The sequence below is a fragment of the Leptolyngbya sp. FACHB-671 genome (assembly GCF_014695745.1).
Taxonomy (GTDB): domain Bacteria; phylum Cyanobacteriota; class Cyanobacteriia; order Elainellales; family Elainellaceae; genus JAAUTN01.
The window spans coordinates 346029-461371 of the sequence record NZ_JACJOV010000127.1; the positions used below are offsets into that span (position 1 = coordinate 346029).

General features: G+C 48.9%; 87 protein-coding genes (2 of these 87 cut by a window edge). 44 read left to right on the forward strand and 43 right to left on the reverse strand.

Annotation, left to right across the window (positions count from 1 at the left end):
* A protein-coding gene (gene purT, locus H6F93_RS18125) for a formate-dependent phosphoribosylglycinamide formyltransferase (protein ID WP_190683437.1) crosses the window boundary here: on the reverse strand, window positions 1–821 show its 5' portion. 403 nt of this gene lie to the left of the window's left edge; only the first 821 of its 1224 coding nucleotides appear in the window; the start codon lies at window positions 819–821; its stop codon lies beyond the left edge, outside the window.
* Between the two features lie 543 nt (window positions 822–1364).
* On the opposite strand from purT, the gene pilM reads away from it, so the two are divergent.
* The 5 genes from pilM (at window position 1365) to H6F93_RS18150 (ending at window position 7078) form a co-directional block, all read left to right on the forward strand.
* Entirely contained in the window at window positions 1365–2477 is a 1113-nt protein-coding gene (gene pilM, locus H6F93_RS18130; protein WP_190645629.1) for a type IV pilus assembly protein PilM, read from the forward strand.
* Window position 2478: 1 nt separating this feature from the next.
* On the forward strand, window positions 2479–3351 hold the full coding sequence (locus tag H6F93_RS18135) for a PilN domain-containing protein (RefSeq protein WP_190645630.1): 873 nt from the start codon (window positions 2479–2481) through the stop codon (window positions 3349–3351).
* On the forward strand, window positions 3348–4154 hold the full coding sequence (locus tag H6F93_RS18140; RefSeq protein WP_190683440.1) for a pilus assembly protein PilO: 807 nt from the start codon (window positions 3348–3350) through the stop codon (window positions 4152–4154). The genes H6F93_RS18135 and H6F93_RS18140 overlap by 4 nt, the downstream gene beginning before the upstream one ends.
* A 131-nt stretch (window positions 4155–4285) precedes the next feature.
* Window positions 4286–6418, forward strand: coding sequence for a secretin GspD/PilQ domain-containing protein (locus H6F93_RS18145; protein ID WP_347277315.1), 2133 nt, complete (start codon window positions 4286–4288; stop codon window positions 6416–6418).
* A 213-nt stretch (window positions 6419–6631) separates the two neighbouring features.
* A complete protein-coding gene (locus H6F93_RS18150) occupies window positions 6632–7078 on the forward strand; it encodes a PPC domain-containing protein (RefSeq protein WP_190683443.1) in 447 nt (148 codons plus the stop codon).
* Here the strand turns inward: H6F93_RS18150 and H6F93_RS18155 are convergent.
* Entirely contained in the window at window positions 7056–7403 is a 348-nt protein-coding gene (locus H6F93_RS18155) for a hypothetical protein (protein WP_190683446.1), read from the reverse strand. The two genes, H6F93_RS18150 and H6F93_RS18155, sit on opposite strands and share 23 nt — an antisense overlap.
* A 246-nt stretch (window positions 7404–7649) precedes the next feature.
* Between H6F93_RS18155 and H6F93_RS18160 the strand changes: the two genes are divergently transcribed.
* Both H6F93_RS18160 and H6F93_RS18165 read left to right on the forward strand, forming a co-directional pair.
* A complete protein-coding gene (locus H6F93_RS18160; protein ID WP_190645634.1) occupies window positions 7650–8180 on the forward strand; it encodes an orange carotenoid protein N-terminal domain-containing protein in 531 nt (176 codons plus the stop codon).
* A 171-nt stretch (window positions 8181–8351) separates the two neighbouring features.
* Window positions 8352–8918 carry a hypothetical protein gene (locus tag H6F93_RS18165; RefSeq protein WP_190683449.1) on the forward strand — a complete coding sequence of 189 codons (567 nt, stop codon included), beginning with the start codon at window positions 8352–8354 and terminating at the stop codon, window positions 8916–8918.
* A 52-nt stretch (window positions 8919–8970) separates the two neighbouring features.
* Here H6F93_RS18165 and H6F93_RS18170 read toward each other — a convergent pair whose 3' ends face one another.
* Entirely contained in the window at window positions 8971–10005 is a 1035-nt protein-coding gene (locus H6F93_RS18170) for a Sll0314/Alr1548 family TPR repeat-containing protein (RefSeq protein ID WP_190683452.1), read from the reverse strand.
* A gap of 268 nt (window positions 10006–10273) precedes the next feature.
* On the opposite strand from H6F93_RS18170, the gene H6F93_RS18175 reads away from it, so the two are divergent.
* Both H6F93_RS18175 and rsmG read left to right on the forward strand, forming a co-directional pair.
* Window positions 10274–10942 (forward strand): ABC transporter ATP-binding protein, encoded by a 669-nt coding sequence (locus H6F93_RS18175; RefSeq protein ID WP_190683455.1) that lies wholly within the window; start codon window positions 10274–10276, stop codon window positions 10940–10942.
* A 21-nt stretch (window positions 10943–10963) separates the two neighbouring features.
* The gene (rsmG, locus tag H6F93_RS18180; RefSeq protein ID WP_190683459.1) at window positions 10964–11725 is read left to right on the forward strand and encodes a 16S rRNA (guanine(527)-N(7))-methyltransferase RsmG; all 762 of its coding nucleotides are present in this window, start codon (window positions 10964–10966) and stop codon (window positions 11723–11725) included.
* A gap of 10 nt (window positions 11726–11735) precedes the next feature.
* Here rsmG and H6F93_RS18185 read toward each other — a convergent pair whose 3' ends face one another.
* Window positions 11736–12881: an aldo/keto reductase gene (locus H6F93_RS18185; RefSeq protein WP_524537964.1), complete on the reverse strand. Its 1146-nt coding sequence runs from the start codon at window positions 12879–12881 to the stop codon at window positions 11736–11738.
* A 628-nt stretch (window positions 12882–13509) separates the two neighbouring features.
* Window positions 13510–14223, reverse strand: coding sequence for a ribose-5-phosphate isomerase RpiA (gene rpiA, locus H6F93_RS18190; protein ID WP_190683466.1), 714 nt, complete (start codon window positions 14221–14223; stop codon window positions 13510–13512).
* Between the two features lie 62 nt (window positions 14224–14285).
* Here rpiA and H6F93_RS18195 point away from each other — a divergent pair, with 62 nt between their 5' ends.
* Window positions 14286–16160, forward strand: a complete 1875-nt coding sequence (locus tag H6F93_RS18195) for a tetratricopeptide repeat protein (protein WP_190683469.1) — start codon at window positions 14286–14288, stop codon at window positions 16158–16160.
* Between the two features lie 11 nt (window positions 16161–16171).
* Entirely contained in the window at window positions 16172–16978 is an 807-nt protein-coding gene (locus H6F93_RS18200) for an MOSC domain-containing protein (RefSeq protein ID WP_190683472.1), read from the forward strand.
* Between the two features lie 120 nt (window positions 16979–17098).
* Here the strand turns inward: H6F93_RS18200 and H6F93_RS18205 are convergent, their stop codons facing one another.
* Together H6F93_RS18205 and psb30 are read right to left on the reverse strand one after the other, a co-directional pair.
* Complete coding sequence (locus H6F93_RS18205) at window positions 17099–18091, reverse strand: ribose-phosphate pyrophosphokinase (protein ID WP_347277316.1); 993 nt, start codon at window positions 18089–18091, stop codon at window positions 17099–17101.
* Between the two features lie 629 nt (window positions 18092–18720).
* A complete protein-coding gene (psb30, locus tag H6F93_RS18210; RefSeq protein ID WP_190645643.1) occupies window positions 18721–18852 on the reverse strand; it encodes a photosystem II reaction center protein Ycf12/Psb30 in 132 nt (43 codons plus the stop codon).
* A 201-nt stretch (window positions 18853–19053) separates the two neighbouring features.
* Here psb30 and H6F93_RS18215 point away from each other — a divergent pair, with 201 nt between their 5' ends.
* The 3 genes from H6F93_RS18215 to H6F93_RS18225 all read left to right on the forward strand — a co-directional run bounded on the left by H6F93_RS18215 (window position 19054) and on the right by H6F93_RS18225 (window position 20325).
* Complete coding sequence (locus H6F93_RS18215; RefSeq protein WP_190683477.1) at window positions 19054–19404, forward strand: YkgJ family cysteine cluster protein; 351 nt, start codon at window positions 19054–19056, stop codon at window positions 19402–19404.
* Window positions 19405–19598: 194 nt separating this feature from the next.
* On the forward strand, window positions 19599–20021 hold the full coding sequence (locus H6F93_RS18220; protein ID WP_190683480.1) for a TMEM165/GDT1 family protein: 423 nt from the start codon (window positions 19599–19601) through the stop codon (window positions 20019–20021).
* A 7-nt stretch (window positions 20022–20028) separates the two neighbouring features.
* Window positions 20029–20325, forward strand: a complete 297-nt coding sequence (locus H6F93_RS18225) for a TMEM165/GDT1 family protein (protein WP_190683482.1) — start codon at window positions 20029–20031, stop codon at window positions 20323–20325.
* 161 nt (window positions 20326–20486) lie between these two features.
* On the opposite strand, the gene H6F93_RS18230 is transcribed toward H6F93_RS18225, so the two are convergent.
* From H6F93_RS18230 to H6F93_RS18240, 3 genes are all read right to left on the reverse strand, one after another.
* Entirely contained in the window at window positions 20487–20987 is a 501-nt protein-coding gene (locus H6F93_RS18230) for a DUF4149 domain-containing protein (protein ID WP_190645647.1), read from the reverse strand.
* Window positions 20988–21159: 172 nt separating this feature from the next.
* On the reverse strand, window positions 21160–21297 hold the full coding sequence (locus H6F93_RS18235; protein WP_190645648.1) for a hypothetical protein: 138 nt from the start codon (window positions 21295–21297) through the stop codon (window positions 21160–21162).
* A gap of 89 nt (window positions 21298–21386) precedes the next feature.
* Window positions 21387–21989 (reverse strand): thioredoxin family protein, encoded by a 603-nt coding sequence (locus H6F93_RS18240; RefSeq protein ID WP_190683485.1) that lies wholly within the window; start codon window positions 21987–21989, stop codon window positions 21387–21389.
* A gap of 185 nt (window positions 21990–22174) precedes the next feature.
* On the opposite strand from H6F93_RS18240, the gene H6F93_RS18245 reads away from it, so the two are divergent.
* Complete coding sequence (locus H6F93_RS18245; RefSeq protein ID WP_190645650.1) at window positions 22175–22579, forward strand: NIL domain-containing protein; 405 nt, start codon at window positions 22175–22177, stop codon at window positions 22577–22579.
* A 51-nt stretch (window positions 22580–22630) separates the two neighbouring features.
* Window positions 22631–23074: a hypothetical protein gene (locus H6F93_RS18250; RefSeq protein ID WP_190683487.1), complete on the forward strand. Its 444-nt coding sequence runs from the start codon at window positions 22631–22633 to the stop codon at window positions 23072–23074.
* A 142-nt stretch (window positions 23075–23216) separates the two neighbouring features.
* Here H6F93_RS18250 and H6F93_RS18255 read toward each other — a convergent pair whose 3' ends face one another.
* On the reverse strand, window positions 23217–23753 hold the full coding sequence (locus tag H6F93_RS18255) for a hypothetical protein (RefSeq protein WP_190683491.1): 537 nt from the start codon (window positions 23751–23753) through the stop codon (window positions 23217–23219).
* A gap of 246 nt (window positions 23754–23999) precedes the next feature.
* On the opposite strand from H6F93_RS18255, the gene H6F93_RS18260 reads away from it, so the two are divergent.
* A complete protein-coding gene (locus tag H6F93_RS18260; protein ID WP_190683494.1) occupies window positions 24000–25637 on the forward strand; it encodes a hypothetical protein in 1638 nt (545 codons plus the stop codon).
* 84 nt (window positions 25638–25721) lie between these two features.
* On the opposite strand, the gene H6F93_RS33670 is transcribed toward H6F93_RS18260, so the two are convergent.
* On the reverse strand, window positions 25722–25874 hold the full coding sequence (locus tag H6F93_RS33670; RefSeq protein WP_206755744.1) for a hypothetical protein: 153 nt from the start codon (window positions 25872–25874) through the stop codon (window positions 25722–25724).
* A gap of 77 nt (window positions 25875–25951) precedes the next feature.
* Between H6F93_RS33670 and H6F93_RS18265 the strand changes: the two genes are divergently transcribed.
* A complete protein-coding gene (locus H6F93_RS18265; RefSeq protein WP_242043506.1) occupies window positions 25952–26710 on the forward strand; it encodes a lipase family protein in 759 nt (252 codons plus the stop codon).
* Between the two features lie 16 nt (window positions 26711–26726).
* On the opposite strand, the gene H6F93_RS18270 is transcribed toward H6F93_RS18265, so the two are convergent.
* A complete protein-coding gene (locus tag H6F93_RS18270; RefSeq protein WP_190683500.1) occupies window positions 26727–29993 on the reverse strand; it encodes a PAS domain-containing protein in 3267 nt (1088 codons plus the stop codon).
* Window positions 29994–30424: 431 nt separating this feature from the next.
* Between H6F93_RS18270 and H6F93_RS18275 the strand changes: the two genes are divergently transcribed.
* From H6F93_RS18275 to H6F93_RS18290, 4 genes are all read left to right on the forward strand, one after another.
* On the forward strand, window positions 30425–31207 hold the full coding sequence (locus H6F93_RS18275) for an SDR family oxidoreductase (protein ID WP_190645656.1): 783 nt from the start codon (window positions 30425–30427) through the stop codon (window positions 31205–31207).
* A gap of 135 nt (window positions 31208–31342) precedes the next feature.
* Window positions 31343–32314, forward strand: coding sequence for an aldo/keto reductase (locus tag H6F93_RS18280; RefSeq protein WP_190683503.1), 972 nt, complete (start codon window positions 31343–31345; stop codon window positions 32312–32314).
* Between the two features lie 101 nt (window positions 32315–32415).
* The gene (locus H6F93_RS18285) at window positions 32416–34752 is read left to right on the forward strand and encodes a glycoside hydrolase family 31 protein (RefSeq protein ID WP_190683506.1); all 2337 of its coding nucleotides are present in this window, start codon (window positions 32416–32418) and stop codon (window positions 34750–34752) included.
* Between the two features lie 924 nt (window positions 34753–35676).
* Entirely contained in the window at window positions 35677–36915 is a 1239-nt protein-coding gene (locus H6F93_RS18290; RefSeq protein ID WP_190683510.1) for an LL-diaminopimelate aminotransferase, read from the forward strand.
* Window positions 36916–36956: 41 nt separating this feature from the next.
* Here H6F93_RS18290 and H6F93_RS18295 read toward each other — a convergent pair whose 3' ends face one another.
* The 6 genes from H6F93_RS18295 to H6F93_RS18320 all read right to left on the reverse strand — a co-directional run bounded on the left by H6F93_RS18295 (window position 36957) and on the right by H6F93_RS18320 (window position 43993).
* Window positions 36957–37580, reverse strand: coding sequence for a flavodoxin domain-containing protein (locus tag H6F93_RS18295; RefSeq protein WP_199313789.1), 624 nt, complete (start codon window positions 37578–37580; stop codon window positions 36957–36959).
* 2 nt (window positions 37581–37582) lie between these two features.
* On the reverse strand, window positions 37583–38179 hold the full coding sequence (locus H6F93_RS18300; RefSeq protein ID WP_190683514.1) for an isochorismatase family protein: 597 nt from the start codon (window positions 38177–38179) through the stop codon (window positions 37583–37585).
* Window positions 38180–38496: 317 nt separating this feature from the next.
* Window positions 38497–39255, reverse strand: a complete 759-nt coding sequence (locus H6F93_RS18305) for a hypothetical protein (protein ID WP_190683517.1) — start codon at window positions 39253–39255, stop codon at window positions 38497–38499.
* A gap of 210 nt (window positions 39256–39465) precedes the next feature.
* On the reverse strand, window positions 39466–39945 hold the full coding sequence (locus tag H6F93_RS18310) for a GNAT family N-acetyltransferase (protein WP_190683520.1): 480 nt from the start codon (window positions 39943–39945) through the stop codon (window positions 39466–39468).
* A 101-nt stretch (window positions 39946–40046) separates the two neighbouring features.
* Window positions 40047–42551, reverse strand: a complete 2505-nt coding sequence (locus H6F93_RS34715; RefSeq protein WP_190683523.1) for a serine hydrolase — start codon at window positions 42549–42551, stop codon at window positions 40047–40049.
* A gap of 341 nt (window positions 42552–42892) precedes the next feature.
* Window positions 42893–43993, reverse strand: coding sequence for a calcium-binding protein (locus tag H6F93_RS18320; protein WP_190683526.1), 1101 nt, complete (start codon window positions 43991–43993; stop codon window positions 42893–42895).
* A 258-nt stretch (window positions 43994–44251) separates the two neighbouring features.
* Here H6F93_RS18320 and H6F93_RS18325 point away from each other — a divergent pair, with 258 nt between their 5' ends.
* The 6 genes from H6F93_RS18325 to H6F93_RS18350 all read left to right on the forward strand — a co-directional run bounded on the left by H6F93_RS18325 (window position 44252) and on the right by H6F93_RS18350 (window position 55991).
* Complete coding sequence (locus H6F93_RS18325) at window positions 44252–45166, forward strand: hypothetical protein (protein ID WP_190683529.1); 915 nt, start codon at window positions 44252–44254, stop codon at window positions 45164–45166.
* A 24-nt stretch (window positions 45167–45190) separates the two neighbouring features.
* Window positions 45191–46132 carry a DUF1822 family protein gene (locus tag H6F93_RS18330; RefSeq protein WP_190683533.1) on the forward strand — a complete coding sequence of 314 codons (942 nt, stop codon included), beginning with the start codon at window positions 45191–45193 and terminating at the stop codon, window positions 46130–46132.
* An 83-nt stretch (window positions 46133–46215) separates the two neighbouring features.
* Window positions 46216–48681: a CHASE2 domain-containing protein gene (locus H6F93_RS18335; RefSeq protein WP_190683536.1), complete on the forward strand. Its 2466-nt coding sequence runs from the start codon at window positions 46216–46218 to the stop codon at window positions 48679–48681.
* Between the two features lie 34 nt (window positions 48682–48715).
* Entirely contained in the window at window positions 48716–49441 is a 726-nt protein-coding gene (locus H6F93_RS18340; protein ID WP_190683539.1) for a DUF928 domain-containing protein, read from the forward strand.
* Window positions 49442–49516: 75 nt separating this feature from the next.
* The gene (locus H6F93_RS18345) at window positions 49517–54535 is read left to right on the forward strand and encodes a CHAT domain-containing protein (protein ID WP_190683542.1); all 5019 of its coding nucleotides are present in this window, start codon (window positions 49517–49519) and stop codon (window positions 54533–54535) included.
* A gap of 175 nt (window positions 54536–54710) precedes the next feature.
* The gene (locus H6F93_RS18350; RefSeq protein WP_190683545.1) at window positions 54711–55991 is read left to right on the forward strand and encodes an MSMEG_0569 family flavin-dependent oxidoreductase; all 1281 of its coding nucleotides are present in this window, start codon (window positions 54711–54713) and stop codon (window positions 55989–55991) included.
* 35 nt (window positions 55992–56026) lie between these two features.
* Here H6F93_RS18350 and H6F93_RS18355 read toward each other — a convergent pair whose 3' ends face one another.
* The 5 genes from H6F93_RS18355 to H6F93_RS18375 all read right to left on the reverse strand — a co-directional run bounded on the left by H6F93_RS18355 (window position 56027) and on the right by H6F93_RS18375 (window position 68284).
* Window positions 56027–57970 carry an APC family permease gene (locus tag H6F93_RS18355; protein ID WP_190683547.1) on the reverse strand — a complete coding sequence of 648 codons (1944 nt, stop codon included), beginning with the start codon at window positions 57968–57970 and terminating at the stop codon, window positions 56027–56029.
* An 863-nt stretch (window positions 57971–58833) separates the two neighbouring features.
* Window positions 58834–61410 carry a UDP-forming cellulose synthase catalytic subunit gene (gene bcsA / locus H6F93_RS18360; protein WP_190683550.1) on the reverse strand — a complete coding sequence of 859 codons (2577 nt, stop codon included), beginning with the start codon at window positions 61408–61410 and terminating at the stop codon, window positions 58834–58836.
* On the reverse strand, window positions 61407–63932 hold the full coding sequence (locus H6F93_RS18365) for a cellulose biosynthesis cyclic di-GMP-binding regulatory protein BcsB (protein WP_190683553.1): 2526 nt from the start codon (window positions 63930–63932) through the stop codon (window positions 61407–61409). The genes bcsA and H6F93_RS18365 overlap by 4 nt, the downstream gene beginning before the upstream one ends.
* A gap of 135 nt (window positions 63933–64067) precedes the next feature.
* Window positions 64068–66377, reverse strand: coding sequence for a tetratricopeptide repeat protein (locus tag H6F93_RS18370; protein ID WP_190683555.1), 2310 nt, complete (start codon window positions 66375–66377; stop codon window positions 64068–64070).
* 2 nt (window positions 66378–66379) lie between these two features.
* Window positions 66380–68284 carry a carbohydrate porin gene (locus tag H6F93_RS18375; protein ID WP_190683558.1) on the reverse strand — a complete coding sequence of 635 codons (1905 nt, stop codon included), beginning with the start codon at window positions 68282–68284 and terminating at the stop codon, window positions 66380–66382.
* Window positions 68285–68619: 335 nt separating this feature from the next.
* On the opposite strand from H6F93_RS18375, the gene H6F93_RS18380 reads away from it, so the two are divergent.
* Window positions 68620–69399, forward strand: coding sequence for a hypothetical protein (locus H6F93_RS18380; protein ID WP_190683561.1), 780 nt, complete (start codon window positions 68620–68622; stop codon window positions 69397–69399).
* A gap of 143 nt (window positions 69400–69542) precedes the next feature.
* Here the strand turns inward: H6F93_RS18380 and H6F93_RS18385 are convergent, their stop codons facing one another.
* Window positions 69543–70304, reverse strand: a complete 762-nt coding sequence (locus H6F93_RS18385; RefSeq protein WP_190683563.1) for a hypothetical protein — start codon at window positions 70302–70304, stop codon at window positions 69543–69545.
* Window positions 70305–70979: 675 nt separating this feature from the next.
* On the opposite strand from H6F93_RS18385, the gene H6F93_RS18390 reads away from it, so the two are divergent.
* From H6F93_RS18390 to H6F93_RS18400, 3 genes are all read left to right on the forward strand, one after another.
* Window positions 70980–72656: a cellulase family glycosylhydrolase gene (locus H6F93_RS18390; RefSeq protein WP_190683568.1), complete on the forward strand. Its 1677-nt coding sequence runs from the start codon at window positions 70980–70982 to the stop codon at window positions 72654–72656.
* Window positions 72657–73156: 500 nt separating this feature from the next.
* Entirely contained in the window at window positions 73157–75286 is a 2130-nt protein-coding gene (glgX, locus tag H6F93_RS18395; protein ID WP_190683572.1) for a glycogen debranching protein GlgX, read from the forward strand.
* A 226-nt stretch (window positions 75287–75512) separates the two neighbouring features.
* A complete protein-coding gene (locus H6F93_RS18400; protein ID WP_190683575.1) occupies window positions 75513–76622 on the forward strand; it encodes a tetratricopeptide repeat protein in 1110 nt (369 codons plus the stop codon).
* Between the two features lie 130 nt (window positions 76623–76752).
* On the opposite strand, the gene H6F93_RS18405 is transcribed toward H6F93_RS18400, so the two are convergent.
* Window positions 76753–79461, reverse strand: a complete 2709-nt coding sequence (locus H6F93_RS18405) for a hybrid sensor histidine kinase/response regulator (protein ID WP_190683579.1) — start codon at window positions 79459–79461, stop codon at window positions 76753–76755.
* Between the two features lie 761 nt (window positions 79462–80222).
* Window positions 80223–80393, reverse strand: coding sequence for a hypothetical protein (locus H6F93_RS18410; protein WP_199313790.1), 171 nt, complete (start codon window positions 80391–80393; stop codon window positions 80223–80225).
* Window positions 80394–80812: 419 nt separating this feature from the next.
* On the opposite strand from H6F93_RS18410, the gene H6F93_RS18415 reads away from it, so the two are divergent.
* The 3 genes from H6F93_RS18415 (at window position 80813) to H6F93_RS18425 (ending at window position 85297) form a co-directional block, all read left to right on the forward strand.
* Window positions 80813–81772 (forward strand): orange carotenoid-binding protein, encoded by a 960-nt coding sequence (locus tag H6F93_RS18415; protein ID WP_190683582.1) that lies wholly within the window; start codon window positions 80813–80815, stop codon window positions 81770–81772.
* A gap of 312 nt (window positions 81773–82084) precedes the next feature.
* Window positions 82085–82417, forward strand: coding sequence for a fluorescence recovery protein (frp, locus tag H6F93_RS18420; protein WP_190683585.1), 333 nt, complete (start codon window positions 82085–82087; stop codon window positions 82415–82417).
* A gap of 63 nt (window positions 82418–82480) precedes the next feature.
* Window positions 82481–85297 carry an NACHT domain-containing protein gene (locus tag H6F93_RS18425; protein ID WP_190683588.1) on the forward strand — a complete coding sequence of 939 codons (2817 nt, stop codon included), beginning with the start codon at window positions 82481–82483 and terminating at the stop codon, window positions 85295–85297.
* Here H6F93_RS18425 and H6F93_RS18430 read toward each other — a convergent pair.
* Both H6F93_RS18430 and H6F93_RS18435 read right to left on the reverse strand, forming a co-directional pair.
* Window positions 85294–86082, reverse strand: a complete 789-nt coding sequence (locus tag H6F93_RS18430) for an ion transporter (protein ID WP_190642017.1) — start codon at window positions 86080–86082, stop codon at window positions 85294–85296. The two genes, H6F93_RS18425 and H6F93_RS18430, sit on opposite strands and share 4 nt — an antisense overlap.
* A gap of 103 nt (window positions 86083–86185) precedes the next feature.
* Entirely contained in the window at window positions 86186–86851 is a 666-nt protein-coding gene (locus H6F93_RS18435) for a class I SAM-dependent methyltransferase (RefSeq protein WP_190683591.1), read from the reverse strand.
* 42 nt (window positions 86852–86893) lie between these two features.
* Here H6F93_RS18435 and H6F93_RS18440 point away from each other — a divergent pair, with 42 nt between their 5' ends.
* A complete protein-coding gene (locus H6F93_RS18440) occupies window positions 86894–87334 on the forward strand; it encodes a hypothetical protein (protein ID WP_199313791.1) in 441 nt (146 codons plus the stop codon).
* Between the two features lie 78 nt (window positions 87335–87412).
* Here H6F93_RS18440 and H6F93_RS18445 read toward each other — a convergent pair whose 3' ends face one another.
* From H6F93_RS18445 to H6F93_RS18460, 4 genes are all read right to left on the reverse strand, one after another.
* Window positions 87413–88039 carry a Uma2 family endonuclease gene (locus H6F93_RS18445; RefSeq protein WP_190683594.1) on the reverse strand — a complete coding sequence of 209 codons (627 nt, stop codon included), beginning with the start codon at window positions 88037–88039 and terminating at the stop codon, window positions 87413–87415.
* A 212-nt stretch (window positions 88040–88251) separates the two neighbouring features.
* Window positions 88252–88515 (reverse strand): hypothetical protein, encoded by a 264-nt coding sequence (locus H6F93_RS18450; protein WP_190683596.1) that lies wholly within the window; start codon window positions 88513–88515, stop codon window positions 88252–88254.
* A gap of 10 nt (window positions 88516–88525) precedes the next feature.
* Complete coding sequence (locus tag H6F93_RS18455; protein WP_206755745.1) at window positions 88526–89272, reverse strand: hypothetical protein; 747 nt, start codon at window positions 89270–89272, stop codon at window positions 88526–88528.
* A 93-nt stretch (window positions 89273–89365) separates the two neighbouring features.
* Complete coding sequence (locus H6F93_RS18460; protein ID WP_190642055.1) at window positions 89366–89836, reverse strand: tetratricopeptide repeat protein; 471 nt, start codon at window positions 89834–89836, stop codon at window positions 89366–89368.
* Between the two features lie 150 nt (window positions 89837–89986).
* Here H6F93_RS18460 and cobW point away from each other — a divergent pair, with 150 nt between their 5' ends.
* Together cobW and H6F93_RS18470 are read left to right on the forward strand one after the other, a co-directional pair.
* The gene (cobW, locus tag H6F93_RS18465; RefSeq protein ID WP_190642014.1) at window positions 89987–91078 is read left to right on the forward strand and encodes a cobalamin biosynthesis protein CobW; all 1092 of its coding nucleotides are present in this window, start codon (window positions 89987–89989) and stop codon (window positions 91076–91078) included.
* A gap of 266 nt (window positions 91079–91344) precedes the next feature.
* Window positions 91345–92364 (forward strand): tetratricopeptide repeat protein, encoded by a 1020-nt coding sequence (locus H6F93_RS18470; RefSeq protein WP_190642013.1) that lies wholly within the window; start codon window positions 91345–91347, stop codon window positions 92362–92364.
* Window positions 92365–92501: 137 nt separating this feature from the next.
* On the opposite strand, the gene H6F93_RS18475 is transcribed toward H6F93_RS18470, so the two are convergent.
* Window positions 92502–92801 (reverse strand): Mo-dependent nitrogenase C-terminal domain-containing protein, encoded by a 300-nt coding sequence (locus H6F93_RS18475; RefSeq protein ID WP_190642012.1) that lies wholly within the window; start codon window positions 92799–92801, stop codon window positions 92502–92504.
* On the opposite strand from H6F93_RS18475, the gene H6F93_RS34720 reads away from it, so the two are divergent.
* The gene (locus tag H6F93_RS34720; RefSeq protein WP_277882863.1) at window positions 92800–92931 is read left to right on the forward strand and encodes a hypothetical protein; all 132 of its coding nucleotides are present in this window, start codon (window positions 92800–92802) and stop codon (window positions 92929–92931) included. The genes H6F93_RS18475 and H6F93_RS34720 overlap by 2 nt on opposite strands.
* A 267-nt stretch (window positions 92932–93198) precedes the next feature.
* Here the strand turns inward: H6F93_RS34720 and H6F93_RS18480 are convergent, their stop codons facing one another.
* The 3 genes from H6F93_RS18480 to mfd all read right to left on the reverse strand — a co-directional run bounded on the left by H6F93_RS18480 (window position 93199) and on the right by mfd (window position 98404).
* On the reverse strand, window positions 93199–93816 hold the full coding sequence (locus H6F93_RS18480) for an S-layer homology domain-containing protein (protein ID WP_190683602.1): 618 nt from the start codon (window positions 93814–93816) through the stop codon (window positions 93199–93201).
* Between the two features lie 226 nt (window positions 93817–94042).
* Window positions 94043–94804, reverse strand: a complete 762-nt coding sequence (locus H6F93_RS18485; RefSeq protein WP_199313792.1) for a Uma2 family endonuclease — start codon at window positions 94802–94804, stop codon at window positions 94043–94045.
* Window positions 94805–94834: 30 nt separating this feature from the next.
* Complete coding sequence (gene mfd / locus H6F93_RS18490; protein WP_190683604.1) at window positions 94835–98404, reverse strand: transcription-repair coupling factor; 3570 nt, start codon at window positions 98402–98404, stop codon at window positions 94835–94837.
* Window positions 98405–98674: 270 nt separating this feature from the next.
* Between mfd and H6F93_RS18495 the strand changes: the two genes are divergently transcribed.
* Both H6F93_RS18495 and H6F93_RS18500 read left to right on the forward strand, forming a co-directional pair.
* Complete coding sequence (locus H6F93_RS18495; protein WP_190683607.1) at window positions 98675–99985, forward strand: hemolysin family protein; 1311 nt, start codon at window positions 98675–98677, stop codon at window positions 99983–99985.
* Between the two features lie 630 nt (window positions 99986–100615).
* Window positions 100616–103039: a sucrose synthase gene (locus H6F93_RS18500; RefSeq protein ID WP_190683610.1), complete on the forward strand. Its 2424-nt coding sequence runs from the start codon at window positions 100616–100618 to the stop codon at window positions 103037–103039.
* Between the two features lie 102 nt (window positions 103040–103141).
* Here the strand turns inward: H6F93_RS18500 and H6F93_RS18505 are convergent, their stop codons facing one another.
* On the reverse strand, window positions 103142–103861 hold the full coding sequence (locus H6F93_RS18505; protein WP_190683613.1) for a DUF1997 domain-containing protein: 720 nt from the start codon (window positions 103859–103861) through the stop codon (window positions 103142–103144).
* 390 nt (window positions 103862–104251) lie between these two features.
* Here H6F93_RS18505 and H6F93_RS18510 point away from each other — a divergent pair, with 390 nt between their 5' ends.
* Window positions 104252–104911: an SDR family oxidoreductase gene (locus H6F93_RS18510; protein WP_190683616.1), complete on the forward strand. Its 660-nt coding sequence runs from the start codon at window positions 104252–104254 to the stop codon at window positions 104909–104911.
* 31 nt (window positions 104912–104942) lie between these two features.
* Complete coding sequence (locus H6F93_RS18515) at window positions 104943–105653, forward strand: glycoside hydrolase family 24 protein (protein WP_347277317.1); 711 nt, start codon at window positions 104943–104945, stop codon at window positions 105651–105653.
* Between the two features lie 29 nt (window positions 105654–105682).
* Here the strand turns inward: H6F93_RS18515 and H6F93_RS18520 are convergent, their stop codons facing one another.
* Together H6F93_RS18520 and H6F93_RS18525 are read right to left on the reverse strand one after the other, a co-directional pair.
* The gene (locus H6F93_RS18520) at window positions 105683–106228 is read right to left on the reverse strand and encodes a pyridoxamine 5'-phosphate oxidase family protein (RefSeq protein WP_190642005.1); all 546 of its coding nucleotides are present in this window, start codon (window positions 106226–106228) and stop codon (window positions 105683–105685) included.
* Window positions 106229–106275: 47 nt separating this feature from the next.
* Window positions 106276–106632: a metal-sensing transcriptional repressor gene (locus H6F93_RS18525; protein ID WP_190683619.1), complete on the reverse strand. Its 357-nt coding sequence runs from the start codon at window positions 106630–106632 to the stop codon at window positions 106276–106278.
* Window positions 106633–107012: 380 nt separating this feature from the next.
* Here H6F93_RS18525 and H6F93_RS18530 point away from each other — a divergent pair, with 380 nt between their 5' ends.
* Complete coding sequence (locus H6F93_RS18530; protein ID WP_206755746.1) at window positions 107013–108161, forward strand: HhoA/HhoB/HtrA family serine endopeptidase; 1149 nt, start codon at window positions 107013–107015, stop codon at window positions 108159–108161.
* 139 nt (window positions 108162–108300) lie between these two features.
* Here the strand turns inward: H6F93_RS18530 and H6F93_RS18535 are convergent, their stop codons facing one another.
* From H6F93_RS18535 to rpoB, 3 genes are all read right to left on the reverse strand, one after another.
* Window positions 108301–112338, reverse strand: coding sequence for a DNA-directed RNA polymerase subunit beta' (locus H6F93_RS18535; protein ID WP_190642002.1), 4038 nt, complete (start codon window positions 112336–112338; stop codon window positions 108301–108303).
* Window positions 112339–112441: 103 nt separating this feature from the next.
* Complete coding sequence (locus tag H6F93_RS18540) at window positions 112442–114316, reverse strand: DNA-directed RNA polymerase subunit gamma (RefSeq protein ID WP_190683625.1); 1875 nt, start codon at window positions 114314–114316, stop codon at window positions 112442–112444.
* 110 nt (window positions 114317–114426) lie between these two features.
* Window positions 114427–115343, reverse strand: the final stretch of a protein-coding gene (gene rpoB / locus H6F93_RS18545; RefSeq protein WP_190642000.1) for a DNA-directed RNA polymerase subunit beta. 2383 nt of this gene lie beyond the right edge of the window; only the last 917 of its 3300 coding nucleotides appear in the window; its start codon lies beyond the right edge, outside the window; its stop codon occupies window positions 114427–114429.

Sequence of the window (115343 nt, forward strand, 5' to 3'; positions counted from 1 at the left end):
CCAAAAATGCCCCAACCGCCCAGCGCCTCAGTGATTTTGTGTCCAATGTTGTGACATTGAGCCAGCGTAGCCTCTGGCAACGGGCAAGGTTGCCAAGATTCCCGATAATCACCGTTCACCTGAACGTGACCGATGGGTGGGCAAAAAGCAGTGCCCTCGATCGACCGTACCGTTAGCAGTGTGATCTCAGTGTGAAAATCAACAAATCCTTCGACAATGACTCTGGCATTTTTAGCCCGTCCCCCCGTGTGGGCATAGTTCCAGGCAGGCAGAATCTGGGCTTCGGTGCGCACGGTGCTCTGTCCTTTGCCCGACGAACTCATCACAGGTTTGACGACACAGGGCAAGCCTAGAGCGGCGATCGCCTCCCGATACTCCGCCTCCGTTTCTGCAAACCGATAGGGCGACGTTTTTAGCCCCAACTCTTCAGCCGCCAACCGCCGAATGCCTTCTCGATTCATCGTCAGATTGGTTGCCTTGGCCGTTGGCACAACACGCCAGCCCTCTTGCTCCAACTCGATTAGGGTCTCGGTGGCGATCGCCTCAACCTCTGGCACGATTACGCTCGGACGCTCTTTGGTCACCAGCCAACGCAGCTTTGCCCCATCCAACATATCCACGACGTGAGCGTGATGGGCAACCTGCATTGCAGGTGCATTCGCATAAGAGTCAACTGCAATTACTTCTAAACCCAGGCGCATTGCTTCGATTGCCACCTCCTTGCCCAACTCTCCTGAGCCGAGCAGCAGCAGCCGTTGGGCATTGGTAGTTAGCGGTGCCCCCCAAACCTGATGAGTTGAAAGAGAAGCTGGAGCATTCATGACGGTAAAAAATGATGGAAAAACGATGGAAAACCACAGTAATACTGGACATTCTCAGGTCGCTTCATTATCATGCCTTACTCTGGAGCCCGGTTCTAGATTTTAGTCACGAGCCATACAAATGATCAGTCAAATCATCAGGCGGTGGTCATTGGGTGGGTCATTAACCAATGACACTAGCCAAAATCAAATTATTCTGACCAGAATTTGAGTCATTCTGACCAAAATCAAGCTCGTCTTTGCCAAGCGAATCGATTTTCTCAGTGTTTTTCTCAATTTTTTTCAGATAAATTTCGTTCAACTGTACTTTTTTCTCTAAATTGTGTGTAATATCGCTGGTAAATCAGTAAGTTTCACAGCAGAGAAACTTCTACCGACCGGTAACAGGGTGGCATCTTTTAAGGTTTGTATCCTTCGACTAAGACTGGCAATTCTGACTTAAATTAGGTACCATGCGCTAGCGCTAATCCCGCTGCACTGACTGTTTCTAAACTCAATTCGATTGCCTAACTTCTTCTAACTTCTGAACGAGCGGACAAAACTGTGTTTAGCAGCTTCAAGGGTTTACTATCAAAAAAGACTAAAGGGATCGGGATAGAGTTGACTCCCGAACGAGTCAACATTGCGCGGCTGAGAAAAAAAGGTCAGGCGTTTCAGCTCGTCACTCTGGCATCTGCCGAAGTTCCAGAGGGAGTTTTTCAAGAAGGGCAGATCGTAGACTCTGCGACGATGGCAGAAATCATTCAGTCAGTTGTTGCAGAAAGCAAGATCAAAATTAAGAACGCCGCGACTGCTATCCCCGGTGGACGGGACACCGTTACCCGCATCATTCCAGTACCTGCAGAGCTAGATGATCGTGAGCTGCGGGAAATGGTTCTCAATCAGGAAGCTGGACTATATCTACCATTCCCTCGTGAAGAGGCAGATGTAGACTACCAAAAACTCGGCTTCTTTGTGGATGAAGACGGGATCGAAAAGGTGCAGGTGTTGCTGGTAGCCACTCGCAAAGAGGTAACTGATTCCTATATCAGCACCTTCCAACAAGCAGGCATCACAATCAATGCGTTGGAAATCAGCAGTTTCTCCTTAATCCGAACGATTCGAGAGCAGCTCAGGCAGTTTACGCCTCAGGAAGCCGCGGCGATCGTCGATATTGAGTTTGAAAGCACAGAAATTTCTATCGTTGTGGATGGAGTTCCTCAGTTCTCTCGAACCGTGCCCATTGGAACGTTTCAGATTCAAAGTGCGCTCAGTCGAGCGATGAATTTGCCTCCTTCGCGCAGCACTGAGCTACTCCAAGGAATGACGGTTCCAGTAATGCCGATGGACAGCGTTGGGATGCCCAAAATGGGTGGAACCAATCCTGGAACGGCGGCAATGCTGAGGGTCTTAGGTGAATTAGCGGATGAACTTCGCCGTTCGATCGATTTCTACCTCAACCAAGGCGACAACTTAGAAGTAGCACAGCTTTTGTTAGCGGGTCCCGGTGGGGCGATCGGGCAACTTGATGAATTCTTCTCTCAGCGGTTAAGCTTGCCTGCCAGTCAGGTCGATCCGGTTGCGGCACTTTCGCTTGAGGTAGACCAGGAAATTCCTTCAGTTCAACGACCGGGGCTAGGGGTTGTTTTGGGTTTGGGTTTGCGGGAGGCATGGTGATATGTACAGTCTAGATATCAATTTTCTGAATGACCGGGTTGAGCGTCCGGCAGAAACTGGCAGACCCGACCCTCGTATTGTCCAGGACAGTCCTCGACCTATCTTTTTAGGGGTAGGGGTCGCAGCGCTGCTGCTAGGGTCTGTAGTCGGGCTATGGGTTTTCTTGCAGAGTCGTAATGCGGCTTTGGCTCAGCGGCAGGCTGAGCTAGATTCTGAGCTAGCTGCTTTGCAGGCTCAACTCTCTGAAGTGGATACGATTAATCAGCAAATTACAGCGATTAATACTGAAGTTCAGGCTTTAGGGTCGGTCTTTAATCAGATCAAGCCCTGGTCAGCACTGTTGCAGGATATTCGCGATCGCGTCCCGGCTAACGTTCGGATTGGTTCAATTGAGCAACTGAGTGATGAAGAAAGCGCCACAGCTGCAGCTGCTGGTCAACCCTCACCTGCGGCTCAACCTGCTCCAGCGGCTTCCCCAACCGATCCCAATGCTGCTCCAGCCGATCCCAATGCTGCTCCAGTTGCCCCAGCTCCACCAACCACGTCAGTAGTTCAAATCTCTGGGCTGGCTCGTTCATTCGACGATGTGAATGACTTTGTCCTGACGTTAAAGCGATCGCCCTTCCTGGAAGCTGAAGAGACTCGCCTCTTAACCGCTGAACTCATCGATAACCCAACCCAAATTGAGTTTGGGGAAGGCATTCAGTCCAACAATATTGAGGTAGAACTGCCCCAGGTGGTTCAATATACAATTTCTAGCCAGTTAACCGATCTTCCGGCATCAGAATTGTTTCAAGACCTGGAGCGAACCCTGGCTGTCGGTTTGACGGCTAGAATTCAAGCACTTCGAGAGAGAGGAGTCATTCAGCCATGACCGTCGGTGGAGATTTCGTCCCTTCAGGGGACAGAAGAGAATATGACGCTGGGGGCAACTACCCCACAGTATTTGGCATTAGACTCACCCCATCTGTAAGTGGGATCTTGATTGCTCTTTTGGGGTTGGGTGCATCAGCCTACTTACTGATCAACCTGGTGCAACCCACTTGGCAGCGAAACCAGGAATTGCGTCAGGATGTTGCTGCTAAGGAAAGCCAGTTGATCAACCGTGAGGAAAGTCAGCAGCAAATTCAGGAAGCAAGGGCTGAATTGGCAGAAGCTAGACAGGTGAGAGCTGATGTTGTCGCTCTATTTGCCAATCAAGAGAGCATTGACACGCTGTTACTTGACTTGAATGAACGCATCCAGGCAGTCAATGCCGGAATTCAGGACGAAGATAGAAGGGCAAACTTGACTCGGTTTGAGCTAAATGAAGAATTGTCTGGTGTAGTCACTGACAGCTCACTGGGTACAGAGGTTAACAACCGGATAGAACGACGTGTATACGATGTCGAGCTTGAGGGCGATTTTCCTCAAACTCAGTCAATCATGCGAAATATCGAACGATTACAGCCTTTGCTAGTAGTCAAAAATCTTAATTCTGAACTAGATTTTGCTGCACAAAGTATTCTAATTGATGCTCAAGGCAGACTACTGCCAAATGGTCAACCCGTCACTCGCATTACCACTGCCTTCCAGCTACAGGCGCTTGTACCGGTAGAAAATACACCTGCTCCTGCTGCTAGCCCTCCCACAGCAGGAACGACAGAAGGGGAAGCGGTTGAGGGAGCCACTAATTAGTTAGACATCTGTGCAGAAGTGTAAATCTGCACCATCAGGGGCATGTTCGTGGATGCGTTAAACCGCATCAAGCCTAACCTGGCTCAATAATCAATTCAACGTTAAAAGGGTTTCTGAAGGAGGAGTGGACTGTGAAGCATCTTGGACTTGGTAGCGCTTTGGGCAGCAGTATTTTGACGAGTGGAGCCTGGGTGCTGTTGGCAACTCAACCAGCTTTTGCTCAAGCAACTCAGGTGACGAATGTCAGGCTCAATCCTAGTGGGCAAGGGGTTGATGTGATCTTGGAAACGCGAGATGGCGATCGCCCTCAAATCTTTACCGTCAGCCAGGGCAACACACTGGTTGCCGATGTCGTAAACACCCAACTCGCTCTGCAAGACGGCAACGGCTTCTTGCAAAATAGCCCTGCTCCAGGAATTAGCTCTGTTGTCGTCAGTCAACTTGATGCAAATAGCGTCAGAGTCACCGTTACAGGCGATGCCGAAGCTCCGTCTGGTCAAATTTCTCAAGGCAATGAAGGCGTAGTCCTGAGTGTCAGCCCTGCCGAGCAAGGCTCAGTCGCCCAACAGCCCAGCCCAGCCACCTCAGAATCTGCTAACACAGACTCCCAGACGGTTGCACAACGCCAGCCCGTTGCCCAGACTCCAGACGATGTGCTAGTGCCAGACCCACAGATTGAAATTGATGGGGTTCCAATTCCAGCCCCCACTCAGCAAAACTTTACCCCACCTCTACAACCTCGTGCAGTTGCCCCACCTGTCGGTGACATTGCAGTTTCTCTGGTTGACACCTCACCCCCAGCGATCGACCTAGGAACAGGAGAATTGGTACCTCGTCTGGTGTTGCGCGATGCACCCGTGCGAGATGTGCTGTCTCTGTTAGCCCGGGCTGCCGGACTCAACGTTGCTTATATCGGGCAAGACTCATCCCAGACGGAAGATGCTGCTGCTGCTCCCGACGGAGCTGCCTCAGACATCAGAATTTCTCTGGACATTGAGAATGAGCCTGTCCAGGATGTTTTCAACTACGTGCTGCGGATTAGTGGGCTAGATGCAAACCGTACAGGACGCACAATTTTCGTTGGGCCGAGCCTACCTAACGAAGCCCGTCAGTTAGTCACTCGCAACTTGCGGTTAAACCAGGTTCCCGTAGGAACAGCCCTCAACTTTTTGGTTGGTCTAGGTGCTGAAACTGCCGTTAGCCGCCAACGTCAGGTCACCTTCGTGAGCGCCATTCCGGTTGAGACGGGTGCTGAAGGAGGTGCAACGGTCACTGAGCAGTCAGCCCAAACGTTTACGGAAGAGAGAATTGAAACTCAGCGCGTAGATTTTGAGGATTCTACTCCTTTACTTCGCGGCTTGCAGGTAGTAGGTGACGAACGTACCAATTCCGTCACTTTGGTTGGTGCACCCAATCAAGTTGAGATTGCAACTGCCCAGCTAGTTCAACTCGATGTACGCCGTCGCCAAGTTGCAATCAATGTTCGGATTGTGGATGTTGACCTCCTAGCGCTTGACCGAGCTTCCACCAGCTTTTCTTTCGGCATAAACGATACTTTCGTAGGTGTCGGTGGCGGTCGGGGACTTACCGTCGATTTTCTTGATCCTGGTACAAATATTGATCGTAACTTGGTTGCCGCACTTGAGCTTGAGGTGGAAAACCAGAATGCTAAGATCCTCACTGATCCAACTTTAGTCGTTCAAGAAGGGCAGACGGCTGAGGTGCAGTTGACCGAAGAAGTAATTACCAACTTCGAGATTGAAACTACTGGGACAGGCGATGATAGAACTCAAACCGTAACCGTTGAGCGAACACCTGCGGGTTTAATCTTGCAGGTTCAAGTTGACCGAATTGACGACAACGGATTTATCTCATTGTCGGTAGCTCCTTCAATCTCGGCTCCTGCTGCAGTAGAGGAAGTTGAACTGGATGATAACTTGGTTGAAATTACTCTCTTAGCCGAAAGAAGATTAACGTCTGGGCAGGTGCGTGTACGAGACGGTCAGACGCTCATCCTCTCTGGTATTATTCAGGACCAAGATCGGACTGTCGTGAGTAAAGTTCCCATCCTGGGTGACATCCCTCTGCTGGGTGCCCTCTTTAGAGACACGGACCGCACAAATTCTCGTCAGGAAGTGATTGTGATCTTGACTCCGCAAATCTTAGATGACTCGGATGGTTCTACGTTTGGCTATAGCTATACGCCGCAGCGAGAGACGCAGCAGTTCTTGGAGGATCGCACTCGTCCTACCCAAGAAGATTAAGGATTAATGTGAGTTAGTTCGCGCTGTTTCAGTCGCCTATTGTGTCTCTGAGATGGCAAAAAAGATTGCCGATCGCAGTGCGATCGGCAATCTTTTACGTTTAACGTAGAGGATGAATCAATACTGGTTTTAATCTGCATTTAACAGGACTTACAGAGAAAAATGATGCATAATTGACGAGATCTATTTTCGCTGCTGAGATTTCCTAGTTTCATGAGCAAATTATTCTCTAAGTTTAGCCTTGCTTTAGTGGCTCCGGCAGCACTGCTGACAGTTGTTGTGAGTGCGCTTTCAGCTAGTGCCCAATCAATGTACACTCCAGTTCCGCTGGATAGTAGCAACGAAATTACGGATACGCTTACAGATTCAGATATTCCAACAGGGTTTGGTGGGTTTGCACGGGATTATCTGGTTACGTTTGAAGCAGGCGATCAGGTAGCGATCGATCTAACTTCTGATGAGTTTGATACCATCATTACCTTGATTGGGCCGGACGGTGCAACATTCGGTGAGAACGATGACGGTCCCGATGGCACGACCAACTCTCTCTTATTTGCTCGGATTACTGTACCAGGTAGCTATATTGTTCGGGTTAGACCTTATGCAGGTCAAGGACTGGGTTCTTTTAACCTGAAAGTTACTCGTCTGCGTCCGATTTAAGTTCTTGGTCTGGGGCGCTGCTTTTAGCTGGAATGAACAATTGCGGTGCCCTTTGCCCTCCTGACTGAATGGGTGAGTTGTTTGTGGTGGTGGTTGAAGCGGGTGTTGATGTAGTGCTACTCGCACTACTGGGCAAAGATGATGGATGGGTAAGTGAGTGGCACAGCAGCGTTAATAGACAGGAACAAACTGCTAGTAGCCACAGGTCTAGAGCCTTACTCGACAGCCGTCGATCGCCCATTGTTAGAGCAAAAGATTGAATTGAGCGGGTTTGGATTAAGTAGGTGGAGTGGGATCTAGAGCGATCGCCCCTAAGCTTGGTCATTGTTGCATTCCTATCCTTCAACATTGCTTTGACGCTTTGACCTGAAAGAGGTTCCAATCCGATTTATCAACTTCATGGCAACCTCATCAAGCAGCTTACCCAAACCAGGGTCCGTAACATAGCTCTGTCTACGGAAAGAGTAGGGGGCTTACTCCAGGTTAGATGAAACTCTCCCTCTTGAGAGGCGACTTGATTTAGTCAAGTCTGATACTTCTAGGTGAAGTTAAGTTTTCCTGGAGAGGATCTATGTCCCCTAACCCAAATGCTGTTACATCTGACTATCTGCCTGAAGAAACCCAGAAGACGGTAGATGCATTTTCAAAGCTCGGCACTGATGAAAAGCTGGCATTTCTCTACTATGTCTACACAAAGATGGGAGACTCTGTAACTCCAGCGGCTCCAGCAGCAACCGAACCCGAACTTGCGCCTCAACTATTGGGCGATGTGTATGAGATGTCAAAGGACGAGCAGCTTGGCGTAATGCGGGCAATCGTCAATCAGGAAGATACTGACCTATCTCGTGCCTACGGTGCGTTGAAAGAAAATAACCAGCTTATGGTTTGGTTTGCTTGGGCGCAGGCAATGGGCACCACAATTATTGGAATGCCTGATGATTACCAAATTCCGCAAGCTATCAGCCAGCTCCTCAGCCAGATTGAAAATCTAGATTTTCAGGAGCAAATTTCGATGCTGCGCGAGGTGGCAGGCAGTATGGGCTACAGCGACGTAAAGGCAATTCCTAGTCAAGCAGAAACTGGCAAAACTGCTAGCCTATAAGCAAGTCATGTAGCAGGGTCGCACGATGTAATAGCTGTAGTTGTTGGGTGTGTTTGGCAAAATTGCAGTAGAAGGACTACCTGGGGGAGGTCAGGTTCAGGAAACTGTGAGAGAATCGGCTCAGACTTTACTCAAAGCCAGTCTAGTAAGCTAATTCCCTTAAATTTGCTCATGCACCACAGTTTTTTGATCCGAATTGCAGCCATTCCACTCGTTGCGACTGGGTTATTGGCTACTGTGTCCACTGCTCCAGCCGCCGCTGTCGGTAATGATTACCAAACTTGTGCAAATGAGTTGCTGAGTGCAGGTATTTCTGAGGAAGAAGCCGCCGCTGCCTGTGCGGCAGCTCTTAATCCTGAAGAGCTATCTGAATGTGTGATTGCCATTGATGCGGGGACTGCAGTTGAGGCAACGGACGCACTATCGGGCTGTCGGCGGGTACGTCGTCCAGATGAACTGTCAACTTGCGTGGTTGATGTCGCTTTTAATGTTGATGCAACAGAAGCCTTGAATGTGTTGGACTATTGTCGTCGCAGCCTGTTACCAGAACGCTTTTCAGAATGTGTTGTGGGGTTGCGGACTGAGGTTGGGTTTCCAACGGATGAAATTCTCAATACCTGTATTGCAGCAGGCGATCGCCCCCGTGAGCTATCCCCCACCTTCATTCCTCTAACCCCAAGCCAAACTCCTATTAACCCAGATATTCGAGTCACTCCTATCCTGCCGGGGGGACAGTAGAACATAGCAGAATTCTGTAGGGGCTTGGCATTGCCAAGCCCCTACAAAGTTTTTATCCCTGACTTGCCTCCTCAGCTCTATCTCTTGCCGCTGAGCAGTTTTGGTCTCTGCCAGTCGCGCGGGTGTCAGCACGGCAGGCTTCCCAGGCAATTTGACCGGCCAGGGTGGGGAGCAGTTGAGTTTGCCGTTCTAGTGCCTGCTGAAAGAAGGTTAGACTTTCCTGGTCTCTTTCCTGCTGCACCAAAATTTGGGCTTTGAGATAGAGCAGGTCGGGGTTATCGGGCGTTGCCTGCAAGGCTTGCTCAACGGCTGCCATAGCTTCGTCTTGCTGGTCAAGGTCGCGGTAGGCGATCGCAATCCCCCGTTGCGCTAAGTATTCAGGAGCCGCATAGTTCTCTAGGCGTTCAATCGCCTGATCTGGATCGGAAAAAGGCAAATTTACTGCCAACATCAAATCCATGTATCCCTTCAACAGATTTAGCTCTGGATCAGTAGGGTCAATTTCTTCGGCTGCCTTGAGGCTATCAAACACCAGTTGAAGTTTGCTCAGGGCAGTAGGCGTTCCTCTAACGACCCCTTGAACGGTTATCGTATGGGCACCTTCGAGAAAATGACCAGCAGCGATATAGATGTTGCCCCTTAGGGGATCTGTTGCAATCAGCCGCTCAGCCGCCTCGCGGGTCAGGGTTGCATTCTCTGACATGGCATCTAGATCTTCATTCATGAAAGCCAGAGAAGCTTTCATAGCATAGGCAAGCGGTTCATCGGTTTGGGCAGACTGGAGCAACTGCTCAGCCGAGCGATAGTTTCCTTGCTCAAATAGCGCATTGAAAGCTGCTTCAGTCTGGTCATCGATCGCCCGAGGATTGCTTTCTCTAAACGGATCGCCTGCCAGCGATGGAGTGACCCATAGGGTAGCGATCGCCATTGCTCCAGCGATCGTAGCCACAGCCTGTCTAGCAGCTACTAAAACGGGTTGCTTTTTATTGTGTCCGTGCGATAAATCAATGGAAACAGACTTTAGCCCTTTTATGCCTCTAGATTGGAGCTTTTGTAGCGATAGAGACGTTGTAGGCGTTCCGGTCATAATTCAGCCTCAATAAAGTTGTAGTGAAGGAGTTAAATCAAGATAATTTCAACACGCCGTATGGCATTGGTACACAGGCAGATTTCACGCATCCGGGTGGATATGGATCGCACCAATTATCCACATTCAAAAGCGTATACCTCAGAGGTTAAGAGAATTTTGAGGACATCGACTATGACGCGATCGCCCTGAAGGGGTTCCTATTTGTATCAAGTTTGCAAATTCCTAGACTAGTATAGAAATCACATCGCTGCTTGCCTGACTGCTAATGCTCTATCTTAGAAATCTGGTTTATCATCCCGCTGCAACTCCAACCGCAATTCTGAAATCGATCAATTTAGAATTAGCGCCTAAACAAATGGGATTGGTAATCGGTCCGAGCGGCTCTGGCAAAAGCACGCTACTCGAAATTTTGGCAGGTTTAGCACAAAAAACATCTGGCGCAATTCACTGGCGCAGTCAAGAACTCACACCCGAACACCTTCAGCAACTAGGTGGATTGGTTTTTCAGTTTCCAGAGCGCCACTTCTGCGGCAGCACAATTCTAGATGAACTGCGGCTGGGCCATCCTGAACTGGGCAAAGAACGCATCGAGCAAGCCCTTCAGCAGGTTGGGCTGGCTCACCTGCCGCTAAAAACCTCGCCTCACTCGCTCAGCGGTGGGCAGCAACGACGCTTAGCCCTAGCAGTCCAGTTGATTCGTCAGCCCTATCTGCTGTTGTTGGATGAACCCACAGCAGGGTTAGATTGGTCGATGCGCCAACAGTTAGTGAGTTTGCTGGCAAAGCTCAAGCAAGACTGGAGTTTGCTAATTGTCACCCACGACGCTGGAGATTTGCTGGCGATCGCCGATCAGTGCTGGACGCTCAATCACGGTGAGCTTGCTCCAGCAGATCCCGCTAAGCTGGCAATTGGTAGACCACAGCCCGTGAGATAGGGAAAAAAAGAGGGGTGAGGAATGCAAGACGAAGGGAAAGGCAAAATTTTTTTGCCTGTCATGGCTGAACTGTGGCAGGAGACAGTAGGCTGGCAGCCTGACGAACAGCAGCAGACAAAATTTCAGCGTCTCTATGAGCTGATTCTAGAAGGCAACCAAAAACTTAACCTAACGCGCATCACAGAGCCGCAGGAATTTTGGGAAAAGCACCTGTGGGATTCTCTCCGAGGCATTGCTTTTCGGTTGAAGGACAACAAAACTCCAGTGAATGAGTTAACTTCCTCGTCCTTGCAAATCCTTGACATTGGTACTGGAGCAGGTTTTCCTGGGCTGCCCGTGGCGATCGCCCTACCTCACGCAACCGTCACCCTACTGGACTCAACCCGCAAAAAAATCGCTTTCCTCGACTCTCTCATCCCTGAGCTGTCCGTTGAGAATGTGAAAACGCTAGTAGGGCGAGCAGAACAGATGAGGGGCGATCGCCAACACCGAGAACAGTACGATTTAGCGCTAATTAGAGCCGTTGGTTCTGCCTCAGCCTGCGCTGAATATGCCCTACCGCTACTGAAACCGGGCGGCTCAGTGGTTCTCTACCGAGGACAGTGGACAGATGCGGAAGCAACGGAATTGGCTCAAACGGCTGAGCGATTTAATGGCAAACTTGACACAGTCGAAGAATTTACCACGCCGCTAACTCAAGGTATCCGTCACTGCATCGCTGTGCAGAAAGTTAGCTCTAGTCAAGTCAATCTGCCCAGAAAAACGGCTTCTTCACCGACTTAGCCCTACATACTTATTGCTGAGAAAGCCGCTGAACCGTCTTGCCGCCTAGAAGCTGGTGAGTTTCTTCTAAAAGGGCTGGAATTTTGTCGGCGTGGGGACTCTGAGATAAACATTGGCGCAAGTCTAGACTTTGCACTCGATCGGCTTTGTTGCCGGGAAACCAGTGACTTGCATTGCCCAGCATGTTGTAGCGAGTTTGAGCGAAATCAACCAGGTCATAGGCGATCGCCAAATTCCTCAGCCACAAAATCGACCGAATATTCATGCCTCCTGGTGTTTCCTCTGGTTTGGGTAGCCCAATGTGCCAGGTTTTGTACCAGGTTTCGCCTAAGCGGGCGATCGCCTCATTCTCCAACCGTTTTAAAATTGGCGGCAAAACAGTATCGGTCTGGTCGAGCAGTGGCAGTGCCTTCAAATGCTCATCAAAATCTTGAGGTCGCGCCGCCCCAATGCTAAGCGTGTGAACTTGAGCATGGCTGAGGCAAAACAGATCGTTGAATACCATTGGGCTGAGCGGGGCACACAGTTCTACTAGCTTCGGGGACGGTTGATAGAGCATTCCGCCTTTGTCAGAAGGGCTGATGATGAAAACGCCCATATCTCGCTCAGTCGCCGCTTCGATCGCTGCCCAGTTAATCTGATTGATGTAGTACCAGTGCAGGTTAATGTAGTCGAACTGGTTAGTCTCAACCGTTCGCAGAATGATGTCGGTTGGCGCGTGAGTCGAGAAACCAATGAACCGCACTTTGCCCTGCTGCTGAAGCTGTCGCGCTACATCTAAACAGCCACCAGGACGAATGCTTTGGTGTAGCAGTTCAGGGGTATTGATACCGTGCAACCCTAACAGGTCAACGTGGTCGAGCCGCAGGTTAGAGAGGGACTGGTCAAAGGTGCGGTGAAACTCTTTAGGGTCTTCGCACGGACTCACTTTGGTTTGCACAATCAGCTGTTCTCGCGGCAGCTTTGGCAAAATTCGCCCTAGCTGTAGCTCTGAACTGCCATAGCCTCTAGCGGTTTCAATGTGATTGATGCCCACTTCTAGCGATCGCCGGATTGTGGCTTCCAGGTTTTTCTGGCGATCGTTTGGAACACTCCATCCCGGCACGTCTTTCCAGGAATGCTGATAACGCATTCCACCGCAAGAAAACACGGGCATCTGTAACTCTGTCCGGCCAAAGCGTCGATACTGCATGAGGTAAAGCGTCAGGGAGTAGAGAACGGCAATACTTAGAACTTAACATCCCTGAACTTAACATTTGAGTAGCTCCCGTAGGATGCGTTACGGCTAGCGCCTAACGCATCGTCCACAATTTCAGTGCACTACGCCCACAAGCTCCATCCTTTAGAAGCTATGCAGAACCACAAAGGAGCCATGCAGAATCATTCAGCAGCTATACGGAACTGTTGAGAAGCTATGCAAAACTGTTGAGGAGCTATGCAGAACTATTGAGGAGCTGTGCAGAACTATTGAGGAGCTATGCAGAACTATTGAGGAGCTGTGCAGAACTGTTGAGGAACTGTGTGGAACTGTTGAGGAGCTGTGCGGAACTACAAAGCAGCTGTGCAGAACTACAAAGGAGCTGTGCGGAGTCGCTGAGCAGCCAAACCCTGAGCCGTAGGACGAGTCAAGCAAAGCTTATCTGTCCTAACATCAGGCATGGAGTGCATCAGGTATTGCCATAACGCACGTTGCTGATTGCTCGGTGCGTTACGCTGCGCTAACAGCACCCTACTTTGAGGTCAAATTGCTAGATTGCTGTCTAAGTAAGTTGCTCAGGATGCGGTTACTCCATTTCCCGCACGCTCGCCTCTCCGTCTTTGACTTCACCAATCAAAACCACATCAGTTACGCCAACAAATAGCCCATTCTCCAGCACACCAGGAATGTTGTTTAGCGTCTTTTCCAGTTCCGCAGGGTCGGCAATCGCTTCAAACGTCACATCCAGCACCATGTTGCCCTGATCAGTAATGACCGGGCCGTCTTTCTTTACGCCCATCCGCAATTCTGGTTTGCCGCCCAGCGCTTCGATTGCTTTGGTGACGGGAGTAATTGCCATCGGCAGCACTTCTACAGGCAGCGCAAAGGTAGAGCCGAGGCGATCGACCAGCTTGGAACTGTCTACCACGACGATAAACAGCTTTGCTAACGAATCCACCACTTTTTCGCGGGTGTGAGCTGCGCCGCCGCCCTTAATCAGATTCTTTTGCGGATCGACCTCGTCCGCGCCATCAATGGCGATATCAATTTGGTCAATTTCGTCCAGGGTGGTTAAAGGAATGCCATACTGTTTTGCTAGAACGGATGCCTGAAAAGAGGTAGGAATGCCTTTAATATCCTTCAAGTCGCCAGATTTTAGGCGATCGCCTAAATGTTGAATTGCAAAGGCAGTAGTTGACCCCGTGCCTAACCCCACAATGGAACCTGACTGCACGCGGTCGGCGGCAGCTTTGCCCACCTGCTGTTTCATCAACTTAACGGGATCAAGTCCTGTAGTCATTGGCAAACCCTCCTGTGAAAAGCTTCTGCGAAAAGACAGACGGTTTCTAGCATGACGTAAAGTTGTCCCAATTCCTAGCCTCTCAACTTCAAGCGTTTTCGATTGATCCAACCTTTATGAATGCAAGCTCAAATTTCGCCGCTGATGATGGGGTGCCATTTTCGCTGGAGCAGTGCCGCCAAAGGCTGCAACGCGCCAGTTCTAGTCAGGAACGGCTGAAGCTGCTCTGTCGGGAAGGGTTGCTATTGATGCAGGCGGGACACTATGAGCAAGCAATCGCCAGCTACGAGCAGGCATTGCAGCTTCAACCCGATGATGCTGAGATTCATCACTATCGGGCTGTGGCATTGGAAAATTTAGGACGCTATCGACAAGCACTTGCTGCCTACGACCAGGCAATTGGAGTGAGTGTAAATCCCAGTGCCCAACTTTGGAGCGATCGCGGCAACGCTTTGCGAAATCTCTCTCGCCATGCCAAAGCGCTGGAAAGCTATGAAAAAGCGCTGATTCTTCAGCCCGATCACGTCAAAGCACTATCCGGCAAAGGTCTGACGCTGATGCTGCTGAGGCGGACGAAACAGGCATTAGCAAGCTGCAACCTGGCAGTGGAGCTGGAACCCAACTCCGAGGAAACCTGGAGCAGTCGAGGAGCAGTCTTGCTAATGGCGCATCGAGATCAGCAGGCGCTAGCCGACTTTGACAAAGCGTTGGAACTTCAGCCTGGGTTTAATCGAGTCTGGTTTAACCGTGGCGTGGCGCTGTTGCGGTTGGGGAAAGAGACAGAGGCGATCGCCAGCTTTGAGCAAGCGTTGAGTGACGCACCAATTCGTCGTGAGGTTTGGCACTCTAGCGCCTGGGTGAGCTGGGGCTATGTGTTGCTTAAGCTGGGGCAATTTGAGCGGGCGATCGCTAATTTTGAAAAAGCGTTAGAGCTTCAGCCCCGTTCCTATCCGGCAGCGCTGTACAAACTGATCGGTTTAGTTTTATCGGGTCAATTTTTTGCCTATGCCACCCGTCCAGCGAGTCGAGGAAAGCTGCTGCACGATTTTGGTACGGTGATTCATTTCCTCAAATATCGCCTGCTCTTTTTTGTAGGTCTCATTCTTCTCCTATCTCAAAGCCAGGGAGACTGGGCAGATACCGTTCGGCAAGTAGTTCCGACCCTATTTTCCGGCGTAATCATCGCTTTGCTGATTGCCGACTTATGGAAAAACAAATCTAAGTTAGAACTAGTTTGGAAAGCCTATTTCCAAAGCGGCATCTTAACCTACTTTCGTGCAGCGGCAATTATTGTAATTACACTTGGGACGTATTCGATCGCCGATTACTTTGCACCACCCTTTATGCGTTGGGGCTGGGCAAACCTGGTGTTTGGGCAACCGGGAAATATTATTTTCCAGCCGTTTAATTTGTTCAGTTCTGCTGTTACTGAAGTCAGCGATCTAACTGCTCCAATCAGTAATTTAGTGGGGGCGATCGCCCTACAGTTCGCCTCGACTTTGACTTTAAATTTTCAATCTTTAGGAGCGCAAACCACCGAAAATCAGGCAACTATCGGCTTTAACTATGGCTCACTCTTTATTATTGGATTTTGGTTATTGTTGCTTCTAGGAATTCCTTTCTGGGCAAAGCTAGAAGAGCTAATCTTCCGGCAAGGTGCTAATACCTGGAAGCAAATTCTGATTCGCTCCACCCAATTTGGCTTGGTTCATTTATTGGCTGGAATTCCGATTTTAGGTGGGTTTGTACTAATCGTACCGGGATTTTTATTTGCCTGTCGCTACAAGTATGTCCACGATCGCCAGCTACGCAAAACCGCCGATCCACTTCAAGCACGAGAGGCGGGCGTGATGGCTAGCACCGCCGACCACGCGGTATACAATGCGATTTTGGTTAGCTTCGTTGCCAGTTTGTTTTTGCAGCAGTCTCTCGGCTGATTCCTAAAACCATGCCTTACCTGAAGCACATCACCATTTTTCCAATCAAATCGCTGGATGGTCTGGAGGTGACACAGGCAACTTTCTTGAAGGGAGGGGCGATCGCCCACGACCGTGAGTTTGCGATCGTCGATCAGCATGGAGAATTCGTGAACGGCAAGCGCACCGACAAAATTCATCGATTGAGATCAGTGTTTGATCTGCCTGCCAGAATAGTGACAATGACCAATCAAGACAGCGCCCAGTCCCAGAGATTTCATCTGGACGACGAGCGACAGGCACTCTCAGCTTGGTTAAGTGACTTCTTTGGCTACACGGTTGAGCTAAAACAAGACCTTCACATGGGTTTCCCCGATGATCCCGATGCTAGCGGCCCGACAGTGGTCAGTACTGCGACCTTGGAGGCGATCACCTCCTGGTTTCCCGAACTGAGTCTAGAAGAAGTGCGTCGTCGATTTCGTACCAACCTCGAAATCGATGATGTTCCAGCATTTTGGGAAGACCAACTGTTTGGTGAGGCAGGACAGCTTGTGCCGTTTCAAATTGGTGATGTGGTGCTAAACGGGAGTAATCCTTGTCAGCGCTGTGTGGTGCCTACGCGAGACTCGTTGAAGGGCGATCGCTACCCCAACTTTCAAAAGACTTTTATCACTAAACGCCAGGGGACTTTGCCTGAATGGGCTGTCCCTCAGCGCTTCAATCACTTCTTCAAGCTAACTGTAAACACGCGGGTTGCAGCATCGGAAGCAGGCAAAACCATCAAACTTGGCGATGAAGTCAAGCTTTCCTCCACCTCCTCATTGCCAGGTTCTATCTAGTAGCGCCTAGAGGCTCTGCCTCCTCACTTTTCACGAGGCAGAGCTTCGGTATAAGCATCCCCAGGTAAAACCTGGGGACGAGATCAGCAGTGAGAAGCTTGAGGTGAGAGCAGCCTAGCTTTAGCGGAACATGCTGCTTACAGAGCTATCTTCGTGAATCCGCCAAATGGTTTCACCCAGCAGATTTGCCACAGACAGGACAGTAAGCTGCTTAAAGCGATTTTCTTCAGGGACAGGAATTGTATTGGTTACAATCACTTCCTCAAAGACTCCGCTCGACAATCGCTCAACCGCAGGAGGTGAAAACACGGCATGAGTCGCACAGGCATAAACCTGACGTGCGCCTTGTGCTCTTAAGAGCCTAGCTCCTTCACTGATTGTTCCGCCTGTGTCGATCATGTCATCGACCAAAACAGCCGTTTTCCCAGCGACATCGCCGATTAGATTCATTACTTCGGCAACGTTGTGAGCCTGACGACGCTTATCAATAATTGCCAGAGGGGCATCATTCAGCTTTTTGGCAAAAGCTCTGGCCCGAGCCACTCCACCTACGTCTGGGGAGACGACAACCAGATCAGGAAGCTGCTTGCTTGCCAAATAGTCCAGCAGCACGGGTGAACCGTATACGTGATCAAAAGGAATGTCAAAATAGCCCTGAATCTGAGCGGAGTGCAGATCCATTGCTAGAATGCGTCCTGCGCCTGCTTGAGTAATCAGGTTGGCAACCAATTTTGCTGTGATCGATTCTCGTCCAGCGGTTTTGCGATCGGCTCTGGCGTAGCCATAGTAAGGAATAACTGCTGTTATTTGCCGGGCTGATGCCCGCCGACAGGCATCCACCATAATCAGCAGTTCCATTAAGTGGTCGTTTACCGGACAGCAGGTTGGCTGCATCAGGTAAACATCACAGCCACGAATGGATTCTTGAATTTGGACGTAGAGTTCTCCATCCGCAAATCGCTTGCGAACCATCGGGCCCAAATCCATGCCGAGGTAACGAGCTACCTCTTGGGCTAAGGGCACATTAGCGGAACCCGAAAAAAGCCTCAGACGGCTATTGTCCGCGACGGGAGGTAGAGGAGGCTGAAGGGTCAGAGTTGCAGAGCGGATCACAACAAATCCTCAAGTCTAATCACCGCAATCTTATCATTTCGAGTCAAAAACATGTTCTGCTGCAATTCTAGACTGGGTTGTAGGAGTTAAATTTTAACAGGGTATAACTTCTACGACCTATTTGCCTCAGCAACAATGCAGGATTGTTGATAGTTTTTAACTCCAAGAAGGCGATCGCAATGGGTGTACAAAAAATCAACAAACGCACTCCTGCTGGCACTTGATCAAGTTCTGGCTGATCAAATTTTGGGAGAAAGCTACCTGATCAATTTCTCAAGCATATTTCTAAACTGAACTGCAAATCTGCAATACGTTTCAGAGAAACTATTGCGTACGACAAGCTCATTGATAGTACAAATAATAGCGTTGAAGATCAGCGAAAAGACTTAAAAACATTGACGAGATGGATACGATTTCCTGCGGCAGATTAAGTAGCTTCACTCTTGACTGAAATTGATCTGCACAAATGGAAAATTTCTTTAAAAAAGCACCACACCTGTATAGGATGTAGTGCCTCTAAGATTGCGAATTGTTAAACCGCGATCGCCCTACGCCACGCTTTTTCCTGAAGTGGTGGAGGGACTTTAATCCTTGTAGCTGGTGCTGACTTCTTTTGAAAGCCGAGTGATCTAGAGGTCGCCGCCCCGGAATGCCAGAAGAAAAATCACAACAGGTCCAGAGATCATAATCATTGCTACCAGCGTGAGCTGTACGATTGCTTCCCAGTTAACGCCATTAAAAACGCTAGTCAGAGCCTCCATTGATCCTCCCAAGTAAACCTAATAAGTTTATTTTCTAAACTGAAAACACAACCGATATTCTACCCGTTCTGCGTCCTCATATTTTAAGGAACTTTACAAAATTCCAAAAAGCTTGAGGTTGTTTCAATGGAGAAGCGAGTCCGTCAGGTAACAAAAATCGTTAAGCTCAGGAAGTGAACGATTTTTGGTCTAGTTAAAACTATGGCAACCTGGCGTTGTGTGCAGCAGTGCGGAGCCTGCTGTAATCTTGATCCGAGCGATCGCCCCGGCTTGGAGCTATATCTCTCACCCGTTGAGCTAGAGCTATATCTCAGCATGGTCGGGGAAGAAGGATGGTGTGTCAACTTTGACCATACCACTCGAAAGTGCAACATTTATGACGATCGCCCCCGCTTTTGTCGGGTTGAGCCGGAGATTTTTCAGGATATGTACGGGATTGAGTCGGAAGAACTGAGCGATTTTGCAATTGACTGCTGTCGTGAGCAGATTGAAGGAGTGTATGGCGATCGCAGTCTAGAGATGCTGCGATTTGACCAGGAAGTTGGAATTTAAGCAGGTTTCGGGAAATTTTACACCTTATAAGAGCGAGTAAGAGCGAACAGCAGTTCGCCTTAGTCACGCCCTAGTCACGCTTTAATCAGAATTAGAGTTAATGATTTTGTAAGCTTTAGCGGTAGGGGTTGATTTTTCAGGCAGGGTCAGGAATAAAATGAAAGGAATATGAAAAATCCCTAAAGCGATCGCCCGTGAAACTTTCTTCTCCTGCGCCTAGCTTGTTGATTTCTGAATTGGAGCCAACCGAGCGGCTGCCGAATCTTCCTGAAGATCTGATTGAGAATAACCTGGAAAATTCTCAAGCCTCCATTCCATCGAAGCAACTGTCCCGTCGTCAGGAAATTGAGATTTTCTTTTCGACCTTCTTTACGATTTTTGTAGCGGAGTTAGGAGACAAAACTCAGTTAACGACGTTGTTAATGAGCGCAGAGTCTAATTCTCCCTGGGTTGTTTTTATGGGCTCAGGAGCAGCTTTGATTTCCACGAGTTTGCTGGGCGTACTGCTGGGTCGATGGCTGTCATCGCGAGTTTCGCCTAAGGTGCTGGAAACGGCAACGGGCACCATTTTGTTGCTCGTTTCGGTGTTACTGCTGTGGGATGTAATTAGCGCTTGATAGGATTATGGACTGGAATTTACTTGGACTCAGCTTTGCGACTGTTTTCTTGTCAGAGCTTGGAGACAAAAGCCAACTAGCAGCGATCGCCCTCAGCGGCAATTCTAAATCTCTGCGGGCTGTCTTTTTAGGAGCAGCATCGGCACTCTTGTTGGCTAGCTTTTTGGGCGTAATGCTTGGGGAAGGAGTCTCTCAAATCTTGCCAACTCGTTGGGTCAAGGCGACCGCGGCGATTGGGTTTGCAGTTATGGCAATTCGCCTACTCTGGTTTGAGGCAGATTCAACCCAATCTGAAGAGGCTTAAAAACTGGGTTTTGCTAAAACGACAAAACAGGAGGCTTGTCCTCCTGTTTTGTCGTTTTACTCCTTTCCCACTAAAAGATCAGGGATGCACCCCCACGACGCGGGGGTGCATCCCTGATCTTTTAGTACCTAATCTTTGGCTGGGAAGGAAGTAACTAAATTTTATGCTGGGTTGCGATAGAGGGAGGTGAGCAGCGTTCCAGCCGCAGCCAGCTTGGTCAGTTCGAGAGTCCAATAGCCCCAGTGCATTTGATCCATTGCCGCAGGAATTGCCGCAGCAGGCTCAAACAAATTGAGTTGAAGCCCTAAGGTGCTCATGGTTGGCGCTAGTGCGTAGGTGTAAGCAAGAGCGATCGCGAGCAGCAAACCGGACAGGATCAGCGTCAGGCGGCGATTGCGGCTTGAGTCAGCTTGGACGTTGTAAAGTACCAGGACACCCGTTAGTACCAGGGCAGCGCACAGTAGCTCGATTCGGTTAAAGACCCAGAAAATGGAGTAGCCAGCCGATGCAAAGCTAGACTGAGTCATCATGCCACCCGCATACATTCCTGGCATGATCACCAAATCTAGAATCAGGCTGCTACTTAACCAAAAAGCCAGGGTAAAAACAGCGATCGCTTGCCATTTAGGTTGCTTGAATTTGGTGATAGAGACAGCAGTCATAGACCTTCCTTAGAGTTCTGGCTTCTCTTTCAGACTAGCGAAGATCTCTAGTAAAAATCGTGAACTATCGTTGCTAGAAAACATAAATTATCATTTCAAACTGTCTCGTTAGTTCACTGTCTTGTTAGCCTGCTGTCTCGTTAGTTCAACATTTTGCCAATTAGCTATCCCGTTAACCTTTGGTTCTGCGGATGTGATCCATAATTTGCTGTTTACGCTGATCAGTCAGACGAACAGTAGGTTTAATAAAGTCGCCTGTGCTACGAGCAAGATGCTCCATCACTCGTTTCTTACGATCGGTTGATGCCATGAGAAAAATACCAGTGAGTTGTTTTAGATTGACGGAAATAGAACTTAATCAGTACCGGATTTGAGCAAGAGTTTGGCAATTCCAAATCTCTACTGAACAACGACCTGACTGCCATGACCGCGTGGGTCGTCAACGACTGCTTTCGGCATAGCAACGGTGTTAACTTCAGAAGTTCGCCCCGTCGCTTTGGCATGGGGCAGCGGCACTCCTACAATCAGCGCGTCCAGGTTATCGGTCATGATCGTGTGCGGCTGTTCGCCAATGGTGCTGGCGATCGCCTCCCCAGCATTATCCAAAAAGACAAAGTGGGGAATGCCGTCTACCCGATAGTGCAGCATTTCGGGGAGCCATTTGCTGTTGTCTACGTTGAGCATCACGAAATTAACGCGATCTCCATACTGCTGCTCAATTTCAGCAATATCAGGAGCCATTGCCTGACAGCTTGTACACCAGTTCGCGTAGAACTCCATTAGCGTTGGTTTGCCGCTGGTTAAAGCAACTTCCAGTGGGGTAGATTGCTCTGCCAGGGCTTCGAGTGTTCCGGTCGGCGTTTCAGACCGCAAACCAAAGAATAACGCTGAACTTAGCACCACTGCCACCAGCACAATCAGCAAATTTCTGATGCGGGCAGCAAAAGCAGAGGCAGCCTGAAATGAGGCTTCATTGGAAGAATCAGATGAATTTCCAGTCATAGGCATTTGGGTTCTTGTACAGCTGGTAGGTAATCAGTAATAGGTGGGAAAGCTGTTTTTCCTGCCTACATACCACCTACCTACCCTTTCTACACAGCTTTTTTCTGCAACTTCTACAATCTAGGAGAATGTATCTAGCTTGCACTGATTTTAGTGTAACCGAACTTAACAAAAGGCTCTGGACTGTGAAAAAACGCGTGACGCTTACCTTTCCAAAACGCTCTGTTCACATGCCCGTGACCTATCGGTTGGCAAAAGATTTTAACGTTGCTGCAAATATTATTCGAGCGCAGGTAGCACCCAATCAGATTGGGACCCTTGTTGTAGAGCTATCCGGCGATATCGATCAATTAGATGCTGCGATGGACTGGATGCGATCGCAGGATATTGGCATCTCTCTAGCGAGCCGAGAAATTTTGATTGATGAAGAGGTCTGTGTTCACTGCGGTTTGTGTACTGGCATCTGCCCTACAGAAGCGCTCAGCCTTGATCCCCAAACTTTTCGGCTTAACTTTACGCGATCGCGCTGTATCGTCTGTGAACAGTGTGTTCCGACCTGTCCAGTTCAGGCAATTTCTACTAATCTATAGGTAATATGACTTATTGCGATCGCGTACTCCTTACTCCGTAGTCAGCAACTAATGACCTATAACGCGAAGCCAACTGCGAAGAAATTCCTTCCCTGGTTGTCTCTTAGTCTTTTGCTAGCTGCTTACAGCACTTTTAGCTGGTATGTTTACCATCTCACGATTACCTGGGTGGTCTGGGTTTGTGTTATTGGGTTTGCTGTACTGCAAGCGCTATTGCTAACGACTTTCGCTCAAGGGTTTAAGGCAATGGTTGGCAGATGGTTAAGCTCTGATACGGGCTATTTCACTACTGTCCTCAGTCTTGCTTTTTTGGCCACAACTGTTCTGGTTTGGGCTCATGTCTTTGGCTATATCATTACCGTTATTGCAGCCGAAGTTTTAGCTCGATTAGATTTGCAAAACCGTGGCTTTAGTCGAGCGCAATCCCTATTCATTTTGACCCTGGTTTCCCTAACTGGACTGGTAATCGGTTGGGTTGTAAGTTACTCGCTATGATTTGCCATAAAAAAAGCAGCCTTGGAGGGCTGCTGTTGTATGTACTTGGTACATGAGGAGCTATTAACCTCCAGATTAGAGCTAACCGCATTTCAAGAGAGCCAAGTTACCGTTTTTGATACGTCCTTTATGGCAGTAGAGCTTACGCTTTTTTCTTGTTCTTCTTGCTCTTTTTTTCGGACTTCTTGGAATCGGTTTGGCTGATAGCCCCAATCACGTTTTTGGCGGTGCCTAAAGCACTTTCAACCGTCATCTCAGCGGGAGAGGCGATCGCCAGCGATCGCTGAAGTATTTCTTGGGCTACCTCTTTGAGCGAGTCCACTACATCAGCTAGGGTTGGTCTAATCTCGCCAAGCGAACTCTTTACCGCCTCAGCCGTGTCTCTGACAGTCGGCTTTACCGCCTGAACCCCATCTTGCACCTTTGCTGTTGCGCCCTCGATCGCACCCTTGGAATGTTCAAGATGCTGACCAGCACCCTTAGAATCACTCGTTCCATTCTTTGCTTGAGAAGTTTTCTGAACTAATCGGTCAACAGTAGCCGCCACGATTTCAGCCGCGATCGCTGATGCAGCAACGGCACCAGCCTGCCGCAAGCTAGCTCCTAAAGTTCCTTTTTCACCACCGCTGTTCTTTTGTTTAGTCAGCTTCTGCTTATCTTTTGACTTTTTCTTAGCCATTATTCAAACTTAAACTCATACTTTCTTCGTTAAGTCTTACAATCTAACTTATCTTTTTGAGGTCGGGCTCTACACTAAGGTGCCTATCACAAGGTTGAACTTTCTGCTTTGAGATAGAGCTGCTAAAGACCGTATTCAGCTCAGACTTATCTCCTTCTAGCTAGATGGCTTTTCGCCACCTGAGCGCTAAGCTGGGCAGTAATGAACCGAGGCTGTAGTGCTGTGTTTGTGCTCTCAGGAAAATTGTTGAGTTCATTTTGTTGGCTGTTGCTTCAAAGCCAACCCATTAATCCTATTTACTCTACTGCTCCTCCGATTTGGGCACAGTTGTTCACGGTGTTAGTGATCGGATTGCTCACAGCTTTTGCATTCCAGCTCCTGTTAACAGTTTTAGGAATTGCTCTGGGAATTTCTGTGCTGAGAGTTGGTTGGTCTGAGGACGATCGCGAGGATGATCGCTCCTCCAATTCTTCTGCAATAGGGTTGTTAGCGGGTTTTGGAGTTTTTCTAACCGTCAATACTGTATTATTTGCAGCCTGTTTTTTAGCTACAAAGTTTGGGCAGGTTAGTGACCCCATTGCCGGGGCGATCGCAGGCATCGTGATCTGGTCAGCCTACTTCCTATTAATGTTATGGCTTAGCTCCACTGCGGTAAGTTCATTAGTTGGAGTGGTTTTAGATGCGCTAACGGGTGGCTTTCGACGCATTGTTTCAGCGATCGCCAATGCGCTAGCAGGCAACAAAGCAGAACCTATTACCGAAGAACAGATGTTGAGCAGCATTCGAGAAGAAATGCAGGCTGCTCTCGACACCGTGAATCTGCGTCAAATGATCGAAGAACAATTACAGACGATTCCTCTACCATCGGTTCAAGCGGGTTCATCGTCGCACCTATCCCAGTCTATTTCAGCAGCTAATGATGTAGCGTCCAGTTCGCTCAACCTGACCACTACAGAACTTTGGCAGCAGATCACAACCTACTTACAAGATGCCAGTTCTAAAAGCTTGACTCCCAAGCGAGTTGAGCGCAAGCTCCAAAACATGCTGCAAGCTGGCACAGCTAACGGACTAGCTGGCAATCCTGCCCTTGATCTGGACGCTCTCGCCCAAGTCCTCGATCAGCGAGAGGACCTGAGTGACAAGCGAAAGCAACGTATCTTGGATCAATTTGAGCAAACATGGCAACAGTTCTTGCAGGAATCATCGATCGCTGAAATGACTGAACCTGAAATCGCTGATTCTGAATCAGACACGAGCGCAGCACCTTCGTCAGAGGAGCGATCGCCCACTACAACAAAACTGCTTCAATCGGCTTTGGATACTACCGTTGATCAGGTTTTGACCCACTTACCTAAACTTTTACAGCAGTCAGACCTGTCGCTGCCCAAAGAGGTTGGACTCGCTCCCATGATTCTATCGATCGCGCTTGCCAAGGTAAAGGATTCCGTTGATGGCAATGCTGTAGTTGATACTGTAGTCAATAATTTACCTTCCCTAAATGTACCTTCCTCAAAAGACACTGACTCAAACGACACTAACTTTAAGCAAGCACTTGAAGGACTGCTCGCTTCATCCGTTAGCTTGCCAAATTTAAATCAATCTTTAATCACACAGGCTACTCAGCTGCGGGAAAAGGCAATGCAGCCGATTGATTCAATTCAGCAGTCGGCACAAGAGCGCATTGATACTGTCAAGCGCCAGACTCAACAGCAGTTTGAGATGACTCGAAAAGCAGCAGCAACCGCAGCATGGTGGCTCTTTTTAACAGCGTCTACAGGCGCAGCTTCGGCCGCTTTTGCAGGTGCGTGGGCAGCTGGATTTAATCCTGTAGAATTTTTCTCTTCATATGTTTCTTCATCTGTAGCAATTCTAAATGGGTTGTGAAAGCACCGCTCTGTGACTCTCTTAAGGGGATTGTGAAGAGCCGCTGACCGTAGTAAAAATAGACACATTTTTTATCAGATTTTTTCAAGCTGAGCGGATAGAATTTGGATATTTGATGGCGATCGCGCCGTCCCATGTCTTCGATATGAATTCCGTAGGGGCATGGCAATGCCATGCCCCTACAGACGGGATTGAGAGCCGTGAATCATACTTATACTCAGCTTTGGATTGGCTCATTAGTCATTGAACTCTGGTTAGACGGTTTGAGAAGGTCGATAACGCTTCACTAATTCACTAAAGAGGAGATTTTGGGAATGGACTATGCTGAGGCACTCAAGTGTGCACTTCTTTCGCAAGAAGTCTACAAAAATTTTTCCCAGCTTCGCTTTAGTGGATTTCCCGACATCACGCCAGATTTAATCGACCAAGCAGATACTGATACCCAGTTTGCAATGCTGTCAGACGCTACGAATGAATCTGTTTATGTCACTTTTCGCGGCAGTGAAAAGCGGCTGGATTGGGAAACAAACCTGGACTTTGAGCAAGAAGTTGTTGAATTTCGACAGGAAGTAATTGAAGGGGAAATTGTTCAGGAACAAGAACAAGTCTACCCTTACAAGGGCGCTAGCCAGTCTGGGGCAAAAATGCATCGAGGATTCTCAGAGGCTTATTTATCTGTACGAGGACAAATTCATCGCTACTTAAAAGATCGAAGTACTGTCACTCACTGTACTGTTACAGGGCATAGTCTGGGCGGTGCGCTGGCGACTCTCTGTGCAGTGGATATTCAATACAATTTTCCAAATGTAGCGATCGCCATTTACACGTTTGGTACTCCCAGAGTGGGTAACGACGGCTTTAGAGAATCTTTTAATCGTCGCGTCCCTAATAGCTCCCGATTTATCTATGGAATGGACATGGTGCCTGCCCTTCCAAGAACCTGGCAAGGTTATCGGCACGTTGATACAGAGTACAGACTGGGTCCCCGCTTTAACCTCAACTTTCTCTCTCGCCGCTTTAAGGATCACGATATTCAGAACTATGTGAATGTGCTAAAAGAGCAGGCGCGATAATACGTTAGTGGGAAGTTTAGTGAGAAGTGAGTAATTGAGCGATCGCCTCAACTAATACTGCGGGTTCAATCGGTTTGGATAAGTGAGCCTGATAGCCTGCAGTTAGCGCTCGATTACGATCTTCTTCGCTAGCATAGGCTGTCAAGGCGATTGCCGGGATGAGTCCACCTTGATTGGGGGGTAGCTGTCTAACTTGCCGTAACAGGCTGTAGCCGTCTTCCTCCGGCATCCCGATATCACTCATGAGTAGATCGGGCTGAAATTGCGGTAATGCAACCAGTGCTTCCCTTGTAGAAGTGACGGTGAGGGCGATCGCACCGGCTTCTTCTATGACAAAAGAAAAGAACTCACGAGTATCCGGATCATCATCGACAATTAAGATCTTTTTGTCTACAAGCATTGAAGAATGAGAAGTAGGATTGGAGTCCAACTCATCTTCCCTTTCTATCTCGTTTGCTAAAAGCGGCAGTTTTACGGTAAAAGTTGCCCCTTGTCCCTCGCCCATACTTTCTGCATAGACACTGCCGCCGTGTAGCTCCACCAGTTGCCGCACAATGGCTAACCCCAATCCCAAACCACCATAGCTGCGGGTAATTGAGGCATCTGCCTGACGAAAGTGATCAAAGATGTAAGGTAAGAAGTCAGGCGTAATTCCTTTGCCCGTATCGCTGACTCGGATCTGGGCTTCAGAGCCAATCGCTTCTAGCCAAATATGAACGTGACCTCCAGTTGGCGTGAACTTAATTGCATTGGACAAGAGGTTCCAAACAATCTGCTGTAGGCGATTTGGGTCACCTGCCACCAGTCCCACTAATGGACTAAAGAAAAACTGAATGTGAATTGATTTTGCTTCTGCTGCCAGACGCATTGTCTCGATTGCTGCTTCGATGCAGGTGACTAAATTCACAGGACAAACATTGAGGCTAAACTTACCTTGAAGAATGCGCGAAATGTCGAGCAGGTCTTCGATCAGTTGAGTTTGTAGTCTGGCGTTGCGCTCAATGGTTTCCAAGGCACAGGTAGTTGTAGCTTCGTTAAACTGACGCGATCGCAACAGTTTTGCCCAACCTAGAATGGCATTGAGAGGCGATCGCAACTCATGAGAAAGCACTGCCAAAAACTCATCTTTAACCCGATTTGCCTCCTGTGCCTGCTGATAAAGTTTGGCATTGTCCAACGCTAAGGCCGCGCGGTGAGCCAATTCCTCTGCCAAAGCAATATCAGCTTGAGTGTAGTGCCGACCTGACGCAGCCGTAAAGCAAAACGTCAGCACCCCCAACCTCTGGTTATGAACCGTCAGCGGCACAGCCATGACTGAACAAGGCTGATAGTCTTGCATAAATTGGAGATGTTCAGGATTGAGTGCAATCGCCTGCAACCACTCATCAGAAACATAGGGAATAAAAGTTGTATCACCACTCAAAAGTACTTTAACGACTGGATGATACTCCGACTTATTAGGTGGAATGTACTGTCGAATCTGCTCAAACCACGTCTGTTTCTCCGGATCAACATGATGACAAGCAACTCGCTGAATCTGATTGTCTGCCGTGACTACATCAAAAAAGCAACAGTCTGCCAAGAAGGGAACTGCCGAACGAGCAATACTGGTGAGCGTGGTTTGATAGTCTAAAGAAGTGGCTAATACTGAACTAGATTCAGCCAAAAAGCGCTGCCCTGCTTCGACTTGCTTAATCTCTTCAATATCAGTTGCAGTGCCAAACCAATAGAGAATGTCTCCCTGGTCATTCTTCAGTGGCACGACACGGGCTAAATGCCACCGGTAAGTCTGGTCAAACCGCTTCAGGCGACACTCTACTTCATAAGCTTCTCCAGCCTGAATTGCTTCCGTCCGGGTTGCTAGGGTTGATTCAAAATCGTCTGGGTGAATGACTTCGCGCCATAGACCCACACCCAGTTCTAAAGCTGCACCTGTGTATTCTTTCCAGCGATCATTGAAAAACTCAATCCTCCCATCTGGCTCATTAATCCACATTAACTGAGATACAGCATTTGCCAAAGTGCGATAGCGATTTTCGCTCTCACGCAGTTTTGCTTCTGCCTGCAAACGCTCGGCTTCGTTACGCTTGCGATCGCTGATATCAGTTGTACTGCCAACAATACGAGTTGGTTGCCCGTCCGCGTTTCGAGAAACCACTAACCCCTGATCCTGCACATAAACATACTGGTTGTTTTTATGGCGAATCCGACACTCGATCGCGTAACGATCGCCTTTTGCGACTGCTGCGGCAAATTCTGCAGTAGCACGGGGCAGATCTTCTGGGTGGATTTGCGCTGACCACCACTCACTGGTAAGTTCAACTTCCTCTGGAGAGTAGCCCAGAATGTGTATCAGCCCATTGCTTCGCTCAACCGTGCTCCGCTCAAAATCCCAATCGTAAACCAGACAATTGACAGCAGTTGTTGCTAGTTCAAAGCGTTGATTCGCTAACCGGAGGTCTGCCTCAATTTGCTTAAGGTGAGTGATATCGATTGCGCTGACACCCACTCCTAAAAGTTGACCATCGGGCAGGCAAACAGGATAGTAGTCAACCAGGCTATGACGAAGCAGCCCAGGAGGGTTAGTCTCACCGTTGATCTCCTGATTGAGCAATGGTTCTCGGCTTTGCATCACCTGCTGTAGAACAGGGGTGAATATGGGTGCCCAACCCGGAAGAACTTCTTCTACAGTACGTCCTAAATGTTCACGGACAGGAATGCCATTCATTGCAGCGAGAGCTTCGTTAATGTGAACATAGCGCAAATTCTGGTCCAAAAAGGCGATCGCTACAGGTGAACTATTTAACAGTGCAGTGAGTAAGGCTTCACTTTCGCGCAGGGCATTTTCTGCCTGTTTTCGCTCAGTGATATCTTCGGTGATACCCATCACTGAACCAATTGCCCCGTCGGGCGCAGGCTCAGGAATAATCCTCGACTGATAATACTTTCCCTCAAAATCGAACTCTACTTGCGTCACCTGACGAGTGGCGATCGCCTCATTACACTTTGACTCAAAGCGATCGCAAATCTCAGCAGGTAGCCCAACTTCACGCCCTGTTTTGCCCAAAAAATCTTGCCAGGGTATACCCGTAATGCGCTCTACGACAGGACTGATAAAAATGTGGCGTAAGTTGCAGTCAAGCCGGAAAACCACATCTGGCAAATTTTCTACAAGGGTATGAAACTCCTGCTTATAGCGGTCTAACTCTTTCTGCAAACGTATGCATTCTTCTTTGTAATTTCTGGAATCTTTCCTAGAAAGATCAATCGCTTCAGAAGTCATAAGCTATGTTTTTCCTCTAAAGCAAATCTAGGGCATTGCTAAGTGGAGATAGTTGAAACATAGGGGCATCTTATCTGCACTTAAATACACTCTTAGATTAGGAAATACCGATCTACTCAAAATTTTGGACATGCAGTCTGCACCTCGTCCTATAGTAACGAGAATATGCCAATTGGTATAGATTCTAATGTATCAAAGGAATGATATCTATTACTAGACGATATCAATGCAGAGGTTTGCAGATCTTGACTTCCTTAGAGGGCTAAAAATTTAAGGACTTTAGTAGAAGAGAAGTGTTGGGATGGACTCTTTTTGGCGATCGCCCCAGCCAGTAACTCCTAGACCTACCCAGAGATAGGTTCACGATCAAAAGTTCAGCGCTTAGGGTACAGGAGAAACGGTTCTAGAGTCTGTCTAAATGGAGAAAAATTATGCAACTCGCCGAAAAAGTAGCGCTAATCACTGGAGCGGGTTCTGGAATTGCCAAAGCGACTTCTTTATTGTTTGCTGCTGAAGGAGCAAAAGTAGCGGCACTGGGCCACAGTGAGGATGAATTAAAGCAGACTGTAGAAGAAATTCAGGCAAAGGGTGGCGAGGCAATTCCAGTAATTGCAGATATTTCTCAGCCAGATCAGATGCAGCAGGCAATCCAAAAAATTGAGCAACAGTGGGGAAGACTCGATATCGTATTTGCCAACGCAGGAATTAACGGAGTCTGGGCATCCCTGGAAGAATTAACCCCTGAAGATTGGGATAAAACGCTGGACGTTAATCTTAAAGGTACTTTCTTAACCGTGAAATATGCCGTTCCTTTGCTCAAGCAGCGCGGCGGTTCTGTAGTCATCACCTCATCAGTGAATGGGACTCGAATCTTTAGCAACACGGGCGCAACGGCCTATTCCTGCTCCAAAGCGGCTCAGGTTGCTTTCACCAAAATGGTGGCTTTAGAACTGGCTAAACATAAAATTCGGGTGAATGTGATTTGTCCGGGGGCGATCGAAACGAACATTGATGAAAACACCGAGCGTCGGAATCTGGAACATATTGCAGAACCAGTCGAGTTTCCTGAAGGCAAAATTCCGTTGACTGACGGCAAACCTGGCACCTCTGAGCAGGTTGCTCAACTAGTGATGTTTTTAGCCTCGGATTTATCTAGTCACATTACAGGCACTGAAGTTTGGATCGATGGTGCGGAGTCCTTATTGAAGGCATAAAAGTTGAAGGTATAAAAGCAGTGCGATTTAGTTTGTAAGTACCGCAACAAGCTTAGATTGCAACAGGCTTGGAGTGTTGGGTTACGCTTTGCTTCACCCAACCTACAGTAACTTAACTCTAGCAGGAGAAAACAGGTGGAATATCGGCATCTAGGCAAGCACGGCATCCGGGTTTCGGAGGTGTGCTTGGGATCTTGGCTGACATACGGCTCGGCAACGGAAGAAGATGTAGCGCGATCGTGCATCGAGCGGGCTTATGATTTGGGCATTAATTTTTTTGATACGGCAAATGTTTACGCTAGAGGAGAAGCCGAAAAGGTCGTTGGCAAAGTGTTGGGGCAATACCCACGTCACTCTTATGTGCTGGCAACGAAGGTTTACTTTCCGATGGGTAATGGTCCTAACGATCGCGGACTATCACGCAAACACATTTTAGAGCAGTGTGATGCCAGCTTAAAGCGACTGGGAGTAGAATACATCGATCTCTATCAGGCTCACCGCTATGACACATCTGTGCCTTTAGCGGAGACACTGATAGCGTTTGATCACTTAGTGAAGCAAGGCAAGATTTTGTATTATGGTGTGTCAGAATGGAGTGCTGGTCAAATCGCTCATGCCACTGATTTAACACGATTAGCAGGGCTCAGTCCGATCGCCTCTAACCAACCTCAATACAACATGCTTCAGCGGCAAATTGAGAAAGCAGTGATGCCGCTTTGTGGACGCGAGGGAATTGGCATCATTAACTTCTCACCTTTGGCGCAAGGCTTACTCACAGGCAAATATAAGCCAGGGCAACCGCTGCCAGAAGGTTCACGGGCAAGTGACCCGAAGCAAAATGCATTCCTCAATCGGGGAGAACTAGATCAGCAGCTTCTCACTCAGGTTCAAAAACTGGTGCCCTTATCAGAACAAGAGGGAATGAGTTTATCTCAGTTGGCTTTAGCCTGGTGTTTGAGGAACCCAGAGTTGAGCAGTGTAATCATCGGAGCAAGCAAGCCCTCCCAGGTTGAGGAAAATGTAGGCGCAGTCGGCAAAAAGCTGTCAGCAGAAACTTTGGAAGCGATCGCCCAAATCATTAAAGATACTCATCTCACCGATGACTAAAACCTGAGTGCGACTTCTCAAAGAAATCGCAGATCTTACCTCTCAATCCAGTGCCGTTTTTACTGAAGCTAACTCGCTAGACGCAATTTAGGAGAATTGGAATGCCAGAGATTTGGGGCAAAATGCCCATTAAAGAACAGCCCTGGTCAACTGTTGGAGGCGTGCAGGGAGTTGAGCAATTTGAGCGAGGTGTAGAGCTAGACTGCGGCAATGCTCGGGTCATTATTAGCATCCTTGCGGCAAATTTGGTACGGGTGCAAATGGCTCCTAATAATGAGTTTTCACCCAGGCGATCGTGGGCTACACCCGTAGCAGATGAAGAATGGGATCAGGTGCCGTTTGAGCTACAGGAAACTCCAGAGTCTCTGGAACTAAAAACAGAGAAAATTCGCGTCACAATTGAACGCCATCCAGTCCAAATTACCTGTTTTGACTCGTCAGGACGAGCTTTTGCTCAGGATGCAGAACCGGGCATGGCCTGGCGGCAAGGGGCGATCGCCAACTGGAAGCAAATCGCAGAAGATGAACACTTCTATGGTTTTGGTGAACGGACAGGACTGCTAGATAAACGGAGCGATCGCCTCACCAACTGGACAACCGATTCACTCGACTACACCGCACTCACCGATGAGATGTATCAGGCAATTCCATTTTTTATGGCATTGCGACCCCAGTTAGGCTATGGCATCTTTTTCAACACCACTTTCTGGAGCCAGTTTGACATTGGCGCTGAACAGTATGGAGTCTGGAAGATGCAAAGCCAGAGCAAAGACCTAGACTATTACATCATCTACGGACCTGAACCGGCTCAGATCCTACAAACCTACACTCAACTGACTGGACGAATGCCAATGCCGCCCCGCTGGTCATTGGGCTATCACCAGTGCCGCTGGAGCTACGACTCCGAAGAAGAGGTACGTCAGCTTGCTCAAGAGTTCCGCGATCGCCAGATTCCCTGTGATGTGATTCACCTGGATATTGATTACATGCGCGGTTACCGCGTGTTTACCTGGAGTCCTAAGCGCTTTCCCGACCCCAAAACGATGGTAAAAGATTTATCTCAGGATGGGTTTAAGTTTGTCACAATCGTCGATCCAGGTGTAAAAGAAGAAACGGAAGCCGACTACTTGCCGTTTGAGGAAGGTTTAGAACATGACTACTTCGTGAGAACGGCTGAGGGCAAAATTTTTCATGGTTATGTCTGGCCCGGTCGTGCCGTTTTTCCGGACTTCTTGCGACCTGACGTGCGTGAATGGTGGGGCAACCTGCAAAAGGAGCTGACAGATGTCGGCATTGCAGGCGTCTGGAACGACATGAACGAACCCGCTATGAACGATCGCCCCTTTGGAGATCCGGGTAAGAAAATGTGGTTTCCGCTCGACGCTCCTCAAGGACCTGCTGACGAGCAAACTACTCACGCAGAAGCACACAACCTGTATGGGCAAATGATGGCGCGGGCCTGCGCTGAGGGATTGGAGCGGCTACGTCCGAATGCGCGATCGTTTGTGTTGACCCGATCTGGCTACGCAGGCGTGCAGCGCTGGTCTGCTGTATGGACAGGCGATAACCAGTCACTTTGGGAATATCTGGAGATGTCATTGCCAGCGCTCTGTAACCTGGGGCTATCTGGTGTAGCTTTTGTCGGGGAAGACATTGGCGGCTTTGCAGGCAACGCAACGGCGGAGCTATTCGCCCGTTGGATGCAGGTAGGAATGCTTTATCCAATGATGCGGGCGCACTCCACGACTGCCAGCGCTCGTCATGAACCCTGGGTGTTTGGCGATCGCGTCGAAAAGATTTGTCGAGAATACATCGAACTGCGCTATCGGCTGCTGCCCTACCTTTACACGCTATTCTGGGAAGCTGCCAGCACAGGCGCACCTATTTTGCGTCCACTGCTTTATCATTTTCCTAACGATCCCAAAACCTATAACCTCTATGATCAGGTATTGCTAGGGCCGTCACTAATGGCTGCACCCGTGTATAGACCTGGTGTTGAGGAGCGACTTGTATACCTGCCTAAAGGCGAGTGGTACGACTGGTGGAGCGGAGAAACGTACCAAGGTGCAAACCACATTCTGGCTCAAGCACCCCTAGAAACAATGCCGCTATTTGTTCGGGCAGGCGCAATCATTCCCTTAGCACCCGTGATGCAGTACACGGACGAACGCCCAATGGATGAACTGCGGCTACGAGTCTATCCCGGGGAAGGAGAATGGACGCTCTACGAAGATGATGGTCACTCATTTGAGTACCGCACCGGAGCTTGGGCAACCACAACCTATCGGGTACACAGCGACGGACCACAAACAATCGTCGAAATCACGGCTCGTCAAGGAGAATGGCAACCGCGATCGCGCCAAGTGATTGTAGAAGTCGTCGGCAAAGGAGAACAACAGTTTGAGGATGATGGAAGCGATCGCCGCTTTACCTTCTAACACCTAATGCTTTGAATTGAAAGGGAAAGGGAGAGAAAGGGAAAGTGCCGTTGGCTGGCTTTCATTCCTTTCCCTTTTCCTTTTTTCGGAGCACTAAAGTTTCTAACGATGTGAAGCCTCATTATTTTTATCCAAAACAAACTTGCGTCTTTGTGAAGGATCGAGTGAATTGTACTCACCATAAAAGTTGGAAAACTCCCAAAACTTCTGGATAGCACGTAGAATTACGTTCTTTTGACGCGGTTGTTCAAATGATTGGAACTCAGTCTTAATTACAGATCTCATTGCTTTTCTCCTGACTTTTTAGTTGACAATTCAAGTCTAGGCAGCAACTCAAAAGTGTTCAATCTAGCAAATCAATAGCTTCTATGAATAACGTTCATACAATTAGCTAACCAGCAAAATTTACAGAACTAGTAAGCCAAAAATAGCATTTTTATAAGCAATTAATAACTAATAAAAACTTGCTCATATCAATTCTCTTTAAGGCTGCATATTTTGGAGCGTGCCCCGCGTACGCGGGGCACGCTCCAAAATATGCAGCTTATGTAGAAACGGTATCAAGGCTATGTTATTCAAATTAGAAATTGCGATCTACTAAATTGTGTCGCTCCTATCCTGATTTGAACAGGTTCAATTTCAAAGAATAGTAATAGTACAGTTTCTAAAAATTCTAAGAATTGGAGCTATAAAGGAAAGGACACCCCGTAAAGGTTGAAATGCCCTTGATCCACCCGCGACGACAAACTAGATGCAAGCTGCTACTCTGAACGCAAGCAAGCAGAGACAAAGCTACAAGAGCAAGAGCAATTTCTGCGGCAGATGATTGACAGCACATCCCCAACCCCTAATCCCCAATCTCCGATTCTGCTACAGACCTTTAATTGGTAAGCTATCTTAATGGTGTTTGTAGCGATCTAGACTATGGCGACTATTAACGACAACTATCTCAAGCTGAAAGCGGGCTACCTGTTTCCAGAAATTGCACGACGGGTCAATGCTTTTGCAGAAGCAAATTCTGATGCCAAAATTATTCGTTTGGGAATTGGTGATGTAACGGAACCGTTGCCCCCAGCCTGTCGCGATGCCATGATCAAAGCGGTCGAGGAAATGGGCGATCGCCAGAGCTTTCGAGGTTACGGTCCAGAGCAAGGCTATGCCTGGTTGCGCGAAAAGATTGCTGCACAAGATTTTCAGTCACGAGGCTGTGAAATTGATGCCTCAGAAATTTTTATTTCCGATGGCTCTAAGTGTGACTGTGGCAATATCCTCGACATTTTTGGCAATAACAACTCGATTGCAGTGACTGACCCAGTTTATCCGGTGTATGTCGATACAAATGTGATGGCAGGGCACACCGGAGAGTTCAATGAGGCAGGGGAATATGGCGGTCTAGTCTATTTGCCGATCACGGCTGAAAACAACTTTACCGCACAGATTCCAACTGAAAAGGTAGATTTGATTTACCTCTGTTTTCCGAATAATCCGACGGGGGCGATCGCCAGCAAAACTCACCTTCAGGCATGGGTAGATTACGCCAGAACTAACGGTTCTATCATTTTCTTTGACGCAGCCTACGAAGCCTTTATCTCTGATCCTGATATTCCTCACTCGATTTACGAGATTGAGGGAGCGAGGGAATGTGCGATCGAATTTCGCTCATTCTCCAAAAATGCAGGCTTTACCGGAACTCGCTGTGCCTTTACCGTCGTTCCCAAAGCTCTGACCGCAAAAGCCGCCGATGGCTCAGATGTAGATCTGTGGAAGCTATGGAATCGTCGCCAGTCCACTAAATTTAATGGTGTATCTTATATCGTGCAGCGAGGAGCCGAGGCAGTCTACTCAGACGAAGGGCAAGCTCAAACCAAAGCACTGGTGAGCTTCTACATGGAAAATGCTCGAATCATTCGGGAGCAACTCACCGCAGCAGGGATACAAGTGTATGGTGGTGTGAATGCTCCTTATGTTTGGGTTAAGACTCCTAACGATCTCACTAGCTGGGAGTTTTTTGATAAGCTGCTGCACACTGTGAACGTTGTCGGCACTCCTGGCTCAGGCTTTGGTGCGGCAGGAGAAGGCTACTTCCGCATTTCAGCCTTCAACAGTCGAGAAAACGTAGAGGAAGCAATGGCACGAATCACCGAGAAGTTTAAGCTGTCATAGGGTTCGTCCAACATAAGTCTGGACCCTTGTAGTTCTACCGATTAGGGGGATCCCAAGAACAGGGCAATTAACTCTTGTGATGGTGCCTGATTACCACGCGCCATCAAGTTCTTGCCCTGAAGTGCCGCTGCTACACGGGCAACATTGGCACCATGATGGTAAGCACACTGGAGCATCTCATCTGTGATGCCCAGTGGCTCCATATTAGGTCCACCGCTTCTGCCATGAGCGCCCCAGTGACTTCCAGCAACGCCTGAGCCAGGAGTGGTTTTGGGCAACGGCACTAAAATCATTCCTGCCCCTGCCATCGCGGCTAGCAGTCCCAGTTGAGCAATTTCCACTCCTGCCCCGGCATTGCCATAGCCACCACCAACAGAAAACACACCACCAACCTTGCCAACCAGGTCATCGGTTAGCCAAAGAACTTCGATCGTGTTTTCGATAAACTGTTTCACCCTTGCATCTGCGGAACGATGGCGCAGAGGTGTTCCTAGCAATAGCGCATCACAAACACGAACTTCTTCTCTCGTTGCTTCTGTTGCTTCACGTAGAGTGACCGTCATTGCTTCTACCGATCGCGCACCATCGGCAACTGCCTCAGCCATTTTTTGGGTGTTTCCCAATGTTGATGTGTAAACGACCAAAACGCTGGTCATGGCATCCATCCCTACACCTCGACTAGTTTGGCAAGAATTTCTTGGTACATAATAGTTTGAATCGTTTGCCCTACCCCTTCTGACCAGGAATTGGCAAGTTCTGCCATCACTTGATTAGTTGAGGTCAGTGTGACACCATGCTTTTCCATGCGTCTCAAGGCAGTTTCATCAGCTAGCGTTGTGGGTGAGCCGCCTGCATCTACCACAACCTGTACTTCAAACCCATCTTCGATTGCACTGATGACCGGATAAACAATACACACATCATTTGTTAAACCCGCCATAATCAGCTTTTTTTTGCCTGTGGCTACGACCGCGTTTTTGTATTCGTCGTATTCCCGGCAGTCTACCACTCCAGGACGTTTAATTCGCTGGTTGTAGGCTTCAGGCGCGATTTCCTGTAAATCGTCGAGCAACAATCCCTGAAAATGATCTTCCATGCTGCTTGTTAACACCAGTGGCATCCCACTTTCAACTGCTGTACGTGCTAAAGCACGAGTGTTCTGCACAATTTCTTCACGAGGCAAGTTGCGAGCAAGTTTAAGGGTGCCCTGCTGATGGTCAATCAACAGCATTGCCGCATTCTCAACGGTGAACTTGTTCTTCATTTGATTCTCCTAAGATTAGATATGCTGGCGGGTTCTCACAAAGCAGAGACTGTGCAGAATGTCTTTGAGCTGAACACGATTTACAGCTTAGCGATCTGCTTTTTTGCTGTCGCTAATCTTTAGAACCGAATGAGCCTAGCAATACAGCTAGTCTTTAAATCAACAGAAGTTAAGGGACACTCCTAGACTTCGTTGGGTGTTAATGCCGTTTCTATAAAAACGGGCTACAGATAGAGAAGCACCCGCGTCGCAGGGTGCTTCTCTATCTGTAGCCCGAATTCTTGGAGTTGGTGTTAATTCCACATACACATCAAGCCTTACAGAGACGTTGCTCTGGCGCGAGTTTTCTTCGCTTCATAAAACTGAGAAGCGCCATACCCTAACGTATAAATCAGTCCAGCATTACTGGATGCGCCTACCGCAGCACCGACAAGCGGAATCAGTTCGACAATACCCAGCCCAACTTTGAGGGCACTGGAACCACCCAGAGACAAGCCGAAAATACCTAGCACTTCGCCCCGTCGAGTTGGGTCGTTTAGCGGAAAGTCGTAGGCAGCGGCAATACGATACACCATCTCAGCCTGAAGCGTAGTGACTGCGGCGATGTCAACGGCAAATAGGGTTAGCGCTAAAGGTGGAATAAAGTTTGTCAGTAAGCCAATGCCACCTGCTTTCATAGCAGTGTCTACCATGATGCGGTGAGCAAGCTGCTCTGAAGTTTCTGAAGGATATTGCTGGCGCAGTTGATCTACTTCTTTCTGCGCTTGCTCTATGTCAACCTGTCCTAAGGCAGTCATGAGCAGATTAATTCCTGGCACTTTGGAGGCGTACTTGGTGAACGGATGCTCTGCAATGGGGGCAACCATGTGTCCCACAGTGGTGGTGCCTTGTTCAACGAACTGTTGAGCTACAGGCATGACCACGTCTCCAACAACGGTGGTAGCGCCAGCAACGCCGTCCGTTGCAAATTTGACGGCATCGGAAGTTGCTTTGGCAGCTGAAGCTCCGATGGTCATCGCGGTGGCGATCGCATCCTTAAAGGGGTCTTGCTGTGAATTCTTATCCTGGTTTGTCATCTCTCTCAATATAGATTTAGCTTAATTAAAACTCAAAATCTCTAGGTAGAAGCGATGCCCTACGCTATTTCAATCCTAAAGTCTTGGATTGCATTGAGTTCATATTATCCCAATGCTTTGTGAAGCTACATGTAACAAAGGGAGTAGTCCGAATGGCGTTTTACAACTTGCTAATTAAGAAAAGACTTGGCACAAACGTTCTGTTCGAACTTACTTAGACTCTGCAATTTGAGCTTCTGTAGTCGTTAACTTGCGAGTCATTAAATAACGTTTTTGATCCGTGAATCCCAGCTTACGATAGACAGCTTGGGCGTTGGTATTAGCATGTTCTACTTCCAGGTGAAGTGTATGCACCTCCAAGGAACGGCAAACGTCCTCCAGAAATTGAAACGTTACTCTGCCAATGCCCTGACCGCGATCGCTTTCACGGATATAAATTTCATCTACAAACGCATCACGTCCTAAATACTCTATGCTGTAGCCCAGCGTTAGAACTACGTAGCCAACTGCTTGCAGCTCGCGACAGATAAACCACACTCGTCCCCATTCTGGATGACGAATCAAATTTTCCAGCGCTGCCCGCACCTGCACCAGATCAAATGGGTGTCCATCGTACTCATAATATTCTTGAACAAGGATCAGCAGATTATCAACATCAGTCAGTTCTGTCAGTCTAAAGTCAATTTCCATCGCTTCAATGCTTTCAGACTTCTATTAAATATTCAACATTGAAGCAGATCTCCAACCTTTCTCGAAAGGTTGGAGATCTGTGCGCCTGGATAAAATAACATTCACACCACAACAAAATGATTGTTGGTCAGGTTGAGGTTTGGAGCAAGCGTTGCTAATTGCCTTGCAGCCTGACCACCAGTACCATCCTGGTCAAACCAGAGGGCACCTGTCGTATTGTTGTAGCCGATGCGATGAGTGATGGCAGTCGCAGAGGCTCCCAGAGTAAATTGGTTGGCTGCTAGTAACCCTGTTCGCAATCCTGAAAATCCACGAGATGAAAGCTGAATCAAATCAGCGGCAACTTCAAAGTCAAGGATTCGGTCGGATCGTTCATTGGGTGCATTGAAGCTGAAGCGATCGCGCCCTGTTCCACCTGTGAGGCGATCGCGTCCTATGCCACCCGTGAGTAAATCATCTGCTCCCCCACCATTGAGCGTGTCGTTTCCAATTCCACCATTGAGCGTATCCCCCTGGCTACCGCTCAGCAGCGTATCATTACCGGCTAAGCCCTGTAGAATCACACTGCCTGCGGTAAACTCAGAAGCATTGATCAGGTTGCGGCTGTTGCCGCCAATCAAGGTCACGGATTCAATGCTTGTGAGCGTGTCTACATAGGGACGAACAATCGTGTTGGGGTTGGTATTGAGGGTAATCGTCAGTGTGGTGAGGCGGGTGTTGGTCAGAGTGTAATAGCGGACATCTCCGACCTCTAGGAGGCGATCGCTACCGCTGCCTCCGTTGATGGCGTCCCAACCTGCGCCACCTGTGATTACATCATTTCCTGCTTCGCCATTGATTCGGTCATTACCGGTATCCCCGTGCATAGAGTCATTGCCGTCTCCTCCCCAAAGGGAGTCATTGTTTGCCCCGCCAGAGATAAAGTCATTGCCATCACCCCCATGCAGAGAATCATTACTGTTGTTTCCATAGAGGCGATCATTACCCATTCCACCGTTCAATATGTCGTGGCTTGACCCACCTCGGAGTTGATCGTTGCCAACTCTGCCATCAAGCCATACGGTGCCATTGGTGAAAGCAGAAGCGTTGATGATATTAGCTCCGCTTCCACCTGTGAGGTAGGCAGATTCCATACTGAGCAATGTATCAGTGCCTAATCCAGTGAGTCGAGTGTTGGTCAGGGTGAAGTTAACATTGCCGATTTCTTGAACCGAATCAAATCCGTTGCCGCCATGCAGGACATCATTACCTGTGCCACCGTGCAATCCATCAATCCCCTCGCCGCCATACAAAATATCATTTCCTGTGCCACCCCAAAGCTGGTCGTTTCCGGCATCTCCATTGATGGAATCATTTCCTCCTTCACCACGTAGGGCGTCATTTCCTGTGCCACCTCGAATGACATCAGCAAGAGAACTGCCGTAAACTGTGTCGTTGCCTCCTCCAGGTAGAATTCGCACACCTTCGATTTGAGTTCTGGGGAGGCGTACAATGCTCTCACGGTTGACGAGGAAATCGAGGCGATCGCCCGCTACCGAATTAATATCAATTGTGTCGGCAATCGCACCTGGAAATCCTCTAACCGTGACAACCCGACCATCATCCAATTGGCTATTTACAGGGGTATGAGTGACTCGCGCATTAGCATATTCAGCCGCGACTTCATAACCAATGGAGGCCAGGGTATTTGCAGCGCGAGAGTCATTGCTGGCATTGTCCACAAAGGCGGCATAGAAGACGACCTGCCCGTTGTTAAAGGTGATTCGCCCTGCTTCCGATCGCTGAAAGTGATTTCCCAAAGCTGGCTTAGCCACAAAATCTCCCGGATTTCCTGTCCAGGAATTGTTGCCCCCTTTATTTTGAAACTCCAGCAGGTTTGCCCAATCAGGCGACAAGAAATCATTGCTAGGAGAAGGATAAATCGCATTATTGTAGGAACGGCTGGCTAAACCTTTGGTATTCACACCACGGTTGGCATCCAACCCCAAAATGCGCCAGAAAGCAGAATGAGAAATTGGATCGAGTAGTGAATTCTCGTTAGCATGAATACGCTGCAACATTCTCACCATTTCGCGTGGAGTAGACAGGTTATCAAATCCCGCTCGATAGTCGCCTCCCGGACCAGTAGTGTTATGGGCACTAGGGGCACCCGTTCCGGTCATGTAGCGGTTCACCCGCGTCACATTCAAGCCTAAATTACGTAACTCCTGGTTGATTTGATTTCTGCCCAGAAAGTCAATGAGCCGATTGGTTGCCCAGTTGTTGCTGTTGGCAATCATCGTTTCTCCCAGGAAGTTGAGGGTATAGTTTGCGTTGGCACGCAGACCCGGAATGGGATTATTGGGATTGCCCTGGTTATTGCCGTACTGGCTACCCGAATTAATTGTGGACTGGTAAGAAATGTTTGGGTCGCGGTCAATCCGCCGCATCAGCGCATAAAGAATTCCAATTTTGATTGTGCTAGATGTGCCAAAAGCCTGATCAGGATTAACGAGAGAGCTTGCACCTGTGGTGAGGTTAATCACTGCTGCTCCAGAACGACCGGAAGCATTGTCTGTGTGAAAGTCGAGGCGATCGCGCAAGGTAGAAAGAGAGGTCGTTACCATTTTGAGTCTCCTGAGTGTGAGGTTAGCTGTCTCTCACTCCAGAAAAATTCTGGTGTTTTATGCAAATGAGAATTTTTTGTGGCGCTGATGGCTGTTAAACCCTTGTTGCGGGGTTGCGCCTAGTCATGCCAAGTTATACAGAATTGGGCTCGCAAACAGGCACTATCTTTGTGCAGGGGCGAGGCTCTGTGTACGGGCGAAGCATTCGGACATAATGCTTACAACTCAATCGCAATCTTCTGTCGAATGCTTCGCCCCTACCGATACTGATACCTCGGAGACGGATTTGATATTAGAGGCTCTGGGGATGAGGAAATTCGATAATAGGAACTGCGATCGCCTTATCCAATTGGAGCAATTTGAGGTGAAACAAATTCAAACACTGAGCTATTTAGGTTCAGTCCCACGGCATTCTGCACAAACCCAACTAGATCCGAAGAGTTGCCATTGACGCGGCGAATGCCTGTCCCTTGTACATTGCCGCCCAATTCTGGAAGGAAGATGAACTGGTTTTGTACGACATAATCTGATGCTGTTCCATTTAGCACGATGTTGTCTCCCGCCGACAAGTCGGTGATGACAGCAAAGTCTGTGCCGCCTCCTGTCGCGTAATAGGCATTGAAGGTATTACCTAAGCTGAACCTATCATTGCCACCACCGCCTGTGAGGATATCGATTTCGCCTGCACCAGGATTGCCACCTATGAGCGGAGAGGTTCGGACTCCGGTTAAGAGATCGTTACCCCCACCTCCGTTTAAGCGATCGCGACCTCTACCGCCAATCAGATTATCGTTACCCCCATTTCCTGATAGCCGATCATTTCCGTCCATTCCAGAGAGAATATTGTTGGCGTTATTGCCCGTAATCACGTTATTCAACACATTGCCAAAGCCAAAGATTGGAGCGGCTCCTGTCAGAATCAGGTTTTCTACGTTATCCGGCAAAGTGGTGTTGATAGCAGATCGAATCGTATCAGTTCCCTGGTTAGCCCCTTCGATGACGCGATCGCCAGCGGTCACATAATAGTTGTCATTGCCCAGTCCACCTAACATGGTGTCTGCGCCTAATCCACCATTGAGGGTATCGTTGCCCAACCCACCGAACATTCTGTCGTTACCATTACCACCGTCTAAGTAATCGTTGCCGCGCTCGCCATACATGCGGTCGTTGCCGTTTCCGCCAAACATTCGATCGTTGCCATTGCCGCCAAAGAGCAGATCATTGCCTTGCTCGCCAAAAATAGTGTCGTTTCCGTCACCGCCAAAAATGGTGTCGTTTCCGGGAACACCGACATTTACACCTCTAGGACTGCGATCGCCATAGATTACGTCATTGCCTCTCAACCCTGATAAGCGATCGTTTCCTCCAAAACCATAGATTGCATCGTCGTTAAGTGTACCGATGCGAACGTCTGCATTTGCGGTTCCAATAATGACTGCCATGATAGTTTCTCCAAAGTGATGATTGCAGGAACAGTAAATTTTCTGTTCGACTATCACTCCGGGAAACGGTGGCAAAATTATGCAAAGGAATCAAATTTTAAGTTTTGAAACAAATGGCATAATCTGAAGCAATTAGTGTGGAGTAAAGGTAAATAGCTTTGACTCGTCAAACGAAACAGCGTTTCATAATATTGGTGAAATAGGATTGAACGCTGAGTGAGACAGTCTGAGCAAGACAGTTTTAGCAGGGTTTCCATTATGGATGACCGACTTACACAACTGGTGCAGGAAGCCCAACTGCTGGTGAGTAAGGGTGAGCAATCGCCTGTGCAGCTACCGATATTGACATTGGTGGATGAAATTTTGCGATCGCGTCCTGTCGGTCGAGCGCTACCCGGACAACCGCTATCCGAGGTTTATCAGAAGATTTTTGAGCATACTCGTAACCACTTATTAGATGTAATTGTGGAGGCGTTAAGTCATTACAATTCTGCACGAGAATCTGCACGAGATTGGGCGATCGCCCTACAAACGGCTGCATTAAAACAGGTGTTAGATGATGTCCAGCTAAAACAATTAGCAATGGAGGCACAGCGTCATCCTTGCCAAACGGTTGAACGGCAACATGCACTCACGCAGTTGGTTACTGCGATTAAGCTTTCAGGGCGTTTGGCTCGTCCCCACCGCACCACTTTTACGCCATCTTTCTATGAATTGCTGTATGACGAGGCGGTGAACCGCACGTTGACGTATATCTGCTGCGCGATCGACAACTACGACCCGGAGCGGGGAGATAAGAAGTTTATGAACTGGGTTAACTTTCGGTTAGAGCGGGTGATGATTGATTGTCGCCACGAGTTTAGCGATCGCGAAACCACTGAATTACCCAACCTGAACGACTTGGAACATCTCGCCCAACCTGAGGAGTCTGATTCACCTGTCCAGCTTTTGCGAGACTACATTGAGCAGGATGCTGAGCAGGTGTTTCGACAAACTCACATTCGCGATCGCCCCGATGCTAACTTTCGCAACATTGCCCTCGATCGGTTTGATGATAAAAGCTGGGAAGACATTTCCGTGCGTCTGGGTATCAAAATTCCCACTTTGAGCAGTTTCTTTCAACGGTGTTGTCAAAAATTTGCCCCCAAATTTCAGGAGCATCTGTTCAGTTAATCGCTATTTTTTCCGGGGGAACCTATGATTCATCTCGAACCACCTTTCACGGTTACGTTAGCACTGGCGGCACATCGACAGGCGGAGCGGTTGCGACAGCAGCACACCGCTTCGCCCAAAGCAAAGCAGGTTTACTTGAATGCACTGGCTGTTTACGCAGTGAGTTTCTATTTGGAATGTTTGGAATTTCAAACGGATTCCTCTAATTTTAATGACCACTGGCTAATGGACAGTGCAAGTTTAAAGGTGCAAAACTGTGGCACATTAGAGTGTCGTCCAGTGTTGCCCAATGAAACCGAGATACGAATTCCACCGGATGTGTGGAGCGATCGCATTGGTTATGTGGCGGTGCAGCTTGATGAATCATTACGAAAAGCCTCGATCCTTGGCTTTGTTCCGACGACAACAGCGGAACGGGTTGCCCTGAGCGAGTTGCGATCGCTCACCGAACTGTTGACCCATTTGCGCCAGCTTCAGCAAACGGCTTCTGCACCTGTAAATTTAGGTGAATGGTTGCGAAATGTAGCAGATGCCAGTTGGCAAGCGATTGGTGAGTTTTTTGACCCCATTCTCAATCCGGCTCAGCCTGCCTTTGATTTTCGGGGCGCTCTATCTGTTTATGCGGGGGAATCTAACACACCCATCATTCGACGGGGAAAAGTGTTAACCCTGAAAACCGAGTCCAGCACAATTCCCGTTTCGCTCTTGGTGGGGCTGCTGCCCGTATCAGATCAGGAGATAGAAATTTGGGTGCAGGTAAAAGCGGCAGAACATCCCCACCTGCCACCAGCGCTGAAACTGTTGGTGTTGGATGAAGCAGGAGCCGAAGTGATGTACGCTCAAGCAAGAAGTACAGAAGCGATGCAGCTTCAGTTCACGGCTGAAGCGGGTGAACAGTTTGGGGTGCAGCTTGTGTTAGATGATTGCTCGATTACAGAGACTTTTATTGTTAGTAGATGGGTGTAATGTGTGTACTACCACGCTGAGAAGGCGTTGGGTTTCGCGTTGCTTCACCCAACCTACTTGGATAATTATTAACTGGAAACCCTATGGCTCCGATCGCCAAATTAGTCACCTTTAAATTCGATGGCGATTTTCAACGTCAGGGATTTCGGGTGACTTTGGAGATCGGCACCGATGGCGATCGCCCTGACTTGGAACTGAGTGGCACCCTTCCCCCAAGTGCAGAACTGGTGCAACAGTTACACCGCTGGCAGCAGCACTATCACAGCCTGGAAGGAGCTACCCGAATCAAACCAAAAGCGATTGTTTATCAAGGCTCAATTCATTTGGTAGAAGCCTGTCGGCAGGCAGGTGTAGAACTGGGCGATCGCCTGCAACAGTGGCTCACTGCCGACTCATTTCGAGTATTGGATCTGCGACTGCGGGAATCTTTAAATCGGGATGACTCAGTTCGGATTGTGATTCGCAGTGCTGACCCTCACATTCCTCATCTGCCCTGGCATTTGTGGGATTTGATAGAGCGCTATCCTCAGGCTGAGGTGACGTTAGGCGCACCCACATTAGAGCGAATAGCGCAACCCTGCACATCCCCTTCAGAGCCTCCTATAGTTAGAATTCTGGCGATTCTGGGGGATAGCAACGGTATTGATGTAGAAGTCGATCGCCATTTACTGCAAGCTTTACCTGATGCAGAAGTAACCTTTTTGGTGGAACCATCTCGTTCTGTGATTAACGACTACCTCTGGGATCAGTCCTGGCATATCCTATTTTTTGCCGGACACAGCCATACGCAAGCAGAACAAGGCTGTATTGCGATCAATCCCCATGACAGTTTGACCTTGGCAGAGTTGAAATATGGGCTGCGACGGGCGATCGCTCAAGGACTTCAGCTTGCTATCTTCAACTCGTGTGATGGCATGGGGTTAGCTCACGAGCTAGAGCCACTGCGCCTGCCGCAACTGATTCTAATGCGAGAACCTGTGCCCGACCGGATTGCTCAAGCATTTCTCACACAGTTTCTCAGAGCCTTCTCTCAGGGGGATTCCCTTTATCTTGCGGTGCGGCAGGCGCGAGAACGGTTACAGGGGTTAGAGCGAGAGTTTCCTTGTGCCAGTTGGCTGCCCTGCCTCTATCACATTTCCGCAGAACCTCCTCTGGATTGGCAAGCCTTGCGGCACAATTCTACGTTAGAATCCCCAGGCGTTGTTAGACACAAGGATGATTCACAGGTATCCAGCCCCCCTGTAGGGGCGTTTCGCGAAACGCCCCTACGCGATTCATGCCTCCAACCAGCAACACCTCAATCACCGTCACAGTCTCCCTCATCCACTACATTTCCCCAACCGATCGCCCGTCAACTGCCGCTCTGGATGGCTCTTGTCACTAGTGTGGTAGTCGCAGCAGGAATGATGGGAGTGCGATCGCTAGGATTATTGCAGCGCTGGGAATTGGCTGCTTTTGACCAGTTGATGCGATCGCGCCCAACAGAAACTTTACCCAAACGTCTCCTGATCATCGAGGCAACAGAATCCGATGTGAATACCTATGGCTATCCCTTGCCAGATGAAGTGTTGAGTGAGGCGATTGCGCGACTGCAAGCCCAACAACCTCGTGTAATTGGATTAGATATTTTTCGCAGTCAAGCCTTTGCTGCTTTACACCAAGCGTTACAGCAGCCAAATGTAGTGTCTCTGTGCAGCGTTCGTCATAGCGACAATCCTGACCGACCGGGCATCAGTCCTCCACCCGACTTACCAGAAACGCAACTGGGCTTCAGTAATGTGGTGCCTGATCCCGATAGAGTGTTGCGACGACAGCTAATGTTTATGCAGCCTGACCCTTCCGACCCGTGTGCTACACGCTTTTCGCTCAACACGATAGTTGCACTTCACTATCTGGATCAGGACGGCATTAAGCCTCAAACGTTAGATAATCACCAGATGCAGTTAGGGAATGCCCAATTTACCCCCCTGGAAACGAAAGGGGGAGTTTATCACGGAATCGATCGCTGGGGATTTCAGGTATTGCTTAATTATGCAGAACTGGAGCAATTTGCCGATCGCCTAAGTTTATCCCAACTGCTGAACAATGCTCCATTACCGAATTTGAGCGATCGCGCCGTTCTCATTGGCATGACTGCTCCTGTAACGAATCCTACAGATTATTTTTTTACTCCTGATAGCGGCACCTGGGCAGCGAAACCTATTGCAGGCGTTCACATCCAGGCACAAATGGTAAATCATTTGCTGGCGGCCGCGTTGGATGGACGGAGAATTCTTAACCCGCTACCAGAGTGGGGCGATCGCGCCTGGATTGCTCTATGGTCAGCGATCGCTGCTGGGCTGACCTGGAAAATTCGTCGCAACAAAATAATATTAGGAATTGCCCTGAGTACAGCGGTAGCTATGCTCTACAGCATCGCATGGGGTGCGTTGATTGCAGGCTGGTGGTTGCCGCTGGTGCCCGCCGGACTGGCGCTAATAAGCAGCAGTGGTGCAGTGCTGCTGGGTAGACGTTACATAGCCCAATCTATCCGACCGAACCCCGACTGAATTGAACTTCCACTCCGCCCCATCAGGAGGAATCATGCATCTCAATTGGATAAGCTTTACAACGCAACTGATCACAACAGGAATACTGGTTGCGCTAATCTCTCCCGCGTTAAATGCAGGAACTCACTTCGCTCAACCCAAAAACGTTACTTACAATCCACCAAATCGGGGTGCGCCCGGAGAAACTCAGGACGCAGGGAGTCGTCCGGCTTGCCCCACTTCTGAAATTCCCTTTACTGCGATTGCTCCTTCCACCAATTGGGGGGAAACGCTCGCCTCTCATCCGACTTTCTGGCTTTATTTACCCTACGCAGCAAGTGCGGTAGAACTGACGCTGTCTGATGAGGGACACCAGGAGGCGGTTTATCGCACTACATTTCAGACCGCAGCAGCGGGAATCGGACAGTTCTCGTTACCCGAAGATGCTCCCGCGTTGGAACCCGATCGCCTTTATCGCTGGCAATTTACTTTTGTATGTGATGCTGAAACCCAGTCCCATTTTCAGGTGACGGGTGTGATCGTGAGGCGATCGCCCACCGTTCAACTCACTCAACAGTTACAAACTGCTTCACCCAAAGAGCAGGTCGCTTTGCTTGCAGCTCACGGCTTTTGGTATGACGCGCTGGATCAGTTAAACCAACTGCGACGGCTCAATCCCACTGATGAAACCCTTGAGTCGGATTGGGAAAGCCTGTTGCAGCATCCCGTAGTCGGTCTGGAAGATTTATTGCCCGTTCCACTGACTGAGTGTTGTTCCTAATGTTTGCAGTTCACAACGTCACTTCTGATTTCTAATTCTCAATTTGCTCCCTCTAATTGAGAGGTTAACCTCACGATGCTAGCGATCGCCCTTTCCCCCGAAATTCCTGTACCTCCTATTCTGCCGGCTTCAGAAACAATCGATTCCTCTAGCCTCACTGCCGCTGTAGGTTCGGTGAGTTCGACTGAATCGATCACCCATTCACCAGAATCCTTTGCGGTGGAGTTCTCAAATTCTGCGAATGGTGCGATCGCACCTTCCGAATGGCTCGTCGCGCAAAATGTGCGTCCGGCAGGGGATGGAGTGGGGACAACGGTGGGTCAAGTGGGTGATCAGTTTAATATTCAAGACGGTCGGCGATCGGGTAATAACCTGTTTCACAGTTTTGAAGCATTTGGGCTGGATGCCGATCAAACTGCCAATTTTATCTCTGAAGTAGGCATCGAGAATATCCTAGGACGAGTCACAGGAGGCGATCCTTCTGTGATTAATGGCATAATTCGAGTGTTTGAGGGTAACTCAAATTTGTATTTGATTAATCCAGCCGGAATCCTCTTCGGAGCGGACGCTAGCTTGAATCTAGCAGGTTCTTTTACTGCTACGACTGCCAACGGCATTAGCTTTGATGAAGGTTGGTTTAGCGCTACCGGAGAAAACAATTTTGCCAGCTTAATTGGAGAACCAGAGCGGTTTGCCTTCACCACCAGTGAACCGGGGGCGATCGTCAATTCAGGCAATTTAAGCGTCCTTGCTGGTAACTCACTGTCACTCATTGGCGGCACGGTCATTAGCACCGGAACATTGACCGCTCCGGGAGGAGACACGGCCGCTATCGAACCGAGAGGAGTCATGATCGCTACCGTCCCAGGGGGAAATTTAGTACGAATCAGCCAGGAAGGTTCGCTCCTGAGCCTGGATGTACAACCTTTGGGAAGCGATCGCCCCAACGCGCTACCTTTTACCCCTGCATCACTTCCAGACCTGTTAACTGGAGGCGAAATCGATCACGCAACCGATTTAATCGTTAACCCTGACGGCTCTGTGCAACTGACAACCGGAAGAACAGTTGAATCAGGAGATATCGTTGCGAGTAGACTCAGCACTGCCACATCAGACTCCGTTAATTCAGGAAATGCAGTTGCAGAGAGTGGTGATGTGCTGCTTTGGTCTACGAATGCGATCGCAGCGGGAACGATCGATACGTCTGCTGAGGCTAATGACAGAAATGCAACTGCGTCAGCAGGAGACATCAGGCTACTTGCAAACGTGGATATCACAGTAGGAACCTTTGACACATCTGCTCTCGCTCAGGCCAGCGGGTCGGCTCTGGTTACAGGTACTGCAACAGGAGGGGATGTTCAGTTAGAGAGCCGTATGAATGGTAGTCACATTAGATTCAGCCGAATTAACACCGGAGCAGAGGCAAGATCATCTAGTACAAGTGCCAACGTGGATGGAACAGGCGGAAATGTAGAGATTTTTGCCAACGGAACAGTACGCGGAACGGGTACTGGAAACACTATCAACACTCAAAGCACAATCACTGAGGGACAGGTTACCAGCATAGCCGATGGAGGTAGTGTCACCATTCAACATGATGGAGGAGCTGATAATGTCCCGTTTATTGTGGGTGATGCCAGCGAAAATGGTACAGCTGGAGCAATCAATACAGGTGAAGTAACCCTCACCAATGAAACCTTTGCAATCGTCGGAACAGAAACTCGCGGAGCAAGAAACGAAGTTTCTGTCACCCTCGCAAACACGGCTCCTAGACTCCCGCAGGCATCCCAAATTCCTCAGATTGAACTCGGTCAGCCTATTTCATTTACATTGGCAGAGCTAAATCTGATTGCGAGTGACGCGAATGCGGATAGTACAACAATACAGATTGTAGCGATCGCCTCCGGCAGACTCACTCGCAATGGAGTTGTGCTGCGTCCAGGAGATACCGTTAGCCCCAATGACGTTTTAGTTTACACCCCGCCTGCTGAAACCTTGGGAGACTTAGATGCGTTTAGTGTGAGGGCAAGCGATCGCCTTTCCGTCTCTACACCAGTAGCCGTTAACTTTAACGTAGTTGAGCCAATTCCGCCTTCCGTTACCGACCCATCTCCCCCTAGAACTGATCTGCCTACTCCTCCAGACGCATTCCCGGTTGAGCAACTTCCGCTCAACTTACAGGTCAGCACAGATAGGCTGTTGGGTGAACCGCTGGCGCAATCCCCTCAGTTAACTCCCCTAATCGTGCTGGATGTGGTTTGGCCCGAACCACTACTGCTCCTTTTACCACCCAGACAATTCCTGCAAGGCATTCCCTTAGACGGAACTTCGGGAGAGGACACTGCTGGAGGACAATCAGGAACACTAACCGATTTTACGGCAGGGTCCCGTCCTACCTTCGGAACTCCAGACAACCCAGATGACACTAATCCTGGGCCATTGACTGAGCCTGATGCAGATATAGTCGAAGATTCAACTCCTCCGAATCCCGATGATTCCGGAGAGCCAATCGAGCCTGATTCATCTAATCCTGATTCTTCACCCACTTTTGAGCCACCAGCAGACGAGACTGTTGCTGTTGCTCCTACTGACGAGGAGCCATCCACAGCAGCACCATCGGTAGATGGAGATTTGGTTAACTCATCACCTAATCTGAATTCTGATCGGGTTGTTACATCACCTGATCGCTCAATTGAGCAACGGATACAGAATTGCCAGGCGCAAGCAGAACGAATTCAGGCAACGGGTGCAGCCGATCGCAGTGAAGGGCTGTATGCACTATTGATTAATTGCTACGAGCAAAATTTAGCGATCGCCCAAGCTGCTGAGAACTTTGAGTGGCAAGCCTACTCGCTGAACAATCTAGCCATTTCTCACTTTGTGATTGGCAATTATCAGCAGGCAATTGACTATCACCAACAGCAGTTACAGCTTGCTCAGGAGGCAGGCGATCAAACTCAAGTTGGCATTGCCCTATCTGGTATTGGTGCAGCTTATGGAGCATTAGGGGACTACCCAACTGCGATTGATTACTACACGCAAGGACTGGAAAAAATCTCGGTTACAGTTGCACCCCAATGGCGATCGCTCACTTTGCGAAACTTAGGAAATGCTTATCTGATGCAAAAGGACTATGAACAGGCGATCGACTACCAAAACGCGAGTTTAATCCTCTCTCAGTCGGTTGGCGATCGCTATGGTGAGATGCAAACATTAGGAAATTTGGGCAATGCTTACACCGGCACAAGGGAATTTGATCGGGCCATTACCTACCACCAACAGAGCATTGCTTTAGCGCGAGAATTAACCAATCGCTTGCAGGAAGCCCAAGCCTTATTGAATTTGGGAACGACTCACTCCTATCGCCACGACTACATCCAGGCAGTCACTCACCATGAACAAAGCCTAATCATCATGCGCGAACTGAGAGCACGACTGGGAGAAGGTATTGCCCTGACTAACTTGGGGGATGCTTTGTTTAATCTCGATCGCTTACCTGAAGCAGAACAAGCCCTATTTGCAGGGATAGAAGTGTGGGAGTCGTTGCGGGCAGGGTTAGGCAACAATGATGCCTTGAAAGTATCAATCTTTGAAACGCAATCAGCAACCTACCGCAACCTCCAGGAAGTGTTAGCCGATCAGGATAAAGCTGCGATCGCCCTGGAAGTCTCAGAACGAGGACGGGCAAGGGCATTTGTGGAACTCATTGCTAGAGATGCAGCAGGTGTTGATCAGGAGCAATTTGCTGTAGAACCTCCTAACTTAAGCCAGTTGCGTCAAACCGCAATCGACCAAAACGCCACGCTAGTCGAATACAGCATTATCCGAGAACAGGCAGTAGATACCCCTCATGGCGCATCTGAGCAATCCCTGAACGAACCCCAGGAGTCGGAGTTATTCATCTGGGTAATTGCGCCAACGGGAGAGGTGACGTTTCGACGGGTTGATTTGCGATCGCTACCCAGTTTATCCAATGCTTCTCTCGCAGAATTGGCAAACGTGGCGCGACAAGGCATTCGAGGTGAAGGAGTCGCCCATGATTCCAGCACTAATGAATCTAGAACAGGAGACAATGCTGTACTCACCCCCGGAGACTTGGTAAGACGGTTGGGCGAACCGTCTAGTTGGCAACCCTATCAGGTTACGGCAGTTGACTTGGATGCAGGTACCGTCACCCTCAGCCATCCTGAAATCACCTTGCCTGCCCCCGTTGCTCTGGCAGAAGTGTATCCCGTCGAATCGCAGCGGTCTCAGGTTCGTCGCTCTCAATATCGTCGCTTACAACAGCTTCATCAAATTCTGATTGAGCCAATTGCTGACTTGTTGCCCAACGACCCCAACGAACGAGTGATTTTTGTGCCACAAGAGTACCTGTTTTTGGTTCCCTTCGCCGCATTACAAGCCCCAGACGGACAATATCTGATAGAACATCACACCTTGCTCACGACGTCAGCCGTTCAGGTACTGGAGTTGAGCCAACAGCGTCCCGCCAATGCAGCTCAAACTGCCATTGTGGTTGGCAATCCTGCTCCCATGCCGGGGTCCCTGGCTCCTTTGCCCTATGCTGAAGCTGAAGCTGAGGCGATCGCCCAACTACTCAACACCACTGCAATCACGGGCACCGATGCAACTGAAACTGCGATTAGACAACGCTTATCAGATGCTCAAATCATTCACTTTGCCACTCACGGGTTGTTCAACGAAACTCATCCTTTGCAGGGGGCGATCGCCCTTGCTCCTTCCACTGCTGAAGAAGATGGATTTCTTACCGCCGCTGAAATTCTAGATCTGTCGCTGAATGCAGAATTGGTTGTCCTAAGTGCCTGCAATACAGGAAGAGGCAAGATTACAGGAGATGGAGTTGTTGGACTATCGCGATCGTTGATTGCCGCAGGTGCCCCCAGCGTCATGGTCTCCCTGTGGCAAGTCCCCGATGATGCCACATCACAACTGATGGTTGATTTCTACCGCCATCGACAACAGTTCGATGATGCCCAAGCATTACGACAATCCATGCTCAGCGCGATGCAGACCTATCCTAATCCCCGCGATTGGGCTGCGTTTACTCTGGTTGGTTCTACACCCCAACGCTAGAGAAACCTGTCAGTTTAGACAGGGGAGAATGATGAAAGGAGCTAGCTTTGATCAAAAGAATTGTCTTCCCTGACCTTATGTTTAGACTTAAAACTTCCGTAGCTAGAGATACAAAACACCTCGTTTGTCACCCTCTACTCTGAATGTGTTATCTAAACCAGTAAGAAGCAAGCCAATGAACAATCACTACTCTGTCATCATTGTAGGAGGTGGTCAGGCAGGTTTATCCATGAGCTATTGCCTGAAAGAGAGAGGCATCGATCACATTGTTTTTGAGAAGAATCAAATAGGTTACTCATGGCGTTCAAAGCGCTGGGATTCCTTCTGTTTAGTGACTCCTAACTGGCAGTGCAAGCTACCTGGATATTCTTATCCAGGTGCAGATTTAAATGGTTTTATGAAGAAGGATGAGATCGTTCAATATATTGAGGAATATGCTGCATCATTTAATCCGCCCGTGAAAGAAGGCGTTGAGGTATTAAAAGTCAGAAAAGATACTCAAGGGAAGTTCGAGGTACTAACTTCGATTGGAGAATTTACAGCCGATCAAGTTGTGATTGCGTCCGGCAGCTATCATTCTCCCAGAATACCAAGAATTGCTGAACGGTTTCCCCAACACATTGTGCAGTTGCATTCATCTGAATACAAGAACCCCCAATCTCTGTCTGACAAAGCGGTGTTAGTCGTGGGAACAGGACAGTCGGGCTGCCAGATTGCAGAAGATCTACACCTTGCTGGGAAAAAGGTACATTTGTGTGTGGGCAGTGCGCCGCGATCGCCCCGTCGATATCGAGGAAAGGATGTGGTAGATTGGCTCGACCAGATGGGCTACTATGACCTATCGATCAGCGAACATCCCCAAAAAGACAAAGTGAGAGCCAAAGCCAATCACTATGTCACCGGACGCGATGGTGGGCGGGAGATTGACTTGCGTCAGTTTGCCGTTGAGGGAATGCAGCTTCATGGCAGACTGAAAGAGATCAGCGACGGTAAGCTCAAATTTGACTCTGATCTAAAGCAAAACCTGGATCAAGCGGATGCGGTTGCCGAGAGTATCAAGAAAACCATTGATAACTTTATCCAAAAGAATCAGATTCAAGCGCCTACAGAACCCGCTTACAAACCAGTCTGGAAGCCAGAAGAGGAAGCTGCAATTCTAGACTGTGAGCACGCAGATATTGGTACGGTGATCTGGAGTACTGGATATCAGTCAGATTTTGGCTGGGTGGAGATTCCGGTATTTGACGGAAAGGGCTATCCGGGACACGATCGCGGCGTAACTGACGTGTGGGGTTTATACTTCCTGGGGCTTCCCTGGCTATACACCTGGGGGTCAGGAAGATTTTCGGGAATTGCACGAGATGCCGTTTACCTGGCTGATTACATCACCGCAAAGAAGAAAGTTTCCTACTCCAATGCTTGGAGTGTTGTCAATGAGTTCCTAATTGGCTCTTAGCTTTTAGTTGGCAGATAGTTGGCAGAGATTCCGCTTTACCCACCCACATGAATTGAGGGACGTCGCTCAGGGTCTTTCTCCGCCTTACGCAGCACTTCGCGAGTCACAACTGCAATGTCACCTTCTCCGAACAGAATGAAGCGCAACAGGTATTGAATTGGGTTTCCCTCTACCCAGCCAAAATAGGCATGAGGAAGTTCGCCAGTTTGGTCACGGGTATGGAGTAAGATGGCAGCGATCGCATTCGGCACAGCAGCACTTTCAGCCCTCAGAATGCGGTAATTTCCGACGGTAGTGCCTTTCACTCGAACAATATCGGCAAACTCCGATGCATCAACAATTTGAACCTCTAGAAAGAGGACAGGATCTTCTAACGGAATATGATTATCCTCTCGGACTTCCTTTTCTTTCTGGTGGTATTCTTCGACATCTCCAACATTAAACCGATTCGCGATCAGCCGTATTGTCTGTTGGCTTGCGTCAGCGATAAAACGACGAGCCGTTTCATCCATTTCAACTTGCTCTACCCGTAGTTCAGTCGATCGCCATACCCGCGAAACCAGAGAGGTCAGCACGATCGCTCCAATGAAAAAGCCAGCAATTCTGATCCCTTCAGGTCTTTCAATAATATTGACAATAGTGGTGTAGATAAATACTAAAGTGATGGCACCAAAAGCGAATCTTGCTCGTTGGGTTCCGTGGCGACGAGAGGATAGCGTCACTGCGACTGCTGCGGAAGTCATCAACACCAACACGCCTGTAGCATAAGCTCCTCCCTGTGCTTCTACACTCGCTTTAAAGAGAACGGTTACAGCAAAGGCAATAATGGTGTAAACCAGAACGAGCGGGCGAGTGACTCGCGTCCAGTTCGGTGCCATGCCATAGCGCGGTAAGTAGCGCGGCACGATGTTTAACAATCCTGCCATTGCAGATGCGCCTGCAAACCACAAAATGGCGATCGTACTCAAATCATAGATTGTGCCAAAGCCATTGCCTAGATAACGGTGAGCAATGTAAGCCAGAGCGCGACCGCTAGCATCGCCTCCCGGTTCAAACTCTGCTGCTGGAATTAGCAGTGTCGTCACCAAGCTGCTGCTCAGCAAGAAGAAACTCATAATTAATGCTGCTGTAGTCAGCAACTTCCGCGTATTGCGAATGCGCCCAATTGGATAATCCTCCCTATCACTGCTATTTCCCTTAACCAGAGGCATTACAACAACTCCCGTTTCAAACCCTGACAAACCCAGCGCCAGTTTTGGGAAAAGCAGAACTGCCACACCTAACATTGCTAAAGGATTGCTATGACTGGCAAACAAAGCTCGTTGCCAATCCCCAATGACAGAAGGTTGCTGAACAATTTGGGACACCCCAACTCCAATGGTGATCAGGTTCAACAGCAGGTAAGCACCCACCAAAAAAACCGCTAGACCGATCGCCTCCTGAAATCCTCTAAGAAATACAGCTCCCAGTAGGGTAATGAGTACGAGGGTAATGGCGATCGCCTGCCCGTGCAAAAAGTGCGGGGCTAGAGGATTCTCAATAATATGAGCTGTAGCATCCGCTGCTGAAAGCGTAATAGTAATAATGAAATCAGTTGCCACAAAACCCAGTAGGCAAAGCACAAAAAACTTACCCTGCCACCAGGGAAGCAGATGCTCTAGCATTGCAATTGAACCCTCGCCATGAGGGCTTTTGGCTGCAATCCGTCGATAGATAGGTAAAGCTCCAAACAGCGTTAGCAGCACCAGGATTAAGGTTGCCAATGGGGAAAGAGCGCCTGCCGCTAAAGCCGCAATTCCAGGTTGGTAGCCTAGAGTTGAGAAGTAATCAACTCCCGTAAGGCACATGACCTGCCACCAAACATGTTTTTGATGGGTTTGCTCTTTGGGGTAAGGGCCCTCTATAGTTTGCTTATCTTCCTCAAGCAACCAGCACATCATTCTGCGGTAGTATTTATTTGAGCTAACTGCGCGAACCATAACCCCTGCACCTCGCTGGATCAAACCTGTATTCAGAACAAGCTTTATCACTGTAAATGGTCTAATCCACGTTTTTACAACTCAGTTAGCAGCGGAAGCTGATCTGCACAACTCGCGGACATTAGAACGGTTAGTAGCGCGTTAAGCTAGAACGTTGGGTTCCGCTGCACTTCACCCAACCTACCCAACCTGCACAAATTGTGGATATTAGAACGGTAGGTTGGGTGGAGCAGAGCGGAACCCAACGCTTCAGACTTGCCATATTACGAGTCCCACAATTAGAAAAAAGCCGCGACTTTCCTCCAATCGTTCCCAAATTTTGGCTTAAACACCCAACATTAGCCCTTGATCGGGACGAAAAGGGGTTCTGTCGCGCCCAAAAGAAGTTTTGTCATCCTCGAAAGAGGTTCTGTCGCGCCGAAAAGAGGTTCTGTCGTCCTGGAGAGGAGTTTTGTCACCCCAGAAAGAGGTTCTGTTACGCCAAAAAGAGGTTCTGTCGTCCTGGAGAAGAGTTTTGTCACCCTGGAAAAAGATTTCGTCGTGTTTTTTGAGTTAAACCTTCTGTGCTAGGGCAATAACTCAACTGTTGACGTGAAGCCCTTCTATTTCCAGCCTGGATCTTTCTCTTTCACAAAGAGGCGGTTAGGGTTAATTGGCTGACACATATTTTGATGTAGATGAGGTGGAACGACGTGAAGCCTAATGCTTATGTAGATTCTGTTGGGTTACGCTTTGCTTCACCCAACCTACGGAGCACTATTAGGTTTCAGGGTTTCATAAGACAAAGAGGTCAGGGATATCCCTAACCTCTTTGTTCCATAAATCAAGTTTTGAGCGGACGAGGTTCTAAACAGAACGCTGTTTCACCTCAGCGTTTTGAGAAGCTGTTTGATTTTGATTCCCTGTTGGCGATCGAGATTCTTGGGAAACCGTAACTCGATCACCGTGGGGCTAGTTGTAGAGGCTGCACTGTAAGGCGTATCCACCATCCGTCCTGGCAACTCAATCGTCTCAACTTGAGCAATCAGCCGTTTAGGGAGTGGGTCAGTGGAATATTGGCTGACTAACAGTCCTATTGCTGGCTTGTTGTGCCTCATCTCATCCAGGTTGTGAATTGTCTTTTCAGTCAACTCCAGACGCAGCGTGCGGGTATTGATCTCGGTTGCTGTGGCAGGGTGAAATTGCCCTTCCCAATAAATTTGCACAGCTGCGCTCACCTGTTTTCGCACCGTCACTCTGGGGTCTGGTTTGGGATCTTGGAATACCCGGAAGAGTCCCGTGATCAAAAACCTGAGCGAACCCAACGGGTTGTCCAAGTTCTGGCGTTCTTGGGAGTACCACTGGTTAACGTCCGAGTAGAGAACCAACACCAGTGCGTCAAACTGGATTGGAGTCGGATTAACAAAGTCTACCGCTACGATGATTTGATTATCATTTTGCGGCGTTACCCGAATGATTTGCCCATTTAGAAATGCTCGTGCGCCAAAGTCGCCCACCAGTTCTAGCTCAATCTGATCGGGCAGGTTGGGCCAATTTTCTAGCAGAATGCGGCAACCCGTCTCACTCGCATCCAGGGTTTTACCTGTCCAGGTCTGGTCTTGACTATAGATAATGGCTGTAAGCTGGCGATCGAGACGGTGAGCGCGGCGCAACTGAGGCTGCTCAAAGGCAACGAGAATTGCGGCAATCAACAGCAGCAGGTTAAACACACTCCAGGCGGCATTGATGATTACAGCTTCCTGGTTTTCGGGTCGCAAGATTAACCAGAAGGGCACCGTCATCAGGGAAACCAGCAGCAGAATGGAAACAATCACAGGCACCTGAGCAGAACTCCAGTCAAAGCTGCGTTTGTTGACCATCGTGCCTTTGGCGGTCACATTGAATTTGCCCAACTTGGGATTGAGCAACGCCATGAAGGTAACCAGACCGTCTTGAAATGCCATTGCATATTCAAAGATCTCGTTCCAGAAGGAGAAGCGAACAGTTTTATAGGTGATGTAGTTGGCGTTCATCGCCAACACGATGTGGGGCAGGGCGTAGGCTAGCGTTTCTGTACCTAAACCGCGAATCAGGTCAACGCCCAGCAGCAGGTAGAGGATGGGGGCGATCGCATACATCAACCGAGGAAACCCAAAGAAGAAGTGAGAAGTCGCCGAGAAGTAGCACAATCGCTGCGCCAAACTGAGTTTGAGTTTGGGGTTAAACAGCGGGTTTTCTAGCCGCAAAATCTGTGCCATACCTCGCGCCCAGCGGACCTGCTGCCCCACGTAAGCAGAAAACCGCTCTGGAGCCAGACCTGCCACCATGATCTTGTCGTAGTAAACCGACTTGTAGCCTTTGGAGTGCAATCGCAGGGAAGTATGGCAGTCTTCAGTCACAGTCTCCACGGCAATGCCGCCAACTTCCTGCACATAATCTTTGCGGAAAACGGCTGCGGAACCGCAGAAAAAGGCAGCATTCCAGAAGTCATTTCCCTTTTGCAGGACTTTGTAGAACAGCTCATTGTTAACTGGGACTCTGCCCTGCGTCAGCAGGTTGCGCTCAAACGGGTCAGGATTATAAAACCAGTGAGGGGTTTGCACCAGCGCCACTTTGGCGTCATAAAAGAAGCCAACAGTGTGCAGCAAAAACTGACGAGTGGGAATGTGATCGCAATCCAGGATCAGAACTAGTTCACCCGTCGTGTGCTGCATTGCCGTGTTGATGTTTCCGGCTTTGGCGTGATCGTTGTTGTCACGTATCAGCATCATGCAGCCCAGTTCGTTGCAGATCTGACGAAGCTGTTCTCGCCGCTCAGGAAATTTGCGCCCGTCATCTAGCACATACACCCGCTTCTTTTCGGGTGGATAGTCGATCGCCATTGCTGCCAGGGCAGTTTTTCGCACAATTTCTACATCCTCGTTGTAAGTGGGAATGTAGATATCAACGCTAAACCACTGATCTTTAGGATAAGCAGAGAGGTCTACGGGCTGGCGGTCTTTGAGTTTGAGCGTTTGAAAGTAGGCGAGCAGGAGAGTGGCGATCGCATACAGTTCTGCCCCAAACAGCAGAATACTCAGCGTTCCATTCACCCAGCTATCCAGATTTAGCGTGTAGCTGGTGCGGTAATAGAGATAGCGAAAGGTGGTGACAATGCTCAGCCAGACCAAAAATAAGTGTAAGTATTCACTCGTCTGCTGCTGGGTTTGCCGCTGCTCTAGCCGCACCATAAACCAGCCAATCAGCATCAGCAAGATCGCCACGATGGTTTGTTGCCAGATCGTGAGTGGTGCAATAATCAGCGGCACTGACAGCACCAGCACCAAAAACACCAGCACCATCAGCAGAGAGCGACCCAACCCACCAAAGAGAACCCCAAGCCAATCTGGTAAGCGGCTGAGCAACCACAGGATTCCGGTCGGACGCGGGCTGCCCTGATGCTCATGAGAAGAACTGGTCATCTTGCACCTCCACTGGCAATGCGGTTGATATAAAGTTGAGAAATGCCGTACAGCATCAGCGCAGCTACTACGATGCCAGTGGGCAGAAGAAACCAGTTGTCTTGCAAGAAGCGAGTGGCCCGACCCAGCAGGTTAGTTTGCTCGATTCGCCGCTGGTTGGTCTGCTGAAGAAACTCCAAGTTATAGCCTGTCGCATCGTAGGGAGAAGGATTCGGTTGATTAGCTGCCACTAGCACCGTGTCTCCCTGGAATTGGAAGAACAGCGGATCATTGGCAAACATTTCCTGTACCCGATCCAAGCCCTGGTTTGACTGGGCGGTGAGAGCCAATAAGATACGCTCAGCATTCCAGGGAGAAATCACGGACTTGATTACGCCTTCCTCATCAGATAAAGTTTGCAACTGGTTATTGTTGCGCTGACGAGAAAAGAATTCGCCTAACTTCAGCCCCCCAGAATTTGCCGCAAAGGCTTCGGGAATGGGGAAGCGATCGCGGATGCCAATTCCCACCAGGTTCTTTTGCTCTCGTACCTCTGCTGGAACGCTGTTTGCCTGATAAACGTTTAGCTTCACCGAGTCAGCGCGGCTGACTCGCCCCAGGCGTTCGCTCAGCTTCAGCAGCGTCATCACTTCGTAATCGTTGGGTGCGTCGGGCAGCACGGCTGCCGTGCTGGAAAGATCTTGAGGTGCAGCGAGCGGAAAGCCCGTTTGCAACAACCGCAGGTCGGGCAACTGCACCGCATTCTGCCGATTCAGGTCAAAGCTAGTATCACCATGAACGGTACCCCAAAGCTGCTGATCCTGACTTTGACCACATTCCTCCGTGACCCGTGGTCGCAGGACAAACAACACTTCAATTTGAGAGTTGGGCTGAATCAGGCTCTCTGGCAAATTCACATTGAGCGATTCGCGTCCCCCTTCTTCTGAAGCGAGTCGCTTGCCACCAACCGTCACACCATCAATCCGAACCTCGATCGCTGAAGTGCGAGGATTGACCTGAGGGCTGTAGCTGTAGCGCAGCGTCATTGTGTTGCCGCGCATAAACTGGTCATCGGGCAACGCCCAAAAGTTAAACCGAATCGGTGGCGCATTGGAGCCATGCACAGTCGTGTCTTTGAACGGTTCGCCATCCGTACTGCGCAAACTGCTAAGGGTAAAGGTGTCTTCGGTGGGCAGGTAGCGATCCCACTGACGCGGAGGTGGGGATGAAACTTCGTCGATATTAGTGACAATTAGCGCCTGACCTGCGCCTAGTGACTGACCATCAGACTGCACAAGAAACTGTACGGCTTTGGCAACCCCGGCAGCATCGTTGCCTGTAGCCACTAAAACTGGAACGCCGTTATCTTCCAGCGTGGTCATCATCAGCACACCTACATCCCCCGGCAGGGTGCTGCGGTTGCCGTCTAAAAGCTGGTTGCCCTGAAACTGGAAGGGCAGCGATAGGTTTTTGAGCACAGGCTGTTCGGTGGGAGTGCCGATGAGAATCAGGCGATCGCCCCCCTGCACCTGATCCAAATCTGTCACCATACGCGTGTCAACTGGGCGAAAGTCGGCATAGCGACCAGCAGAAGCCTGAAACCGAGCGGCAGAGGTAAGCCAGGATTCACTTAATTCTTTAGGACGCAGGTAAACCAGGCGATCGCGATCGAGTCCTAAATCGTCAATAAAAGGATAGGGATAGCGGTTAAAGTCGAGGGCGACTGCCTGCGGTTCAAACTCAAACAGCAATTTCGAGTCGGGCAGCACCTCCGTCCACAGCATCGGGTCAGTTGGGTCGGTGCATTCCTCTGAATTCTGCTGCTGAGTGGCGATCGAAATCTCATTCCTGTCCTGCAACAGCGACGTGGGAATGTTAAACAAAACCTGTCCGACTTGAGAGTTGGGTCGATTCAGCGCAACACTGCCAATGCTCGTATCATTCACCCGCACCGTCATGCTCGACTGGTTGGGCAACAATGCTGGGGAATGCTGAAACCGAATCAGTGCCTTAGCTGACTTCACCCCCCAACCCCTCGGACGAGTAAAGCCCAGCCGCGTTTCTGGATAAATTCCTTCTAGCCGCAAGCGATTTCCCACCACCGGACTGCGGTTAAAGGACAGCATGTATTCATAGGTGGTTGCAGGCGTGGCTGGCTCCTCAGGGGATGTGGCTGGCTCCTCTGTGGATTCTGCTACAGGCGCGGGTGCAGGCTGACGAGCCGCAGGCGCGGGGCGAGGAGAAGTGTTAGAGGGTTGCGATCGCCCTCCACTACTAGCAGGTGGCGCACTCGGCGGGGCAGGGCGAGGACGATAAACCGGAGCCTGACGCGGCGCTTCGGGCAAGACAAACTCCCGAATTACCTGCTCTTCCTGTTGCTGAATTGGGCGATCGGTCTGAGCTTGAGCCAGAGTGGTTAGTCCCAACAGAGTACTCAAACAACTCAAACAGAAAAGCAAAATGAGGGAACGCCGCCACAGGCGAAATCGGCTAGAAACGCGGCGAAGTGGAAAGGAGGGAGGAGAGTGACGAGATGGACGCATAGGAAGTAGGGGTGGGGGTTAGGAGTTAGGAATTAGGGGTTAGAGAGTGTAGGAGGGTTAGAGAGTGGGGAGTGTAGGGAACTGAGGAGGGTTAGAATCTGCATCCCTAGCCCCTAGCCCCCAGCCACCTAGCCCCTAATACCGCTCCCAAGGGGGCTGAAATCCTCGCTGTTGGAGGAAGCCTTCCTCTAAAAGCTGCATTTGCTGATTCAGGTTTTCGTCTGTAATCCCTTGAGCGAGTTGCTGAACCTGAATTTGTTCAAGCCGCTGGAGTGCTTCCAGTCGTCTGCCCTGTACAGCGGTCAGGGCAATTAAGGAAGTTTGGGCGACCGGATCGTCGGGGCGGATGCTCAACACCTGGTTGTAAAGCTGGGCGGCGGAGTCATACTGCCGCTGCTGAAACCGAACGCCTCCCAAGGCAGAAAGCGCATCGGTGTTGTTGGGTTCCTGGCTGAGAATGGTTTCGTAGGATTCGCTAGCCAGATCCAGATCGCCTAGCTGTTGTGCCAGTTCTCCCTGGACAAAGTAGGCGCTGAGGTTGGTGCGATCGCGGGCAATCAGTTCTGTGACTCTTGCCCGTGCCAAAGCAGGGTCACGCGGAGCTATCACCTGCGCCAATCGGAGCTGAATTGGAATGTTGTTGGGATCAGCCTCTAGCAGCGTCAGGTAAAGCGTCTCTCGCTGAGCATTGGCGGGCAACACGCTGACCAGGTTATACAGTTCTGGTGGTGTGTCGGTAGCGGGACGCTCTTGCAGCCAGCGGCTCAGCACCGCCTGTGCTTCCGCTTCAGAGATCAGCCGTCCCTGATAGGCAAGACTGGCACGTCCGAGTTGGAGGGTGAGATTTTGCGGATCGCGGGCGATCAGCTGATCGTAGAAGGCGATCGCCTCATTCACCCGTCCCTGCGCCTGCCGAATGCCTGCCAAACCTTGCAGCGCGCCGTTCAGTACGCCTTCATCTGCCGGATTGCTGGCAATGATTGATTCATAGCGCTGTGCGGCCGAATCTAGGTTGCCTTCACGCCGATCGATTTCTGCCAAAAGCAAGTTCGGTGACTGGTCTGCCGGACCAACTGCTGCACTGTAGGCATTCAATGCCGTTCTTGCCCCAGCGTAATCATTCCGCTGAATCAGGATTTGAGCGACGCGGAAGTTAAGCAGCGGTTCGTTCACACCAGCCGACAGCAGCGATTGATAAATCGGCAGCAGTTCTGGATCAGGGGAATCGATTCGTAGAAGCGATCGTGCAATCACCTGTTGCTGGAAGCGATCGCTCGGCAAAGGCTGTAGTTCAGCCTGAAGTCGCTGCCGCAGATCGGCTCTAGAAATTTGTCCAAGCTGGCTTTGCAACACCAACTGCTGCGTCAGCAAGCCCTTGTCATCAGGAAATTGGGGAGTCAACTGCTGGTAAAGCTGAAGCGCGTATGCCTGTTCACTCGATACGCCGCTCAGCACGTCCGCCGCCTCACGCACCAGAGCCGGAGAAGCACTGGTCGTGGTGAGAACCTGACGATATAGCGAGGCAGCTTCAGTGTGATAGGCAGTGTTGCCGCTGTACCGCCCCATCACACTGAGGGCACGAGCTAGCGTCAGGCGTGAATCACCCCGTCCGCGCAAGGGATCGATCGCTGCCTCTGCCTCGGTAAACTGCCGATTTGCTGCATACGCCGAAGCCAACGCTGCCCGAAGCTGGATCGTATCTCGGTTAATTTGGGGCGACTGCCGCAGTTGCGGTTCCAGTACTTGAATTGCCTCTGCTGGATTGCCTGTTTCCTGGAGAGCCAACGCATAGGCGATCGCCGAATTCCCAGAAATCGACTGTCCACTAGCTCGGTAGCGGTTAAATAGCTCCAGACCACGCCGATAGTCGCCTGTGTAGGTGTAAACCTGCGCTGCACCCAGGACGGCATCCGGCGTGGGATTGTTTTGCAGCACAACTTCGTAGTCGGCGATCGCATCGGCAAATCTGCCCTGGTAGCTATACAGCAGCGCCCGCTGTGCTCTTGCCTGGTTATCGTTTGGGTCAATGGTCAGCAGCGTATTCAGCGCTTCAATGCCCCGGTTTTGCCACTCGGAACGATAGCCACCCAGCAAGCCAATGGTATTGAGTGCCAATCGATTGTTGGGGTCGATGGTCAACACCTGCTCGTAGGCTTGAAATGCCTCTGCATCCCGTCCGGCTCGACGGTAGGCGATCGCCAAACCCAACTGCGCCTCGACCGATTGGGGATTTTGCCGCACCGCCTGCTGAAATGCTGTAATTGCCTGATCGACCAATCCCTGACTCAGCAGCGTGTAGGCTCTGCGAATGGCAGAACTTACCGCCTGAGCTTGAGCAGCGGAAGGGGCGATCGCCAGCGCTAACAGCGGGGTCGCACTCAGACATGCCAGCAGTAGCAGGCTAACCAGCCGATGACAGGATTTGGATAAAGCAAACTTTTTCATGGCTACAAGCTGCCCCTGGGTGTAACGTCAAATTCAGTCCGAATGCGGAATCCAGCGATCGTCTCAGAGAAACCATCGATCTGCTGGAGGGTGAAACCCAGTCGCAGATTAGGCAGCACGCTGAAGTCATAAAACAGCTCTGCCACATCAGGAATGTCGCGATTAGAACGGCTCCGCAGTGACTCGTTAGACAAACCGCGACCGTAGGCTAGCCCCAGGCGATCGTTTGGCATAAACAAGTCCAGAAATGTCACGCCACCGCTGTAGGTATCGCCACTCGCATCCAGGTCACGGTTCTCGTAACGTCCGTAACGAGCAAAAATTCCCATATTTAGCTCAGGGACAAAGATTTCAGCGTTGACTCCGTAAGACTCCTCGCGGTCAGACTCGCGCAGCCCAAACTCGCCATCGCCCCGGTCAACGTCAAAAATCTCGTTAAATCCGCTGTCATTCCCAGCATCGCTGCCTGTGGCATAGGTGCCTCGGATAATCGCATTTCCTAACCAGAAGGCAACTTCTCCAGCAAATCCGTCCAGGTCAAAGTCACCTATGTTACGGGACGACGAAAACACAGCAGCTCTAGCTTCGATGTTGTCGGTCAGACTCCAATTGACGAGTGCCGCAGGGCGAGAACCAATGCCCGTCGCGGTCAACGCTGGGTTCGTTTGAAACACCGGGTTAAAGAACTGACTTGCCCCATCTTTGGCAAAACTGTTGCGATCAAAGTAAGAGGTCAGGTCAAGTTGTCCAATCACAAACCGCAGGTTGGGTACATCTTCCAGCGATGCCGCCAGATACAGTTCGTTGATGCTCAGCCCGCCATCTGGCGAATCGGTCAGCGCATCCCCTTCCGTCAAGTCGAGCGTCGCGCCTGCCTGAAGGTTTGGCGTAATCGGATAAACTGCCCGCAGTCGCGCCCGCGCCGAAGATTCACTATCCTGAAAAATGTAAACACCTTGCAGGGTAATCGAGGGTGGTGTGAGTGCCGTACTGCGAAGTAAAGAATTTTCTCCTGAAGCCTGTGAGGTGAGCGATTCACCTGGAGGCGTTAGCTGAGCCGCTTGACTGGCAACGGGTGCAGTCGTTGGAAGCGTAGGGCTAGCAGCGACGCTGGGCAAAACTTGGTTGATTTGCGCTGCCTCAAAAGCAGAAATTGCAGCCGTATTGCTGGATTGGTCAGGCGTAAAGAGCCTACTTCCTACGTCGGTTGTAGCAATGGCGGTTGAGGCAATGGTGGTTGGAGTAGCAACAGTTGGAGTAGCGGCAGTTGGGGGAACGGGAGCGATCGCCCCTGGCATAACTGATGTGGGCTCAACCCCCGTCTCTGCTGATACAGGTGGCACCATCCCAGGTGTGGGAACGGGAATGGCGATCGCCGATTCATTTCCCGTCGATTCAGTCGCAGTTTCAGTTGCAGTTTCATTCGCCGATTCAGGGGACGCTGTAGCACCCGTCATCTGCGCGATTAACTCATCTTCAGTTTGGTAGTCAGATTGAGGATCAGATTGGGAAGGTGTGGGAGATCTCCAGGCAGGCACCGTGACCGCAGCTATAGGAGCTGGAGCGGGTGGTGCAGTACCTGCTAAATTTGAGTCATTTTCGTCAGCAAATCGGTTTAGCGTCTCGTCTGTCGGCAGTGCCGCAATGTGAGAATCACTTTCTGCTGATTCGGCTACGCCTTTAGCCTCTGCAATGACCACTGTTGTTTCAGAATCAACCAATGAATCATGATCAGTTGCAGAATCAGAGCTTGACTCATCCAGAATTGCATCAGGGATGGGAGCGGCATTTGCTTTTCCTAAAGAAAAAGTTGAACCTGTAAGAAAACCGAATTCAAAGCAAACAAAATAGGCACCGGAAAACAATAAAAAGTTGAGGAGGACAGACTTAAAAAGTCCGACTTTCATTGGGGTCTTCACTCCTAAAGATCGTGTGAAAACAGACCCACTCAGAGGTAGGCTAGCTGTTTAATCTGCTGTGCAGTTTGATGGTTAAGGCTTAGTCTGTGGCTTACACAGGAAGGTCGAGGCTAGTGTGGAGATGCGTGGAGATGCTGCCAGTACCCTGTGTGATTTGGCAATTCTGTGCCAAACTTCTGTCTCTCTTGCCAAGGATTAATCTTCCATCAATACTTACGCAAATACCCTGTGTAATCCGGTTAATTTTGTGCCAAACTTCGGCTAGTTTGCTGAGGTTTTAATCAGCATTATTTGCTTGCACCAATCTAATCTGGCGATCGCTTATGTTCCTGAATCAAACTAATCCTACAATTTCCCACCAAATTCAAGCTGTTTTGAGGATTCAACAGCGAATTGTGTGTTTAACCGTAGTGCTGCTAGCAGTACTTCTAACGACTGGATGTGCTCAACCCATCAGTAGGTTTAGCCGATCATCCGAACCGGCCGTCCCACAGCTAGAGGTTGAGCGGATAGACCCATTTGGGCAACCAGGAGGATACAGGGTGACAGGCAGCACAAATCTACCTGACCAGACACAAATCACAATTTCTGCGATTCGCTATCTGCAAACCTCAGGTCAATTGATCGCTAATTCTGGCTCCTCTTACTCGGTGTTAGCCCGACAATTTGCGCCCGTTGAACAGGGAAGGTGGGAAGCCAACCTTACACTCTGGCAAGTCGCCCCAAACGGCAAGTTTCAAGAGGTTTGGCAGCTAGATCAGGGCAATCTAGGAGTGCAGGTTCAGCCCGACCCAAACGTGACTTTCCTAGTGACGCTTGATCCGGCAAATCAACCTGCAACATTACAAGACCAGTTAGAGAGCCAGGGTGAAACTTTAACAGGGAGTTTAGTGCAATTCAATGCAGATGGAGAGCTATATCTTCAGGCGAGCAAGACCCTAATTGTTGCGTTGCCCACTGGTGGTACAACTCCTCCAGTCAGTCAGACAGATGGTGAAGCGAATTCAACGTCATCGAGCTTAGAAGCCACTAGTGCCAGTCCACCAGCACTTAGCCCAACTCAAACAGATGCTCCGATCTCATCCGACGCTTTTCTACGTTAACTCCATCACCACCACGCGGGCACCTTGCCCGCTAATTGTCATTTATCACTTATCACTTGTTACTTGTTAGAAACCAGTAGCCGATGACCAATGACTAACAGGCGAAGCATCTAAACAGTTGCTTCGCCCGACCATTATTAACACTAAGCAGCTCCAGATTTGTAAGACACCGTAACAGGTGAAAGTGAGTTAGCTGGAATTGCGCCAACCGTTTGCAGCTCTTCGATTTGAGCCATTACTTGCTTGAGGTGGTCAATCAACTCATTCACCTGTTTTGGCTCTGCAGCATGAGTAGACTGAGGCACAGAGGCAACCCCTTGCTTCATAGCGGACGTGGGCTGAGCATAGTGAGTAAAAGTGGGTGCCGCAGAATGAGATGCCGCTTTGGAGGCTTGAGCATTTGCGTCAAACCTGCCAGAAGCGATCGCCGTTTCTAAGGGCTCAGTCGGATCATCATCTTCCACCGTCCGAACTGGATGCCCTGAAGGAGCAGAAGCAACGGGTTGAGCATTACCCTCTTCTACTTCATCTTGCAGAAAATACTGTAGCCCAGCAGCGTTTAAGCGCTTTTCAGAAAACTGGAGAGCTTCGATTTGAGCCTCTTTTTCCTGCAAATCACGCTGTAGAGAGGAAACCTGATCTTCGACTTCAGAAGACTTGCGCGAAGACTGGCTCCAACCCAATGCCGAGATGGTAGCAACACCCATTCCAAGACTCATCACCGTTGCAATGCCCAGGTAAGGAGCAGCCAAATCTTTGACTTCACCGGAGAACACGGGTTCGTCCTCAAGGTGAATATCCACTGGTTCGGAACCTAGTACGACCAATGGCAAAGTAGCGGCGGCAAAAACTGCACCTGACAGCATTACGGCTGGTAGCACGAAGCGTTGGAGTGGTGTAGTCATAATCTAATTCCTACTAAACAGAGGGGGGAATCGTTTTTCAATTTGGCGGCAGCAATACTCGATTGAAGTATTACTGCGGAACAACAGAATTACTGAAGTTTTGTTGCCTTTCCATCCAAGTTAAACGTAATCTCCGTAAACAACCGTATAGACCTAGTAAAGTCCGAGGCAGTCCTGTAAAGTCAAAATGAACTTTCCTAACAATAAGATTGCGATCGTTGCAGACTATTTCTTAAACTTTTTCCTCTTCCAAAAAACTTTTCACATTCACTTAAAGGAACAGTAAAATCAGCCTTCTAGCACCCATTTCAGAGTGTTTTAGTACGCTTAAGTACTTAGCCTTAAATACCTTTCAAAAGAGAAATATCCAGCTTCAGAGATTTAGCTATTTCGGTACAATTACTGTTAGATCAGTACCCATCTGTATCACCCTTCAAATGCAGCAACTCGGAATCTAGCAATCCTGCTTATATGTCTGAGATGTAGAGGTCTAAGATATAGAGGAAGTGGCACTTTTTGGGCGATCGCCCGTCTTGCTACATAAACTTGCAGAACCTACATTTGCCAAGTTCAACAAAACTCGCTTAATAAGATAGATAGCTTCATTCGCGCTTACTTTTGGGTGCAGCTCCAGATTGACCGACCCATTCCTAAAAGATAAGAGCAGCACTCGCCATGATTCCCCCAATTCATCGCTCAACCCCAAATCGTAGCCGAAGATGGACACCCTTAGCCCAACAAATCTGGCTAGGACTTCTATCAATGGTGCTGTGGATGGGGCTATCGCTGAACTTCCATGCTCCAATGACCGTTACCGGAGCCACTACTCCGATCCAGCTACCTCTATCCACTCGTGGCGCTGAAATTGTGGATACCAGAGGACAAGCCGTTCTACTGAGAGGGGTCAACTGGTTTGGCATCGAGACTGAGATGCAGGCTCCTCACGGGCTATGGCTGAGAGACTACAAAGAGATGCTGGCGCAGATCCGCAGCCTTGGTTATAACACCATTCGCTTACCCTACTCCGTCCAGTCACTTCGGGCAGACAGCATTGCTGGTGTAGATTTCAGCATCGGCAGCAACCGTGAGCTAGAAGGCAAAACACCTCTAGAAGTGATGGATCTGGTAATTCAAGAAGCTGAGCGTCAGGGGTTATTAATCTTGCTGGATAGCCATCGTCTCAACAATCAAAGAATTCCAGAACTGTGGTACGGCGACGGCTTCACAGAAGCTGATTGGATTGACACCTGGACAATGCTCGCTAGACGCTACCGGAATCAGCACAACGTGATTGGGGCTGACCTGAAAAATGAACCGTATGGTCGCGCCAGTTGGGGAACAGGCGATCGCGACACTGATTGGCGCTTAGCCGCGGAACGAGCTGGAAATGCTATTCTGGAAGTCAATCCCGATTGGCTAATTGTTGTTGAAGGCGTACAAAACAACGTCCCCGGACAACGACTTGCCGACCACTGGCAGGGCGGCAACCTGGAAGGCGTAAAAAACTATCCTGTCCGTCTGTCTGCCCCACGCAAACTGGTTTACTCGCCCCATGAATACGGTGCTGGGGTATTCAATCAGCCCTGGTTTTCAGAACCCAATTTTCCGGATAACCTCTACACTCGCTGGGAAACAGGCTTTCATTACATCGCCACCCAGGGTATTGCTCCTGTCCTAGTGGGAGAATTTGGCGGACGGCAAATAGACGCAGAATCTAAAGAGGGCATTTGGCAGCGGCAGTTCGTAGACTACCTCAATGACAATAGCCTCAGCTTTACCTACTGGAGTTGGAACCCCAACAGTACTGACACAGGCGGCATTCTGCAAGACGACTGGCAAACAGTTGAGACTCCAAAACAAGAACTATTGAATCAGCTTTTAGAGACTGCGACCTCGACTTTTGGTCTAGAGCCTTCTCCTGATTTGCCTGCTGGCGATCGCCCCTCCTCCCCTCCATCCTCTTTTAACTCATCTTCTAGGTCTGCTTCTCCCCGAAGTTCCTCCAATCCTGTGTCCAGCCCTGCTATTGCCAGTGCATCGGGCAGCCTAACTGCCAACTCCCTCATTCAATCGGATTGGGAAACTGGTTTTTGTGTAAGTTTCCGAGTCACAAATCGAGGCAACACCAGCACCAACAACTGGCGATTATTGTTTGAGATGAAAGATGCCGCCATTACTCAAAGCTGGAATGGCTCTTTTAGTCCCACTGGTTCAGCCTACGAGGTCATTCCCCCGGATTGGGCAACGACGATTCAGCCTGACCAGTCTGTAGACTTGGGGTTTTGTGCTAACAAATTGGGCGATGACTACCTGCCACGGCAGACCAGAATTGTTGAGCGCACCAACCGATAAAGGACAAGCCCTACACCAATCCGAGATTTTGTAGGAACGAATACGTAATTTGGTTTAGTTCTTGTTCTAAAAATGCAATATCTTCCGTAAGAAGGATGGGGGAAGTCTTTTACACTTCTCCCACTTTTGTTTTAAAGCCCTGTAGCCTTTTATGACAACTCTATGACAACTTTATGACAATAGTTATAGAACAAACCTTCGCCTCATCCTTTACTCTGAAAACAATGCAAAAATTTCTGCCGAATTGAATGTACGCTACTTTACATAAGCGATTAGATCGTAGGCGATTAGATTATGAGATTAATAATGTGAAATCGCAGAGGACAGATTGCTTTAATAGAAAACCTTCCGAAAGATAGATGAATTTAAAAATGAGAGGTGAAGTGTAAAAGGTAATGCTTTAATTATTTCTCAGCCGCTTTATATCGATTAATCAGAATCAGTTAATTAGACCTTCAAGTTCAGTTCACCCTAATAGTAGATTTAGTTGGAGCCTATTTATGCACGTAGCGGTTTGGCCAGGTGATGTCTATCCTCTGGGCGCATATTGGGATGAAAAAGGCACAAACTTCGCCCTCTTTTCAGAAAATGCAACGGGCGTTGAGCTATGCCTATTCGATAAAGATGGCGAAGAAACACGAGTCTCTCTTACCGAAGTGAGTAACTTCGTTTGGCACTGTTATTTACCTGGGATTGGCCCAGGTCAACGCTACGGATATCGAGTACATGGCCCTCACGCACCTAGTGAAGGACATCGCTTTAACCCCAACAAACTGTTGATCGACCCTTATGCAAAAGCAATTGATGGTGAAGTAGGAAGTGGCCCAGAACTGTTCGGCTATGACTGGAACAGCCCTGACGAAGACTTATCATTCTCAGAACTAGACAGTGCCTCTCTGATGCCTAAGTCAGTAGTGGTGAATGAAATCTTTGACTGGGAAGGAGACAGGCTACTAAGAACCCCCTGGCACGAAACTATCATCTATGAAATGCATGTTAAGGGTTTCACAAAGTTACATGCTGATATTCCAGAAGAGTTGCGAGGCACCTACGCCGGACTAGCGCATCCGCTGGCGATCGAGCATCTTCAGCGGTTGGGGGTTACTGCAGTCGAGCTGATGCCGATTCATCACTTTCTCTCTCGTCCAGGTCACCTGGTTGATAAGGAACTGCGAAACTATTGGGGCTACGATTCGATTAACTATTTCGCCCCTTACTCCGGCTACAGTTCTAGCGGTGTGCTAGGAGAGCAGGTGATTGAGTTCAAGGAAATGGTTAAAGCGCTGCATCGAGCCGGAATTGAAGTGATTTTAGATGTGGTGTATAACCACACGGGAGAAGGCAACCATCTAGGTCCAACTCTATCTTTGCGAGGCGTTGACAACGTCAACTATTACCGTTTGGTTGAGGGTGATGCTCGCTACTATATGGACTTTACTGGGTGCGGCAACTCACTTTATATGCGTCACCCGCAGGTGTTAAAGCTGATTATGGATAGCTTGCGCTACTGGGTTGCAGAGATGCACGTGGACGGTTTCCGGTTTGACTTGGCTTCTGCTCTAGCGCGTGAGTTGTATGAGGTAAACAGCCTTTCAGCCTTTTTTGATTTAATTCATCAAGACCCGGTTTTGGCGGGAGTAAAACTGATCGCAGAACCCTGGGATGTAGGAACAGGCGGCTATCAGGTTGGCAACTTTCCGGTGAACTGGTCAGAGTGGAACGGTAAGTATCGAGATACCGTGCGTGATTTTTGGCGAAGTGAAGAAAGTACGCTGGGTGAGTTTGCCTATCGTTTCACGGGTAGCCCTGATTTATATTTTCAGATGAATGGACGGCAGCCTAATGCCAGCATTAATTTTGTCACGGCTCACGATGGTTTTACGCTGAATGATTTAGTTAGCTACAACGACAAACATAATGAGGAAAACGGGGAAGAAAGCCGGGATGGTGAGAGCCACAATCGCTCTTGGAACTGTGGTGTAGAGGGCGAAACGGATGACCCAGAAGTGCTGGATCTGCGAGAACGCCAGCGACGAAATTTTCTCGTTACATTAATGCTGTCACAGGGCATTCCCATGTTGTTAAGTGGGGATGAATTGGGACGCACTCAACGAGGAAATAATAATGCTTACTGTCAGGATAATGAAATTTCCTGGCTGAACTGGGACTTACAGGAATCAAACGAAGATCTGCTGAACTTTTGCCGGGAGCTGGTTTATTTTCGGCGACAACACCCCGTTTTTCGTCGGCGCAAGTGGTTTCAAGGGCAAGCGATTCACGGGACGGGCGTAACAGATATTAGCTGGCATAACCCTGATGGGGGTGAGATGACGCAAGAGCAATGGGATATTGGCTACGCCAAGTCAGTTGCCGTTTTTCTCAATGGACATCGAATTCCTAGTCCTGGCCGTCACGGTCAAAAGGTTAGCGACGACAGTTTCTTGTTGTTTTTTAATGCCCATTATGAAACGCTTGAGTTTAGCTTGCCTGCCGATTTTCAGAATGATCAGTGGACAGTAGACATTGACACAAAAGAGCCTCGCTTTGTGCAAGAGCAGCGGATCTTTACAGGCGAACAAACGGTGCCTGTTGTGGCGCGCTCGATTGCGGTATTACGACGCTTAGAATAAGCGATCGCAAACTAGCTAGTTGCTGCAAGATTCAGGAACCTATCCTGCTTCTATAGCAGTCCTAAATCAGTTGTAAGATGATCGGGTTGTGAGAAGCGTACTCCTGGGGGATGCATTTCTCACAACCTATTCTAGGGTGTCTATAGATCCAGGATTACTATGAAAGCAATCAAGATCTGTAACTAGCTATTACCAATCTGTCACTTACTTTATAAAGTAACTCTCTATGCGTCTTGTTCAATGTTTTTGTCTCTCCACAGCAGCACTATGGCTTTCTTTTGCTAACCCATTGCCATTAGAAAGCCCGTTTGCCATTTCCTTAGCTACAGCACAGACCACTTCCACCCCTGCAAGCCGGACCCAAGCCGATCGCCTCTTTGAACAAGGCACTCAGCAATATGAAGCGGGACAGTTCCAAGCTGCCATAGCATCTCTAGAGCAAGCCGTTGCTGCTTATCAAAGCCTTGGCGATCGCGCTGAAGAAGGAGCGACCCTCAACACCATTGGGTTGATTTACGGCAACTTAGGGGAGTACACCCAAGCGCTGAACTACTACCAGCAGGCACTAAGCGCTGCCGAGGAAGTAGGAGGAGTGATTGAACAAAGCATTACCCTCAACAATCTTGGATTGGTCTCCAGCACCTTAGGAGAGCATACACAAGCGCTGAACTATTACCAGCAGGCACTAAGCATTACCAGGGAGGTGGGCGATCGCACCGGAGAAGGCATCACGCTCAACAATATCGGACTGGCGCACAGTAACTTGGAAGAATATGCACAAGCGCTGAACCATTATCAGCAGGCGTTAAGCATTACCAGGGAGGTGGGCGATCGCGCGGGTGAAAGCATCACCCTCAACAACATTGGACTGGCTCACGATCGCTTAGGAGAGTATGCACAGGCATTAAATGACTATCAGCAGGCGTTAAGCATTACCAGGCAAGTAGGCGATCGCGTTAACGAAGGAACGATCCTCAACAACATTGGACTAACTTACCGCAACGCAGGACAGTATCAGAGCGCGCTGAACCATTATCAGCAGGCGTTAAGCATCATCAGAGAAGTAGGCGATCGCACGATGGAAGGAATGAACCTCGCTAGCATTGCTCACCTATTTGTACTGCAAAATCAAGTGGAGCCAGCCATCGACCATTATCAGCAGTCCGTCACAGTTCGAGAAGCAATTCGAGCTGATTTACAAATTTTTTCCCCAGCACAGCAGCAAGCTTTTGTAGAACGGATTGCTAGAGACTACAGAGCCTTTGCCGACTTGCTCCACCAGGAAGGACGAGCGGCAGAAGCCCAGGAAGTTTTGCAACTACTAGAAGCACAATAGCAGTAGAGCAAATGACAGGAACGTAAAATGCTTTAGTATTGCTAACTTTGAATATAGACTTGAGTGGAAGTGCTGTGCTTCCACTCAAGTCTATGCTTAGATTAAGCAACGCTAAACATGGGTATTAAGGTTAGCGATATGGAAGCAAATTATGCCTGGCTGACGCAACCTCATTAAAAATCCACTCTAGCTCCAGATATTTTTCTAGTAGAGCTAGCAGTTTTTCCAGGCTAACAGGTTTGGTCAACAGGGCATCAGAGCCTCGCTTCAGGACAGTATTTTTGGTAATGGTAAAGTTGCTGGCTGTCACAATGATCACAGGAATATTCTGGGTTTCCAGATCCTCTCTTAGACTTTGAACCACTGTTATTCCAGTATGGACAGGCATATATAGATCCAGCAGCAGCAAGTCAGGCTTGGTATGGGAAATGATGGATAGTGCCTCAGCTCCATCTTTTGCTAAAAGTAACTCAAACCCAAGCGGTTTCAGCATATTTAGCAATACCAAGCGGTTTGTCTCATCATCGTCTGCGATCAAGAGCTTGCGACGGGTTCCTTTGTAGCCAATGATTTGATTGACATTATTTGGGAAATCACCTCTGGAGTTCTCTTGCGTTGGAGTGACCATATTTTGATCTACTTGGGAAACGGTGTTTATTGTTGCAACAGTGCCTTCGGTCGATGGTGGAGTTACTGGCATTGCAACTGTACGCATCAATGGAAGCTTTAGATTAAATTCAAACACCGAGCCTTGGCCCAGCTCACTTTGGACACGAAGATCTCCGCCCATTAGTTCGACGAGTTCCTTGCTAATTGACAGTCCTAATCCCGTTCCCGCCGTTCGCTGCCGAAGATCTCCAACCTGTTCAAATGGCTCGAAGATTCTTTCAAGGTGATCTGGACTGATTCCTACTCCTGTGTCAATGACTGCAAACTGAACAGTAGCAGTTTCAACATCGGTCGCGAGATTTTCTGGGTCGAGCCTGCTAACTCGCAGCTTTACAGAACCTTGATTTGTAAACTTGACGGCATTTCCCAATAGGTTGAGTAAAACTTGTTGCAGTCGTTTTTGATCGGCATAGACTTGAGTTGGTAAATTTCCGTGTTCTTCAAGATTAATCGGCAAATTCTTCTCAACTGCATTGCCGCGAATGATGTGAATGACATCTTGAAGAAAATTAGAAAAGTTAAACTCACTTGGCTCCAGTGTTAGAGTTTGAGATTCAATTTTGGAGAAACCGAGAATGTCATCAATTAATCCTAGAAGATGAAAACCACTATATGAAATAGCTTCTAAGCCTTGAATTTGACCTTCTCTCGCATCCGGATTAAAGCTACGTGATTGCTCTAAATCTCGCTTGATGATTTGTGCGTATCCTAAAATACCGTTTAACGGAGTACGAAGCTCATGACTCATTTTTGTCAGAAATAAGCTCTTGGCTTCATTTGCCACCTCAGCTTTATCTTTCGCTATTGCCAGTTGTTGATTTGACTCTGCAAGCTCAAGGGTACGGTCTTCTACCCGTTGTTCTAGCGTCTCAAATGCGAACTTGAGTTGGTTTGACATGCTGTCAAAGGATGTTGCCAATTCTCCAACTTCGTCTGAGCGTTCAATATCGACTGTTTGTTCCCAGTCTCCATTGGCAATATCTTTCGCGGCCCGGTTAAGACGCAAGATAGGTTGTGTGATTCCACGCGCTGTGATGTAGCTGACCAGGACAGCAACACCCAAAGCAAAAAAGCAGAGGAGAATCGTGAGTCTGGTGTTAGCGTTAATTTGTGCCATGAAATCAGCCTCAGGCACCGCTACAACGATTAACCAGTCTAGTCCGTATTGATCTTGCCAGGGTCTCACCATCACAAACTGGCGATCGCCTTCTACCTCGGCAATGAGTCGCTCACTTTCCTCAATCTGATTCAAATCACCGAAGTTTTCCAGCAGAGCCGTTCCGATCGATTGAATGCCCTGGTCAGGAGTCGTGTCCAGTTGCAACCGTTCCCCGGATTCATTTACCAGGGTATAAGGTTGCTCCAAGTTAGAACTAGCTACCAGAGAGCCATCACGCTCCAGAATGAAAATTGATCCTGACTGTGTAATGTCAATCTCGTTCAGAAACTCGCTGATATCAGACAGCAGCAGATCTACTCCCAAAACACCTACCAGCTCACTACCTGAAGTGAAAACAGGAACACTCGCAGCAATGGAGATAAATTCAGGATAGTCTTCCCAAAGATAAATTTTGCTCCAAACTGAGGTACGGGCAGCAACAGGGTCTTGATACCAGGGATAATCGCGTGGATCGTATTCACCAGGAGGCAGAATTTCTTCGATTTCAGTGGGGTTACCCTCGTCATCGGTTTCATAAGTGTAAAGTGCCCCTTCGGTTGAGTCACTAATGACTTCGATGTTATATCCGTCTGTGTAAAGACCCGCCCCGATAAAGTTCCCTTCGACTCCACCAAAGTTGATGTAGCGGACGTTAAACACGTCTAGTTGCCGCCAAAACAACCGTCCTGTACCGATCGGGTCATCAAGGTTAATTTGCCCGACGGCGATCGCATCCAGGTTTGTTCCATTGATTTTGTGAGGAATGCTGAGGTATCCGTCCAGGTGAGTAGAAACGCGATCGCTAACCTCATCCTGTAACTGACCCACCAAGTTATTAACCGATGCTCGTCCATTAAGGAACGACAGGTAACCTACTGCACTGACGGCTAGAAAAAGCTGTACGACAAAAGGAACAGTCAAAATGACTTGTAGCGATGAGCGACTAGAACGCTTCAAATCAGCTTGATATGTCTTCTTTTTGGGGCTATGTCTCGCTATCTTCTGTAACATGAATCAACTCTGAAAAACTACAGGTGGATAACTATCGGAAGTCATCTCGCAAAACTAAACAGCACTCATTTCCAAGCGCAACGAGTACCTTTTTCCAAAGTCTTTAAACGAGATAAGTTGGCTCTTGCACCACAATTTCAGTTCTGCTCATCAAGGGGGAATGATGATTTATCTATGACGATAATCTACCGATATAAAAGGTAGAAATAGATTGGTGATGCACTATTTTCGTTTCCCTCAAATATCGACTTTGCTGATGCTCAAATCGAGGGAATTTTTGCCTCACTAAAATTGAGAGAGTAGCGACAACACAAAGTTGCAGCGATCAACAAGCGATCGCTTGAAGGACTATTTTGCAACCCACTGACGTAAACTACGGCAGCTTTATTCACATTCACAATTTGACAGGTAATGCAACCCTCGTTCAACGAGCTATCTAGCTCTCGGCAAATGCATACCGCAAAAGTGTTAAGTGAGATACAATCCTGTGATTGCTGTAAAGACTTTACGACCTTTGTTTAAAAATTCAAAGGTTCATCACTTTCAGCATAACTTAGTTGAACAATTAGGTTAAGGTCAAGGTAGTTTTTGAATTCTTCACGGTTATCTGCATTTTTCCACAGCAGATTTACTAATTTTCAAGCTGACTATGCTTTACTGAGTGGCTTCTCAAAACACTGTAAATCTTCAGGTAGTTTGCTGATTCATCGAGATTTAGCCTTAATCATAAAAACTCATGAGTTTCTAACTCAACACGAACTCTACTGTCCTGCACTTAAGATCTGTGCTGCAGTCAGGTGTAATTCGGGAAAATGAGGGGAAACAATTCGATCACTGCCCTGGTAAATCTGTTCTTCATACAGCCCGTCTACCCATTCCAGTACAGTCACTATTGTTAACATCGACCAGTTTATAGCGGCGGTCAGTGTCATCGCTATAGTTCAGGTAATCTTCTATCGTCATACCCGATCGGACTACAACGATTGCGATCGCCTCCTTTCCTCAAGCTGTGAATCAGCAGAATCGATTCTCAGGTTAAGAAACTGAGCTTTGCACCTCTCCTTCGACGACATTCTATAGCAGCCCTAGATCATGGGAGACATAGGGAAGCCTCTCGAAATTTATTTCTCCATTCTTCGATTAGAGAAAAAGCTTTATTCATCAACTGTTTCAGTTTTTGGAAGAGGCAGCGCGATCGCGGCAACTGCTCCTTCCTCAAGAAAAAAGTAAATATTTGTTAAATTTCGTAACAATTTCGTGATACTTTGTAACAAACAAAGAAAGCTGCACAGCTCAAGAGCTTCTCTGTTCTTTCCACTAATTGCAAATCCAGTAAGGTAGGTCTTTAAAGATGCCATTTACTATTGATTCAGCGCGCAGTATTTTCCCAAATACCTTGTCTGCTGATGCAGTACCCGCCACAATTGCTAGATTTAAGCAGCTTAGTGCCGAGGATCAACTGGCATGGACATGGTTTGCTTACCTCGAAATGGGCAAAACAATTACTGTTGCTGCTCCGGGTGCTGCCAGTATGCAATTTGCAGAAGCAACCCTGAATCAAATTCGGCAAATGACTTTTGAAGAACAAACGCAGGTCATGTGTGACCTAGCAAACCAGGCTGATACCCCAATTTGCCGTGCCTATGGCATGTGGTCTCCAAACATCAAGCTAGGGTTTTGGTATCAGCTTGGTGTATGGATGGATCAAGGAATTGTGGCTCCAATTCCAGCGGGCTACCAGCTCTCTGCTAATGCTTCCGCAGTACTGCAAGCCGTGAGAGAACTCGACCAAGGTCAACAGATTACCGTCTTACGCAACGCTGTGATCGATATGGGATTTGACCCAAGCAAGCTAGACGATTACACCAGAGTATCTGAACCTGTTGTGGCTCCAAAGGAAAAGTCTGCCAGAACTCCAGTCAACATTGAAGGCGTGACCAATCCCACTGTGTTGAGCTACATGGATAATCTCAACGCTAATGACTTTAAAGCGCTGATTGAACTATTTGCTCCTGATGGCGCTCTGCAACCTCCTTTCCAAAGACCCATTGTCGGTAAAGATGCTGTTCTTCGATTCTTTAATGAGGAATGCCAGAACCTCAAACTCATCCCCGAACGAGGTGTGGCTGAACCCGCAGAAGACGGTTATACCCAGATAAAAGTGACAGGTAAGGTGCAAACTCCCTGGTTTGGTGCGGCTGTAGGCATGAACATGGCTTGGCGGTTCTTGCTCAATCCCGATGGCAAAATTTTCTTTGTGGCGATCGACTTATTAGCATCTCCTAAAGAACTGTTGAATCTAGTCCGCTAGGTTAAAACCAAGAAGTTTCGGGTAGGGGCGAACGGTCATTCGCCCCTACCGATTGCATGGACTAAAGTATCAAATGTAGGTTGGGTGGAACAACGTGAAACCCAACGTTTGCCTAGATTCTGTTGGGTTCCGCTTTGCTTCACCCAACCCACGTTATATCAATGGTTTTTGGAGTTTTGTCAGGCAACCAGGCATCAGGATTTAAGGTAAGCGTAAAAAGGCTAGCTTCAATTTAGAAGTGAGTTTCCATAAACACATAAGAGTGCTTTTGCAAGCGGTACTCCATCATAAAATTTTGATTTTTTAGGGTTAATGATGCAAGTGAGTGATACCGAGTGGTCTAAGACTGAAAAGGAAGTTGCTCAGGTGGCTTTCAAAAGAGCCTACGAGCGAGAAATTGATGCTTTGATGAAGGGAGTCCGAGAAAAAGCGAGTGCGATCGCAACCCAGGATGACATCTGGCATCTCCATGATTTTTTGAGTGCCAAAAGACATGAGATAGACGGCAAATATGATTACAGATACTCTGTTTTAATTTTTGTCTTCGCTACTTTAGTGAGAGAAGGTTTGCTGCATCTAGACGAACTGGAAGGGTTAGGGGCAGATAAACTCACCAAAATTGCAGCGCTTACTCGCATGGGCTAGATACCAACATCTGAAGGGCGATCGCCTACACTCGTATGCAGACGTGTAGGGTCAGCATAGCGGATGCAAAGGATTACTCAAACGCTGATTAAGTGGGTTCCTTCAGGAATTGGGGCGGGGGCAACGCTGCACTATGCCTTAAACCAGGAATGGACACGGGCGATCGCCCTCTCCTTTATCACCGCATGTCTGTCACTCTGGGCTAAATTCAGCGGCAAGTTTATGGAAACGCTCGAAGAAGCGGCAGCTCAGCGAGGAGCTGACTCCGCCCAATGGGTGATTAGAACAGCCGATCAATTTGCCCTAACCTTACTGTCCAACTTCCAGAGCCGCTACTATCAAAGCCTGATTTACGCCCTACGTGACTTTCGGACTCAAGGACTGAAAACCAAAGGTCCGTTTGCTCTAAATCTGGAGAAAGTGTTTGTACCCCTTCAACTTGCTCCAGAGACGACCGATAAGGTTTCTTCTGCCATGATCCCAGTTCGTCATGCGACAGAAAGCCTGGAGATTTGGGATTTTCTTGCCAAGCTAACCGAACAATCCACCTTCAAGCGAATTGTTGTTCTGGGTCCGCCTGGTTCTGGCAAAAGCACACTGCTAGAGCATTTGACGCTCACCTATGCCCAAAAGGCGCAGACTCGCCAGCATCCCAAAGCTCCAGCGTTAATTCCCATTCTGCTTTATTTGCGAGACGTTCAAGAAGCCCTCTTCCTGGACAAAACTGGTGCAGATTTGGTCGAAGTTCCACCCACACTGACAACACTGATTCAGCAGCAAAACGCCGTCCAGAAACTCAACCCACCTGCTGATTGGTTTGAGTCGAGACTGCGACAGGGTAAGTGTTTAGTTTTACTCGACGGCTTGGATGAGGTCGCAGACAGCGCTCGGCGGCATCAGGTGAGCCGCTGGGTTGACGAGCAGATGCTCAGCTATCCCACCAATGCATTTATCGTTACTTCCCGTCCGTTTGGCTATCGCAGCGCTCCGCTTCGTCACATTGGGCTGGTGGCTGAAGTGCAGCCCTTTACGCTGAAGCAGGTTGAGCAATTTATCAACAACTGGTATTTGCAAAACGAGATCATGCGCCGTCTGGGAAAGGACGACCCCGGTGTACGGCAGGTGGCACAACAGCAAGCAGGCGATCTGTTTAGCCGCATCAAACACAATCCGGCTCTAGCAGCGATGGCGCTGAATCCGCTGCTGCTGACAATGATTGCAACGGTTCACTGTTATCAAGGCGCACTCCCAGGGCGACGGGTCGAACTCTATGCAGAAATCTGTGATGTGCTGCTGGGACGTAGACAAGACGCAAAAGGCATCGTTGAATCCTTGACCGCTGCTCAGAAAAAACTGGTGCTGCAAGTTCTGGCGCTAAAGCGAATGCAGAAGAAAACTCGCGAATTTAAGAAAGTAACCGGATGTTTACTGATTCGCGAAAAGTTGGTGACGGTTGCAGGCTACGACGCAGATCCAGAGGACTTTTTAGAGCAAATTGAAAATATCAGTGGTTTGCTGGTGCGACGCCAGCCTGATGTGTATGAGTTTGTCCACAAGAGTTTTCAGGAATATCTGGCCGCCGCTCAGATTAAGGAATCAAAGCAAGAGTTTTTGCTTACTCGCAACATTGATGATCCCTGGTGGGATGAAACTATTCGCCTCTATGCCGCGCAAGAGGATGCCAGTAACCTGATTTGGGCAGCGCTTGACCAGCCCAGCGTGGTTTCGTTAACGCTAGCTTATGACTGCCTGGAAGAAGGGTTAAGTGTGCAGCCAGACGTGCGACGACAGCTAGAGGACACCTTAGAAAAAGGGCTGGAATCTGCGGACGCAGAAATCTTTAAGCTGGCAGCGGAGGTAAAACTATCGCGCCGTTTAAACAAGCTGCTGCGAATGGATGACCTGACTGAAATCGACACGAGCTACATTACCTGTGCGGAGTATCAGCTTTTTATTGATGAGAAGAATCAGTCGGGAGAAAGCTGCCAGCCCGACCACTGGCAAACGGCAAAGTTTTCACCTGGCAGAGCAATGAGTCCGATCACGGGTATTCGAGCTAGCGATGCAGAAGAGTTTTGTGAGTGGCTGACGCAGCGCTCTAGCCCAATCGGGGATACATTTTTGGAGGGCAGTTCTTCCGTATTTGTAGGGGAAGCCAGGTTTCGCTTACCCAAGCAAATTGAAGTGCAGGAGCATCCACTCCAAGCAAAACAAATTGGCTGCTGGTGTAACGCGGGCGATCGCCAACTCATCACCGGAATTGCCCCCATCCAGTGGCAACGCTGGTATAAGGCACTGGCAGAATTAGTGGAGAGCGATCGCTTCCTCATTGAAGAGTTGGATCGTGCCCTCGATCACCCTCCTGATAAAACGCTCTCTGCCTCTAGCTCACTCAACTTGCTATATCAAGCACTTGGCCTCACGACGCACAGCGGCTTCGACCTTAACCTTGACCTAGAATTTGCCCGTTCTCGCATCATTGACTTTGAGTCTGATTTTAGTTTCCAACCCACAATTCCACTAGAGCAAGATTTGCTGGATTTGATTAAGTTGGTGGGCGATCGCACCCATAGCCTCAACTATGATTTCATAGCACAACGCGACTATGACTTAAGTCAATTTCGAGCTTATACCCTGCTCACTTCTGTGCTGTTTAAATTAATTTCAGAAGCTCACGACAAAGCAGCAAAAAGCCGAGGTTTGTTGCCTACTCAAAAACCCACCCGTCGCGAGTGTGAAGAACTGAGCCGTGAGTATCTAAGCAAAAGCAGCGAAGCATTTAATCTCTTCGCTTTCTTTGTGCTAATTGACCAACGCAGAGCCGGACAACTTCCTGCTTGGGAAAGCATTCGAATCGTAAAACAAAAAATTAACAGCTAAATCTTGCAAATGTTTCTTAACTCCGTACCGCAGATTTTACAGAACCGAGCATCCGTATCATGAGAGTCAAGCCCACATCCAGGGCAAAGAAACTCCATCTGTTTGGTCGTACTAAGCAGTTGTTTAATCAAATCACCTAACTGCCAGGGAATCAGAGCAATACCTGTCAAAATCATTAGTACGGTAAGCAGTCGTCCTACTTCAGAAATGGGTGTGACATCACCAAAGCCAACTGTTGTCATCGTTGCGACTGAGAAATAAAATGCATCCAAAAAAGTGGCAAAGTCTTCTGGATTAACCGGATGCTCAACTTGATAGATGATGCCAGAGTAGACAAAGATGATAGCAAAAAGCGTGAATAAAATTCGGGTGACAATAATACTATCTTCACCGCTGATGTAGCCAAATTTGGTTCTTCCTTCAACGAATCTAATTAATCGTAAGATTCGGAACCAGCGAAAAATTCGAATGAATTTGATATCCACTCCAGGGATAAAAAATGGCAAAATTGCTAAAAGGTCAATGATGGAATAAAGACTGAAAACATAACGAATCTTTTTCTCAGCACACCAAAACCGCAGCAGATATTCCACTGCAAAGACAATCAGAATTCCCGTATCAATCGCATCCAGGATTGAACGGACAGAAGCCGAAATTGGGTAAGTTTCTGCAACAAAGATTGCCGAAGAAATTAGCACCAATCCAGTAATGACTAAGTTGACAACTCTTCCGGGAATGGTTTCAATATCTTCTAGGTAAAAGGCGATCGCTTGTCGTAACGACATATCTCAATTTCTATAGCTTCATCTTTGTAGGATGCGTTAGCGATAGCGTAACGCATTAATTCTTGAGGACGGGGTGCGTTACGGCTTCGCCTAACACACCCTACTAGGGGCGCTTTAAGGCAAGGGTTAAGCCATCGGCGATCGCCACCATACTTAGGGTCACCCGCTGATCTTCATGCAGCTTCCGGTTAAACGCACGAATGGCTTCAGTTCGCGTATCCTGCACCTGACCATCCGCCACTCGTCCAGACCACAACACGTTGTCAATTAAAATTAGCCCCCCTGGACGCACAAGCTGCAACGCCCGCTCATAGTAGGTTTCATAGTTGCTTTTATCGGCATCAATAAACGCAAAATCAAAGGTTTTTGCCTGCCCCTCAGCCAGAAGCTGATCTAGCGTTTCAACCGCTGGCGCAATTCGCAAATCAATTCTGTCTGCGACTCCCGCCATTTCCCAATAGCGACGGGCGATCGCTGTAAACTCCTCACTCACGTCACAAGCGACAACCTGCCCATTTTCCGGTAACGCCAGCGCCACAGACAAAGCGCTATAGCCTGTGAATACGCCGACTTCCAGAGTCTTTGTCGCCCCCATCAACTGCACCAACAGCGCCATAAATTGTCCTTGCTCTGGCGCAATCTGCATCTGACTCATCGGATGGCGGGCTGTTTCTTCTCGCAGCTTTAGCAAGATCTCCGGTTCTCGCAGCGAAACTGCGAGTAAATAGTCGTAGAGGCGATCGCCCAGATTCAGACTCTTGTTAGTCATCGTTTTAAGGTAAATCAGCGGTAAACTTTGGACGGTGAGGCAATGGGAAAAGGCAAAATGTTAGCTATACGAGCAATCATAGCGATCGTGATGGTGGTGCTGCTCAGCGGTTGTGGCATCGGCAGAAGTCCAAATCAAACCTTAGTGAAGCAGGCGATCGCCATTCAGGTGAGCCAAACCCAGCAAGCATTAACTCAGCAGCTATACTCCGGCTCGTCCCAACCGCCTGAGTTTGAAATCGATCGCGTTCATATTACCAAACGCCAGCCCCTCAAAATTCAAGATCTCGTGTCTTACCGAGTTCAGGGTACCTATGATCTAACTTTGAAGTTTCCCAACCACCGCGTAACCCAGCGAGAAAACCCATTTGAGGTGTATTTGCAACGCCAAGTTGAGGGTAAAACCTGGCGTGTAGCTCAGCTTCAAGCAGGAGATGGGGAAAGGGGCGATCGATGGGTTACTCAACTGATTCTGACCGATTAGATAGCTAACTCTTCAGGCTACGAGAGCCAAAACGGTAAACAGCTCGAAGTCCAACCCGAATTACCTAGTCGTGGCGATTTACCTGCCAGCCCTCAATACCTGCTCAGCGGTCAGTTTTAAACTTGGAAAGGTTAGAGAGACGATGGTTTGACTGCCTCGAAACTGCTGGATTTCATACTCTCCATTGACTAGCGTACAGACAGAGAGAGTAGGTTGTTTGGGTTTTCCAATGTGTCGAGTCCCTCCTAACCCTGCATAGTCTGCAATCCAATATTCGGGAATTCCTAAAACGGCGTAATCCTCGAGCTTACGGGCATAATCATTTTGCCAGTTGCTACTTACAACTTCTGCCACAAATTTAATCGAACTACTTAAAGTCAGAATCGATTGATCAAGCCAAAGCGGTTCGTTGTTCAGTTCACTGCGATCGATAGCCGCAACATCAGGTCGAAATGCTGTCGTGCCTATGTTGGAAGGGCGTAATAGCCCTCGCTGAAGGACGAACCAAGGTAAGTTTGTTACATCGATCTGGACGCAAAGCTTTGTTGTAATGAAGGCTGCGACTTCTTCATGCAAACCTGTTGGTTCCAAGTCGAAAACCTCTCCATCAATCAGTTCATAGCGGTTATCGTCACCATAATGGGCGAGAAACTCATCAAAGCTGAGTGGCTTCTGTTGTACTGGTTGGTCGATCGCGATGGACATAGGTCAACTTAGCCCAATCAATGTCCTTAGTCTACCAAGCCAATCTAAGCGTAGTGTGGATATCTGCGATCGCTCATCCTTGTTCTATACAAACAATCGTTGCATTTCCGCTAGGTGAGTCCATACTGCCAACTTCTTGAGTACTGAAAATCTTGCTGTTGTGGATGCATTTTGTCTACAGACATTATTTAGACCTTCAAATACAAGATTCGTCAGTCTGCTGTACTAGAACTATTAAGCTGTGTCGCAATCGTGACTTGTGGCATCGTCTCAATTAATGCTCTCAGCACTTTATTAACTGATTCCAGTGTTGTAAAAACTTTAGCAACGTCTTCGTCCAAAACTACAACCTTTAAGACTTGCTCTCCATCGCGAGCAGCAAAGCGATTGGGTTTTGCCTTCTTGTAATCAAAATAGTACTCAGTTAGAAGCTCATCATCAGAATTTTGAGACTCCTCAAAAGGCGTTTTGCTCATAATTCTAAAGTTACTTGATGTCAAGATCAGAATACAATCTAATTAATAGTGATCTACCAAATTCAACAAGGTAATCACAATAGCTAAAAGTTGGAAAGATATTCAAAGAAAACCCTGTATGCTCAAGTAATTTGTGTTTTTTTAGATAGCTGAGAAAAGACGGCTCTATTGAGAAATAGTATGTGTTTCCAACCTCACTTACGAGCGATATTTCTTTCCCAGTCGATCTAAAAAGACTACCATTAAGCCTGTTTCCAGTATGCACAAGCAGGTTGCGTAATCCTCCAATCTTGACTAACTCTTGCCAATCAGCAGAGTTAATCTCATATTTAGCTATTGTCAATAAAATCTTTCTTGACCTTCTAATACCTTTATCATGCTTAATATTCTCAGGTGCAGAGATATCTGTTTCGAAACTTTTACAAATATCTTCAAGTTGCTGCTCTACAAATGAATACCAAGTTATGACAAAACTTGAGAGGAGAAGGTCGGGAAGGTCGCGCTCCATCTCAATAAACTTATCTGTGTAATGGTCTTTGAGGAAGTAGTATTCCTCCTCTTCCATTTCTCGCGATATTTCTTCCTCATATACCTTTTCAATCTCATCTAAATGTTGGCTAAACGCTTCCTGGACTAGGTTTAGATACTTGGACATTTGATGAAATTTGTAGTTGGTCGTAAAAACTCTAATGTTGATTCCCATAGCCATATTTTTTTGGGCATTTTCGCCTGCTAATAAGCCTTTGCTACGCCTCAACAGGAGAATTAGCCATCACGAAGAGCTTATACAGATGCAGTGAACCACGTCTGTACACAATTCAAAGCAAGATATATCAAACTCCAACTAAAACTAACTTAAACGTGCTGTACATTCCAAAATGAGTTTTTGATTTTCTAGAGAATAGGGCTGAATTTCTAGGGCTTTACGAAATGCCCAGATTGCCTCGCTATATTCTCCTAATGCGGCATAGCAGAGCCCCATTCCGTGCAGTGCGCCGAAGTGAACTGAGTTGAGTTCAACTGCCTGCTGACAGTCCGCTAAAGACTTTCGATATTGCTGCTGAACGTAGTACAAAACTGCCCGACGATTCCAGGCTTCAGCAAAGTCGGGTTGAGCCTGAATAATTTCGGTTAATAAAGCCTCTGCTTGCTCCATTAACCCTGCTTCCATTAATGCCTGACTGCGGCCCAGCAGTTCCAGCCCATAGACTCCTTTTTGTTGAAACCAGAGTTGCCAAAGCTCCTGAGTTGCCTGCTGGCGAACTGGCTCATCTGGATTTTTCAGATCTTGCAATAGAGAGTTAACCCAAGCTTCATCCATGAATTCGTATCCCTGCTGTCGACATTCTCAAAGCGATGTAAAAGCGATCGCGCAAAAAGGGGAACTGCCTCGCCCCTCTCTCCATTGTGTAATCCCCTCCGAGATTCTGCGACAATGGGGAGCGTTCTCTGCATCGCTGGATTTTCTCGCATGGCTGCAAAAATTCCCGTCACGATCATTACTGGATTCCTTGGCAGCGGCAAGACCACGCTGATTCGGCACCTGCTGCAAAACAATCAGGGTCGCCGCATCGCGGTTCTGGTCAACGAATTTGGCGAACTCGGCATCGACGGCGATATCCTCCGCGCCTGCCCCTGCCCCGAACCTACCGAAGCTGCTGAAAACGAGACAGCAGCAAATCTTCCCCCCAACCCCCAATCCCCTAACATCATCGAACTCACCAACGGCTGTCTCTGCTGCACTGTCCAGGAAGAATTTTTACCGACGATGTTGGAATTGCTGAAACGGCGAGATAGCCTGGACTGTATTCTGATCGAAACGTCGGGTTTAGCGCTGCCCAAGCCACTCGTCAAAGCCTTCCGTTGGCAGGAAATTCGCAATGCTGCCACAGTGGATGGAGTCGTCACAGTGGTCGATTGTGAAGCAGTGGCAAACGGAACGCTGGCGCATGACCTGGAGGCACTCGTTGCCCAGCGTCAAGCAGACGAAAGCCTGGATCATGAAACGCCCTTGCAGGAACTATTTGAAGACCAGCTTGCCTGTGCTGACTTAGTGGCACTCAACAAAACCGATTTGGTAGACGAGTGTACGGTGACAGAAGTTTTATCGTTGATTCAGCAGGAAGTGCCTAGGGCCGTGAAGATCGTGAGAAGCGATCGCGGACAGCTAGATCCCAACATTCTCCTCGGCTTCAACGCAGCAGTGGAAGACAACCTGGAAACTCGCCCCAGTCACCACGATGAGGAAGAGGAGCACGAACACGACGATGAAATCACTTCTACTCATCTCGTTTGGAATCAAGCTTTTGACCCCAAAGCACTACAGGAACGACTAAAAGCACTGGTTGAGCAGCAGGAAATTTATCGCATTAAAGGATTCGTCGCCGTTCCTGAGAAACCAATGCGAATGGTACTGCAAGGCGTAGGCGCAAGGTTTGAGCAGTTTTACGATCGCCCCTGGCAACCGGAAGAACCTAGAGAAACCCGACTGGTTTTCATTGGGCGATCGCTTGACTCTGCTCAAATTGAGTCTCAATTAACATCCCTGGGCAGTCCCACTTAGCGTCCTTCCATGCACTCAAAGCGCAAATCACAACTTAGGAACAATTTGGTGCGCTGTCTTTAGCAGACTAGAAAACCGCTGCAGCCGTTAACCATTTCTTTAGAATCATTAACTTTTCGCCACATTTGCCCAGCAGATGTGGTATTTTCGTGGAACCGCATCTACCCAGAGGCAGATATTAGTTTCTCAAGGACTTGAGAAATTCTGGCTAGATGTAAATTACCCAGGGCAGTCATAAGCACCATCAACACATTTGACTCACACTCATGACTCAATCACGAAACTTACAGGAATGGGAACAGCGCCGCAGCGAAGCCGCCAGTCTTTACAGACGCGGTCAACATCATGAGTATCTGGCACTGCTAAAACAAAACCTGACCCTGGCCCAAAACATTCCCGATCGCCTGCGAGAAGGCAACACTTTTAATGACATGGGTTTAGCCCACATTCAATGCTGGCAGCCCCTTCAAGCGCTAGATTGTTTTAAGCAAGCCCTTGCCATCACTCAAGAATTGAGCAACAGTCGCGGAGAAGCAATTACGCTAAGCAACATTGGCTCTGCCTACAGCCAGTTAGGTAAACTGCAGCAAGCCGTTGAGTACTTCAATCGGGCACTCCCAATCTTTAGAAAACTGGGCGATTGGCAGGGCGAAGCAGCAACGCTAAACGACATTGCCCTAGTTTATACGCGTCTGGGTGAACCCAAGCGATCGCTCCTGCTCTATCACCAAGTTTTGCCAACTCGTCAAAAGCTGGGCGATCGCCCCGGCGAGGCTGCTACGCTCAACAACATCGGCTTCACCTACATTGCACTAGGTAAGCTCCCCCAAGCAATGGAGCACTTCCAGCAGGCGCTTTTAGCGCAGCAAATAGCAGGCAATCGCCAGGGAGAAGCTACCACTCTCGGCAACATTGCTTCTGTCTACCGAGACTTAGGTCAGCCGAATCAGGCATTGCTGCTCTATCACCAGGTACTTCTAACGCAAAAAGAGTTGGGCGACTGTCTCGGACAGGCAAACACCCTTGACAACATGGGCTGCACCTGCGGCGTGTTGAATCAACCTCAGCAAGCACTAGAGTTTTATAGCGCTGCTTTGCAGATTCAGCGGAAGCTGGGCGATCGCCCCGGACGGATTAACACCTTGCTCAACGTTGGCTCAACCTACGCCAATCTCAACCAAAAAGGGCGAGCAAGACTATTTTATTTCCAGGCTCAAAGACTGATTGAACAAATCAACCATCCCCTCCTGGCTGAGCGAATCGAAAATCTAATAGACGAACTTTAGCGCTGGTTATACCGTTTCTACAAAAGAATGAGGCAGGGTTAAGCTCTTGCCTTATTCTTTATTCTTTTACGACTACAAATAAAAAGACACCCTGCATCGCAAGGTGCCTTTTTATTTATGGATTAACAGTAAGAGGATTAACAGTAAGACTGAATGTCTTCACCACACTGGTCAACTAGAAAGCAAAGAGAACGAAAGCGAAGCCCAACAAACTGGTCGTATAAAGGGTTGAGCTTACACAGAGGGGGGATGTGGGCTACGGTACGACCAAACAGATTAACGTCACGTTCAAAAGGACATTGGGCAGGAATCAACCGAGAGATGAGACGGGCAACTTTGGGGTCACGAATTTCAACGTTATCCAACCATTGACGCACAGGCTGTAAGAGATCGGAATGAGCCTTACTGCCTTGATTTGCTCTGGGTGAGATGTTCATGTTGAGAGGTACTGGCGATCGCACGATCGCTCAATTAAGTTTTCGTTCCTGTTACAAAGATACGAATGGGATCAAAATGTTTCTTAAAGGAAGTGAGAAAAAAACCGAGTTTTCACTAAAGCTCTGGTGAAAACTTCTTATCTGCAAGACTTTGGTGAGTATTTTTGCGGTGTTAGCCAATTCCAGTCCCTACAGATAAGTCAACTTGTGGAGCGAATTAATCAACGGACACGCCTGATGAAAGCAATCGTGACTGTAAAAATGAGCTTCTTGCTCGTTGTCACGGCACCCAGTTTATATAAGGAAGGTTACCCATTCCGATGGGGGAACTTACCCATCGTAGCGCCGATATCTTAACTTTTGCCACTCAAATGAGCAAGATTTCTACGCTACATTCTTATGAACCAGAATTTTGCTGATTCTCCAAATATCGGCTCAATCCGTAAGCCATATCACCCCGTGTCATCGGTCGCAGTGGACCAATCTGACTGCTGGCATCTACATTCACAAATCCTTCATGCAGTGCTGTTGCCATTGACCGTCTTGCCCAGGCAGGAATGTCTGTCGAATCTGGATACTGAGCCAGAATCTCGTCAATCGTCTCATTGGGAAACTGGAATACCCCATAAGCCTGAGCAAAAATGGAAAAGGCTTCCGCCCGTGAAACTCGCTGCTCTGGGAAAAAACGCCCTTCCCGATAGCCCGTCATGATGCCATTTCGCAACACCGTTTGGATGTCGTTGTAGGCCCAGTGTGATTCAGGTACATCCTGCATCTGAATCACCATCGCTTGATCGGGATTGCGCCGATCGAGTTGAAAAGTTTTAACCAAAATACTAGCTAGCTCTGCCCGACTCAAAAGTGCGTCAGCACGAAAGTCACCGTTAGCAGAACGACTCATCAGCCCTGCATTGACAACTCGATCAACTGGATCAGAAACTACCTGAGCTTGGGCGATCGCCGATGTGCCACACAGCACGAAGGTGAGAGAAAGGGCACTAAGAAACCGTTTCATACTTGAAAAACCTACACTCAGTTTTGGTTGATGTAGCTACTGTGTCTCAAGTTAGCCATTCTGGTGTCGATTCTACCGAAGGAAAAAAGTGACTCATTTCCATCCAGCAAAATAACTCAGTCAAATGAGTCTGACGTGTGGCGATTTAGTTAAGTTTCCTGAAGTAGGGGAGAGCAGAGGATAGTGATCGCATTCTTCCGTATCTCCCTAACCATTCTGCTAAGAATTAATTTTCCGGTTCAATTCCTGCGGCTCGTAGCTGCGCTGCCAACCGGTCTGCCCGTCGCCGTTCTTGCTCTGCTCGTTGCCGTTCTTGCTCTGCTCGTTGCCGTTCTTGTTCTGCAAATTCTGATCCCCAGAGCAACAGCTCTCCCTGTTCATTCCACCAACGCAACCAGTAGCCTGTGCGGTTTTCTCGGATTCCCTGCCAGACGCCCAGAAATAGATTCATTTCAGCGATCCAATAGCGATCGCCAGACTCAAGCGATTGCAGTTTGTAGCGCATTGAATCATCTAACTTATAAACTTCCAAAGCTCCGCTATTGGGTTCAAAAATGACGTAGTTAGGAACTTGTAAAATCTGCTCGTAGAAAAACCATTTTCCAGGCGGGTAAGTTGGCTTAACTGAATACTCCGTCCCTTCCGTATCAGATAAAAATTCCATCACAATCGCAGGAATGTCACCTTGAAGGTTTGGCGTATAGCTCCGCACAACCTCTTCTCGTGGCACTCGAATAGACGCGACATATCCCCAATCAGGGGCTTTAATGACAATCCGACCATTCAAGGTGGCGCAAATGCCGTAGTTAGTCGTGGTTAATGCGCTACCTGGCAGCTTCCCAGCAAGTTCCAAACTTTCGGTGAGCGCAGCAGCAAGGGATGGCTGATTAATGTTGTCCACTGGCTCATCGTCTAAAACATAGTCATCGGGCAGTTTTTCCCAGGTGACCTGATAAGGAATTGAACTGGCTAACATGATTTTTGCCATTCATGATTTGTCATTATAAAGTCACCTTAGTCAAACCAGTGCAGGTTCTGGCAGTGCGCCGCGCATTCGACTAAGCCAGTCAATCAGGTTCTCAAGTTGAAGGTCGGCATTGAGAACGGCTAGACCGCGCACGGTGACTTTTCCGGGGGTGTAGACAAAACGAGTTTGCAGATGTTCTGGTAGGTTGGCTTTGAGCAAATTCCAGGCGGGTTCCTCCATTGGTGTTTCTAAGACGACATGCTGCTTGCCTTCGGGCTTGATTCTTGAGAAGCCAAGTTTCTTGGCAATTTGCTTCAGTTCTACGACGCGAATGAGCTGTAGGGCAGCAGTGGGAATTGGACCGTAGCGATCGCTCCAATCCGCAGCAATCTGAGTCAATTCCTGCTTAGAGTCGGCAGATGCCACAGCCCGATAAGCGCTCATCTTTTGATCTAAATCTGGAATGTAGTCGGCAGGGATAAAAGCAGTCAAATTCAAATCAATTTGAGCATCATCAACCTGGGGAATCTCCTGCCCGCGAATTTCTTTAATCGCCTCCTCCAGCATTTCCATATATAAGTCAAAGCCGATCGCATCCATCTGTCCAGACTGCTCAGCACCCAACAGATTTCCTACGCCGCGAATTTCCATGTCTCGCACGGCAAGCTGATAGCCTGACCCCAGTTGAGTGAATTCCTGAATCGCCCGCAACCGCTGTCGAGCCGTATCTGAAAGCTGACTTTGCTTAGGATAAAACAACCAAGCGTGAGCCTGAATTCCAGCTCTGCCGACCCGACCTCGAAGTTGATAAAGCTGAGACAAGCCAAACCGCTGCGCGTCTTCAATTAGAATTGTGTTGACACGGGGAATGTCCAGACCCGACTCAATAATGGTGGTGCAAACCAGAATTTCAGCGTCTCCATTGCTAAAAGTAAGCATGGTGGCTTCCAGTTCACCTTCTTGCATTTGACCGTGGGCGATCGCCAATCTTGCACTGGGCACCATCTCCCGCAACTTTCCAGCGGTTTCTTCAATTCCCTCAACTCGTGGCACCACGTAAAACACCTGCCCGCCTCGGTCAAGCTCCTGCCGAATCGCGGTTCTCACCATATCCGGATCAAGTGGCGCAAGGTGAGTTTTGATTGGGCGACGAGAAGGGGGCGGCGTAGTGATCAGGCTCATTTCCCTCACACCTGACAGCGCCATGTAAAGCGTCCGGGGAATAGGCGTAGCACTGAGCGTTAGCACATCGACTTGAGTTCTAAGCGACTTGATCTTTTCTTTCTGGTTTACGCCAAACCGCTGCTCTTCATCTACTACCAGCAAACCCAAATCCCGGAACTTAACGCCCTTGCCCAGCAGTTGATGCGTCCCCACCACGATGTCTAGCTCCCCGGTTGAAAGCCGCTGCTGAATATCGCGCCGTTCATCCAACGTGCGGAAGCGGTTCAGTAGCCCAATCTGAATGGGGTAAGGCGCAAATCGCTCTTTTAGCGTGTGGTAGTGCTGCTGCGTCAAAATCGTCGTTGGAGCCAGCAGTGCCACCTGTTTGCCTGCCGTCACCGCTTTGAAAATCGCTCGAATTGCCACTTCAGTTTTGCCAAAGCCGACATCACCACAGACAAGACGGTCCATCGGGCGAGGGCTTTCCATATCTCGCTTCACATCCTGGACAGCTTTAAGCTGGTCAGTTGTCGGCTGATAGGGGAAGGAGTCTTCCATCTCCTCCTGCCAGGGCATGTCAGACGGATAGGGGTGTCCCTCTTGTTGCGATCGCTGAGCATAAAGCTGCAACAAATCAACCGCAACCTTTTTAACTGCCTTGCGAACCTTACTCTTAGTTTTCTCCCACGCCTTGTTCGACATTTTGTTGAGCTGGGGCACCTGATCCCCGGCTCCCCGAAAGCGCGATAGAGAACTAAGCTGATCGGCCGCTACCCGCAGCAACCCATCCGCATATTGCAACACCAGATATTCCCGGATCTCATAGTTGATCTCCAGGCTTTCTAATTTAAGGAATTTACCTACACCGTGATTCTTGTGAACCACGTAATCTCCGGGCTGGAGCTTGTTGGGGTCAACCTGTTTGGAGGCAGCACGGCGGCGTTTGCGGACATAGCTGGGCGTTGCCAGGGAATGCTGCCCAAAAAACTCCCGATCAGTAACGATCACCAATCGGAAAGTCGGCAGGATGAAACCTTCTAGCTCTGCGAGCCCTGAATATTTGACCGCAACGGGAATGTGCTGCCCCTGAAGCTTGTCGATCGCCAAATAATCTCGCGGATTGGGCACAAACTGCGCCGGACAGTCATGCTCTTGCAAGAGTGACACCGATCGCGACGGCTGGGCCGAAACCAGCCAGATCGAGAAGTTGCGATCGCGCTCTTGCCTCAACGTCTCAGCTAGCTTAGCAAACTGATGCGGGGTAGCAGGCACAGGACGACTAGCAAGGTTAAGTCCATTTCCTTCTTCTGCCAATTCTGATAAATGCAGTCGCTCAAATAGCTCCAGGTCAGCCAAAGAATCTGTAAAACTGCGGTGAATTTGCGGCAGCGGCATATCGTGATTTGCACCCACTGCCGTTTCTTGCCACTGCTCCTGGGCGTGTTCAGACCAGCGATCGCCATGCGCTCGACACTGCTCCGGCTCATCGATTGCCACCAGCGTATTTTCCGGCAGGTAATCTAGCAGCGATGCAGGCTGCTTAAATGCCAGTCCCAAAAAACGCCGCATTCCTTCAATCGTTTGGCCCGACTCTAGCCGCTCTAACTCTTCAACCGAAAGGTAATGCGCCAAGCGGGAATCAATTTGAGACGGAGCTTCCTTGCCATTCCCCAATCCCCAACCTCCAACCCCCAACCCCTGCATAATCATGGGTCCGAAGTCAGTCGTGGTTAAAACCAAACGAGTAATGCTGTCGAGCGATCGCTGTGTTGCCGGGTCAAACTCACGAATCTGGTCAAGCTCATCGCCAAATAGCTCCAGACGCACGGGTAGCTCCGAGGCAACCGGAAACACGTCAATAATGTCTCCCCGACGGCTCCACTGCCCCTCCGTTTCAACCAATGGCACTCGCTCATAGCCTAACCGCGCTAGCTGCTGGCTAAATTCTTCCAGGTTTAGCTCCATGCCTCGGTTCAACGTAAGGCAATAATGCTGAAATGTTTCAGTGGGCGGCAGATGAGGCTGAAGGGCGCGTTCGGTCGTAACAATCACGATCGGGGATTGGGAGTTAGGGGTTGGAGATTGGGGGTTGGACGGTGAAGCTAAAGTCCGTTTGCCCAGTCCTTGCAGGTCGGCAAGCACCTGAAGTTGCCCCCAAGTCATTTCAGCTTCAGAGTCAAAGGGTTCGTAAGGAGAAGCCTCCGAAGTGGGGTAGAAATGCACAGTTTGCCAACCCATTGCTTCGAGTTGAGCCGTCCAGCGTCCAGCTTCTTCAAGCGTGGCAGCGATCACCAGCAGGTTGTGCTGGCGGACTTGGGCGATCGCCGAAGCAATCAACCCTTTAGGAATGCGGGCAATGCCATTTAACACCAGAGACCGCTGCTGGCTCAGTTTGCTCAGCAGTTCAGTGGTGAGGGGCGATCGCCCCAACGCGCGAGTAATTGAAGAAAAAGCCATACGCCCTGGAATCGCAGTGTGGTGGAGCGTTGAAAAATCAACGTTTAAGGATGAGAGATTACCGTTTAAGAGATTAAAGATATCTCAAAATTTACCTATCTTAACTATTCTAAAAGGCTTATCATCTGCAGTACGCCCCGGATAACACAACCCAGGTAGGGTAATCCGATTGCAGTAATTTGTCAGATTAAAATCGATGGATGTTATCTAGTCCGAAAACGGCGCTAGTTCCCTCAAACTTAATAGCAGGTCATTCCAGGCACCCTAAGCATGTCTTCTGTCACCTTCGAAATTTTAATTATTTTGCTGCTGGTCATTGCCAATGGCGTATTTGCAATGTCTGAGATTGCCGTTGTTTCAGCCCGCAAAGCCCGCCTCCAAGAATTAGCCGAAGATGGGGATGCTAAAGCTCAGGCTGCCCTAGAACTGGCAAACGCTCCCAATCGTTTTCTTTCCACAGTACAGGTCGGCATTACCCTGATCGGCATCCTGGCGGGAGCTTTTGGTGGAGCAACCCTGGCAGGTAGACTAGCTCCCTACATTGGGCTGGTGCCTCTTTTAAAGAACTATAGTCAGGCGATCGCCTTTGGACTCGTCGTTGCCATCATCACCTACCTATCCATCATCATCGGTGAACTAGTTCCTAAACGTTTGGCCCTAGCTAGCCCCGAAAAGATTGCTGCATCAGTCGCAATTCCAATGCAGTGGCTCTCAAGAATTGCCTACCCCGTAGTCTATCTGCTGACCAGTTCTACAGATTCAATCTTGCGACTGCTAGGTGCAGGTGGGGCATCAGACGAGCCCCTCGTCACCGAAGAAGAAATCAAAGTTTTGATTCGACAGGGAGCCGAAGCCGGAACCTTTGAAATTGCAGAGCAAGACATGGTAGAGCGAGTCTTTCGTCTGGGCGATCAGCATGTCGCCTCATTAATGACTCCTCGATTCGACATCACCTGGCTAGACATCAACGACTCTACCGAAGTCAATCGCCAAAAAATGATCGAGAGCCGTCATAGTCGCTTTCCGGTTTGTCAAGACAACCCTGATCACGTACTAGGCGTGGTTAACGTTACAGATTTGCTAGCCCGGAGCCTCTTAAACCGGTCCCTTGACCTAATTGACATCCTGCGACAGCCCTTATTCGTTCCTGAAAGTACCCGTGCCTTCAAGGTGTTGGAAATGTTTAAGCAGTCCGGCACTCACATTGCGCTGGTAGTTGATGAATATGGCGTAATCCAGGGAATCGTAACCCTAAATGATGTGATGGAAGTCATCATTGGAGATGTTCCTTTCGCCGACCAGCCTCACGAGTCACCTGCAATTCAGCGTGAAGACGGCTCCTGGCTGCTAGACGGAACATTGCCAATCGAAAAATTCAAAGAAATCTTTGAGATTGAGGAAATTCCAGGCGAAGATCGCGGCAACTTTCAAACTTTGGGGGGTTTTGTAATTACTCAACTTGGGCGTATTCCCACGTCATCCGATCATTTTGAGTGGAATAATCTACGTTTAGAAGTGATGGATATGGACGGAAATCGGGTTGATAAAGTGCTAGTTATACCAACTCAGTTTCGTCTGTAATCAAGAAATTAACCTTCTTCAAATCTCTTTATAGAGTTTTGTTAAAAAACGTCGCATTATATTAAACAAAAACGACACTAACCGTAACTCCACCGAAAACTTCATTGGAAATTCAATATTTCAGGGGTTAGCTTTACTCACCCATTTACTAAGCTGTGGGATTGTATTGGCGAAGAGCAGCTTGTCTGTATCCTGCTCAAACTGCTTGTAACTCAGCTAGGAGGAGCAACACTTAACTCTTTAGATTTCTAGAACTGAGCTAAAACCAGCTAGATTAGCTAAGCATTGTTTAGCATGACTATCTAATAACAATTTAGAACCTGAGAAAGAAGTTGTGCGGAAGCAAAGCGCTGTAACATGCATCTTTGGTGCCTTTAACTTTAATTCACCTCAGGTGTTTCTCTACTGGACTTGAACCCTTTAGCCAAAGAACCTATAGAGACTTTTGGCTGTCATAAATAGAGACAACAGAATTGACTAGAGGCTACAGGGAAGCTGCCTACAGCTCGTAAGTAGCCAATTCTGGATGCAATTGAGATTGTATTTTTCAGTCTCTAACTTTTGCTGCAAAACCGCCCGTTCAAACAACGCGTTTCTTGTTGATCACTAAACCTAGTCGAAGGAGTTGCTATGTCCGAGCTGATTCAAGCGATTCTTACCAATCAGGATGAGAGAGCCGATTTACGCCAGTTTGCCAGCGAATTGAGACAGCGCGATCAGCAATATTTGCTGAGAAATGACATCATTACCGCTTTTGCCGAGTATTGTGCCCACAACCAGAAACCTGAGCAGTTTTTTCAGTCTTCTCATTTAGGCAAGCTCATTTATTACACACAGGAAATCATCTTAGATCAGGAAAGCTTGTGCATAATCGTTAGACCTAAAATTGCCAGTCAGGAGGTCTATCGATTATTGGAAGATTTAACTGTAGAGTCAATGACAGTTCAAGAGTTGTTGGATCTGCGCGATCGCTTCGTTAACCGCTTCAATCCGCAAGAAGGCGATGTTTTGGAGGTTGATTTTCAGCCCTTTTATGACTATTCACCCGCCCTGCGCGATCCCAAAAACATCGGCAAAGGCGTAGAATTCCTCAATCGCTACCTTTCCAGCAAATTATTCCAAGACCCAAAGCAGTGGCTAGAGGCGCTTTACAAATTCCTCAGCCTGCATAGCTGCAATGGCACTCAACTCCTGATCAACGGTCGAATTCAATCCCAACAACAACTTTCGGATCAGCTAAAACGCGCCCTGACCCTAGTTAGCAATCGCCCCCACGATGAGGCTTACGACAATTTTCGGTTTGACCTACAAGCATTAGGATTTGAGCCAGGTTGGGGAAATACTGCAGGTCGAGTTCGTGAAACGCTGGAGATGCTCGACCAGCTTTTAGATTCGCCAGATCACCAATCCCTAGAAGCTTTCATTTCCCGCATTCCGATGGTGTTTCGGGTGGTGCTAGTCTCCCCTCATGGCTGGTTTGGGCAAGAGGGAGTCTTGGGCCGCCCCGATACAGGCGGTCAGGTTGTATACGTCCTTGACCAGGTAAGAAGCATTGAAAAGCAGCTCCAGCAAGACATTGCTCTAGCAGGACTAGAAGCCGAGTCCGTCCATCCTAAGGTGATTGTCCTGACTCGCCTGATTCCCAACAGTGACGGCACGCTCTGCAACCAACGGCTGGAAAAGATTCACGGCACTCAGAATGGTTGGATTTTGCGTGTACCCTTCCGCGAATTTAACCCCAACCTCACGCAAAATTGGATTTCCCGCTTTGAAATCTGGCCTTACCTGGAAACCTACGCCATTGACGCTGAACGAGAACTGTTGGCTGAGTTTCAGGGCAAACCAGATCTGATTATTGGCAACTATTCCGATGGCAATCTGGTCGCCTTCTTGCTCGCCCGCCGCCTGAAAGTCACTCAGTGCAACGTGGCGCACGCTCTAGAAAAATCGAAATACCTGTTCAGTAACCTGTACTGGCAAGACCTGGAAGACCAGTATCACTTCTCGATTCAGTTTACGGCTGACCTGATTGCCATGAACGCTGCCAACTTTATTATCAGCAGCACCTACCAGGAAATTGTTGGAACGCCCGACAGCGTTGGACAGTACGAGTCTTACAAATGCTTCACGATGCCAGAGCTGTATCACGTGGTGAGTGGAATTGATCTATTCAGCCCTAAATTTAACGTGGTGCCCCCTGGCGTAAACGAAAGCTCCTACTTTCCCTACAGTCGGATGGAAGATCGGGTACCAGGCGATCGCGATCGCCTAGAAGAACTGCTCTTCACCTCAGAAGACCCTAGCAGTGTTTATGGCAAACTAGACGACCTCAGCAAACGCCCCCTGTTTTCGATGGCCCGCCTCGATCGAATCAAGAACCTCACGGGTCTAGCCGAATGCTTTGGTATGAGCAAAGCATTGCAGGAGCGGTGCAACCTGATTTTGGTGGCAGGAAAACTGCGGGCAGAGGAATCAAACGACCAGGAAGAAATCAACGAGATCCACAAACTTTACCAAATCATCGATCAGTACAACCTGCACGGCAAAATTCGGTGGCTAGGCGTGCGTTTGCCGAAGAGCGATTCTGGAGAAATCTACCGGGTGATTGCCGACAACCGAGGCATTTTTGTTCAGCCTGCTCTGTTTGAAGCCTTTGGTCTAACCATCTTGGAAGCCATGATTTCTGGACTACCCACATTTGGAACTCGTTTTGGTGGTCCATTGGAAATTATTCAAGACAAGTACAACGGCTTCTACATCAACCCGACGTTGCCTGAAGAAATGGCTGAAATCATTCTGGATTTCATCTCCAAGTGTGACCAAAACCCTGGCTACTGGGAAGAAATTTCTAATCGCGGAATAGAGCGGGTCTACAGCACCTACACCTGGAAAATTCACACCACCAAACTGATGTCGCTCGCCAAAATCTACGGCTTCTGGAACTATACTTCGCAAGAAAACCGAGAGGATATGGTGCGCTACATTGAGATGCTGTTCCATCTGCTCTACAAGCCCATGTCCAAGAGCTTGCTAGAAAAGCACATGCAGCGCTAGTAGAAACAAAGACAACCAATAAAGACAATAAAGAAGGGAGGCAGGACATTGTCCTGCCTCCCTTCTTTATGAAACCAAGACCGACACCCTAGCTAGAAAGTTCTAGTCGTGCGTAGAAGGATTTTGATTGCGGCTCCAGGGATACTTTTTGCGAGATTTCTTAACTAAAGGTGCGTTAACGCTGGCGTGGAAATCTTCCTGAACCTTATGCGTCAGGCAGCGAGAAACCTGTCTAACAACCTGGTTGAGCAGGCGATCGCCCGTCGATTGCACTAACGACTTCGGCAAAGCATGAATAAACCGAGGAAACTGAACATACACTTCTAAATTGAGTTCCCACACCACTTGAGTCAGCTTTGTTGAGGCATCTACCTCAGCATTTGCCTCAACCAGTTCTAGAGCAGCCTGAAAGTCTACATCGTAGCCAGGTGCTTCATATCCAGGAATGGAAATCGTTTTGATGCGATAAACTCCCTGGTCTTGAGGCAGTAAATCTAAGCCAACTTTAGGCTCCACCTCATAACCAAATGAGCCAAACCGTCCAATGATCAGCGTATAGCCATTCTCTCCGAGCGGCTCTGCCTTCATCGGGTGGGCACAGCGGCGAAACCAGCCATGATGTGCATCTAAATACTTGGCTACGGTCTCAGCATCAGCATACATATCCATGCAGCCCTTGTAGTAGCCATGAAAGCAAGTCGGTTCGGCAAGGTAGGCGGACTCTTCCATAGTAGGCACATTACCATCAACCAACCCTGATGTGACGCTCAAGATAGGGTTTGAGTTCTCGATGGGCTGATGATCTGCTGAGTTGGCCTGCATAAACATACTTTCCTACAATCTCGTCTGCAATAGTGGCTATTGAATTTACTATTTGACTCGACCCGTGCCTAGATTTGGCAGAGACACAGGGGTAAACGCAAAAATCTATCTATCGAGGATTCAATTACCTAGTTCACTCAGCATATCTTTTGATCTAGAAGGCAACCATGATTGATCTACGGAAAAGATAAGGCGATATCCGGCTGTCATACTTGATCAAAATCATCGCTGTACGTGATTTCAGGTGAATCGTTGGAGCCTAGCTTAACTTAACTACATGTTGTTGTGGCTAGATTACCCATTTCTACCTTAAAGTCCAGCAGAGATCCTGTATCTCAGATTCATATTCATCAACTTATCAACGTTAATTCATCAACTTAAAGACAGACCATGAAAGCATTTGTAGCAGGGGCTACCGGTGAAACCGGACGGAGAATCGTGCAAGAGTTAGTTCAAAGGAATATACCCGTTCGGGCATTGGTGCGCGATTTAGAGAAGGGACGGCAGATTCTACCTGCTGAAGCTGAGCTAGTGGTGGGTGACGTGTTGCAGCTTGAGAGTTTGAAGGCAGCGATCGCCGATAGTACCGTACTCCTCTGCGCGACGGGAGCTAGCCCCAGCCTCGACCCAACCGGGCCTTACAAAGTGGATTACGAGGGCAGCAAAAACTTAGTAGATGCAGCTAAAGCGACTGGCATTGAGCAGTTTGTATTTGTTTCCTCTCTCTGCACCTCCCAGTTTCTTCATCCGCTCAATCTGTTTTGGCTAATTCTGGTGTGGAAGAAGCGGGCAGAGGAATATCTGCAAAGCAGTGGCTTGCCCTACACGATTGTGCGACCGGGAGGGCTAAAAAACGAAGACAATAGCGATCGCATCGTCATGGCAAGCGCAGATACGCTGTTCGACGGCAGCATTCCCCGTACGAAAGTAGCGCAAGTCTGCGTAGAATCGCTCTTTCAGTCTACCGCTCGCAACAAAATTGTAGAAATTGTGGCAAAACCGGAAGCACCAGTGAAGCCATTTGAGGAGTTGTTTGCTAGCATAGCTTGATTGAAATACAAGCAAAAAGGTAGCCGACTCAGTGCGTCCATCGCCCTCGCAAGCTTCCGAAAAGCTTTCAGCCGCCGAACGGGAGCAAAACTCTGGTTCATTTTGGCACTTTCTAATTATTTTGAGCATTGTGGGCATGAGTCTGACGCTCATGTCGAAGGATTGGCAAGGGAGTTTAATTGGACTGCCCCTTGACCCCAACTGGGATGGACATCCCATTCCTCTAGCAATGCGGGGCGGCGATCCCTATATTCGGGCGCTGATGCGAACGATTTCTGTGAGCGAGTCTAGCGACCCCCAGCCTTATTCGATCATGTATGGGGGCGATCGCATTCAAGACCTCAGCAGCCACCCCGATCGTTGCATTCCAATCGTCGCTGGACCTAACCTGGGCGACTGTACAACCGCAGCAGGACGCTACCAGTTTCTCACAACTACCTGGCTGGAAAAGGCAAGAGAGTATCACTCTAAGCCCCCCGCGTTTCTATTTCGTAAAACCTATAGCTTTGCCCCGGAGTTTCAAGATGAGGTCGTTTACGACTGGCTTACCGACTCTCAAGCCTGGGGAGTTGACCTTTCAGCATTGCTTAGGTCAGGCAATATTGAAGAAGTTCTGCAAATTCTCTCAGGCACCTGGACAAGCCTTGGCTATGGCATCGAAACTAACGCCATGACTGCCAGCCTGCCGGAGGTTTACTATGAATTACTTGAGGAAGAACTGCAAGCCGCAGGGCAATTTTGACAAGACAAACTGGCAAGAGGAATAAGCCGTCAATCACTAAAGATCTGGGTAGGTAAGCCGTCAATACTTTTCTGATTCTTGTCGTGCCAATATTGCTCGATGCCACTATCTCCCTTCTTTTCTGCCCAATTGATCAATGTTTCTCGCTGCTGCTTAAATTCATAAAGTGGCACTCCATAACCACAGGATGTTTGAGCTGCTTCAACCGTCAGCACAATGATCTGGCGTTCGCCAGGAGTGACATTAAACAACGGATAAAACTCCTGCCACTCCGGGTGCCTGGGACGAATCGCCTTGCCCTGCCCGTAGAGGCGCAAAATCAGTGGCTGCTCGGTGAAACTGCAAAACATAATCGTCATACGACCGTTTTCATGCAGATGAGCCGCTGTTTCATTGCCACTTCCAGTCAGATCTAGATAGGCAACGGTTTTAGAATCAATGCACCGAAAGGTATCGATGCCTTTGGGAGACAAATTTACTCGTCCTTCAGTTGGAGCTGATGCTGTAAAAAACAGCTTTTGCTCAGCAATGAATTCTTGCAAGGACGGAGTTAATTCACTGTAAAACTTAGCCATAAAAACTCAGCTATACCGAAGTCAATCCTACACTGACAGCATCAGAATTACGGGAGAAACCGATCTAAAGCTGACTTTAACTCTTCAATTTCAACTTCGATATTGCCTTGTTTGGCGGCTCGTCCAACGCATTCCGTCAAATGCTCGTCTAGTATAATTCGCGCAACCCGATCTAATCCTCCACGCACAGCGGCAATTTGCACTAACACATCTGGACAGGGGCGGCTCTCTTGCACCATGACCTTGATGCCGCGAATGTGCCCTTCAATGCGTGAGAGCCGATTAATAATCCGCCGTAAGGACTCTTGACTGTGAACGTGGGGATGGTTGGGCTGGTCTTCGTGAGCATGATCGGACTGGGAATGGTCGATCGCTGAATGCAAAGGTAACTCAGAAGCTGCCATGGTGGTACGATTGTTCACGTTTTCTCGATTCTATCCTAGTGCAGCTTCAACAAGGCCGCACTAGACACGGGTTCTCAGCTGGGTTCAAAATTATTCTCTCACACCTATTTCCTACAGACTGGACAATACAATAGCTAGAATTTGACTAGATAGAGCGACTCATAAGCGATAAGGGTGCGTTTTTGGGGAATTGGTACTGCAATTCCGCTAAACGCACCTTCTCGAAGTGAGAATCGCTGTATCTCCTTTTGGAGTTCTAGTCTTTTAGCTAGGGTGTGACCTAGTTCTTGACTCCTGATCAACCGAAGTTTGCTCAGCGGTTACAAGTAGACACTATGCAGATCTGTGATTTTTTCTCTCACTTACAACGCTTACGACCCATGATGACTCGTATCTTTGTGCTGTTTTTGGTGACAGTCTTGGCGTTTGGGACGCTTCAAGCTGCTCCTGCGTGGGCAATTCCAATCTCTCCGACTAGACAGATTCTGGCACAGGCTCCTTCTGCTGCGGCTAGCACGGAAAGTTTTGTAGCAGCGGCTGTCAATCAAGTCGGGCCAGCGGTCGTCCGGATTGATACAGAACGGACTATTACCCGTAGCGTTGATCCGTTTTTTAACGATCCATTTTTCCGCCGCTATTTTGGAGGAGCCGCACCTCAACCCTATGAAGAACGTCAAATTGGTCAGGGGTCAGGCTTCATCATCGACAGCAGTGGAATTATTGTGACGAATGCTCATGTTGTGGATCGGGCAGATAGTGTTCGGGTGACGCTCAAAGACGGACGCACGTTTTCTGGGGAGGTGCGGGGTTCAGATGAAGTGACAGATTTGGCAGTCGTCAAGATCGAGGGAGACAATTTGCCTGTTTCACCAGTGGGCGACTCAGATCAGGTACAAGTTGGAGATTGGGCGATCGCCGTTGGCAACCCGCTCGGACTCGACAACACCGTCACTTTAGGAATTGTGAGTACACTGAATCGCTCTAGTGCCCTCGTCGGAATTCCTGACAAGCGATTAGAGTTTATTCAAACTGATGCTGCTATTAACCCTGGTAATTCTGGTGGTCCGCTACTGAATGCACGAGGTGAGGTAATTGGAATCAATACAGCAATCAGAGCAAATGCGACCGGGATTGGTTTTGCAATTCCAATCAACCTGGCTAAGGAAATTACCGATCGCCTGGCTAGAGGTGAAAGCGTTTCCCACCCCTATTTAGGGGTACAGATCGCCACACTCACGCCGGACTTGGCAAAGCAGAATAACGACGATCCTAACTCCAGCATTGTCCTACCCGAAGTTAACGGGGTTCTGATTGTGGGTGTGATACAAAATGCGCCTGCGGCTGAAGCTGGACTGCGTCGAGGTGATGTCATTACTCAGGTTGATGGACAAGCCGTGAGGACCGCCGACCAACTGCAAAATTTAGTTGATCGGAGTGGAGTGGGTAGAACGCTGCGGCTGAGAGTACAAAGGGGCGATCGCACCCAACAGGTTTCTGTTCGTACAGCCGAACTTCAACCCACTCCATAGCTTTTGCTTAGTACCAATTCCAAAAATTAAGGCAATAGATAGAAGGGCACCCCGCGCTGCGGGGTGCCCTAATTTTTAGAAAGGGTAAGGGCACTGCCCTCACCTTCTTACGTGATCTTTATAAGGTATGACTTCGAGTCTATTCCTCCTCGTCGTCCACCTCATCTTCAAAGTCGTCATCCAGGATGGGAGAGTAGGAGTCCTCTTCATCCTCTTCTGGACTTTCTTGGCTACCAAAGCTAAAGCCGGGGGGGCGACTGCTAATAGGCTCCAGTATCTCATCTCGTCCGCTACGCAAACCTTCTGGTGGTGGGAAGACATCAAAGCCTCCCTCTAACTCATAGGTACGAGCGGTACGATCGTCTAAAACGACATCCTTGAGATCAACATCATCATCAAAGACGCTGCCATCAAAGCTTAGATCCAGGTCGGGGCTACCCACTTCTTCGTAAGCATTGAAGCCTGTACCCGCCGGAATCAAGCGACCGATGATCACGTTCTCCTTTAGTCCTCGTAACCAGTCTGACTTCCCTTCGATCGCTGCTTCTGTAAGAACCCTGGTGGTTTCCTGGAAGCTGGCGGCTGAGATGAAACTGTCGGTATTCAAAGAAGCCTTTGTGATACCTAACAGCATCGGGGTGTACTCAGCAGGCGCGCCACCCGTAATCGACATGGCCTCGTTGACTTGCTCAATTTGGTGCATGTCAACCAACTCACCGGGAAGCATACTGGTGTCGCCACCATCGTCCACTCTGGCTTTTGAGGTCATCTGCCGGACAATCACCTCAATGTGCTTGTCAGAAATGTCGATGCCCTGAGATTGGTAAACAGACTGAACCTCATTTACCAGGAAGTTTTGTACCCTCTCTAAGCTGATCAAGGCAGATTCGTGAACGCCCAGCGTTTCTCGATGCAGCTTGAAGAAGACTTCCAGAATTTCGTGAGGGTTAGCAGGACCATCGGTGAGGGGTTCAGCCGCCAATACTTCCTGACCATCTACAACGATGACGTTCTGTCCAGGTCCAATGGGATACTCCGTGATTACGCCGTCTGCTTCAATAATTTTGACTTCGACAGTTTCATCATCGCTGTAAACCACCTGAGCAGTGCCAGGACGAGCCGCTAGAATACAGGCTTCTTTGGGCTTACGAGCTTCCAAGAGTTCTTCAATCCGAGGTAGACCTTGAATGATGTCTCCCGTCTTCGTCCGCTCAAACACCAGGAGTACCAGGTTGTCACCCCGCTGCACCAGATCTCCATCATCAATATGCAGAACGGCACCCGGTGATACTCGATAAGGACGTGCAATTCGCAATGTCACCGCCTCGTCTGTCACTCGAACAACTTGACCAGAATCTTCTAGTCTGACTCCTGGTGCAATCTCTGTGGCTGCTACTAACAGATCACCTCGTTGCACAGTCGCCTTTTCGCCTTTCAGGTCTACCGTAACGCGGTCTACATCACGGACGACAAGAACTCGGCGGATTGCCTCCGCGCCTTCTCGAATACCGCGAATTTCTCCAGCTTCTTTACACTGAATTTCAGTACGAGCAACCACAGCACCCGGTGCAATCTGATCTCCATCTTTGACCAAGATGCGAGTTTGAGTACTGCCCTGAGTTTGGTCAGCTGATACATCTCGACGAATCACGAGTGATTCTAGAATCACTAGCTGCAAGCGCATTGAGTCTGGGTCAGATTCATCGGGAACAAGCTCGATGTCTGCTGCAAGCTGGGGAGCATCTTTGTCGATCTCTAACACCAGTTGAGTCCGCAGCAATTCTAAGCCTTCAACCGATTTCACCCGCTCTCCATCCTTGTAAGGAATGCGCTGGATCGCACGAAGCTGAATAGAGCGTCCCGATTCCTCGTTGGTCGATTCTTGACTCGGCACCGAAGGGATGTCAGGGACAGCAAACTCAGTCACGGGGCGCAGCAGCAGCGCTGGACCTTCAGGAGTTTCTACGTATTCGATGTAGCGCAAATCGCTGACAGACAGCCCTGGCATCACTTCTTGCCCTGGATTGGCGATCGAGCCATCCTTATTCATGACCGCTTCGGGATTGTCTGCCATGTGAAGTTCACCTGGCTTGATCACGATTTCGCGTAGAATATCGTTCTTCTGGGTAACTTCAACGACACCATTGCTTTGGCAGAAGATGTCTTTAACAACCTCTGTGCCTGCCTCAACGTATTGACCGTCTTCGACTAGGAGCAAAGAGATGTCTTTGTTGACTTCGTGAGATTCTTCTGGAATCCACAGCAAGGTTCCACCGCTTACGACTTCATAACCCTGCTTAGCTTTGCCCCGCTTGGCAACCTCTACGCCAGAATATTTGATAATTCCACCAGTTTGGGTGCGGTAGCGATCGTCAATCAGTTCGGCAACAACCTGATTGTTAGTCACTTTAGTGCCAGGGGTAGCAATGAGAGAAAAGCGCTGGTTGTGAGGCGTTTCAATCAGGTAGTGTTCTCTACCCTGATAGCTCTCAGCATGTACACGTGCCTGGTCTAGCAAAACAGAGGCCGTAATGATTTCGACTTCACGCCCACCTTTGCCTTCGCTCTCTTGAGGAATCCGGACAACGCCACCATGCTCTGTAATAAGTTTGGTTTCTGCCAGGATGCTATTGGCATCAACGCGATCGCCATTTTTGACAACAGGCTCCGCTCCAGGTGGCAAGTTATAAACTTCACCTGAGAGAATCCAAACCAAGCCGCCCCTTTGAGCAATTCGGGTGGTGTTACCCTGACGGTCTTTCTTCTCCTCAGGAACCAGATCAGCAAACTTCACTTCACCTGCCAGGTCGGAGGCAACGTCTTTAGTAGCTTTTTCAGTTACCTTGCGAACGCGCCCTGCTGCAGGCATCTCAGCGATCATCTGCCCCGCTTTGACTGCAGTACCTTCTGGTGAAAAGAGAATAGAACCGGGAGGAATCGTAGTTGTTTCCTTTTGACCGCTAGCCGATTCAACGCTGACATCAACCGTTGCCTCCATAATCAGCGCGTCTTCACCATGACGGGTGCGGAATGCCCGCGCTCTCAGCTGTTTGGGCTTGGATAGGCGAACCACGCCATCAAACGATGCCCGAATCTGAGGCACTGTCTCACCCGTAAACGTACCCCCCGTGTGGAAGGTCCGCATGGTCAGCTGCGTACCTGGCTCACCAATAGATTGTGCAGCGATGATTCCAACTGCTTCACCCAGGTCAACCATATAGGCATGGGCTAAGCTCCAACCGTAGCAGTGCTGACAAACCGAGCGAGTAGCCTCGCAAGTGAGAGGCGATCGTACCACTACTTCACTCAGTCCTAACTTGCCGACCAACTGAGCCAAGTCATCAGAAATAGCCTGGTTTCGAGGTGCAACGACTTCACCCGTTTCTGGGTGGATAATGTCTTGAGCGATGACTCGACCCAGCAAACGGTCTTTCAGCGGAATCAAAACCCGTTCACCGTCGGTCATACTGCGAACTGGAATACCTCGCTGGGTACCGCAATCCAGTTCTCGAATAATCACATCCTGAGAAACGTCTACCAAACGACGGGTGAGGTACCCAGAGTCCGCCGTTCTCAGGGCGGTATCGACCAATCCTTTACGCGCACCATAGGAGGAGATGATGTACTCCGTTACGGTTAAGCCTTCTCGGAAATTGGTTTTAATGGGCAAGTCGATGATTTCCCCTTGAGGGTTAGCCATCAGACCCCGCATTCCTACCAACTGACGCACCTGAGAAATGTTTCCTCGTGCTCCAGAGAATGCCATCATGTAAACCGAATTCAGCGGATCGCTAGATTCAAAGTGGCGCACCACTTCATCTTTCAGTTCTTCGCTGGTGTCGTTCCAAGTGTCAATTACTTTCTGGAAACGTTCGACCTCAGTAATATCGCCTCTGGTATAACGCGTTTCAGTTTGACGAATTTCTTCTTCGGCAGCTTCCAGTAGGCGACGCTTGCTGGGTGGAACCTGCAAATCATCTACACTAATCGACACACCCGCCTTGGTTGCGTATCGAAACCCCAAATCCTTCAGCTCGTCCGCCATTTGAGCAGTTCGTGCCGTGCCATAGTTGGTGAAAGCCCAGGCAATTAGCCTGCGTAGCTGTCCCTTATTGACGACGCGATTACGGAAAATAAATTCCTGCTCCTGCTTCTGAGTTGAGTTGTGCTCTGCCATTATTTGTCTCCGCCCCATAAAAAATAGCGATTAAGCAGTCAGCGATTAAGCTCAATTCAATAACTGAGTTGAAGCAAAACCGCTGACGACCGATTACCTCGGCTTAAACCAAGGCGTTTTGAATTGTTCGGTTGTAGATGATGCGACCGGGAGTGGTGCGAATGTATTGGGAAATGCGGTTTCCGTCTGCATCCTCTCGAATCCGACGGAACTTGTAGTATCTCGTCACCGTACCATCTGGGGATTTTTCTTCTTTTAGCAGCTCATGACTACCTGCTCCCTCGTCCTCAACTGCCCCATCAAACCGCACCCAAACATAGGCATGGATGTCTACCTGACCCTGCTCATAGCCAAGAATTGCATCGTCCAAGGTAGAGAAGTAACGACCTTCTCCTTTTTGCTCAATTGGGTTTTCGGCTGTCAGGTAATAGCAACCCAAGACCATATCTTGGCTAGGCGTGACAATAGGTCGACCCGTCGCTGGGGAAAGAATATTGTTTGATGCCAACATCAACAGTCTGGCTTCAGCCTGAGCTTCTAGCGAGAGAGGAACGTGCACTGCCATTTGGTCACCATCAAAGTCTGCGTTAAACGCAGGACAAACGAGAGGATGAATCTGAATAGCACGGCCTTCAACCAGAATTGGCTCAAATGCTTGAATACCTAAACGGTGAAGCGTTGGAGCACGGTTTAACATCACGGGGTGCCCCTCAATAACCTCCTCCAACACGTCCCAAACGCTGGGATCATTGCGCTGAATCAGTTTTTTCGCTGCTTTGATGTTGTTGACCAAACCCTGGCGAATCAACCGATGGATCACGAAGGGTTGGAATAGCTCGATCGCCATCTCTCTCGGCAGACCACACTGGTGAATCTTCAGCTTGGGTCCAACCACAATTACAGAACGTCCAGAGTAATCGACCCGCTTACCCAACAGATTTTGGCGGAATCGACCCTGCTTCCCTTCAATAATGTCAGAGAGGGATTTGAGCGGTCGGTTGTTCGCACCGACAACAGTACGACCGCGACGACCGTTATCAATCAGCGCGTCTACGGCTTCTTGCAGCATCCGCTTTTCGTTGCGGACGATGATCTCAGGAGCCAAAATTTCCTGGAGACGAGCTAAGCGATTGTTCCGGTTGATAACTCGGCGATAGAGGTCGTTCAGGTCAGAAGTGGCAAATCGTCCACCATCCAACTGCACCATTGGGCGCAGGTCAGGTGGGATCACGGGAATCACCGATAGCACCATCCATTCAGGGAGCGATCCCGTCGCAATGAAGTTGTCAATTACCCGCAGACGCTTAATTAACTTGGCGCGTTTTTGTCCTTTTGCCGTCGCAATCTCTTCCCGTAACTGCTCCGCTTCCGTTTCCAGATTCAGATCTTGCAGTAAGCGCTGGAGAGCCTCTGCGCCGATTCCAACTTCAATCCCTGCAAGTTGAGAATCTTCGCTATAAAGCTGATCTTCAATCTCGATCCACTGATCTTCAGTGAGAAGCTGCTTATAGGTAAGATTTTCGGCATTGCCAGGATTCAGCACCACGTAGGCGTTGAAGTAAACAATCTGCTCAACATCCCGCAGCGGCATGTCTAGCAAAATTGCCATGTAGCTGGGGATGCCCTTGAGATACCAAACGTGTGCAACAGGAGCAGCTAGTTTGATATAGCCCATGCGATGACGGCGAACGCGAGATTCCGTAACCTCTACGCCGCAGCGCTCACACACAATACCCCGGTGACGAACCCGCTTGTACTTACCGCAGTGACACTCCCAGTCCTTGGCTGGACCAAAAATTCGCTCACAGAACAAGCCGTCCATTTCCGGCTTTAGTGTCCGGTAGTTAATAGTTTCAGGTTTGGTCACTTCGCCAACCAACATTCCGTTAGGAAGAGTCCGCTCTCCCCACTGGCGAATCCGCTCGGGTGACGCTAGACCAATCTTGATATAGTCAAACCGCTGTTCTAGCTTCGGCATTGCTAATAATTTCCTCTTTATCCTGGCAATTCATACAAACCCGTTGTCAGGTACAAGCAGTCAGCTACGTGCAAGCTTTATAGCTGACTGCTGCCCTGACCATTAGCTGCCTAATCTTCCACTTCTTCCATCTCGTCGCGAGAAATCGATTCGTAGGTGGGGCGAGATGGAGTGCGGCGGTTGCTTACGTCTGCCATCAGGTCAACTTCAACATCCCGGCTCGTTCCGTCTTCCTTGGTTTCCAGCTTGTGGGCTGCAATGTCTAAGCAAAGGGACTGAAGCTCACGCATCAATACCTTGAAGGATTCTGGAGTTCCTGGTCGAGGAATTGCCTTGCCTTTGACGATCGCATTGAGTGCTTCGTTGCGTCCCTGCATATCGTCCGACTTAACGGTTAACAGCTCTTGCAGCGTGTAAGCAGCACCAAAAGCCTCCAGTGCCCACACTTCCATTTCACCAAAGCGCTGACCACCTTGCTGAGCCTTACCACCCAAAGGCTGCTGAGTAACCAGCGAGTAAGGACCTGTAGAACGAGCGTGAATCTTGTCATCGACCAGATGCACCAGCTTCAGCATGTAGGCTGCACCCACCGTGATGGGGCGATCGAAAGGTTCGCCGGTACGACCGTCATACACCTGAATCTTGCCTGGTGTATCGGGGTTAAACACCCAGTCTTGACCTGTTGCGGCTTGAGCTTCCTGGATCTTGCCGTGAGTCGTCGTTCGAGATGCCTCTTCGCCATACATTTCGTCGAAGGGAGTCATCTTGAACCGCACGCCCAGATTGTGTCCAGCCCATCCCAGCAAACATTCAAACACCTGTCCAACGTTCATCCGGGAAGGGACACCCAGAGGGTTCAGCACGATATCAACTGGAGAACCATCTGGCAGATAGGGCATGTCCTCCTTGGGCAAAATTCGAGAAATAATTCCCTTGTTGCCGTGCCGACCTGCCATCTTGTCGCCGACTTGGATCTTCCGCTTTTGGGCAACGTAGACGCGGACAACCATGTTTGCGCCAGGAGGCA

Bases quoted from the DNA above. Each gene is read 5' to 3' on its own strand.
- H6F93_RS18135 (WP_190645630.1), top strand. From the start codon at position 2,479: ATGTACAGTCTAGATATCAATTTTCTGAATGACCGGGTTGAGCGTCCG.
- H6F93_RS18140 (WP_190683440.1), top strand. From the start codon at position 3,348: ATGACCGTCGGTGGAGATTTCGTCCCTTCAGGGGACAGAAGAGAATAT.
- H6F93_RS18150 (WP_190683443.1), top strand. From the start codon at position 6,632: ATGAGCAAATTATTCTCTAAGTTTAGCCTTGCTTTAGTGGCTCCGGCA.
- H6F93_RS18155 (WP_190683446.1), bottom strand. From the start codon at position 7,403: ATGACCAAGCTTAGGGGCGATCGCTCTAGATCCCACTCCACCTACTTA.
- H6F93_RS18160 (WP_190645634.1), top strand. From the start codon at position 7,650: ATGTCCCCTAACCCAAATGCTGTTACATCTGACTATCTGCCTGAAGAA.
- H6F93_RS18165 (WP_190683449.1), top strand. From the start codon at position 8,352: ATGCACCACAGTTTTTTGATCCGAATTGCAGCCATTCCACTCGTTGCG.
- H6F93_RS18170 (WP_190683452.1), bottom strand. From the start codon at position 10,005: ATGACCGGAACGCCTACAACGTCTCTATCGCTACAAAAGCTCCAATCT.
- H6F93_RS18175 (WP_190683455.1), top strand. From the start codon at position 10,274: ATGCTCTATCTTAGAAATCTGGTTTATCATCCCGCTGCAACTCCAACC.
- rsmG (WP_190683459.1), top strand. From the start codon at position 10,964: ATGCAAGACGAAGGGAAAGGCAAAATTTTTTTGCCTGTCATGGCTGAA.
- H6F93_RS18185 (WP_524537964.1), bottom strand. From the start codon at position 12,881: ATGCCCGTGTTTTCTTGCGGTGGAATGCGTTATCAGCATTCCTGGAAA.
- rpiA (WP_190683466.1), bottom strand. From the start codon at position 14,223: ATGACTACAGGACTTGATCCCGTTAAGTTGATGAAACAGCAGGTGGGC.
- H6F93_RS18200 (WP_190683472.1), top strand. From the start codon at position 16,172: ATGCCTTACCTGAAGCACATCACCATTTTTCCAATCAAATCGCTGGAT.
- psb30 (WP_190645643.1), bottom strand. From the start codon at position 18,852: ATGGAGGCTCTGACTAGCGTTTTTAATGGCGTTAACTGGGAAGCAATC.
- H6F93_RS18215 (WP_190683477.1), top strand. From the start codon at position 19,054: ATGGCAACCTGGCGTTGTGTGCAGCAGTGCGGAGCCTGCTGTAATCTT.
- H6F93_RS18225 (WP_190683482.1), top strand. From the start codon at position 20,029: ATGGACTGGAATTTACTTGGACTCAGCTTTGCGACTGTTTTCTTGTCA.
- H6F93_RS18230 (WP_190645647.1), bottom strand. From the start codon at position 20,987: ATGACTGCTGTCTCTATCACCAAATTCAAGCAACCTAAATGGCAAGCG.
- H6F93_RS18235 (WP_190645648.1), bottom strand. From the start codon at position 21,297: ATGGCATCAACCGATCGTAAGAAACGAGTGATGGAGCATCTTGCTCGT.
- H6F93_RS18240 (WP_190683485.1), bottom strand. From the start codon at position 21,989: ATGACTGGAAATTCATCTGATTCTTCCAATGAAGCCTCATTTCAGGCT.
- H6F93_RS18250 (WP_190683487.1), top strand. From the start codon at position 22,631: ATGACCTATAACGCGAAGCCAACTGCGAAGAAATTCCTTCCCTGGTTG.
- H6F93_RS18255 (WP_190683491.1), bottom strand. From the start codon at position 23,753: ATGGCTAAGAAAAAGTCAAAAGATAAGCAGAAGCTGACTAAACAAAAG.
- H6F93_RS33670 (WP_206755744.1), bottom strand. From the start codon at position 25,874: ATGAGCCAATCCAAAGCTGAGTATAAGTATGATTCACGGCTCTCAATC.
- H6F93_RS18265 (WP_242043506.1), top strand. From the start codon at position 25,952: ATGGACTATGCTGAGGCACTCAAGTGTGCACTTCTTTCGCAAGAAGTC.
- H6F93_RS18270 (WP_190683500.1), bottom strand. From the start codon at position 29,993: ATGACTTCTGAAGCGATTGATCTTTCTAGGAAAGATTCCAGAAATTAC.
- H6F93_RS18275 (WP_190645656.1), top strand. From the start codon at position 30,425: ATGCAACTCGCCGAAAAAGTAGCGCTAATCACTGGAGCGGGTTCTGGA.
- H6F93_RS18285 (WP_190683506.1), top strand. From the start codon at position 32,416: ATGCCAGAGATTTGGGGCAAAATGCCCATTAAAGAACAGCCCTGGTCA.
- H6F93_RS18290 (WP_190683510.1), top strand. From the start codon at position 35,677: ATGGCGACTATTAACGACAACTATCTCAAGCTGAAAGCGGGCTACCTG.
- H6F93_RS18295 (WP_199313789.1), bottom strand. From the start codon at position 37,580: ATGGATGCCATGACCAGCGTTTTGGTCGTTTACACATCAACATTGGGA.
- H6F93_RS18300 (WP_190683514.1), bottom strand. From the start codon at position 38,179: ATGAAGAACAAGTTCACCGTTGAGAATGCGGCAATGCTGTTGATTGAC.
- H6F93_RS18305 (WP_190683517.1), bottom strand. From the start codon at position 39,255: ATGACAAACCAGGATAAGAATTCACAGCAAGACCCCTTTAAGGATGCG.
- H6F93_RS18310 (WP_190683520.1), bottom strand. From the start codon at position 39,945: ATGGAAATTGACTTTAGACTGACAGAACTGACTGATGTTGATAATCTG.
- H6F93_RS34715 (WP_190683523.1), bottom strand. From the start codon at position 42,551: ATGGTAACGACCTCTCTTTCTACCTTGCGCGATCGCCTCGACTTTCAC.
- H6F93_RS18320 (WP_190683526.1), bottom strand. From the start codon at position 43,993: ATGGCAGTCATTATTGGAACCGCAAATGCAGACGTTCGCATCGGTACA.
- H6F93_RS18325 (WP_190683529.1), top strand. From the start codon at position 44,252: ATGGATGACCGACTTACACAACTGGTGCAGGAAGCCCAACTGCTGGTG.
- H6F93_RS18330 (WP_190683533.1), top strand. From the start codon at position 45,191: ATGATTCATCTCGAACCACCTTTCACGGTTACGTTAGCACTGGCGGCA.
- H6F93_RS18335 (WP_190683536.1), top strand. From the start codon at position 46,216: ATGGCTCCGATCGCCAAATTAGTCACCTTTAAATTCGATGGCGATTTT.
- H6F93_RS18340 (WP_190683539.1), top strand. From the start codon at position 48,716: ATGCATCTCAATTGGATAAGCTTTACAACGCAACTGATCACAACAGGA.
- H6F93_RS18345 (WP_190683542.1), top strand. From the start codon at position 49,517: ATGCTAGCGATCGCCCTTTCCCCCGAAATTCCTGTACCTCCTATTCTG.
- H6F93_RS18350 (WP_190683545.1), top strand. From the start codon at position 54,711: ATGAACAATCACTACTCTGTCATCATTGTAGGAGGTGGTCAGGCAGGT.
- H6F93_RS18355 (WP_190683547.1), bottom strand. From the start codon at position 57,970: ATGGTTCGCGCAGTTAGCTCAAATAAATACTACCGCAGAATGATGTGC.
- bcsA (WP_190683550.1), bottom strand. From the start codon at position 61,410: ATGACCAGTTCTTCTCATGAGCATCAGGGCAGCCCGCGTCCGACCGGA.
- H6F93_RS18365 (WP_190683553.1), bottom strand. From the start codon at position 63,932: ATGCGTCCATCTCGTCACTCTCCTCCCTCCTTTCCACTTCGCCGCGTT.
- H6F93_RS18370 (WP_190683555.1), bottom strand. From the start codon at position 66,377: ATGAAAAAGTTTGCTTTATCCAAATCCTGTCATCGGCTGGTTAGCCTG.
- H6F93_RS18375 (WP_190683558.1), bottom strand. From the start codon at position 68,284: ATGAAAGTCGGACTTTTTAAGTCTGTCCTCCTCAACTTTTTATTGTTT.
- H6F93_RS18380 (WP_190683561.1), top strand. From the start codon at position 68,620: ATGTTCCTGAATCAAACTAATCCTACAATTTCCCACCAAATTCAAGCT.
- H6F93_RS18385 (WP_190683563.1), bottom strand. From the start codon at position 70,304: ATGACTACACCACTCCAACGCTTCGTGCTACCAGCCGTAATGCTGTCA.
- H6F93_RS18390 (WP_190683568.1), top strand. From the start codon at position 70,980: ATGATTCCCCCAATTCATCGCTCAACCCCAAATCGTAGCCGAAGATGG.
- glgX (WP_190683572.1), top strand. From the start codon at position 73,157: ATGCACGTAGCGGTTTGGCCAGGTGATGTCTATCCTCTGGGCGCATAT.
- H6F93_RS18400 (WP_190683575.1), top strand. From the start codon at position 75,513: ATGCGTCTTGTTCAATGTTTTTGTCTCTCCACAGCAGCACTATGGCTT.
- H6F93_RS18405 (WP_190683579.1), bottom strand. From the start codon at position 79,461: ATGTTACAGAAGATAGCGAGACATAGCCCCAAAAAGAAGACATATCAA.
- H6F93_RS18410 (WP_199313790.1), bottom strand. From the start codon at position 80,393: ATGACACTGACCGCCGCTATAAACTGGTCGATGTTAACAATAGTGACT.
- H6F93_RS18415 (WP_190683582.1), top strand. From the start codon at position 80,813: ATGCCATTTACTATTGATTCAGCGCGCAGTATTTTCCCAAATACCTTG.
- frp (WP_190683585.1), top strand. From the start codon at position 82,085: ATGATGCAAGTGAGTGATACCGAGTGGTCTAAGACTGAAAAGGAAGTT.
- H6F93_RS18425 (WP_190683588.1), top strand. From the start codon at position 82,481: ATGCAAAGGATTACTCAAACGCTGATTAAGTGGGTTCCTTCAGGAATT.
- H6F93_RS18430 (WP_190642017.1), bottom strand. From the start codon at position 86,082: ATGTCGTTACGACAAGCGATCGCCTTTTACCTAGAAGATATTGAAACC.
- H6F93_RS18435 (WP_190683591.1), bottom strand. From the start codon at position 86,851: ATGACTAACAAGAGTCTGAATCTGGGCGATCGCCTCTACGACTATTTA.
- H6F93_RS18440 (WP_199313791.1), top strand. From the start codon at position 86,894: ATGGGAAAAGGCAAAATGTTAGCTATACGAGCAATCATAGCGATCGTG.
- H6F93_RS18445 (WP_190683594.1), bottom strand. From the start codon at position 88,039: ATGTCCATCGCGATCGACCAACCAGTACAACAGAAGCCACTCAGCTTT.
- H6F93_RS18450 (WP_190683596.1), bottom strand. From the start codon at position 88,515: ATGAGCAAAACGCCTTTTGAGGAGTCTCAAAATTCTGATGATGAGCTT.
- H6F93_RS18460 (WP_190642055.1), bottom strand. From the start codon at position 89,836: ATGGATGAAGCTTGGGTTAACTCTCTATTGCAAGATCTGAAAAATCCA.
- cobW (WP_190642014.1), top strand. From the start codon at position 89,987: ATGGCTGCAAAAATTCCCGTCACGATCATTACTGGATTCCTTGGCAGC.
- H6F93_RS18470 (WP_190642013.1), top strand. From the start codon at position 91,345: ATGACTCAATCACGAAACTTACAGGAATGGGAACAGCGCCGCAGCGAA.
- H6F93_RS34720 (WP_277882863.1), top strand. From the start codon at position 92,800: ATGTTGAGAGGTACTGGCGATCGCACGATCGCTCAATTAAGTTTTCGT.
- H6F93_RS18475 (WP_190642012.1), bottom strand. From the start codon at position 92,801: ATGAACATCTCACCCAGAGCAAATCAAGGCAGTAAGGCTCATTCCGAT.
- H6F93_RS18480 (WP_190683602.1), bottom strand. From the start codon at position 93,816: ATGAAACGGTTTCTTAGTGCCCTTTCTCTCACCTTCGTGCTGTGTGGC.
- H6F93_RS18485 (WP_199313792.1), bottom strand. From the start codon at position 94,804: ATGGCAAAAATCATGTTAGCCAGTTCAATTCCTTATCAGGTCACCTGG.
- mfd (WP_190683604.1), bottom strand. From the start codon at position 98,404: ATGGCTTTTTCTTCAATTACTCGCGCGTTGGGGCGATCGCCCCTCACC.
- H6F93_RS18495 (WP_190683607.1), top strand. From the start codon at position 98,675: ATGTCTTCTGTCACCTTCGAAATTTTAATTATTTTGCTGCTGGTCATT.
- H6F93_RS18500 (WP_190683610.1), top strand. From the start codon at position 100,616: ATGTCCGAGCTGATTCAAGCGATTCTTACCAATCAGGATGAGAGAGCC.
- H6F93_RS18505 (WP_190683613.1), bottom strand. From the start codon at position 103,861: ATGCAGGCCAACTCAGCAGATCATCAGCCCATCGAGAACTCAAACCCT.
- H6F93_RS18510 (WP_190683616.1), top strand. From the start codon at position 104,252: ATGAAAGCATTTGTAGCAGGGGCTACCGGTGAAACCGGACGGAGAATC.
- H6F93_RS18520 (WP_190642005.1), bottom strand. From the start codon at position 106,228: ATGGCTAAGTTTTACAGTGAATTAACTCCGTCCTTGCAAGAATTCATT.
- H6F93_RS18525 (WP_190683619.1), bottom strand. From the start codon at position 106,632: ATGGCAGCTTCTGAGTTACCTTTGCATTCAGCGATCGACCATTCCCAG.
- H6F93_RS18530 (WP_206755746.1), top strand. From the start codon at position 107,013: ATGATGACTCGTATCTTTGTGCTGTTTTTGGTGACAGTCTTGGCGTTT.
- H6F93_RS18535 (WP_190642002.1), bottom strand. From the start codon at position 112,338: ATGGCAGAGCACAACTCAACTCAGAAGCAGGAGCAGGAATTTATTTTC.
- H6F93_RS18540 (WP_190683625.1), bottom strand. From the start codon at position 114,316: ATGCCGAAGCTAGAACAGCGGTTTGACTATATCAAGATTGGTCTAGCG.